At 63.8% G+C, this 114,973-nt stretch carries 96 protein-coding genes and 2 tRNA genes (2 of these 98 running past the window's edge); 68 read left to right on the top strand and 30 right to left on the bottom strand.

Annotation, left to right across the window (positions count from 1 at the left end; translation table 11 throughout):
- Together DKW65_RS00300 and DKW65_RS00305 are read left to right on the top strand one after the other, a co-directional pair.
- Nucleotides 1–88 carry the final stretch of an FAD-dependent oxidoreductase gene (locus DKW65_RS00300; protein ID WP_111655371.1) on the top strand. It extends 1,061 nt beyond the left edge of the window, so only the last 88 of its 1,149 coding nucleotides appear in the window; its start codon lies off the left edge, out of view; its stop codon occupies nucleotides 86–88.
- Between the two features lie 20 nt (nucleotides 89–108).
- Nucleotides 109–486, top strand: coding sequence for an SCP2 sterol-binding domain-containing protein (locus DKW65_RS00305; RefSeq protein WP_111655372.1), 378 nt, complete (start codon nucleotides 109–111; stop codon nucleotides 484–486).
- Between the two features lie 560 nt (nucleotides 487–1,046).
- Here DKW65_RS00305 and DKW65_RS00310 read toward each other — a convergent pair.
- The 3 genes from DKW65_RS00310 to znuC all read right to left on the bottom strand — a co-directional run bounded on the left by DKW65_RS00310 (nucleotide 1,047) and on the right by znuC (nucleotide 4,998).
- Entirely contained in the window at nucleotides 1,047–3,215 is a 2,169-nt protein-coding gene (locus DKW65_RS00310) for a hypothetical protein (RefSeq protein WP_162925613.1), read from the bottom strand.
- Nucleotides 3,216–3,449: 234 nt separating this feature from the next.
- Entirely contained in the window at nucleotides 3,450–4,235 is a 786-nt protein-coding gene (gene znuB / locus DKW65_RS00315) for a zinc ABC transporter permease subunit ZnuB (RefSeq protein ID WP_425451938.1), read from the bottom strand.
- Complete coding sequence (gene znuC, locus DKW65_RS00320; RefSeq protein ID WP_111655375.1) at nucleotides 4,228–4,998, bottom strand: zinc ABC transporter ATP-binding protein ZnuC; 771 nt, start codon at nucleotides 4,996–4,998, stop codon at nucleotides 4,228–4,230. The genes znuB and znuC overlap by 8 nt, the downstream gene beginning before the upstream one ends.
- 93 nt (nucleotides 4,999–5,091) lie before the next feature.
- Here znuC and DKW65_RS00325 point away from each other — a divergent pair, with 93 nt between their 5' ends.
- Together DKW65_RS00325 and DKW65_RS00330 are read left to right on the top strand one after the other, a co-directional pair.
- Nucleotides 5,092–5,973: a metal ABC transporter substrate-binding protein gene (locus DKW65_RS00325; RefSeq protein WP_162925614.1), complete on the top strand. Its 882-nt coding sequence runs from the start codon at nucleotides 5,092–5,094 to the stop codon at nucleotides 5,971–5,973.
- Nucleotides 5,974–6,195: 222 nt separating this feature from the next.
- Nucleotides 6,196–7,335 carry a cellulase-like family protein gene (locus DKW65_RS00330; RefSeq protein ID WP_162925615.1) on the top strand — a complete coding sequence of 380 codons (1,140 nt, stop codon included), beginning with the start codon at nucleotides 6,196–6,198 and terminating at the stop codon, nucleotides 7,333–7,335.
- Between the two features lie 14 nt (nucleotides 7,336–7,349).
- Here the strand turns inward: DKW65_RS00330 and DKW65_RS00335 are convergent, their stop codons facing one another.
- Both DKW65_RS00335 and DKW65_RS00340 read right to left on the bottom strand, forming a co-directional pair.
- The gene (locus tag DKW65_RS00335; protein WP_111655378.1) at nucleotides 7,350–8,363 is read right to left on the bottom strand and encodes a hypothetical protein; all 1,014 of its coding nucleotides are present in this window, start codon (nucleotides 8,361–8,363) and stop codon (nucleotides 7,350–7,352) included.
- A gap of 101 nt (nucleotides 8,364–8,464) precedes the next feature.
- Nucleotides 8,465–9,394, bottom strand: a complete 930-nt coding sequence (locus DKW65_RS00340; protein WP_111655379.1) for a homoserine kinase — start codon at nucleotides 9,392–9,394, stop codon at nucleotides 8,465–8,467.
- A 90-nt stretch (nucleotides 9,395–9,484) separates the two neighbouring features.
- On the opposite strand from DKW65_RS00340, the gene polA reads away from it, so the two are divergent.
- Complete coding sequence (gene polA, locus DKW65_RS00345) at nucleotides 9,485–12,238, top strand: DNA polymerase I (protein WP_111655380.1); 2,754 nt, start codon at nucleotides 9,485–9,487, stop codon at nucleotides 12,236–12,238.
- Between the two features lie 69 nt (nucleotides 12,239–12,307).
- Here polA and DKW65_RS00350 read toward each other — a convergent pair whose 3' ends face one another.
- Both DKW65_RS00350 and yihA read right to left on the bottom strand, forming a co-directional pair.
- Nucleotides 12,308–12,814 (bottom strand): hypothetical protein, encoded by a 507-nt coding sequence (locus DKW65_RS00350; RefSeq protein WP_111655381.1) that lies wholly within the window; start codon nucleotides 12,812–12,814, stop codon nucleotides 12,308–12,310.
- A 1,031-nt stretch (nucleotides 12,815–13,845) separates the two neighbouring features.
- The gene (gene yihA, locus DKW65_RS00355) at nucleotides 13,846–14,496 is read right to left on the bottom strand and encodes a ribosome biogenesis GTP-binding protein YihA/YsxC (protein ID WP_111655382.1); all 651 of its coding nucleotides are present in this window, start codon (nucleotides 14,494–14,496) and stop codon (nucleotides 13,846–13,848) included.
- A gap of 162 nt (nucleotides 14,497–14,658) precedes the next feature.
- Between yihA and DKW65_RS00360 the strand changes: the two genes are divergently transcribed.
- The 9 genes from DKW65_RS00360 to DKW65_RS00400 all read left to right on the top strand — a co-directional run bounded on the left by DKW65_RS00360 (nucleotide 14,659) and on the right by DKW65_RS00400 (nucleotide 28,578).
- Nucleotides 14,659–14,943 (top strand): c-type cytochrome, encoded by a 285-nt coding sequence (locus DKW65_RS00360; protein WP_111655383.1) that lies wholly within the window; start codon nucleotides 14,659–14,661, stop codon nucleotides 14,941–14,943.
- Between the two features lie 24 nt (nucleotides 14,944–14,967).
- Nucleotides 14,968–15,615 (top strand): c-type cytochrome, encoded by a 648-nt coding sequence (locus DKW65_RS00365; protein WP_111655384.1) that lies wholly within the window; start codon nucleotides 14,968–14,970, stop codon nucleotides 15,613–15,615.
- Between the two features lie 193 nt (nucleotides 15,616–15,808).
- Complete coding sequence (locus DKW65_RS00370) at nucleotides 15,809–16,450, top strand: thiol:disulfide interchange protein DsbA/DsbL (protein ID WP_111655385.1); 642 nt, start codon at nucleotides 15,809–15,811, stop codon at nucleotides 16,448–16,450.
- Between the two features lie 29 nt (nucleotides 16,451–16,479).
- On the top strand, nucleotides 16,480–17,379 hold the full coding sequence (locus DKW65_RS00375; protein ID WP_162925616.1) for an endonuclease/exonuclease/phosphatase family protein: 900 nt from the start codon (nucleotides 16,480–16,482) through the stop codon (nucleotides 17,377–17,379).
- 31 nt (nucleotides 17,380–17,410) lie between these two features.
- A complete protein-coding gene (gene recC, locus DKW65_RS00380) occupies nucleotides 17,411–20,719 on the top strand; it encodes an exodeoxyribonuclease V subunit gamma (RefSeq protein ID WP_111655386.1) in 3,309 nt (1,102 codons plus the stop codon).
- A complete protein-coding gene (recB, locus tag DKW65_RS00385) occupies nucleotides 20,712–24,272 on the top strand; it encodes an exodeoxyribonuclease V subunit beta (protein ID WP_162925617.1) in 3,561 nt (1,186 codons plus the stop codon). The genes recC and recB overlap by 8 nt, the downstream gene beginning before the upstream one ends.
- On the top strand, nucleotides 24,269–26,089 hold the full coding sequence (gene recD / locus DKW65_RS00390; protein WP_111655388.1) for an exodeoxyribonuclease V subunit alpha: 1,821 nt from the start codon (nucleotides 24,269–24,271) through the stop codon (nucleotides 26,087–26,089). The genes recB and recD overlap by 4 nt, the downstream gene beginning before the upstream one ends.
- The gene (locus tag DKW65_RS00395) at nucleotides 26,082–26,513 is read left to right on the top strand and encodes a gamma-glutamylcyclotransferase family protein (protein WP_111655389.1); all 432 of its coding nucleotides are present in this window, start codon (nucleotides 26,082–26,084) and stop codon (nucleotides 26,511–26,513) included. The genes recD and DKW65_RS00395 overlap by 8 nt, the downstream gene beginning before the upstream one ends.
- 7 nt (nucleotides 26,514–26,520) lie before the next feature.
- Entirely contained in the window at nucleotides 26,521–28,578 is a 2,058-nt protein-coding gene (locus DKW65_RS00400; protein ID WP_162925618.1) for a phospholipase D-like domain-containing protein, read from the top strand.
- Nucleotides 28,579–28,587: 9 nt separating this feature from the next.
- Here the strand turns inward: DKW65_RS00400 and DKW65_RS00405 are convergent, their stop codons facing one another.
- Entirely contained in the window at nucleotides 28,588–29,943 is a 1,356-nt protein-coding gene (locus DKW65_RS00405; RefSeq protein ID WP_111655391.1) for a deoxyguanosinetriphosphate triphosphohydrolase, read from the bottom strand.
- 108 nt (nucleotides 29,944–30,051) lie between these two features.
- Between DKW65_RS00405 and DKW65_RS00410 the strand changes: the two genes are divergently transcribed.
- The 18 genes from DKW65_RS00410 to DKW65_RS15765 all read left to right on the top strand — a co-directional run bounded on the left by DKW65_RS00410 (nucleotide 30,052) and on the right by DKW65_RS15765 (nucleotide 55,125).
- The gene (locus DKW65_RS00410) at nucleotides 30,052–30,531 is read left to right on the top strand and encodes a glutathione peroxidase (RefSeq protein ID WP_111655392.1); all 480 of its coding nucleotides are present in this window, start codon (nucleotides 30,052–30,054) and stop codon (nucleotides 30,529–30,531) included.
- 482 nt (nucleotides 30,532–31,013) lie between these two features.
- Complete coding sequence (locus tag DKW65_RS00415) at nucleotides 31,014–31,478, top strand: hypothetical protein (protein WP_111655393.1); 465 nt, start codon at nucleotides 31,014–31,016, stop codon at nucleotides 31,476–31,478.
- A gap of 2 nt (nucleotides 31,479–31,480) precedes the next feature.
- Nucleotides 31,481–31,924, top strand: a complete 444-nt coding sequence (tssJ, locus tag DKW65_RS00420) for a type VI secretion system lipoprotein TssJ (RefSeq protein WP_162925619.1) — start codon at nucleotides 31,481–31,483, stop codon at nucleotides 31,922–31,924.
- 20 nt (nucleotides 31,925–31,944) lie between these two features.
- Nucleotides 31,945–33,279, top strand: a complete 1,335-nt coding sequence (gene tssK, locus DKW65_RS00425; RefSeq protein WP_111655395.1) for a type VI secretion system baseplate subunit TssK — start codon at nucleotides 31,945–31,947, stop codon at nucleotides 33,277–33,279.
- A 3-nt stretch (nucleotides 33,280–33,282) separates the two neighbouring features.
- Nucleotides 33,283–33,999 carry a type IVB secretion system protein IcmH/DotU gene (gene icmH / locus DKW65_RS00430; protein WP_111655396.1) on the top strand — a complete coding sequence of 239 codons (717 nt, stop codon included), beginning with the start codon at nucleotides 33,283–33,285 and terminating at the stop codon, nucleotides 33,997–33,999.
- Complete coding sequence (tssM, locus tag DKW65_RS00435) at nucleotides 33,996–37,619, top strand: type VI secretion system membrane subunit TssM (protein ID WP_111655397.1); 3,624 nt, start codon at nucleotides 33,996–33,998, stop codon at nucleotides 37,617–37,619. Before icmH ends, tssM begins: the two co-directional genes overlap by 4 nt.
- Nucleotides 37,619–38,629 (top strand): type VI secretion system-associated protein TagF, encoded by a 1,011-nt coding sequence (tagF, locus tag DKW65_RS00440; protein ID WP_111655398.1) that lies wholly within the window; start codon nucleotides 37,619–37,621, stop codon nucleotides 38,627–38,629. The genes tssM and tagF overlap by 1 nt, the downstream gene beginning before the upstream one ends.
- Before the next feature lie 5 nt (nucleotides 38,630–38,634).
- Nucleotides 38,635–40,116 (top strand): TssA family type VI secretion system protein, encoded by a 1,482-nt coding sequence (locus DKW65_RS00445; RefSeq protein ID WP_111655399.1) that lies wholly within the window; start codon nucleotides 38,635–38,637, stop codon nucleotides 40,114–40,116.
- A gap of 31 nt (nucleotides 40,117–40,147) precedes the next feature.
- Complete coding sequence (gene tssB / locus DKW65_RS00450; protein WP_111655400.1) at nucleotides 40,148–40,681, top strand: type VI secretion system contractile sheath small subunit; 534 nt, start codon at nucleotides 40,148–40,150, stop codon at nucleotides 40,679–40,681.
- Nucleotides 40,682–40,695: 14 nt separating this feature from the next.
- Entirely contained in the window at nucleotides 40,696–42,225 is a 1,530-nt protein-coding gene (tssC, locus tag DKW65_RS00455; protein ID WP_111655401.1) for a type VI secretion system contractile sheath large subunit, read from the top strand.
- Between the two features lie 138 nt (nucleotides 42,226–42,363).
- Nucleotides 42,364–42,849 (top strand): Hcp family type VI secretion system effector, encoded by a 486-nt coding sequence (locus DKW65_RS00460; RefSeq protein WP_111655402.1) that lies wholly within the window; start codon nucleotides 42,364–42,366, stop codon nucleotides 42,847–42,849.
- Between the two features lie 58 nt (nucleotides 42,850–42,907).
- Entirely contained in the window at nucleotides 42,908–43,336 is a 429-nt protein-coding gene (gene tssE, locus DKW65_RS00465; RefSeq protein ID WP_111655403.1) for a type VI secretion system baseplate subunit TssE, read from the top strand.
- Nucleotides 43,320–45,041, top strand: a complete 1,722-nt coding sequence (gene tssF, locus DKW65_RS00470; protein ID WP_162925621.1) for a type VI secretion system baseplate subunit TssF — start codon at nucleotides 43,320–43,322, stop codon at nucleotides 45,039–45,041. The genes tssE and tssF overlap by 17 nt, the downstream gene beginning before the upstream one ends.
- On the top strand, nucleotides 45,005–45,964 hold the full coding sequence (gene tssG, locus DKW65_RS00475; RefSeq protein ID WP_111655405.1) for a type VI secretion system baseplate subunit TssG: 960 nt from the start codon (nucleotides 45,005–45,007) through the stop codon (nucleotides 45,962–45,964). The genes tssF and tssG overlap by 37 nt, the downstream gene beginning before the upstream one ends.
- Nucleotides 45,965–45,966: 2 nt before the next feature.
- Nucleotides 45,967–48,615 (top strand): type VI secretion system ATPase TssH, encoded by a 2,649-nt coding sequence (tssH, locus tag DKW65_RS00480; RefSeq protein WP_111655406.1) that lies wholly within the window; start codon nucleotides 45,967–45,969, stop codon nucleotides 48,613–48,615.
- Nucleotides 48,616–48,659: 44 nt separating this feature from the next.
- Entirely contained in the window at nucleotides 48,660–50,762 is a 2,103-nt protein-coding gene (locus tag DKW65_RS00485) for a type VI secretion system Vgr family protein (protein WP_111655407.1), read from the top strand.
- 17 nt (nucleotides 50,763–50,779) lie between these two features.
- Nucleotides 50,780–54,592, top strand: coding sequence for a type VI secretion system Vgr family protein (locus tag DKW65_RS00490; protein WP_111655408.1), 3,813 nt, complete (start codon nucleotides 50,780–50,782; stop codon nucleotides 54,590–54,592).
- Nucleotides 54,589–55,125, top strand: a complete 537-nt coding sequence (locus DKW65_RS15765) for a hypothetical protein (RefSeq protein WP_162925622.1) — start codon at nucleotides 54,589–54,591, stop codon at nucleotides 55,123–55,125. The genes DKW65_RS00490 and DKW65_RS15765 overlap by 4 nt, the downstream gene beginning before the upstream one ends.
- Nucleotides 55,126–55,167: 42 nt before the next feature.
- Here DKW65_RS15765 and DKW65_RS00500 read toward each other — a convergent pair whose 3' ends face one another.
- From DKW65_RS00500 to DKW65_RS00515, 4 genes are read right to left on the bottom strand one after another with little or no spacing between them, the layout of a single operon-like run.
- A complete protein-coding gene (locus DKW65_RS00500; RefSeq protein WP_245932356.1) occupies nucleotides 55,168–56,880 on the bottom strand; it encodes a SulP family inorganic anion transporter in 1,713 nt (570 codons plus the stop codon).
- A gap of 1 nt (nucleotide 56,881) precedes the next feature.
- Nucleotides 56,882–57,310, bottom strand: coding sequence for a DUF6691 family protein (locus DKW65_RS00505; RefSeq protein WP_111655410.1), 429 nt, complete (start codon nucleotides 57,308–57,310; stop codon nucleotides 56,882–56,884).
- Nucleotides 57,311–57,313: 3 nt separating this feature from the next.
- The gene (locus DKW65_RS00510; RefSeq protein WP_111655411.1) at nucleotides 57,314–57,748 is read right to left on the bottom strand and encodes a YeeE/YedE family protein; all 435 of its coding nucleotides are present in this window, start codon (nucleotides 57,746–57,748) and stop codon (nucleotides 57,314–57,316) included.
- Nucleotides 57,745–58,065, bottom strand: coding sequence for an ArsR/SmtB family transcription factor (locus DKW65_RS00515; protein WP_111655412.1), 321 nt, complete (start codon nucleotides 58,063–58,065; stop codon nucleotides 57,745–57,747). The genes DKW65_RS00510 and DKW65_RS00515 overlap by 4 nt, the downstream gene beginning before the upstream one ends.
- 108 nt (nucleotides 58,066–58,173) lie before the next feature.
- Between DKW65_RS00515 and DKW65_RS00520 the strand changes: the two genes are divergently transcribed.
- The 4 genes from DKW65_RS00520 to DKW65_RS00535 all read left to right on the top strand — a co-directional run bounded on the left by DKW65_RS00520 (nucleotide 58,174) and on the right by DKW65_RS00535 (nucleotide 61,240).
- Nucleotides 58,174–59,076, top strand: a complete 903-nt coding sequence (locus DKW65_RS00520) for an MBL fold metallo-hydrolase (protein ID WP_111655413.1) — start codon at nucleotides 58,174–58,176, stop codon at nucleotides 59,074–59,076.
- Nucleotides 59,077–59,146: 70 nt separating this feature from the next.
- On the top strand, nucleotides 59,147–59,599 hold the full coding sequence (locus tag DKW65_RS00525; protein ID WP_111655414.1) for a gamma-glutamylcyclotransferase family protein: 453 nt from the start codon (nucleotides 59,147–59,149) through the stop codon (nucleotides 59,597–59,599).
- An 88-nt stretch (nucleotides 59,600–59,687) separates the two neighbouring features.
- Entirely contained in the window at nucleotides 59,688–60,362 is a 675-nt protein-coding gene (locus DKW65_RS00530; protein ID WP_111655415.1) for a hypothetical protein, read from the top strand.
- 35 nt (nucleotides 60,363–60,397) lie between these two features.
- A complete protein-coding gene (locus tag DKW65_RS00535) occupies nucleotides 60,398–61,240 on the top strand; it encodes a DUF6279 family lipoprotein (protein WP_111655416.1) in 843 nt (280 codons plus the stop codon).
- 6 nt (nucleotides 61,241–61,246) lie between these two features.
- On the opposite strand, the gene wrbA is transcribed toward DKW65_RS00535, so the two are convergent.
- Both wrbA and trhA read right to left on the bottom strand, forming a co-directional pair.
- Nucleotides 61,247–61,849: an NAD(P)H:quinone oxidoreductase gene (wrbA, locus tag DKW65_RS00540; protein ID WP_111655417.1), complete on the bottom strand. Its 603-nt coding sequence runs from the start codon at nucleotides 61,847–61,849 to the stop codon at nucleotides 61,247–61,249.
- A gap of 122 nt (nucleotides 61,850–61,971) precedes the next feature.
- Nucleotides 61,972–62,619: a PAQR family membrane homeostasis protein TrhA gene (gene trhA, locus DKW65_RS00545; RefSeq protein ID WP_245932357.1), complete on the bottom strand. Its 648-nt coding sequence runs from the start codon at nucleotides 62,617–62,619 to the stop codon at nucleotides 61,972–61,974.
- A gap of 156 nt (nucleotides 62,620–62,775) precedes the next feature.
- On the opposite strand from trhA, the gene DKW65_RS00550 reads away from it, so the two are divergent.
- The 3 genes from DKW65_RS00550 to DKW65_RS00560 all read left to right on the top strand — a co-directional run bounded on the left by DKW65_RS00550 (nucleotide 62,776) and on the right by DKW65_RS00560 (nucleotide 64,457).
- Nucleotides 62,776–63,564, top strand: coding sequence for a crotonase/enoyl-CoA hydratase family protein (locus tag DKW65_RS00550; protein ID WP_111655419.1), 789 nt, complete (start codon nucleotides 62,776–62,778; stop codon nucleotides 63,562–63,564).
- Nucleotides 63,565–63,649: 85 nt separating this feature from the next.
- Nucleotides 63,650–63,991, top strand: coding sequence for a helix-turn-helix domain-containing protein (locus DKW65_RS00555; protein WP_111655420.1), 342 nt, complete (start codon nucleotides 63,650–63,652; stop codon nucleotides 63,989–63,991).
- Nucleotides 63,992–64,079: 88 nt separating this feature from the next.
- Nucleotides 64,080–64,457, top strand: coding sequence for a helix-turn-helix domain-containing protein (locus DKW65_RS00560; RefSeq protein WP_245932358.1), 378 nt, complete (start codon nucleotides 64,080–64,082; stop codon nucleotides 64,455–64,457).
- Between the two features lie 46 nt (nucleotides 64,458–64,503).
- Here DKW65_RS00560 and DKW65_RS00565 read toward each other — a convergent pair.
- A tRNA-Ser gene (locus DKW65_RS00565) sits at nucleotides 64,504–64,594 on the bottom strand.
- Nucleotides 64,595–64,749: 155 nt separating this feature from the next.
- Here DKW65_RS00565 and DKW65_RS00570 point away from each other — a divergent pair.
- The 7 genes from DKW65_RS00570 to DKW65_RS00600 all read left to right on the top strand — a co-directional run bounded on the left by DKW65_RS00570 (nucleotide 64,750) and on the right by DKW65_RS00600 (nucleotide 70,203).
- Entirely contained in the window at nucleotides 64,750–65,193 is a 444-nt protein-coding gene (locus DKW65_RS00570) for a Dps family protein (protein WP_111655421.1), read from the top strand.
- Nucleotides 65,194–65,264: 71 nt separating this feature from the next.
- Nucleotides 65,265–65,669, top strand: coding sequence for a CBS domain-containing protein (locus DKW65_RS00575; protein ID WP_111655422.1), 405 nt, complete (start codon nucleotides 65,265–65,267; stop codon nucleotides 65,667–65,669).
- An 80-nt stretch (nucleotides 65,670–65,749) separates the two neighbouring features.
- On the top strand, nucleotides 65,750–66,616 hold the full coding sequence (locus DKW65_RS00580; RefSeq protein ID WP_111655423.1) for a crotonase/enoyl-CoA hydratase family protein: 867 nt from the start codon (nucleotides 65,750–65,752) through the stop codon (nucleotides 66,614–66,616).
- A 101-nt stretch (nucleotides 66,617–66,717) separates the two neighbouring features.
- Nucleotides 66,718–67,410, top strand: coding sequence for a helix-turn-helix transcriptional regulator (locus DKW65_RS00585; protein ID WP_111655424.1), 693 nt, complete (start codon nucleotides 66,718–66,720; stop codon nucleotides 67,408–67,410).
- A 70-nt stretch (nucleotides 67,411–67,480) separates the two neighbouring features.
- Nucleotides 67,481–67,975 carry an Mpo1 family 2-hydroxy fatty acid dioxygenase gene (locus DKW65_RS00590; protein WP_111655425.1) on the top strand — a complete coding sequence of 165 codons (495 nt, stop codon included), beginning with the start codon at nucleotides 67,481–67,483 and terminating at the stop codon, nucleotides 67,973–67,975.
- Between the two features lie 111 nt (nucleotides 67,976–68,086).
- Nucleotides 68,087–68,851, top strand: a complete 765-nt coding sequence (locus tag DKW65_RS00595; RefSeq protein ID WP_111655426.1) for a helix-turn-helix domain-containing protein — start codon at nucleotides 68,087–68,089, stop codon at nucleotides 68,849–68,851.
- A gap of 86 nt (nucleotides 68,852–68,937) precedes the next feature.
- Complete coding sequence (locus tag DKW65_RS00600; protein WP_111655427.1) at nucleotides 68,938–70,203, top strand: bifunctional O-acetylhomoserine aminocarboxypropyltransferase/cysteine synthase; 1,266 nt, start codon at nucleotides 68,938–68,940, stop codon at nucleotides 70,201–70,203.
- On the opposite strand, the gene DKW65_RS00605 is transcribed toward DKW65_RS00600, so the two are convergent.
- Nucleotides 70,200–71,171: an AraC family transcriptional regulator gene (locus tag DKW65_RS00605; RefSeq protein ID WP_111655428.1), complete on the bottom strand. Its 972-nt coding sequence runs from the start codon at nucleotides 71,169–71,171 to the stop codon at nucleotides 70,200–70,202. The genes DKW65_RS00600 and DKW65_RS00605 overlap by 4 nt on opposite strands.
- Nucleotides 71,172–71,287: 116 nt before the next feature.
- Here DKW65_RS00605 and DKW65_RS00610 point away from each other — a divergent pair, with 116 nt between their 5' ends.
- From DKW65_RS00610 to DKW65_RS00640, 7 genes are read left to right on the top strand one after another with little or no spacing between them, the layout of a single operon-like run.
- Nucleotides 71,288–72,622: a flavin-containing monooxygenase gene (locus DKW65_RS00610; RefSeq protein ID WP_111655429.1), complete on the top strand. Its 1,335-nt coding sequence runs from the start codon at nucleotides 71,288–71,290 to the stop codon at nucleotides 72,620–72,622.
- 2 nt (nucleotides 72,623–72,624) lie between these two features.
- The gene (locus DKW65_RS00615; protein ID WP_111655430.1) at nucleotides 72,625–73,539 is read left to right on the top strand and encodes a bile acid:sodium symporter family protein; all 915 of its coding nucleotides are present in this window, start codon (nucleotides 72,625–72,627) and stop codon (nucleotides 73,537–73,539) included.
- Nucleotides 73,540–73,544: 5 nt separating this feature from the next.
- Nucleotides 73,545–74,486, top strand: a complete 942-nt coding sequence (locus tag DKW65_RS00620) for an SDR family oxidoreductase (RefSeq protein ID WP_111655431.1) — start codon at nucleotides 73,545–73,547, stop codon at nucleotides 74,484–74,486.
- A 2-nt stretch (nucleotides 74,487–74,488) separates the two neighbouring features.
- The gene (locus DKW65_RS00625; protein ID WP_111655432.1) at nucleotides 74,489–75,283 is read left to right on the top strand and encodes an SDR family NAD(P)-dependent oxidoreductase; all 795 of its coding nucleotides are present in this window, start codon (nucleotides 74,489–74,491) and stop codon (nucleotides 75,281–75,283) included.
- On the top strand, nucleotides 75,283–76,005 hold the full coding sequence (locus DKW65_RS00630; RefSeq protein ID WP_111655433.1) for a sulfite exporter TauE/SafE family protein: 723 nt from the start codon (nucleotides 75,283–75,285) through the stop codon (nucleotides 76,003–76,005). Before DKW65_RS00625 ends, DKW65_RS00630 begins: the two co-directional genes overlap by 1 nt.
- A gap of 56 nt (nucleotides 76,006–76,061) precedes the next feature.
- Nucleotides 76,062–76,733: a GNAT family N-acetyltransferase gene (locus DKW65_RS00635; RefSeq protein ID WP_111655434.1), complete on the top strand. Its 672-nt coding sequence runs from the start codon at nucleotides 76,062–76,064 to the stop codon at nucleotides 76,731–76,733.
- Nucleotides 76,730–77,311: a glutathione peroxidase gene (locus DKW65_RS00640; RefSeq protein ID WP_245932359.1), complete on the top strand. Its 582-nt coding sequence runs from the start codon at nucleotides 76,730–76,732 to the stop codon at nucleotides 77,309–77,311. Before DKW65_RS00635 ends, DKW65_RS00640 begins: the two co-directional genes overlap by 4 nt.
- Here DKW65_RS00640 and DKW65_RS00645 read toward each other — a convergent pair.
- Entirely contained in the window at nucleotides 77,277–77,714 is a 438-nt protein-coding gene (locus DKW65_RS00645) for a DUF3617 domain-containing protein (protein WP_111655435.1), read from the bottom strand. The two genes, DKW65_RS00640 and DKW65_RS00645, sit on opposite strands and share 35 nt — an antisense overlap.
- A gap of 263 nt (nucleotides 77,715–77,977) precedes the next feature.
- On the opposite strand from DKW65_RS00645, the gene DKW65_RS00650 reads away from it, so the two are divergent.
- The 3 genes from DKW65_RS00650 to DKW65_RS00660 are packed head-to-tail and all read left to right on the top strand — an operon-like array spanning nucleotide 77,978 to nucleotide 83,037.
- Nucleotides 77,978–78,628: a response regulator gene (locus DKW65_RS00650; protein ID WP_111655436.1), complete on the top strand. Its 651-nt coding sequence runs from the start codon at nucleotides 77,978–77,980 to the stop codon at nucleotides 78,626–78,628.
- A 27-nt stretch (nucleotides 78,629–78,655) separates the two neighbouring features.
- Nucleotides 78,656–80,866, top strand: a complete 2,211-nt coding sequence (locus DKW65_RS00655) for a sensor histidine kinase (protein ID WP_111655437.1) — start codon at nucleotides 78,656–78,658, stop codon at nucleotides 80,864–80,866.
- Nucleotides 80,863–83,037, top strand: a complete 2,175-nt coding sequence (locus DKW65_RS00660; RefSeq protein WP_111655438.1) for an ATP-binding protein — start codon at nucleotides 80,863–80,865, stop codon at nucleotides 83,035–83,037. The genes DKW65_RS00655 and DKW65_RS00660 overlap by 4 nt, the downstream gene beginning before the upstream one ends.
- A 27-nt stretch (nucleotides 83,038–83,064) precedes the next feature.
- On the opposite strand, the gene DKW65_RS00665 is transcribed toward DKW65_RS00660, so the two are convergent.
- Nucleotides 83,065–83,295, bottom strand: coding sequence for a hypothetical protein (locus DKW65_RS00665; protein ID WP_111655439.1), 231 nt, complete (start codon nucleotides 83,293–83,295; stop codon nucleotides 83,065–83,067).
- Between the two features lie 190 nt (nucleotides 83,296–83,485).
- On the opposite strand from DKW65_RS00665, the gene DKW65_RS00670 reads away from it, so the two are divergent.
- Nucleotides 83,486–84,340, top strand: a complete 855-nt coding sequence (locus DKW65_RS00670) for an ion transporter (RefSeq protein ID WP_111655440.1) — start codon at nucleotides 83,486–83,488, stop codon at nucleotides 84,338–84,340.
- Between the two features lie 8 nt (nucleotides 84,341–84,348).
- Here the strand turns inward: DKW65_RS00670 and DKW65_RS00675 are convergent, their stop codons facing one another.
- Together DKW65_RS00675 and mltF are read right to left on the bottom strand one after the other, a co-directional pair.
- The gene (locus DKW65_RS00675) at nucleotides 84,349–84,699 is read right to left on the bottom strand and encodes a hypothetical protein (protein WP_162925623.1); all 351 of its coding nucleotides are present in this window, start codon (nucleotides 84,697–84,699) and stop codon (nucleotides 84,349–84,351) included.
- 107 nt (nucleotides 84,700–84,806) lie between these two features.
- Nucleotides 84,807–86,189 carry a membrane-bound lytic murein transglycosylase MltF gene (mltF, locus tag DKW65_RS00680; protein WP_111655442.1) on the bottom strand — a complete coding sequence of 461 codons (1,383 nt, stop codon included), beginning with the start codon at nucleotides 86,187–86,189 and terminating at the stop codon, nucleotides 84,807–84,809.
- A 147-nt stretch (nucleotides 86,190–86,336) separates the two neighbouring features.
- On the opposite strand from mltF, the gene DKW65_RS00685 reads away from it, so the two are divergent.
- Nucleotides 86,337–86,603: a Kazal-type serine protease inhibitor family protein gene (locus tag DKW65_RS00685; protein WP_111655443.1), complete on the top strand. Its 267-nt coding sequence runs from the start codon at nucleotides 86,337–86,339 to the stop codon at nucleotides 86,601–86,603.
- A 6-nt stretch (nucleotides 86,604–86,609) separates the two neighbouring features.
- On the opposite strand, the gene DKW65_RS00690 is transcribed toward DKW65_RS00685, so the two are convergent.
- The 3 genes from DKW65_RS00690 to DKW65_RS00700 form a co-directional block, all read right to left on the bottom strand.
- Entirely contained in the window at nucleotides 86,610–87,767 is a 1,158-nt protein-coding gene (locus DKW65_RS00690) for a PQQ-dependent sugar dehydrogenase (protein WP_111655444.1), read from the bottom strand.
- Between the two features lie 139 nt (nucleotides 87,768–87,906).
- On the bottom strand, nucleotides 87,907–91,029 hold the full coding sequence (locus tag DKW65_RS00695; RefSeq protein WP_111657460.1) for a penicillin acylase family protein: 3,123 nt from the start codon (nucleotides 91,027–91,029) through the stop codon (nucleotides 87,907–87,909).
- Nucleotides 91,030–91,208: 179 nt separating this feature from the next.
- Nucleotides 91,209–94,526, bottom strand: coding sequence for an acetyl-CoA carboxylase family protein (locus DKW65_RS00700; protein ID WP_111655445.1), 3,318 nt, complete (start codon nucleotides 94,524–94,526; stop codon nucleotides 91,209–91,211).
- Nucleotides 94,527–94,786: 260 nt separating this feature from the next.
- Here DKW65_RS00700 and DKW65_RS00705 point away from each other — a divergent pair, with 260 nt between their 5' ends.
- On the top strand, nucleotides 94,787–96,655 hold the full coding sequence (locus DKW65_RS00705) for a S8 family serine peptidase (RefSeq protein ID WP_245932360.1): 1,869 nt from the start codon (nucleotides 94,787–94,789) through the stop codon (nucleotides 96,653–96,655).
- Nucleotides 96,656–96,698: 43 nt separating this feature from the next.
- Here DKW65_RS00705 and DKW65_RS00710 read toward each other — a convergent pair whose 3' ends face one another.
- The 5 genes from DKW65_RS00710 to DKW65_RS00730 all read right to left on the bottom strand — a co-directional run bounded on the left by DKW65_RS00710 (nucleotide 96,699) and on the right by DKW65_RS00730 (nucleotide 101,694).
- Nucleotides 96,699–97,877, bottom strand: a complete 1,179-nt coding sequence (locus DKW65_RS00710) for an ATP-binding protein (RefSeq protein ID WP_111655446.1) — start codon at nucleotides 97,875–97,877, stop codon at nucleotides 96,699–96,701.
- Between the two features lie 78 nt (nucleotides 97,878–97,955).
- Complete coding sequence (locus tag DKW65_RS00715) at nucleotides 97,956–98,450, bottom strand: methylated-DNA--[protein]-cysteine S-methyltransferase (protein WP_111655447.1); 495 nt, start codon at nucleotides 98,448–98,450, stop codon at nucleotides 97,956–97,958.
- Nucleotides 98,447–99,826 (bottom strand): AlkA N-terminal domain-containing protein, encoded by a 1,380-nt coding sequence (locus tag DKW65_RS00720; RefSeq protein WP_111655448.1) that lies wholly within the window; start codon nucleotides 99,824–99,826, stop codon nucleotides 98,447–98,449. The genes DKW65_RS00715 and DKW65_RS00720 overlap by 4 nt, the downstream gene beginning before the upstream one ends.
- Before the next feature lie 91 nt (nucleotides 99,827–99,917).
- On the bottom strand, nucleotides 99,918–101,351 hold the full coding sequence (gene pyk, locus DKW65_RS00725; protein ID WP_111655449.1) for a pyruvate kinase: 1,434 nt from the start codon (nucleotides 101,349–101,351) through the stop codon (nucleotides 99,918–99,920).
- A gap of 266 nt (nucleotides 101,352–101,617) precedes the next feature.
- Nucleotides 101,618–101,694 (bottom strand) — tRNA-Arg (locus DKW65_RS00730).
- 294 nt (nucleotides 101,695–101,988) lie between these two features.
- Here DKW65_RS00730 and DKW65_RS00735 point away from each other — a divergent pair.
- The 5 genes from DKW65_RS00735 to DKW65_RS15770 all read left to right on the top strand — a co-directional run bounded on the left by DKW65_RS00735 (nucleotide 101,989) and on the right by DKW65_RS15770 (nucleotide 107,137).
- Nucleotides 101,989–102,762 (top strand): SDR family oxidoreductase, encoded by a 774-nt coding sequence (locus tag DKW65_RS00735; protein ID WP_111655450.1) that lies wholly within the window; start codon nucleotides 101,989–101,991, stop codon nucleotides 102,760–102,762.
- Between the two features lie 164 nt (nucleotides 102,763–102,926).
- Nucleotides 102,927–103,622, top strand: coding sequence for a response regulator transcription factor (locus DKW65_RS00740; protein ID WP_111657462.1), 696 nt, complete (start codon nucleotides 102,927–102,929; stop codon nucleotides 103,620–103,622).
- 157 nt (nucleotides 103,623–103,779) lie between these two features.
- Nucleotides 103,780–106,380 (top strand): CHASE2 domain-containing protein, encoded by a 2,601-nt coding sequence (locus tag DKW65_RS00745; protein ID WP_111655451.1) that lies wholly within the window; start codon nucleotides 103,780–103,782, stop codon nucleotides 106,378–106,380.
- Nucleotides 106,381–106,464: 84 nt separating this feature from the next.
- Nucleotides 106,465–106,932 carry a c-type cytochrome gene (locus tag DKW65_RS00750; RefSeq protein WP_245932361.1) on the top strand — a complete coding sequence of 156 codons (468 nt, stop codon included), beginning with the start codon at nucleotides 106,465–106,467 and terminating at the stop codon, nucleotides 106,930–106,932.
- Nucleotides 106,919–107,137, top strand: coding sequence for a hypothetical protein (locus DKW65_RS15770; RefSeq protein ID WP_162925624.1), 219 nt, complete (start codon nucleotides 106,919–106,921; stop codon nucleotides 107,135–107,137). Before DKW65_RS00750 ends, DKW65_RS15770 begins: the two co-directional genes overlap by 14 nt.
- Before the next feature lie 16 nt (nucleotides 107,138–107,153).
- On the opposite strand, the gene rep is transcribed toward DKW65_RS15770, so the two are convergent.
- On the bottom strand, nucleotides 107,154–109,166 hold the full coding sequence (gene rep / locus DKW65_RS00755; protein WP_111655453.1) for a DNA helicase Rep: 2,013 nt from the start codon (nucleotides 109,164–109,166) through the stop codon (nucleotides 107,154–107,156).
- A 32-nt stretch (nucleotides 109,167–109,198) separates the two neighbouring features.
- Complete coding sequence (locus tag DKW65_RS00760; protein WP_111655454.1) at nucleotides 109,199–111,325, bottom strand: molybdopterin-containing oxidoreductase family protein; 2,127 nt, start codon at nucleotides 111,323–111,325, stop codon at nucleotides 109,199–109,201.
- Nucleotides 111,326–111,492: 167 nt separating this feature from the next.
- Between DKW65_RS00760 and DKW65_RS00765 the strand changes: the two genes are divergently transcribed.
- The 4 genes from DKW65_RS00765 to DKW65_RS00780 all read left to right on the top strand — a co-directional run.
- Nucleotides 111,493–112,122: a TetR/AcrR family transcriptional regulator gene (locus DKW65_RS00765; protein WP_111655455.1), complete on the top strand. Its 630-nt coding sequence runs from the start codon at nucleotides 111,493–111,495 to the stop codon at nucleotides 112,120–112,122.
- Nucleotides 112,123–112,255: 133 nt separating this feature from the next.
- Nucleotides 112,256–113,188, top strand: coding sequence for an oxygenase MpaB family protein (locus tag DKW65_RS00770; protein WP_111655456.1), 933 nt, complete (start codon nucleotides 112,256–112,258; stop codon nucleotides 113,186–113,188).
- Entirely contained in the window at nucleotides 113,188–114,891 is a 1,704-nt protein-coding gene (locus tag DKW65_RS00775) for an AMP-binding protein (RefSeq protein ID WP_245932362.1), read from the top strand. Before DKW65_RS00770 ends, DKW65_RS00775 begins: the two co-directional genes overlap by 1 nt.
- 24 nt (nucleotides 114,892–114,915) lie before the next feature.
- Nucleotides 114,916–114,973 carry the start of a lipoprotein insertase outer membrane protein LolB gene (locus DKW65_RS00780; RefSeq protein ID WP_111655457.1) on the top strand. The gene runs 1,610 nt beyond the window's last position, so 58 of the gene's 1,668 nt are visible here — the first part of the coding sequence; the start codon lies at nucleotides 114,916–114,918; its stop codon lies off the right edge, out of view.

Here is a 114,973-nt window from a genome sequence, read left to right on the forward strand (position 1 = left end):
CGGTCAGTTGCGCGGTTATGCGCTGACCGGCGAGGCGTGCAGCGAAAAAATGAAACTCAACAAGGAACTGCCGCCGCTGCTTGCCTGAACCGGCGAAGGGAGAAGCACATGAAATTCTGGCTGGTACTGCTCGTTCTCGGCTGGCGCTTGCGCTGGCTTGCCTGGCGCAATGCGGAATTCCGCAAGCAGCTGGAAAACCGCAATGTGCTGATGCAGTGGCGCACCAAGGCGGGTTCGCCGGCGCGCTGGTTCCATTTTGAGCCGGGGCGTGTACGTGTGGGTGGTGGTATCCATCCGGCGCCGACGGTCACGCTCAGTTTTGCCGATGCGGCGTATGCGTTCGCGACGTTGCAGAGAGCGAGCAAAAACCAGATGGCGTTCATGGAAGGCATGCAGCAGGGCAAGATCCGTATCGAAGGCGATCCGGGTCAGCTGATGTGGTTCATGACCCTGATGAAGTTTATTGCGCCTGGCAAGAAGAAGTAGCTTCTCGGTTTTTTTCCATTCTGTTTTTTGTGGTGGTTATGGCCCTCGGGGGGCGGGTAAGGGTTTTCTGGACACGCCGTGAACCCATCCATGGGGGCTCTCGTTCGGCATCCATGCCTCTCGAAGGTCCAGAAAACCCTTACCCGCCCCCCGAGGGCCGTCACGCGCAGCCCGGTTAACAATTTCCAGCCAACCGAACGTTTCGTTCGCCCCGTAGGCTGGGCTGAGCGCAGCGAAGCCCGGCATCAAGCAGACTCTGCCACGAGCAAGACGTCAAGGTGCTGGGCTTCGCGCTGCTCAGCCCAGCCTACATGCTACGAAGTGCAGAACCGGAAGTTGGCATTGAACTGAGGCCTCGGTAAGGGGTAAGCCCTTCCAGAAGTGTGTGAGGCAGGAAGCCGAACGCAAGCCCCCAGGGATGGGTTTACGGCGGCTTCTGGAAGGGCTTACCCCTTGCCGAGGCCGGGCTACGAAGCTCCAACGCCCTGGCGCGGACAACATAAAAAAAGCCCCGACCTTGCGGCCGGGGCTTTTTTGTTTTTCCGGTGATCCGGTTGCCGTTACGGCAGGAAACCGAAGATCGGGCCCAGGATAGCGCCCAGGATCGGAATGTCCTCGATACCGGAGGTGTCGCCGCCTTCCACGGCGCCGAGCAGCGTGCCCAGCACATCGCCCAGTACCGGGATGGCGCTGAGGCCATCGGTCACCGGCGCCAGCGCGTCGGTCAGCAGCGCCAGGCAGCTGGCCGGGTCAGCCGGGTCGCAGAAGTCGCCGAAGTCACCGCCGGGCAGGCCACCGTCGCCACCCGGGAAGTCCGGCAGTTCGCCGGACAGCAGGCCGGTGATCAGGTCACCCAGAACCGGAATCTCTTCCAGCAGACCGGTCAGCGGGGCCAGCAGGTCGGCCAGGCCAGCGAGGGCTTCGAGGCAGCTGGCCGGGTCGGCGGGATCACAGGCGTCGAAGCCGGGCAGCTCGGGGAAGCCGCCGTCACCGCCACCGGGGAAGCCGGGGAAGTCAGGCACTTCACCTGCCAGCAGGCCGTTGACGATATCGCCGAGTACCGGGATCTGCTCCAGTGCGCCGGTCAGCGGGGCCAGCAGGTCGGTCAGGGCGCCGAGGCAGCTGGCCGGATCAGCCGGGTCACAGGCGTCGAAGCCCGGGAATTCCGGCAGGCCGCCGTCGCCACCACCTGGGAATTCTGGCAGCTCGCCGGACAGGATGCCGTTGACGATGTCACCCAGTACCGGGATCTGTTCCAGCGCGCCGGTCAGCGGGGCCAGCAGATCGGTGAGGGCCGCGAGGCAGCTCATCGGGTCAGCCGGGTCGCAGTCGCCGAAGCCGGGGAAGGCCGGCAGGTCGCCGCCATCGCCGCCGCCCGGGAATTCGGGCAGTTCGCCGGACAGGATGCCGTTGATGATGTCGCCCAGCACCGGCACGTTGTCGAGCAGGTCGTTCAGCGGCGCCAGCAGTTCGGTCAGGGCCGCCAGGCAGCTGGCCGGATCGGCCGGGTCACAGGCATCACCGAAGCCGGGGAATTCCGGCAGGCCGCCGTCACCGCCGCCCGGCGGGAAGTCAGGCAGTTCGCCAGACAGCAGGGCATTGATGATGTCGCCGAGCACGGGTACTTCGCCGATGAGATCAGAGATCGGCGCCAGCAGTTCAGTCAGTGCGGCCAGGCAGCTCGCCGGGTCAGCCGGGTCGCAGTCGCCAAAGCCCGGGAATTCGGGAATGCCGGGGCCGCCGTCGCCGGGCTCGCCATCACCGCCGCCGAGCAGGGCGGCCAGGATGTCACCCAGAACGGGGATGTCGCCGAGCAGGTCGGTGAGCGGCGCCAGGGCGTCGCCAGCCGCCAGCAGGCAGCTCAGCGGGTCCGCGCCTTCTTCGCACTGGTCGCCGATGCCGGGGATCTGGTCGAAGCCGGGGATGCCGTCAAAACCGCCACCGCCACCCGGGATAAAGGCGCCCAGGGTTTCGGTGATGCATTCGGCCGGGTCGAACTCGGGGGCAAAAGCGGCCACCGGGCAGACGGCTTCGGTGATCAGGTTCGGGCCGAGCAGCAATTCCTGGGCGTTGGCCAGGCTGCCACCGACTTCAGTCAGGCAGTCCACGGGCGTGGTCGGGCCGAGGGGGCCGAGGGCCGCCGTCGGGCACAACTCACCCAGAATGTCGACCAGCAGGGTCGGGCGCGGCGGCTGGAAGTCGCTGAAGAAATCCACGGCTTCAGCAAAGCAGCCTGCCGGATCAAATTCGCCGGCGTTGGCCATCATCGGACACAGCAGGGCGGTCAGCGGGTTGCTGCCACCGATCAGGTCCTGGATGTTCTGCAGGGTCTCTGTGGTTTCCATCAGGCAGGCCGGGCCGAAATCCAGCGGCAGGACGCTGATGCCTTCATCGCCCGCGCTGATCACGGAAAAGCCCTCAGCGGCGACGGGGCAGAAACGGGCCAGCAGGTCTGCATCGCCCGCGCCGATGCCCTGAAGCGCTTCGTTCTCACACGCGATGCGGTCGATCACGTCGCCAATCGTGCCCAGTGATGCGGTGTTGGGGCAGAAAGACAGGGAAAATTCGTTGTTGGTATCAACGATGGTCAGGACCGGCTGTTCGCTGCCGCCGCCATTGCCACCGTTGCCCGGTGCCGCCACGGGGTCGTTGTTGTTGCTGCCCCCACAGGCGGAAAGTATGAAAGCCAGAGTGGCCAGCAAGGCGCCTCTGGATAGCCATCCGTTCATGATGTAACCCTCTCGAATAGTTTGTGCGTCCCACTTTGCGGAATCGAATCCCGCCCATTTCGACTATAAGGAGGGGGTGGTGGGGAAATATGTAGGTGCTGATTTACGCCGTGTAACGGAACAGCAACATTGGGTGTGCGAATTGCTGCGGGTGTGATGGCGGGGTTAAGCGGGCGCCCCGAGTTAGGCAGATCGGTAAGTAGCGGGTACGGCAGTGTCAGCGCTCGCGGGGGGTCAGGTGCGTCGCGGGACCGCCAGTGACAGGACAAACAGGAGCGCCGCAGCCACCACGATGGAGGGGCCCACCGGCGTGTCGGCGAACCAGCTCAACAGGAGGCCGCCGATGACGGCCATGGCGCCCATCACGCTGGCGGTGGTCGCCATCTGCACCGGGGTGCGAACCAGCCGCCGGGCGCTGGCAGCGGGAATAATCAGCAAGGAGGTGATCAGCAGCACGCCAACGGTACGAATAGCGCCGGCGATCAGCAGGGCCAGCATCAGCATCAGCAGGGTGCGGGTGGCGGCCACGTTGATGCCCTCGACGCGGGCCAGCTCTTCATTGACGGTCATGCTCAGCAGGCGGCGCCAGTTCAGTGCCGTGAGCAGCAGAATGAACAGGGCGCCGCCCCACAGCCAGGCGATGTCCTGCCCGGTCACCGCCAGCAGATCGCCGAACAGGAAGGCGAACAGATCTACCTGCACGGTGGGCAGCAGGCTGACGGCGATGATGCCCATCGCCAGAGTGGTGTGGGCGACGATGCCGAGCAGGGTGTCGCCTGCCAGGTGCTGTTGTTGCTGCAGGGCGACCAGGGTCAGTGCCAGCACCAGGCAGCAGAGCACCACGGCGGGATACAGGCTGATGCCCACGGCCAGCCCGAACGCGGCGCCGAGCAAGGCGCCGTGGGCCAGGGTGTCGCCGAAGAACGCCATGCGCCGCCAGACCACGAAGGAACCCATCGGGCCGGCCACCAGGGCCACGGCCAGGCCGGCCGCCAGCGGTCCGCCAAGCAGTTCAATGATCATGGTGATGCTCCGCGTCCACGTCGCCGTGCAGGGTGTGTTCGTGATCGTGCTCGTGGGTGTAGAGCGCCAGGTTGGCGGCCGGGTGCCCTGCGAACATGTCACGGAAGATCGGGTCGCGGGTCACGGACTCCGGGGTGCCGGAGCAACAGATGTGGTGATGCAGGCAGATCACTTCATCGGTGGCTGCCATGACCAGATGCAGGTCGTGGGAGATCAACAGGATGCCGCAGCCGAATTCGTCGCGGACTTCCGCAAGCAGGCCATAGAGCGCGTTCTGACCGGCCACATCGACACCCTGGGCCGGTTCGTCCAGCACCAGCAGGTCCGGCTTGCGCAGCAGGGCGCGCGCCAGCAGCACGCGCTGCATCTCGCCGCCGGATAATTGTTGCACCGGGCGCCGATGCAGACGACCCACGCCAACCCGGTCCAGTGCCGCGCGGCGTTCGCGGGCGTGGCCTGGCATGCCCAGGGCGAGGAAGCCGTCCACGGTCAGCGGCAGGCTGTCATCCAGTTTGATGCGTTGAGGCATGTAACCGATGCGCAGGCCCGGGCGTCGTACCACGGTGCCGGTGTCGGCCTTCTGGATACCCAGCACCACCCGGGCCAGGGTCGATTTGCCCGCGCCGTTCGGGCCAATCAGCGTGACGATGCGGCCCGGCGCCAGCGCGAGGGAAATGTGCTGCAATGCGATGTCGCCGCCGAAACGCACCGCGACATCAGTCAGGGTCACCAGCGGCGAGTCAGCGTTGGCAGCGGTCATGGACGGGCTCGTCAGTCGCGTGAGGTCAGGCGCCGGAATGATATACTATTACGCTCCATGCCGTCGCCCACCTGCCTGACCGGAAACCGCCCGATGAGACGCCTGCTGCTGAGTCTGTTGCTGATCCCGTTACTGCTGCCCCTGTCGGCACAGGCCACGATACGTGTGGCAGCCAGTGTCGAACCGCTGTCGATGCTGTTGCGTGAACTGCTGGGGGACGAGGTCGAGGTGCGCACCCTGCTGCTGCCGAACCAGAATCCGCACCATGTGTCGTTCACCCCGGGGCAGGCGCGCACCCTGCGCGAGGCCGATCTGGTGGTCTGGCTGGGGGCGGAAGCGGAGCCGCAGATGACGGCGCTGGTCAAGCGCCACGGGCGCGCGGCCCTGGCGTTGACCGACCTGCGTTCGCTGTACCGTCGTGATGGGGATGACGGGCACGTGCACCACGCTGACGATGATCACCACCATGCCTCGCTGCTTGATCCGCACCTGTGGCTTTACCCGGACAATATGCGTGCGCTGGCTGCGGCCCTGTCGGCCCACCCGCTGCTGGCCGAGTTGCCGGACTGGCCCGCACGGCTGGCGGCATTCGGTGATCGGCTGGATACTGTGGAGGCCGGGGTGCGCGCCGCTCTGGCTGACCATGCCGAGGCCACCTACCTGAGCCATCATGATCCCTGGGCTTACTTCGCGGACGCCTTCGGCATACGCCGCCCCATGATCATCAGCCACAATGTCGAGGCGTCGGCCAGCAGCCGCCGGTTCGCTGAGCTCAGCCGCAGCATGGCGCAGCAGCAGGTGGTCTGTGTCATGGCGGAACCGGAAGGGCGCCGGGCATTGCTGGAGCGGTTGTGTGGCGACGGCTGTCACCTGGTGGAGGCTGATCCGCTCGGGCGCGACCTGATCGATGCGCGCTACACGGATCTGCTTGCCCACCTGGGGGGGCTGTTTGACCGCTGTCTGTCTGGCCCCTGACAGAGCGGCCAGCTTCTTGCATGCATCGTTTTTATGGGGCCGATCGGGCCGATCTGCATCGGCGAACCCCGCCAGCCATTGTCGTGTGCCCACAAACGGGTATGCTGGTGCCCGGCCTGTGAAGGCTGGGCCTTTTCGTTGTGTCGCGTTGACTGGGGCATTCATGATCCGGGGTTGTTACGTCATCAAGCCAGAGCCTGCGGGCTGGACGGTCGGCGCGTCATGAGCGCACCTGTGCTGCCGGGCAACCAGCGTCTTGCGCTGGCCTGTTGGGATTACTCCTGGCTGACACGGCGTGACGGCCGCGCCTGCGAGTACCGTGATCTTGATCGCGCCTTTGCCGGCCTGGCGGAACGCGGCTACAACGCGTTGCGCGTGGATGCCGTGCCCCACCTGCTGGCGCGTGGCGAGAGCGGGCTGATCAGCGACCGTTTCGAGATTTACCCTGAAGGACTCGATCTGCGCCGGGGCGCGCGCGTGCCGGTGCAGGTGCAGCCACGACGGTTGTTGCCGGAGTTGCTACGCCGCGCCCGCGACCACGGTATCCAGTTGTGGCTGAGCAGCTGGTTTGTGCCTGACAGCCAGGCCCGGCGTTCCTTTGTGCGGCGCCCGGCTGACTTCATCCGTGTATGGAGCGAGACCCTCAATTTCATCGAGCAGGAAGGCTTTGCCGACCAGGTGCTGGCGGTGGATTTCTGTCATGAGTTTCCGCAGGCACCCTGCGCCCACGGCGCCTATCGGCGCATCTTCAGCACCCACCCCATGAATCCGCTGCCGAACTTGCTGAGCTGGTCGCCCGCCGCCGCCCGGCGGGTCGAGGAATACCTGCTGGAAGTGCCCCGTGCCTTGCGTGCCCTGCACCCCCGCATCCTGTTCGGTGTGTCTGTGGCGGCGGGCCAGGAAAGCAATCTGCGCCAGCTGGACACCAGCGAACTGGATTTCATGGATCACCATGTCTGGCTCAGTGATGATCCGCGCTTCCGCCTTGGCAGTGCCGAAGTATTGCGCCATGCGCCAATAGCATTGGGCGAGCGTATCCAGGGCCGGGTGGCCGCCTTGCTGTATCGCAGTCGCCAGAGTCAGTGGGCGGAGCGCATGCGCAAGCGCCTGCATGAGCAGGCAGAATTTGGTCGCGTGCGGCGGTTACTGCCGATGTTGGGCGAAGGGTTTGTGCGCCAGACCCATGAACAGACCCTGGACTGGGACTGGGTGCGCCTGGTGTCTGAACACACGGTGATGGCCGCGCTGGATGAGGGCATGCAAGTGGTCAGCACCGGCCTGCACGCCCGCCCGCACAGCCCCGGCTTCTGGGACGACGTCGCCTGGCATCAACGCATCACGGCGATGATCCGCAACAGCTGATCCGCAAACGGACCTCAGAACAGGTCCATATAGATGTTGTCGATGACACTGCGGAGTTCATTACAGGGAATTTCAGCAGTGTCTTCGCTATTGATCCGGAACAGGATGGATTCGGACATGGCGTTGGCATACACGTTAAGGATATTGCCCTCGTGATCGAGTAGCTCAATAGAGATTTCGGGGCAGTCGCCGTCATCGGTTCTGAACCTCGGAAAGCTGTCCGCGTTGACATCCAGCAACAGTATCCCGTCCTCGCTGCGGGATACGAGTGTCATCGCCATGGTGTCCGTGATGGGACTGATATCGAAGCGCTCAATCGTGAAGTCGATATCGGCAAAAAATTCCGTGTATTCCCCGGTAACGAGATCTTCAAGGGCATCTGAGTGTCTCGCGGTGAACGTGAGGCTCTGGCCCGACATGGACCAGAAAGGTTCAGGGAATATCCATTCAAAGGCAACGTCACCATCCAGTTCGATGAATGAATGACTGAAGCGCTGGTAAGCGGGTGCAGGGCGGTCGCTCTCGTCTTTCGGCACGGGGCCGACCGACCAGCCGATGGTTTCTTTGCGCTCATCCAGTTGCAGCCCGTCAAACGTAATATCAGCGTACTGCCGCAGGGGCTCATCGGTTGAGGTTATGGTCACGCTGGCAAAGCCGTTGCCGGATATGAAGGAGTGCCTCAAGTGCGGGGACTCATGGTACTCAAGCCGGTCATGCTCGTTTTCCGTCAAGCAGTTGTGGAGCGCCAGTTCGAAAGAGTCGGTCGTGTCGGGTGGCGGATCACCCTGCGAGCAGTCGCCCGTTGCGAGCGTTTGCATGGCGTCGAGTGAGAGTGGGAGGTGGAAGGCCGCAAAGGCAGACGACAGGACCTGCTCCACAGCCATAAACTGAGTGTGTTCACTCAGTACCAGCATGCGCGTGCGCTCTTCATCGGTGCTGTTTCCGCCGCAGGCGGTCATGAATGACGCCAGCATCAATGGACCAAGCAGGTGAACCCGGCCGACAAGGCCGGCCGATCTGAATAGCATGATGACTCCCCCCGGAATGTTCCCTGATAGTACAGACAATGCGCTCGGCGTGCTCGCAGATGGACCTCTCGGCGCCACCGCGGCTGATGGCTGCGTGTGCTTCAATGGGGGGAGGGTGTCAATGCCTCACAGCGCCGGGCAAACAGTCTGGCGAACTCTTCCGGGTCCTTGCTGCCCTGACCAATGGCCTGTTCCCGTGCGGGAGCCCCCAGCCGCGACAACCAGAAACGCAGCGCGGCGATCGCCAGCGCCAGTGGCAGGCGCATGCGTGCGGCGTTGTCCAGCGGTCGCACACGCTGGTAGCCATCCAGCAAGGCGGTTTCCAGTGCGGTATCGTGGCGGCCTTCGCTGTCCACGCACCAGTCATTCATGGCGATCGCGATATCGTATTCGGCGCTGGCTGCCCCGGCATTGTAGAAATCGAGCACGCCGGTCAGTTGCTCGCCGTTGAACAGCACATTGTCCCGGAACAGGTCGCCATGGCAGAGCACCAGAGGCGGTGACGCGGCCTGCCAGCGTGCCATCAGGGTGTCGGCGCGATCACGTGCTGCGGCGGGCAGGGCATCGGCATGGTCCGCAAACAGGCGGGCGAGCTGTTGCCGAGGGTCTGGTGCTGTCGCTCCGTCGGGCAAGGCTTGCCGGTGCAGGCGGGCGAGCACTGCGCCAATACTGGCGCAGTGGCTGGTGTCGGGGCGCTGCATGTGGCTACCGGACAGCTTGGGCACCAGCAAGGCGGGCTTGCCCGCCACCTGCATCAGGGCCTGTGCGCCGCCCAGCGGCGCGGCCACCGGCAGCCCGGCATGCGCCAGGCGTTGCAGCAGCTGGATGAACCAGGGCAGCGCCGCCTGGTTCAGCGTCTCGAACACGGTGAGCACCAGTGCTACCGGAATGCCATTGGCGCGGCGCGCCTCCAGCATGAAGTTGCTGTTCTCGATGCCTTCGGCAATCGGGCGCTGGTGGACCAGAGTCAGCCCATGCTGATCAAGCAGGCTCTGGATGTCGTCATTGCTGAGGGGCGTAAAGACTGTCATGGCCGGAGTATAGCAGCGCACTGAATCGGGTACCGCCTTGCGTTATCATCCGGGCAACGAATTGTCGCGCAACAGGGATACCCAGACCTCATGACCGAGCCGAAGCCGGTCGTCCTCGTGGACGGCTCCTCTTACCTGTACCGCGCCTTTCACGCGCTGCCGCCGCTGACCACCTCTTCCGGGCAGCCCACCGGTGCGGTGCGGGGTGTGGCCAGCATGCTGCGCAAGCTGCTGGCGGACTATCAGCCCGAGCAGATGGCGGTGGTGTTCGATGCCAAGGGCAAGACCTTTCGGGATGAGTTGTTCGAGCAGTACAAGGCCCAGCGGCCGCCGATGCCGGATGAACTGCGAGAGCAGGTGGAGCCCCTGTATGCCCTGATCCGGGCGATGGGCCTGCCGCTGATTGTCGAAGAGGGGGTCGAAGCGGATGACGTGATCGGCACCCTGGCGCGGCAGGCGGCGGCCAACGGCCAGAGCGTGGTGATCTCCACCGGCGACAAGGACATGGCCCAGCTGGTGGACGAGCGCATCACCCTGGTCAACACCATGACCGGCACGGTGCTCGATCCGGAGGGCGTGGTGGAGAAATTCGGTGTCGGCCCGGACCTGATCATCGACCTGCTGGCACTGATGGGCGACAAGGTGGACAACATTCCCGGGGTGCCGGGCGTGGGCGAAAAGACGGCGCTGGGGCTGTTGCAGGGGATTGGTTCTCTGGAGGCCCTCTACGAGCGCCTGGACAAGGTGCCGGAGCTGCCGATCCGGGGCGCGAAGACGTTACCGAAAAAGCTGGAGGAGCATCGCGAACAGGCCTTCCTGTCGTACCAGCTGGCCACCATCAAGGTGGACTGCCCGCTCAATGAAACGCTGGAAGACCTGCGGTTGGGCGAGCCGGACACCCAGGCGCTGATCAGTCAGTACCGTGATCTGGAGTTCAAGGGCTGGCTGGCGGAATTGCTGGACGGTGAGGATCCGGCAGCGGGCGAGGCTGGCGAGGGCTCCTCCGATGTGTCTGCGCCTGCCGGGTTGTCTCGCGATGGCTACGTGACCATCACTGACGAAGAGACCTTGCGGGATTGGCTGGCACGTCTCGAAAAAGCCCCGCTGTTTGCCTTCGATACGGAAACCACCAGCCTGGACTATATGCAGGCGGAGTTGGTCGGGTTGTCGTTTGCGCTGGCCCCAGGTGAAGCAGCTTATGTTCCGGTGGCGCATGATTATCCGGGCGCACCGGACCAGCTGGATCGGGATGCCGTGCTGAAACTACTGAAGCCGCTGCTGGAAAGCGACCAGCATGCCAAGGTCGGCCAGAATCTCAAGTATGACATGAGCGTGCTGGCGCAATATGGCATCACCTTGCGTGGCATTGCCTACGACACGATGCTGGAATCCTATGTGCTGGATTCCGTCGCCACGCGACACGATATGGATTCCCTGTCGCTGAAGTATCTGGGCCACAAGACCATCGCGTTTTCCGATATCGCCGGCAAGGGCAGCAAGCAGCTGACCTTCAATCAGATTGCCATTGATGATGCCGCCCCCTATGCCGCCGAAGATGCAGACGTTACGCTGCGCTTGCACGACACGCTGTGGCCGAAACTGGAGCAGTCGCCGAGTCTGGTGAAGGTGTTTCAGGAGATCGAAATGCCACTGGTCAGCGTGCTGTCGCGGGTAGAACGCAATGGCTGCTATGTGGATGTGGACATGCTGCGCCGCCACAGCCAGGAGCTGGCGAAACGCATGGCCGAACTGGAAGAGAAGGCCTACAGCGAAGCGGGGCGGAAATTCAATCTCGGCTCGCCCAAGCAGCTGGGTGCCATTCTGTATGAAGAGCAGGCACTGCCGGTCATCAAGAAAACCCCTAAAGGTGCGCCCTCTACTGCCGAAGCCGTGTTGCAGGAACTGGCGCTCGACGGCCATCGCCTGCCGCAGATCATCATGGATTATCGCGAGCTGTCCAAGCTGAAAAGCACCTATACGGACCGGCTGCCGGAAATGGTGCGTGCGCGTACCGGGCGCGTACACACGTCCTATCATCAGGCGGTGGCGGCCACGGGGCGGCTGTCGTCGAGCGACCCCAATTTGCAGAATATTCCGATCCGCAGCGAAGAAGGCCGACGGATTCGCCAGGCGTTTCGTGCGCCCGAAGGGCGGCGTATCGTGGCGGCGGATTATTCCCAGATCGAACTGCGCATCATGGCGCATCTCTCGGGTGACAAGGGCTTGCTGGAGGCGTTCGAAAAAGGGCTGGATATTCATCGCGCTACGGCGGCGGAAGTCTGGGGTAAAACGCCCGATGAGGTCAGCGACAACGAGCGCCGTAATGCCAAGGCCATCAACTTCGGTCTGATCTATGGCATGAGCGCGTTTGGTCTGGCGCGGCAGCTCGGCATTCCCCGGGGTGAAGCACAGCAATACATTGATCTTTATTTCGAGCGCTATCCTGGCGTCAAGGCGTACATGGAGAACACCCGTGCGCAGGCGGCTGAGCAAGGTTACGTGGAAACCCTGTACGGGCGGCGGCTTTATCTGCCGGAAATAAAAAGCCGTAATGGCGCCATGCGTCAGGCCGCCGAGCGTACGGCGATCAATGCACCCATGCAGGGTACGGCTGCGGATATCATCAAGCGCGCCATGGTGCAGGTGGACGCCTGGCTGAGTGAAAGCCGTCTTGATGCGCTGATGATCATGCAGGTGCATGACGAACTGGTGTTCGAGGTGGCGGAATCAGACGTCGATACGCTGGTGCGGGAGGTGTCGCAGCGCATGAGTGGTGCGGCAGAGCTCAAGGTGCCGCTGGTGGTCGATCCGGGCGTGGGGTTGAACTGGGATGAAGCGCATTGACGCGAACCCCTGGCGGGGCCGTTCAGGGCTTGCCAGGGGTTCGCATCGTCGTTGAGCGCGGTTTCCGGATCAGAAGTAGACGCTCAGCAGTACGTCGGCGGCACCCAGATCAAGGATGTTGAAGTCGCCATCGACATCCGTGAAGGTGGCGCCGACACGTACCGCCAGGCTGGCGCGCGGGGCCAGATTGAATTCCGTGCCGAAGAAGCCGCCCAGCTGCAGGATGTTGAAGCTGCCATCGCCGTCGTCCAGCGAGGTGTAGCTCAGGTTGCCATCGAAGAAGGTGCGCAGGTAAGGCGCGCCGAAATCCTGATACAGGCGGGCGCCGCCACCGAGGCCGAGGTTGGTGTTGCCGTCGGCGTTGACGATGCGCAGGCTGCCGTAGGCCATCAGGTCGTCGCTGAGGAACAGGCCCAGGTTGTAGGTGGGGCCGGTGGCGCCGAAGCTCTCGAGGCTGTTGCTGCTGAAAGGCTGGGTCAGGAACAGGGCGAAATCACCCTCGCCAGGCTGTTCGGCGTGGGCGGCGCTGGCCATCAGGCCGGCGGCGAACGTCATTGCAAGCAAGCGTTTGAACATGGTGTGCATCCTTGTCTTTATGGGTGGGTAGATCGTAATGGGTGAGCAAGCGGCTCACTGCCGGGCGCAGGGTGACGTGGCGCATGGGGCGGGGCAATGGGCAAAGGCCGCCACGTCCCCCGAAAGGGGGAGGCGGATCACCCGTTTGGATGAGGCGCAGCAAGAAGACGGGGTGTAACAGGAAGAAGGCCCCGCCGTGCTCGGCGTCCCTGTGCCGGGCGGGGTCCTGATCAGTCAACGGTGTGTCAAGGTGAGCGTCGAGGTGAGCGAGAAAGTAAAATCTGAAAAAAGTGAACAGCGGGCGCGTTTCTTAGAGTAGATCACAGGAACTTGCCCGCCATTCAGTGCATCATAGACTACAGCTGTGGCGCGGTACCCCCCGATCCCCCCAGTAACCCTCGCCGGGCCGCAGCTTTTTCAGCCTTCGGTTCTTCCCCCAGAGAGCCGGAGGCGGCAAGCCTCCCTGGCAGCGCAGTCGTTCCCTTCCCCCGATTTGCTGCCAGGGATTTTTTTTGCCTGCACATCTCTCTTTGCGAGCCTCTTTCGAGGACCGGAAGTCACCTCCCCAGGTGTTTCCGGCGACTGCCTGCGCAGGTCGGTGTTGCTACCAGAGTAAAAGCAAGAGCTATGCCAAAGTGCCAGCATGAGTGCCGGCATGCCCGAAAAAAGCCGCTGGGCGGGGGCATGACGGCATGTGTTGGGGTGCCCGGAGGGGGCGGCCGCCGCCGCAGGGGTGACCCTGCGTGACAGGGTGTGACGCTATGTGGCCGCTCACTGACAGGGACCGACGAACGGTGTCACGATTGACGGTCGATTCACGGTGCCCGCGGCAAGCTGTCGCTATCTGAGATGGTTGGGAACTTGTCCCGCAGATAGCCAGTCTCAGCAGTGACTGTGGCTCGGTCCCCGATCCCCCAATCCCTCTCCGGGCCACAGATCATGCCGCGGCAGCGTTCCCCGACGCGCCGTGGCGGCAAGCCACCCCGGCAGCGCTGTCGTACCCTTCCCCCGATTTGCTGCCGGGGTTTTTTTTATTCTTTTGTGACCGCCTGGTCACCAGTGCTGGTCTCGGGATCCTGGATGTCGAGCCACAGGGCCAGACGATCCCAGGCTTCTTCCAGGCCTGCGCCCTGCGGGGCGGAGAACAGTTGCAGGCTGATGTCGCCGGGGTGTGCCTTGAGCGCCTGCCGGGTCTTCAGCAGGGTGGTCTTGGCCGCGCCATGCCCCAGTTTGTCGGCTTTGGTCAGCATGATGTGCAGCGGCATGCGCGCCTCGGCGGCCCAGTTGATCAACATATGATCAAAGTCCTTGAGCGGATGGCGGATGTCCATCAGCAGTACCAGGCCACAGAGGCTCTGGCGCCCGGCCAGATAGTCGTCCAGGTCCCGCTGCCACTGTTCGCGCATCCCCTTGTTGACCTTGGCATAGCCATAGCCGGGCAGGTCGACCAGACGCCGTTCTTCGTCCAGCGTGAAGAAGTTCAGCAACTGGGTGCGGCCGGGGGTCTTGGAGGTCCGGGCCAGGGTCTTCTGGTCCGTGAGGCGGTTGATGGCGCTGGATTTGCCCGCATTGGAGCGCCCGGCGAAAGCGACTTCACGGCCGCTGTCGGGGGGGCACTGGCTGAGGTTGCGGGCGCTGGTGGCGAAGCTGGCGCGGCGCAGCAGGCGTTCGGCTGGATGCATGAGGGGGTCATTCCTGTGTCAAGCGATGGAGCGGAGCACATGGGTAGTATATAATGCGCGCCGCTGGCGGTCCCGGATACCCCGAGCCGGTTGCTGGCGTCGATTTATTCCCGAGCTGATTGCGTCACGCTGCGCTTGCGCCGTGACCACAGGAGCGCAAACATGAAGTGGATGTTAGCTGTTGCTGCGCTGGCTGTCTGTGGGGTTGCCACGGCCGCCAGTGTCGAAGAACGCTATAACCAGAGCTGCGTGTTCTGCCACGCCAGTGGTGCCGCCGGTGCCCCCAAAACTGGCGATAAAGCAGCCTGGGCCCCGCGCCTTGAGAAAGGCATGGACACCCTGGTGAAAAACACCCGTGAAGGCATCGGCGCCATGCCGCCGCGCGGCATGTGTGGCGATTGCAGCGATGACGAGTACCGTGCGCTGATCGAATACATGATCAAGTAATTGCAAGTAATTGAAGGAACGGCCATGAAATCCCTGAAGCTGTTTGCTGTTGTACTGGCGGGTTTGCTCGCCGGCCAGGCCCACGCCGGTGATGCGGCGGCGGGCGAAGCCAAAGCGGCGCCCTGCGCTGCCTGCCACGGTCCGGATGGCAACAGTCCTGCCGCCGACTTCCCGAAAATCGCTGGTCAGGGCGAGAGATACTTCGTCAAGCAGCTGATGGACTACCAGAGCGGTGCACGCGAGAACGCGATCATGCAGGCGCAGGTAGCAGGGATGTCCGAGCAGGACATGAAGGACCTGGCGGCGTTCTATGCCACGCAGACCGCGGGCATCGGCGCGGCTGACCCGGACCTGGTGGAAGCCGGTGAGCGTCTGTTCCGCGGCGGCAACATGTCGTCCGGCGTTGCCGCCTGCTCCGGCTGCCACGGCCCGGCGGCTGAAGGTATCGCTGCGGCCGGCTTCCCGGCGCTGGCGGGCCAGCATGCCCGTTACACCGAGCAGCAGCTGCGTGCGTTCCGCGCCGCAGGTCGTGATGACCTGGGGGCGCCGGCGTACCGTCGCAACGACACCACGGGCGACGATCCCGGCATGATGCAGGCCATTGCGGCAAAGATGACCGACCGTGAGATCAAGGCGGTGGCCAGCTTCATCCAGGGGCTGTCTGCAGACTGATCGCACCTTGCAGGCTTTGCCTGTACAGAAAGGCGGCCTCCGGGCCGCTTTTTTTGTGCCCGTCCGGGCGCCCCTGGCCACGCAGCGCTGACGCAAGTCGGCACAAAATCGTATATCCTCGGGGGACTGGGGAGCATTTGCCGCGTCTGTCGGTCAAAGCCCGTAAGCTGAACTCAAATCGAGGAGATTCCGGATGTTGCGACAGGTAGCCGGGGCCATTGCCCTGCTTGGTCTCATGTTCACCCTGCCAGCGCTGGCGGACAGCGGACATGCCCGTTTTGCCGAGGGCACCCACTATCAGGTGCTCAGTGAGCCCGTCAGTGTGGCGGACCCCGACAAGATCGAGGTACGCGAATTCTTCTTTTATGGCTGTCCGGCCTGTTTCAACATCGAGCCGTTGATCAATGCCTGGAAAGCTGACGCGGCCGACGACGTGGATTTCGTGCGCAGCCCGGTGCTGTTCATTCGTGGCGCCGAGCCGCTGGCACGGGCCTACTACGTGGCCGAGGCCAAGGGTATCGTCGACGAGATCCATCAGCCGATCTTCGACGCCATCCACAAGCACCGCGAGCCGCTGTTCAGCGTGCCGGCGCTGGCCAATTTTTTCCGCAAGTACGGGGTGGACCCGGATGAATTCAATGAAATGTATTCATCGTTCGGCGTCTCGACCAAGGTGCGTCAGGCCGATTCTGCCAGCCGCGACTACCGTCTGACCGGGGTGCCGTCTTTCACTGTGGCGGGCAAGTATGTGGTGTTGCGCAACAATCTGCGTAACGACCGCGAGACCTTCGAGGTCATCAATTACCTCGTGGAGCTGGAGCGCAACAAGCGCTGAACCGGAACCGGGCACCGAGTGCAGTCTTGATGAATCAGCCGACCGAACAGTCGTTCTCCCTGGAAAAGCCCCGAGGTGGTTTCTCGCTGGTGCGCGAGGGGTTGCGTCGGCGGCTGCGTCAGCCGCGCAGCATTGCGCTGCCGGATGACCGGTTGCGGCTGATGAGCTTCAACATCCAGGCCGGTATCGGCACCAGCAACTTCCGTGAGTACATCACGGGCAGCTGGAAGCATCTGGTGGCGCACCCGAACAGCGCCGAAAATATCCGTAACATCGCCGATGTGCTGCAAGGCTATGATCTGGTGGCGTTGCAGGAGGTGGACGGCGGCAGTCTGCGCTCGCGTTTCACCAACCAGCTGGTGCATCTGGCCTCACTGGCGGACTTCCCGTTCTGGCATCAACAGTTGAATCGCAATCTCGGTCGCTTTGGCCAGTTCAGCAACGGCATGCTGAGCAAGGTGGTGCCCTATCATGTGGAGGATCATCGCCTGCCCGGGCTGCCCGGTCGGGGTGCCTTCATTGCCAAGTACGGGCACCCCGAGGCACCGCTGGTGGTGGTGGGAGTGCATCTGGCGCTGGGCGGCAAGCACCGTAATGCGCAACTGGCCTACCTGGCCAATCTGCTGCGTCACTATCGCTACGTCGTGATCATGGGGGATTTCAACTGCCTGCCCCACGAACTGCTCAATTCGCCGTTGTCGGAGCTGGGCCTGCGCCTGATGGACGGTGAGCATCGCACCTACCCGAGCTGGGCGCCCGAGAAGCATCTTGATCATATTCTGGTCAGCGCCGGGCTGCAGGCGGTGGATACCGCTGTACTCGACAGCTGCCTGCTTTCTGACCATCTGCCGGTGGCCACGGAGATCATCATCCCCGACGACGTGCTCGCCGCCAGCCGCGAACTGCCACTGGAAAAAGTGGAGCGCTGACAGCGAGGCTCAGGCGCCGTATCATCCGGCGATGCACTATCTCTATCAGTCCAACCGTCTCGAACATCTGGCCGCCATGCTGGGCGCTGTCATGGCACAGCAGCCGGCGTCGCCGCTGTCGAGTGAACAGGTGCTGGTCCACAGCCCCGGGATGGCAACCTGGTTGCGACTGAACCTGGCAGCACGGCACGGTATTGCCGCCAATATCGAGTGCCCGCTGCCCTCCACCTTCTTCTGGCAACTGCACCGTCGCCTGCATCCTGATCTGCCGGAGCAGTCTGCCTGGAGCAAGGACAATCTGCTCTGGCACCTGCTGGCCGAGTTGCCCGAACTGCTGAAGTGCGATGCCGGAGCGCCGCTGGCGCATTATCTGCGCGACGACAGTCCCCTGCGCCGGTTCCAGTTGTGCCGGGATATTGCCGACCTGTTTGACCAGTACCTGGTGTACCGCCCTGCCTGGCTCAACGACTGGGAAGCCGGGCGGGTCAGCGAGGTGCCGGACAACCGCCGCTGGCAGCCGGTCTTGTGGCAGCGCCTGGCTGCCCGCATTCGTGCTCTGGCCCCCCGGGATCTGCACCGTGGCGAGTTGATGGATGCCCGGCGCCTTCGCGAGCACCTGAACCCGGCGCAGCTGCCGCCGCGGGTCTTTCTGTTCGGCCCCACCACCCAGCCTGCGGCGCAGCTGGAAGCACTCGGTGTACTGGGCGAATGCTGTGATGTGCACCTGTTTCTGCTCAATCCCAGCGCCGAATACTGGGGCCACGTGCAAAGCGACCGGCAGTTGGCGCGCCATCGGGTCAAGGCGCTGCGCGCGGGGCAGTCCTGGGAGAGCCTGCCCGGTGAGGTGGGTAATCCGCTGCTGGCCTCTCTCGGTGCTCAGGGGCGCGAATTGCTGGAACTGCTGCTGGGTGGTTTGTGGCCCCAGGCACAGGAGATCGACGCCTTCGTACCGCCCCGCGAAGACACGCTGCTGGGGCAGGTGCAGGCCGATATTTTCAATCTCCATGACGGCCGCCAGGCGCCGCGCGCGGCAGCACTGCACACGATCCAGCTGCATGATTGCCACAGCCCCATGCGTGAGGTGGAAGTGCTGCATGACCGGTTGCTGGCCCTGTTTGAACAGGATTCCACACTGCGGCCGCGCGATGTGGTGGTGATGATGCCGGATGTCGGCAGCTATGCGCCGCTGATCGAAGCGGTATTCGGTGCCGACCGTGAACCTGCCATTCCCTGGGCCATCGCCGACCGCAGTCTGGCCGATGAAGCGCCCCTGCTGCGCAGCGTGTTGCAATTGCTGCAACCCCGGGTCAGCCGCTTTACCGCCAATGAGGTGATGGACCTGCTGGACGTGCCGGCCATTCGCACGCGTTTCGGTTTCAGTATCGAGGAACTGCCGCTGTTGCGTCGCTGGATCAGCGAGGCCGGTATCCGCTGGGGGCTGGACGAAGATCACCGGGCGCGTCTGGCGCTGCCCGCCTTCCGCGAGAACAGCTGGGCTGCCGGGCTGGAACGTATCCTGCTGGGGGTGGCCCTGGGCGAAGAAGAGCAGCTGTGGCAGACGCGCCCGAGCCTGCCCGGGCTGACCCTGGGCCAGGCCGAACTGGCGGGCCGCCTGGGTGAGTTTCTGCATCGTCTGCAACGTTTCGAAGCGACCCTGAGCAAGCCCGCCAGTGCTGCGGTCTGGCAACAGCGCCTGAACCGCCTGCTGGACGATTGCTATGCCCGCGAGGCGGACCGGGATGCGGAGCTGGATCAGTTGCGTGCCGCACTGGACACGCTGGCCCGGGGCGCCGGGCAGGCACTGGGCGAGGCGCCGCTGGATGTGGACATGGTGCACGCCTGGTTGCGCCAGACGTTGTCGGCCAGTGCCGGGGGGCAGCGCTTCCTGGCCGGGCGCGTGAATTTCTGCACCCTGATGCCGATGCGCAGTGTGCCGTTCCGGGTGGTCTGTCTGCTGGGCATGCAGGACGATGCCTACCCGCGCCCGGAGCAACCGGTGGGGCACGATCTGATGCGCCTGAAACCTCTGCCCGGTGATCGCTCGCGGCGCGCCGAAGACCGTTACCTGTTTCTGGAAGCGGTGCTGTCAGCGCGCGACCATCTGTGCATCAGCTGGTGCGGGCGGGACAGCCAGGACAACAGCGAGCGACCGCCCTCTGTGGTGCTGGCGGAACTCACTGATTATCTGGATCAGGCGTTCGAGCCGGTGACCGACGAGCAGGGTGTCACGCAGCCATTGTCACGGCATCTGACCTGCCAGCATCCCCTGCAGCCTTTCAGCGTGCGTTACTTCAATCCCCCTGCCAAAGAAGGCGCCGACACGACGCTGTTCTCTTATGCGGCGCACTGGGCCGAGGTGGCGGCGGCGCGCAAGGTGCCTTGCCTGAACCCGCCCCTGCAACTGGAAGCCGGCCAGGCCGAGCGCCTGCTGGATGTCGGCCTGAACGACCTGACCCGCTTCCTGCGTAATCCTGCCGAGGCTTTCCTGTCATTGCGGCTGGGCGTGAGCCTGGGGGATACCACCCGGGTGCTGGATGACGACGAACCCTTTGTTGCCGGTGGGCTGGAGGTGTGGCAACTGGAGCAGCAGGTGCTGGACCGGGTGCTGGCGGCGGAACCGCTGGAGCCGTTGGTGGCCCGCTGGCAGGGCAGCGGTCAGTTGCCACCGGGGGAGGCCGGGCAGGCCCTGGTGGCCGAACATGTCGAGGCCGCTGCCGAGCACGCCCGTCGGGTGCGGCGGCTCTGGGCCAAGGGTGAACTGTTGTCGCCGATGGGCTTCAGCCACCAGGCGGGCGCCGTCACGCTGAGTGGCCACTTCCATGAGTTGACCGGCTGCGGGCAGCAGATCAGTTCGGCGTCGCGGCTGTTTGCCAACCGTGATGCGCCGCGTGGTGGTGATGCACTGCGCAATCTGAAAAAAGTCCCGAAGGTGCGGCACATGCTGGCGCTCTGGCTGACGCACCTGGCGTTGAATACCCTGCCGTTGCCAGAGCCTGCCCGGCGCAGCACCGCCTTCTTCCGCGATGTGCGCCTGCAATTGCCGGCACTGCCTGCGGACACTGCCCGCGAGTTGCTGGGCGGGGTGATGCAGGCCTACCAGCAGGGCCTGACGGCGCCCCTGGCGTTCATGCCGCAGACCGGTTGGGCGGCCCTGGTCTGGCCGGACAAACCCGACACGGTCCTGCAGCATTTGCTGGGCAATGACCGCCAGCCGGGGGAGGCCGCTGACGTGGCGGTGGCGCGTCTTTTCCCCGAGCCGCCGCTGACCGACTTCATGCGCCAGGGCAAGCGTCTGCTGGGCCCCTTGCGGGATGTGGCGGAGGTGCAGCCCTATGACTGAGCCGCAACCGCTGGATCTGCGCACCCTGGGTCTGGAAGGGCTGACCCTGATCGAAGCCAGTGCCGGGACCGGCAAGACCTTTTCCATAGCCGGCCTGTACTTGCGGCTGGTGCTGGGGCTGGGGCGCGAGGCGCCTTTGCCGGTGGAACAGATACTGGTGGTCACCTTCACCCGTGCGGCGGTGGCGGAGCTGCGCGGGCGCATCCGCCTGCGTCTGAGCGAGGCGCGCACCCTGTTTCAGCGCGGGCAGAGTGATGACGCTTTTGAGCAGTATCTGTTGGCGGCCATGCCCGCCGATCAGGCGATCCTGCTGCTGGAGCAGGCGCTTACCGCCATGGACAATGCGGCGATCCACACCATCCATGGCTTTTGCCAGCGTCTGCTGCGCCAGCATGCCCTGGATCTGGGGGCGCCGATGGAATGCGCCTTCAGTGATGACGATGGCACCCTGTTGCAACAGGCCGTTGCGGATGTGTGGCGGACGCTGGTCTACGACGAAGGGGGCGATGGCCGCACGCTGGTGCGCTGTTTTGCCACGCCCGACGGTTTGCAGCAGGCGCTGAAGCCGTTGCTGCGGCAGCCGTTGCCGATACTCGAGCCCGCGCTGGACCAGGCGGACCTGGCACGTCGCCAGCGCCGCGCGGAGGCGTTGCGCGAGGAACTGCGTGTTGCCTGGCAAACCCATGGCGCCGTGGTGCGTCGACACGTGCAGCATGCCTGCGACAGCAAGGTTTTCAATGGCAAGAAGCTGCAGTGGCGCTGGTTGCAACCTGGCCTGAACCAGCTGGATGCCTGGGCCGCAGGCGAGGCCGACAGCCCGATCGCGCGCACCGGCGACGGTACGGTTCAGAGCACCCGATTGTTCCCGGACGAACTGCGCAGCGCCGCCCGTCCGGAACGGCTCGCCGAAGTGCCTACCCATGAGTTGCTGGAGCTGTTGCCGGATGTGCTGCGCGATGAGCAGGAAGGTCCGGCACTGGAGCGGGCGGCGCTGCTCGGCGTGGCGCGCGGTCAGGTACAGTCGCGCCTGGCGCGGCTCAAGCAGCAGCTCAGCCAGCGCAGCGCCGATGACCTGCTGGTGGATGTGGCGGAGGCGCTGCGGGGGGCCGATGGCGAGGCGCTGGCCAGCCGTCTGGCCAGCCAGTATCCCGTGGCGCTGGTGGATGAATTTCAGGATACCGATCCGCTGCAATATGCCATCTTCCGCCATCTCTACCATGATCGGCCGGCTACCGCGCTGTTCATGATTGGTGACCCGAAGCAGGCCATCTACCGCTTCCGCGGCGCGGATATCCATGCCTATCTGTCGGCCCGCAAGGATTGCGATCCGGCGCAGCACTACACGCTGGCCACCAACTGGCGCTCGAGTACGCCCATGGTGCGCGCGGTGAACGCGCTGTTTTCCGGCAATGCGGAGGCGTTTGTCCTGCCCGGCATCGATTTCCATCCGGCGCGGGCGGCAGGGCGTGCCGATGAAACGCCGTTGCGCAGTGACGACCGCCGCGCCGCCCTGACGCTGGTGCTGGCGGATCCCGAGGCCGAGCAGCTGGGCCGTAACAAGAGCCTGGCGCAGGCCTGGCAGGCGAGCTGGATTGCACAGGAAGTGCGTCGTCTGCTTGGCGATGCCGCCGCCGGGCGCACACTGATCGGTGATCGCCCGCTGGCCGCGCGGGATATCGCTGTGCTGGTGCGCGGCCATCATGAAGCCCGCCAGGTGCGTGACGCGCTGGCCGGGCAAGGACTGGGCTGCGTTTACCGTGACCGGCAGAGCGTCTTTGATACCGCCGTGGCAGCGGATCTGGAGCAGGTCTTGTCGGCCCTGGCGGAGCCGGAAAACGAGGCGCTGGTGCGTAGCGCCCTGGGCACCGGCCTGTTTGCCCAGCCGCCCGCCACGCTGTATCAGCGCTTCAATCATCCCCTGGAATGGCCGCGCACCCTGAACCTGTTCCACGAACTGGCGCGCCAGTGGCGCAGCCGTGGTGTGATGCCCGCGCTGTATCAGTTGTTCGAGAAAGAAAAGGTGCTGGTGCGGCTGCGCGCCGCCGAAGAAGGCGAGCGCCAGCTCACCGATCTGCTGCACCTGTGCGAGCTGCTACAGCAGGCGGCCGGGCAGCAGGGCGGCCCCCGGGAGCTGCTGCACTGGTTTGCCCGCCAGCGGCAGCAACCCGCGGGCAGCCAGGATGGCCGCCAGCTGCGTCTGGAAAGCGAGGACAATCTCGTCCAGGTGGTCACCATCCATACCAGTAAAGGTCTTCAGTATCCGGTGACCTTTGTCGCCGGCATGTGGAATGCCCCGACCCGTAGCGAGCGGGATGTGGCCTGGGTGAATAAAGACGGCCATCACTGTGTGGCGCTGGATGCGGACCTGCTGCTGCCCCCCGGGATGGCGCAAGAGGTGCGTGAGCAGGCCCGCCAGGAACGGCTCGCCGAAGACATGCGGCTGCTCTACGTGGCACTGACGCGCAGCATCCATCGCTGCTACACCCTGCTGGCCCCGGTGGGTGACGGCCGTGCCGAGGCGGCCCTGCATCACCTGCTCGGGCTGGATGCCACGCAGACCGCTCACGCGGACTATCGCGACCGGCTGGAGTCACTGGCCAGCAACCTGACCCTCAACTGGACCGGCGACATGCCACGCGCCGGCCGCCCCTTGCCCGCCGCCGCGCGCGTGCGGGCGGACCAGGTGCGACGCTTCCGCGGGCAACTCGGGGATGACTGGCGGCTGACCAGTTACAGCGGCCTGACCCGGGCGCTGGAACAGCATCGTGGTGAGCATTTCGAACCGGCGGAAGTCACGGTGAGCCCGCCTGAAGGCCCCCGGTTGCAGCATGGTATCCATGGCTTTCCGCGCGGCGCGGCCGCCGGGATCTGCCTGCATGGCATTTTCGAACGGCTCGACTACCGGCGTCGCGAGGTGGCGCCGGCACTGGTCCGCGAGCAGTTGCGCCGTCACGGCATCGACGAAGACTGGGATGGCGTGGTGACGCGCATGTGCGAAGCGGTACTGAGCCGCCCCCTGGCACCGGAGGCGCCGTCCCTGAGCCAGGCCCGTCACTGGAAAGCGGAAATGGAATTCATGTTGTCAGCAGGCGAAGTCAGTGCCGCCGCACTGGATAGCGCCGTGACCCTGCTGCCCGCATCACAACCACGTCCGCCGCTGGATTTTGCCCGGCTCAGAGGCATGCTGCGCGGCTTCATCGATCTGGTCTTCGAGGTGGACGGGCGCTATTACGTGATCGATTTCAAGAGCAACTGGCTGGGCTCCCGTGGGCGTGACTACCATCCGGATGCGTTGCAGGCGGCGATGGCCGAGCACCGCTACGATGTGCAGGCGATGCTCTATGCCCTGGCCCTGCACCGTCACCTGCGCCACACGCTGCCCGGCTATGATCCGGCGGTGCATTTCGGTGGCCTGGGCTACCTGTTCCTGCGTGGCATGGTGGATGACGGGCCGCCCGGCCAGGGCATCTGGTTTGCCCGTCCCGTCCCGGCGGCGCTGGCGGCGATGGATGCCCTGTTCGGGTTGCCGCCGCATGCGGAGGAGGGGTTGTGAGCGCCTTGAGCTGGCTGGAGACACGGCTGGAACGCGGCATCCTGCGGCCCCTGGATATGAGCCTGGCACGGCTTATGGCCCGCTACAGCCCGGACGATGACGAGCCGGTCTGGCTGATGGCCCTGGTCAGCTATCTGGCGGGTCAGGGGCATGTCTGCCTGGACCTGTCGCAACCGCCGCTGCTGCCGTTCGACAGTGACGATTGCCCCTGGCTGCCACCGGCCTTGCCGCCGGAGGTGGACGGCCATCTGATCGGCACCCCGGATGACACCTGCCTGCTGGTCAGGGAAGCCAGCCGCCTGTATCTGGCGCGGCATTATCAGGCGGAAGGGCGTGTGGTCCATGCGGTGCGCGCTCGCTGTCGTTTGCGCGATCTGCCCATCGGCCTGGCGGGCGAGTTGGCCGGGCCCCTGTTTCCGACGACGGCGCAACCGGACTGGCAACGTGTGGCGGCCATCAATTGTGCCCTGCACCGTTTTGGCATCATTACCGGCGGGCCGGGGACCGGCAAGACCTGGACGGTCACCCGGATGCTGGCACTGCAACTGCTGCTGGCGGCGCACCGTTACCCGGAAGCGCCGTTGCCGCGCTTGCGCCTGGCCGCGCCCACCGGCAAGGCGGCGGCGCGCCTGACCGAATCCCTGCGTGCCGCGCTGGTCGATCTGCCGTTGCCGGACATGCTGCGCGCGGCCATGCCCACTGAGGCGGTCACCCTGCACCGATTGCTGGGCGCGGGCCGTGATGGCCGGCCACGCTATCATGCCGGGCGGCTGCTGCCGGTGGATGTGGTGGTGGTGGATGAAGCCTCGATGATTGACCTGGGGTTGATGACACAACTGGTGTCGGCGCTGCCGGACGCTGCGGCCCTGTATCTGGTGGGCGACCGCGATCAGCTCGCGTCGGTGGAGGCGGGCAGTGTGTTTGCTGACCTGTGCGGTGAAGACAGCGACGCCGGGAATCGCTTCTCGCCGAACGTGTTCAGCCGACTTCTCGGGGAAGCGCTGACGGGCCTGTCCCAGGACACGGCCATGACCTTGCCGGATGACCAGGTGGTGCGCCTGGCGCGCGTGCATCGATATGACGAAGCGGCAGGGATAGGACGTCTGGCCGATGCCGTGCGTCTGGGCGACATGGCGGCGGTGCAGGCGTTGCGCGCAGACCCGCCAGAAGATTTGCACTGGCTGGCGCCGGACCGTGCGGCATTGGTGGAGCAGGCGGCTACCGCCCTGGCGCCGATGCTGGCGCTGGCCCGTGAGGGCGCTGCGCCCGAAGCGGTGCTGGCGGCTTTTGCCCGATTTCGCCTGCTCTGTGCCCAGCGCCGTGGTCCCTGGGGCGTCGAGACCTTTAATGCCCTGATTACCCGGGCACTGAGAGCTCGTGGCCTGAGCGGCCATCAGCCCTGGTTCCCGGGCCGGGCGGTGTTATTGACGCGCAACGACTGGAGCCAGGGCCTGTTCAACGGCGATGCCGGCGTTACGCTGATGGACCCCGCAGACGGCCAGCTCAAGGTGGTCTTTGCCACCGCCGATGGCAGCTTGCGCTGGGTGCCCCCCGTGCGGCTGCCGGCCTTTGAAGACGCCTGGGCCATGACCATTCACAAGAGTCAGGGCAGTGAATTTGACCAGGTACTGGTGGTGTTGCCAGAGCACGATTCGCCGCTGCTGGGACGGGAACTGTTGTACACGGGGCTCACCCGTGCCCGGCAGCAGGTCTCGGTGGTGGCCAGCGATGCGGTGCTGCAACTGACGCTGGGGCGCCGCATCCAGCGTCGTTCCGGGCTGGCTGCACGGCTGCGGGACGGGTTGCGGGATGAATAGTGCGATGGGCAGTGCGATGTCCGGCACCCTCCGTGTTTTCGTTTATGGCACGCTGCTGCGCGGAGAGAGCAATCACCATTGGCTGGCGGGCGCGCGCTTCCTTGGCCGCTGGCAGACGCCCGCGCGCTTCCGCCTGTTTTCCCTCGGCAGTTATCCCGTGCTGTGCCCGGGTGGCCGTCAGGCCGTAGCAGGCGAAGTCTATGCGGTGGATGCTGACGGGCTCGCCGCGCTGGACCGGCTGGAGGAATATCCCGCCTGTTACGATCGCATTCAGTTGTCATCCCCCTTCGGCCCGGTCTGGGTTTATGTGCAGCACAAGGCACCTGCGCGGGGCCGATTGCTGCGCCAGGGCCGCTGGCGTGACCGGCCGCCCCGCCCGACGCCGTTTCGAGGCGTGGCGCGCACTCAGGGGCCGGAGGAGTGATGCTGGCATGAGGGGGGTGTTGCAGCGCCTGTTGCTCTGGACGGTGTTGCTGGGCGCCGTCTTGCCGGGCATGACCGGGTGCGCCAGCCGGACGTCGCTCACCGGTGAGCCCTATCGCCTGACCATGCCAGCGCTGGAAACGGCGCTGGAACATACCCGGGTGCAGGCAGTGCAGGTGGATGGGGCGTTACGCCTGGGGTTCGTCAACGACAACGAATACCTGTGGTTCGGTGTCAGCCCGCTGGATGTGCATGAAGAAGACGGCGTGGCCATCTGGCTGACCGAACTGCACATTCACGAGCGGCTGCGTCGCCCACCCCGCCGTGCCCGGCCGGTTACCGTGCTGGATGACGATGAGGTGGCCGTTATCCTGCGCGACATGATCGGCTGGCTGACGCCGCACGAGCCCGAGCAGGGTCTGGCGTTGCAATTGCGGCGGCGTGAACTGGTGAGCTGGCGTGATGAACAGGGCGGGTTACATATCCTGCCCTGGCCCGAGGTGCCCCCGTCGGTGACCCTGGTCGAGCGCATGGATGATCGCCAGCTTGCGGTGCGCATGCTGTCGCTGCTGCAGGACATGAATGCCAACAGTGAAGCGCCTCTTTTTGGGCCGATGCTGTTCACGCTGACCCCGGATCAGCCGGGGGCATTGGGCTGGATTTATGCAGATCCCGAGGCGGGCGAGTTGCTCTATGTGCTGTCGCCGGCGGAGGGCGCCGACGCCCGCGAACCGATGCTGCGGGTGTCACTGAAGACACTCGACCGGGTCGTGGTGCGCAGCCATTTTCTGACGTTTCTGAAGAACCCGGTCACCACGGTGCGGCGGCTGTTCGGCCACGTCGAGGATGCCGTGGTCAGTGTGGCCCGGCGCGGGCCGGAGGCGATCGATCCGCAGGCTCCTCTGCATGAGGGGCCGGGCATGGATCTGGAAGCCTGGGAGCATCGGCTGGATGCCTTGACGGGGCACCATCGTTACCCCGGCGAATTGACGTTTCTGGTGGGCGGTGATGTGTTCTTCCCGGAACTGGTCGAACGCATCCATGCGGCGCAAAAGAGCGTGGATATCCGCACCTATATTTTTGATAACGATGAATATGCCGTGCAGCTGGCCGACCTGCTGCGTGCACGCAGCGACGACATCCGCGTGCGCGTGATGATGGACGATCTTGGCTCCATGATGGCCGGGCTGACGCCGCCGCCGGAGGGGTACGGGCCTGGCTTCCAGCCACCCTCGGACATGGTGCGTTATCTGCGCAGTGGTTCGGCGGTGCAGGCGCGCCGTGTGGGCAATCCCTGGCTGACGGGCGACCACGCCAAGCTGACGTTGGTGGACCGGGATGTGGCCTATGTGGGGGGGATGAACTACGGTGCCGAATACCGCTATCACTGGCATGACATGATGGTACGCGTGGAAGGCCCGGTGGTCGGGCGGTTGCAGACGGAATTCGATCGCGCCTGGGCGCACGCCGGGCCGGGCGGCGACCTGGCGTATCTCATTCGTTCGTTGCGTTTGCCTCGGCTGGAAGTCACTGAAATGCCGGACGGCATGGCGCCGGTGCGCGTGCTGCGTACCCGCTCCGGACAGCGGGAAATCCTGCGTGCACAGTTGGCGGCCATCGCTTCCGCGCAGCGTTATATCTTTATCGCCACGCCTTACTTTACCGAGCCGGACGTCATCAATGCGTTGCTGGCGGCGCGGGCGCGCGGCGTTGACGTGCGGGTGGTGTTGCCCGGCGAAGGCAACCACGGGGTGATGAACAGCGCCAACCTGTTCACGGCGAACCAGTTGCTGGCAGGGGGCGTGCGCATGTTCATCTATCCGGGCATGACCCATGTCAAAGCAGCCATTTACGATGGTTGGGCGAGTTTCGGCTCTGCCAACTTCGATCGGCTGAGCTTCAAGATGAACCAGGAGATCAACCTGGCCACGTCTGACCCGGCTACCGTAAGCGCCCTGAAAGATGTGCTGTTCATGCCGCACTTTGCGATCAGCCAGGAACTGCTGGCACCGCTGGCCTGGACCTGGTCGGACTATGTCGCCGGGATACTGTCGCGCCCTCTCTGACGGGCGTGCTCAATAGCGGGTTTCCGCCATGCCAGAGAACTGTTTCGCCAGATAAGTGGCATAGTCGTCTGTCATCCCGGCAAGGAAATCCAGCGCCCGCATCATGCATTGATAGGTGCGCTGTTCCACGGGCAGGGTGGCCATTTCCGGCGGGAAGCTGTGTCGGCCGATCAGGTCGATGATGCGTTGATGGCGGAAGTTGGAAGCATCGCCACTGGCGTGGCTCGCCACGGCATCAATCAGACCGTCCAGCAGTTTGCCGATCACCTCGAATGCCCCGATCTCCAGCTCTACCTTGCGCGGATGCTCGAAGACCTTGGTGCGGGCCAGTTGCTTGGCATTTTCCACCACGTCACGCACGGCGGGCTCGCAGTGGGAAATAAGATCGCCATCCAGTTTTCCGGCCAGCAAACGGTCATGGTTGGCCATGAAGGCTTCCACGCCGGCTTCGATGAAGCGCTCGATGATCTTGCCGCGCAGCAGGGCGGCCTTGCGGCCCACGCGCAGGTCAGAATGCAGCAGACGCCGCACCTCTTCACTGTCCGGAATGGCCGGTGCCAGCAGGGCATGCACTTCATCCCAGTGCAGCAGATCCATTTCCAGACCATCTTCGAGGTCGATAATGGCGTAGCAGAAGTCGTCGGCGGCCTCCACCAGATAGGCCAGCGGATGGCGGGCATAGATGTCGGCAGCCTGAGGCGTCAGGCCCGTGGCCCGGGCCACCTCGCGGAAGGCGTCCGCTTCTGCCAGGAAGGCACTGTACTTGGCAGGTCGCGGGCAGGCCTCCTGCAGGCTGGTGGCGGACAGCCACGGGTATTTGAGAAAGGCGCCCAGGGTGGCATAGGTCAGCCGCATGCCGTCGTCGTACTGGTGATACTCGCTTTTGGTCAGGATGCGGAAGCCCTGGGCGTTGCCCTCGAAGATCGCCAGGTCGCTGGCCTGTTCGGGTGGCAGGGTGTCGAGGTAGCGCTTGCCACGTTCGCCGAACCAGGCGCGGATGGCGCGCTCCCCGGTGTGGCCGAAGGGCGGGTTGCCGATGTCATGGGCCAGGCAGGCGGACTGCACGATGTCGCCCAGGTCCGTGGGGCCTGTGTCTGAGGGGAGCAGACGCTGCTGTTCGAGCCGCTCGCCCACGCGAATGCCCAGGGTGCGCCCGACACAGGACACCTCCAGCGAATGGGTCAGCCGATTGTGCACATGGTCGTTGGTCGCCAGCGGGTGCACCTGGGTCTTGCGTGCCAGCCGCCGGAAGGCCCCGGAAAAGATGATCTTGTCATGATCGCGGACGAAGGCGGTGCGACCGCGCTCGTCCTTGGCCGCGCGGTCGCCCAGGCGGCGCTTGTTCAGCAAGGTATTCCAGTCCATGAGGCATCCGGTTCAAGTGGCTACTGGCAGGCAGTATATCGGCAATCCATCGCTGTGCGGCACCCGTGCTAGACTCAGGCGGCGTCTTAATATCGGGAGAGACAGAACGTGAGTGATGTGTACGGATTTTCCGCCACCACCCTGCGTGGCGAAGAACGCAGCCTGGCCGACTATCGTGGCAAGGTGTTGCTGATCGTCAATACGGCCAGCAAATGTGGGCTGACCCCGCAGTACAAGGGTCTGCAAGCGCTGTATGAACAGTATCAGGAGCGCGGTCTCGTGATTCTGGGGTTCCCCTGCGACCAGTTCGGTCATCAGGAGCCGGGTGACGAGACCCAGATCAGCGAATTCTGCGAGATCAATTACGGCGTCAGCTTCCCCATGTTCGGCAAGATCGAGGTGAATGGCAGCAAAGCGCACCCGCTGTATCAACACCTGAAGGAACAGGCTCCGGGGCTGCTTGGCAGCAAGGGGATCAAATGGAACTTCACCAAGTTCCTGGTCAATCGCGAGGGTGATGTGGTCAAGCGCTATGCACCCACCGACAAGCCAGAGAAGCTCGCCGGCGATATCGAAGCGTTGCTCTGAGATGTTACCCCGCCGCCGCCCTGTCCGGGGCGGCGCACCGGTTCCCCTTGCACGTCATCGCACGCGAATAGCATTTTTATTCGCCAGTGTAAAATCAGAAAAACCCTGACTCGCAAGTCGCATGGCGGATCACCTATTTTCGTGTAAGAGATATCTGACAATTCATGTGAGAGATCGCTGATGCGCTGTAAGAGATCGGATAACAGGCTGTGCGCTCGCGCACAAAAACTGCCGAACGATCGTACTGGAAAGACTGAAAATTGATCATAAAGCGCCACTTTTTTTGTTTTTTTGAATCAGTTCACCCGGAATTTTCATTTTTGACATTTGTATCCGTTCTGCAGAAGAATCCCTGCGCTTTCCGGTGTGCCTGAAGCACCGGAAGTGATGGCATTCTGATATCACTGCTGAGGTTTTTTGTGGCAGAACAGGGACGAAAAAAAACAGCGCCAGGGAGTGCTTCGCGTCTTTCCGGTACCGCCGTGCAGAAACTGGTGCGCGGTGTGGCGCGTCTGGTGGAAGGACAGCGGCGTTTCGCCGACGAGTTCGGCTTGCCCTACGGACGACTCTTTCACGATGCCTTCGAAGCGTTCAAGGATCAGCCACCGGAAACGGTGATTCGCGCCTGGCTGGATGCCGGTGCGGAGGCTGATGGAGCGCTGGAGGCCTTGTTCTCGGATTTGCTGGGCCACCAGCTTGCACTGGTGGAGGCGCTGGCGGCTGTCAGCGCCGCGCCCGACAAGACATCCGGTCTTGCCGAGCGTCTGGCAACCTTGTTCCGGCGTGCGCCGCAGGTGCGGCACGATGCCAGTCATCGGGATTACATGGAAGTGATCGCGCCGGTCTTTGTGACCGCTTACGCCTCGGCCAGAGAGCAGGTGACACCGCCTGCTTCTCTGCCGTCAGGCGCAGGCCATTCCTCTTCCTCCTCCAGTCAGGATTTATGACGATGCGCGCGTCTCTGCTTGCTGTAATGACCGTGTTGCTGGCCGCTTGTGGCTCTCCGGCACTGAAAGTCGGGGTTTCCTCGACGGCGGATATCAACAAGAACGAATTTGACGAGCCGCTGGCGGTGGTCGTGCGCGTTTACCAGTTGCGTGACCCGCAGCGTTTCGAGGAGGCCACCTTCGAGGAGCTCTGGCGCGAGGATTACCGCGTGCTGGGTAACGACCTGGTGATGAAAGAAGAATTCACCATGGACCCGGCCTATCAGCGCCGCATCGACATGCCGCGCCACGACCAGGCCAAGCATGTCGCCGCCATGGCGGTGTTTCGTGCGCCGGAAGATACCCACTGGCGCGATCTCAAGCCCATGCCCGGCAATTTCCTCACCCGGCGGTTCAGTCGCCGGGTCGGGGTCACCCTGGAGCAGAACCGTCTGATTCTGGATTGATGTCATGAGTGAGCAACAGCATGAGTGAACAGCAGAAAGTGGTCTGGGCGGAAGGACTCTTCCTGGGCCAGCAACACTTCCAGCTGTGGGACAAGGGCCTGCGGCACGACTATCAGCAGCGCAGCCGCTTGCTGAATCCGCATTGCTGGGGGCTGGTGAGCCTCTCCCTGACCCGCGAAGCGCTGAGCAACGGCCAGTGTCGCGTCGAGGCGGTGACGGCCGTTCTGCCGGATGGCCGTCTGGTGCGCTTCGATGCCGGCGAGCAGGGGCAGGCGCTGACCTGCGAACTGGCGGGCGGCGGTGATCAGGTGGATGTCTGGCTGGCCCTGCCCGCCAATGATCGTGTGGGCGGCATCAATGGCTATCACGAGCAGGGCCGCCTGTGCGGGTGGCAGGCGGCTTACCGCGACATTGCGGATGAACACGACCCGTCGCGCAGCCGTGAGGTCATCCTGGCACAGCCGAATCTGACGTTGCTGCGCAGCGATCAGTCCCGCGATCAGTACAGCACGCTGTGTATCGGTCGTTTCGAGCATCAGGGTGATGGGCAGTACCGCGCGCTGGAACCATTCATTCCGCCTGCGGTGAATCTGGCCGCCTCGCCCATGTTGCGGGGGTGGGCAGTGCGTATCCGTGATTTGCTGGCGGCACGCGTGCGGCAGCTCTCCCAGCAGCGCAACAGCTACGGCGATCTGGCGGATATGGGCGCGCGCGAGATGGGTCAGTTTCTGCGTCTGCTGCAACTGCGCCCGGCGCTGGCGACGCTGGAGCACCTGCTGAGTCAGGACGGCACCCATCCGGAAACCCTGTATCGCGAATCGGTGCGTTTGCTCAACGGGCTGTGTGATTTTCAGGCGGATCAGAGCGACCTGGATCTGCCCGAGTATCGTCATAGCGATCTGACCGCGGTGTTCACGACGCTGGAAACCCGGCTGCGCGATTTCCTCGCCGAGGCGGCGCCGACGCCCAGCACCGCCCTGACCTTGCGTGACGAAAGCCCCGCCGTGCGTATCGCCGAAGGGGTGCCATGGGAAGCCCTTGATCGACAACACCTGTACCTGGGGGTCAGTCACGACGCCGATGATCCGAGCTGGGTGACAGACTTTGCACGCCAGACCAAGAGCGGCAGCCGAGAGGATCTTGAACTGATCCTGGCGTCGGCGCTGCCAGGTATCCGCTTGAGCCACACCCAGCGACCGCCAAACCGGCTGCCGGTTAAAAGCGGCTTCGAATATTTTCGCTTTGAGCCCACCGGCGAATTCTGGCCCCGCGCCCTGGAGGCACGCAGCCTGGCGATCTTCCTGCCAGCGGCCTTCCAGAATGCGCGCTTCAATTTGCTGTGCGTGGAGGACTGAACAATGAATCCATTGCTGGAGTGCAGTGCCCATCTTCTGGACCTGGTCATGCCGCTGCGTGCGGGCGGCGGCGACGCACCGGATGATCTGCGTGAGCGGGTACTGGACGGTTTCGACCAGTTCGAGCGGATGGCCTTTGAGCGCCAGATCAGCACCGCCGACGTGCAGCAGGCCAAGTTTGCGCTGGCCACCTTTATCGACGAGTCGGTGATGGCGTCATCCTGGGCACATCGCATGGAGTGGATGAGTAATCCGCTTCAGTTGCAACTGTTCGGCGAGCACCTCGGCGGTGAAGCCTTTTTTGTGCGTCTTGCAGAGCTGCGCCAGCGCGGTGAACAAAGTCTGGATCTGCTCGAGCTCTACTACGTTTGCTTGCAGCTCGGTTTCGAAGGCGTCTACAAGCTGCGGGGCCTGGAGCAACTGATGGCCCTGCAGGTGGACCTGCGTAGCCAGATTGACGGCCATCGCGGCGTGGCCGACCCCCGGTTGGCGCCCTCCGGTCAGCCCCGGGAGCACCTGTTCGCCCGTATGGGCCGCGAGGTGCCCTATTGGGTGATTGCCACCGTCACGGTGGCGTTCATGTTCTTCAGTTACACCGGCTACACCGCCGTCAGCGCCAAGAGTGCGCGCGATGCCGCACGGGAAATTCGTGTGGAGACAGACCGGCTGGGTATTCATCTCGGCCGTGAAGACGAGTCAGGCAAGGGGATGCACGGATGACACCCAAGGGACAGATACTGCAAAAAATGAAAGGCCTGTTGTTGTCGCGCTTTGGCAGCTCGGCCATCGGCCTGATCGTCCTGATTGCGCTGGTCTGGTACGCGGGGCCCTATGTCGGGCTGACGGACCGCAGCCTCCGTCTCTGGGTTATCGCGGGTCTGGTCGGCCTGTTTGTGCTGGCCGCCGGAGTGCGCTGGTTATGGGCGCGGCATCGCGGCGCCACCCTGCGGGCGCAGATCAGTGGTGAAGGGCAGGCCGCCGAGATCGACAGTATCCGCGAAAAGATGGACGAGGCCATTTCAGCCCTGAAGTCCTCGCGACTGGGCGGCGGCTATCGGGGCAGCGCTGCGCTGTATGCATTGCCCTGGTACATGGTGATCGGCCCCTCTGCGGCGGGCAAGAGCACCATGCTGCGAAATTCAGGCCTGCATTTCCCATATGCCGATGCCGACGACCTGCACTTCCGTGGTGTGGGTGGCACGCGCAACTGCGACTGGTGGTTCTCTGACCAGGCTGTGTTGCTGGATACCGCAGGTCGCTATACCACGGAAGAAGAGGATCGGGACGAGTGGTTCGCGTTTCTCGACATGCTGCGCAAACAGCGTCGCCGCGCGCCCATCAATGGGGTGCTGGTGGCCATCAGCGTTGCCGATCTGTTAACCGCCGACAGTGAAGCGCTGGAGCGGCATGTACGCATTATCCGTGAACGCATCAACGAACTGATGCAGCGTCTCGGGTTGGTATTTCCGGTATTTATTGTCTTTACGAAAAGCGATCTGATTCCCGGTTTCGAGGAATTCTTCGAGGACCTGAGTGACACGGAGCGCAGCCAGCTGTGGGGCGCCTACCTGCTGGAAGACGGCGACCAGGCAGCACCGGCTGCCGAGGCGTTCGAACACCACATGCAACAGCTCTACAGTCGCCTGTGCGAGCTGCGTCTGCGCAAGCTGTCCATGCAGCGCAAGCTGGATCGCAAGGCAGCCTTGTACGCCTTCCCGGACCAGTTCAGCGCGGCAGCGGAAAAACTCTCGGAATGCATCAACATGCTGTTCCGCGACAATCCGTATCAGGAAACGCCGCAGTTCGCCGGGGCCTACTTCACCAGTGGCACGCAGGAAGGGACGCCGCTGACCCGCCTGGTGGGCAACCTGCGCCAGGCCTTCGGTTTCGACGAGCGCGAGGCACCCCCGCGCAGCAGCGCGCCGCGCCCCTACTTTATCAATCGCCTGTTCACGGAAGTGGTTATTCCGCTACACACCTTTGTGCGCGGCAATCGTCGCCGGGTGCTGTGGGATCGCGGCCTGAAAACCGGCGCCATCGCTGTGGGGCTGGTGCTGGTCGTCAGCACACTGCTGACATTGAGCGCCTCTTACGGTGCCAATTCCCTGTTGTTGAATCAGGGGGTTTCGCACAGCCGTCAGGTCAGTCAGGCGCTCGCCGATGATCGCTACGACGTGCAGGATCGCTATCAGGTGCTGGCGGATGCCTTTGCGCATTATCAGCAGCTGCTGGCCTATGAAGACGATCGCCCCTGGCGCTTCCGCTTCGGTGTTTACAATGGCCATCACCAGTTGCCCGTGATGGCCGACCTGCTGGAAAACGCCATGGGGCGCTTCTACCGGCAACCCGCCTTTCATTCCCTGGAGCTGGCACTGGAAAACATGGGGCGGAACTGGGAGGCCGCTGACCGGCGTGGGCAGGAAGCCATGCGCGATGATTACTATGCCGCGCTGAAAACCTACCTGATGCTCAGCCGTGCGCCGCAACGTATGGAGACAGAGGTAGCGGTGCCGGTCCTCAATGGGCTGTGGCTCGAGCGTCTTGGCCAGAACAAGGAGCCCGTGTTCCGGGATGCGGCCACGGACGCGTCGCACCCGCTGTATGGCCTGGCAGAATTTTATGTGGCCCGTCTGGCAGCGGGTGAGCAGCGCCTGAACGCGCGCCAGTCGCTGATCACACAAGCCCGCGAGAACCTGCAATCGCCCCCGGATGCAGGGCAGATGTACGCCCAGGTGATGTCGCGGGGTGCCAACGAACTCAAAGACCTCGGCATCGATGACCTGCTTGATCGCAATGCGCGCCAATTGCTGGGTTCCGGCATCCGTGTGCCCGGCGTCTATACACGGGATGGCTGGAACCGGTTCGTGCGTGAGCAGATCGAGGCGCGCATCGACGCCGCGACCCGGGGTGACTGGGTGCTGACGGGCCGCTACCTGCCGGGCGAAGGCGAAGACACCGACGGCACGCTCATTGATGAAGGGCTGGCGGCCTCGCTGCGTGAGGACATTCGTGCGCTCTATTTTGATGATTATGCCGAGGCCTGGCTGGCCTTCCTGGCGCAGACGCGACTGCGCCGTTTCGCATCGCTGGAAGAAGGCGTTGGCCGTATTGATCAGTTGTCGCGCAGCGGTGGGGCGCTGGGCCAGCTGATGAACGGTGTCTCGCATAACCTGACCTTGCATGAAGCCGCGCCCGGCCCGGGGGCAGCGGCGCTGGCCGAGCTGGGGGATCGCCGGGTGACCATCAAGGCGATGGACGAACGCACCGCTGAGCTGCGTCGCTTCGTGCGCGCCGCCGAAAATCGTTCTGTCAGTGAGCTGGTCAACCAGTATCTGGTCACCCTCTCGGCCCTCAAAGCCGATATGGAACGTCTGGCGCTGGCCGTCAATGTTCCCCTGGAAGCCGAGCAGTACGCGGGCAGCATTCTGGGCCGTGGTGGGTCGGAGACCGAGCTCTATCGCAGCTGGGTAACGCTCAGCAGTCTGCTCAGCACGATTGATCCGGAAACGCGGGAAGCGCTGCGTCCGTTGCTGGAAGGGGCCGTGCGCGAGAGCTGGCGCCAGGTGCTGCTGCAGGCACGGGTCAGCATCGGCCAGCAGTGGCAGCATGAAGTGGCCAATACGTTCGAAGCGCGCCTGGAAAATCGCTTCCCGTTCAATGCACGGGGCCAGGATGCCTCACTCGACGACATGGCTGACTTCTTCCGCCCCGGAGATGGCCGCTTCTGGGCGTTCCTGAACGACACCCTGTCACCGTTTGTCGAGCAAGGCCGTGGCGGTTGGCGAGAGCGCACCTGGCTGGACCAGGGCTTGGGTCTCTCGCCACGTTTTCTGGGTAGTGTGGCATCAAGCCAGGTCATTACAGACAGTCTGTTCGGTCGCGGTGGCCGTCATCCGGAGCTCAGCTTCTATCTCTATCCGGTTCCCTCGCGGGGCGTTACTGAAATCCTGCTGGAGAGTAACGGTCAGTCCTACCGTTACCGCAACGGCCCGCAGGAATGGCGCCGCTTTACCTGGCCCGGTGATCAGGACCTGATCGGCGCGCGCATCAGCGGCGTGGCGGCGCGCGGGCAGAGTCGCGACGAAATCCGTGCGGAGGGTCAATGGGCCCTGTTCCGCTTGTTCAACCAGGCTGCCATGTCGCGTGAGAGCGATCAGGACCTGATGTTGCAATGGGAACTGAGTGGCGGCATGAGTGATCCGCTGCTGGTGCGCTATCGTTTGCGCGCTGATCGACAATCGAATCTGTTCCGTAATCGCGTGCTCAACACCTTCCGCGTGCCCGCGGATATCTTCGGCAGCCTGGCGCCCACAGCGGGCAGTGTGCTGGAGGCAAGCTGATGTTCGGATTCCTCAAACAACAGCGTGCCGGTGCGGAAGGACACGCCGCGGAGAAGCCGGTGATCTCGGCCTTCGGCAAGCTGCCGATTCGGGCGGATTTCATCAAGCATCGCGTGGACGAGCGGGAAATTCGAGAACTGGATCAGTGGATACAGGAAGGCTATGCGCTGATATCCCGGCGTCTTAACGGCCCGCACAATGCGCCGGGTTTCCCCCAGGCCATCGTGCACCATGCCGTGTTTGCAGGCACCGACAACCAGCGCACCGTGCTGGCCACTATTGCTCCCGGCAGCGACCGCAGCGGCCGCTGGTATCCGTTCGTGCTGGCGACCCTGGCGCGGTCGCAGAGCCTTATGCAGGTACAGGCCGCCGTGCCGCTGGTGTACGGCCCCTTCTTCCGTCACGCCGCGGACATTGTCGGGCAGCGGTGGCGGCATGAACCGCTGGAAACCCTGCTGGGCTGCCTGGATGCGGTGGCGGAGGACAGTGTCGCCAAGGGCCGCAGCGCCATGGTCGAGCGCGAGTTGGGGCTGCTGCGTGCCACCTCGCTTGATGTCATGCGCGACATGGCGCTTGAGCTCGGCGGCGGTGATGCGGCGCGGTTTCATCAGGGTGTGGTGGATCTGATTTCCGCTGTGGTCCGCCGCGGCCCGGCGCGTACCGCCTGGGGCATACGCTTGCCGCTACCAGCCGGGGAGCATGCCGAGGCAGGCCTGGTGTTCTGGTTGCGTTTGCTGGACAGCCTGCTGGGGCAAAACTGGCGCGGCAGTTATTTCTGGCGCAGCCGCGACAACGCCTTCGGTCAGGTCACGATCTTCTTTCGCCGTGTGCCGCCCAGTTTTCTGCCGCACCTTTTCGACGACACGCTGCGTGATGGCACAGTTCAGAGCCTGGCGCAGTTGCTGGACGAACCGGCACCGGCAGCGCGCAAGGCACTGGATATCGCCGCGCTGGAACAGGGCAGTCTGCTGGATCTGCTCAGCCGCTACGTCAGTGGAGGTACGCTGTGAATGTAATGCATGCGCCACTGCAGGCCTGGGTGCAGGCACGGGAAGACGGCGAAGATCCCCGTTACAGCGACGCGTTTTCCGCCTTGCGTGGTGAAGTGGAAAAACTCAGCGGCAATGATTTCGAGCGCATCAGCGAATTGGGCGAAGCCATTCTTACCGAACAGGCGCTGGATCTGCGCGTGCTGGCCTATGTGTCACTGGCGCGCACCTACCTGCATGGCGCCAGCGGGCTGCACGACGCGGTGCTGGCCTGGTGCTGGGTACTGGAATCCCGCTGGGAACAATGCTTTCCGCAACGCGACAAGGCGCGCCGTGCCGCCGTGGAATGGCTGACCAATGAGCGCTTCCCCGTCTTTCTGGCGCGCAATACCCACGACGGTGAGGTGGTGTCGGCGCTGACCGAGGCGGTGTCCCGCTTGCATGCGCTGATCGAGCAACGTCTTGGCGAGCCGGTGCGCCTCAAGGCGATCAACAAGTGGCTGGACGACAACGCCGCGCGCCCAACCGCTGCGCCGGCGGAACCGGACAGCGCAGAGCACGATGACGCGCAGGCATCGCCGCCCCGGCGTGCGCCGGCGGAACCCGGCGCGCGCTCGCCAGCCCATCAGGCGCCAGCGTCCGGTGCTATTGACAGTGACAAGGCCGAACAGAAAGCACTGCGAGACCTGCTGGCCTGGTACCGCGCCGAGCAGCGATTTCTGGAGCTGGTATCACTGGGCCGCGTCATGCGCTGGTCTGATCTGGTGCCGCCACCGGCGGATAACGGCAGCACCCGTGTGCTGCCGCCGCGTCCCGCATCGCTGAACGCGGTCAGTGCGGCGCTGGATCGTCAGCAATGGAGCGAAGCGTTACTGGCGGCCGAGCGTGCTTTTCTTGAACCCGGTGGCCAGTTCTGCTTCCAGATCCAGCACTGGGCGCATCAGGCGGCCAAGGGGCTGGGTTTGCGTCAGGTCTGTGCCCGCATCGAACAGGACACCGCCGCCTTGCTGGCGCAACACCGTGACCTGTTGCGGCTGCGGTTTGCAGATGGCGAGCCGTTCGTCTCCGGGAACGCGGCCAACTGGATTGAAGCACTGATGGCCCCGGCGGAATCCGGGGGCGGTGCCGACAACGAGCGCTGGCCAGCACTCGGCCGCGAAGCGGAGGCGCGCGTGGCCGAACAGGGCCTTGCCGCCGGGCTGGGTTTTCTGGATGAGCAGCCGGCGCACAGTGACCGGGAGCGGGTGGAGCTTGATCTGCTGCGCGCCGGGCTGACGCTGACGCAAGGGCGCGCTGATCTGGCCCTGCCGCTGCTGGAGTCCGTTAACGAGCGCCTCGCTGCACGCGATATCGGTCGTTGGGAGCCGGCGTTGGCCCTGCGCGCCTGGCGCATGCTGCAACAGGCGCTGCGCGCGGGCGAAGAGAGCGAGGCACAGCGGCAACGTCTCGAGGACATCAGTCAGCTGATCAGCCGCACCGATATCACCGCTGCCGCGGCCATGCTGTAGCGGCCACTACACACGATAGAGAGGGATTGTCATGTCGAAGAGCTTCCAGAATGAACTGCCGCGGGCCCGGGTCAATATCACGCTTGATCTGGAAACCGGCGGCGCCAAGAAAAAACTCGAACTGCCACTGAAGCTGCTGGTGATGGGCGACTACAGCAACGGGCAATCGGAAGGCCGCATCGCCGAGCGCGAGCGCGTTCGCATTGACCGCAATAATGTCAACGATGTGCTGAAAGACATGGCGCCGCGCGTGCGCTACACGGTGGAAAACACCCTCCGCGATGACGGCACCGACATTCAGGTTGATCTGAAGTTCGACAGCTTCAACTCCTTCAAGCCGGAGCAGGTGGCCCAACGCATTCCGCAACTCAACGACATGCTGGCCATGCGCAGCCTGCTCAAGGACCTGAAATCAAACCTGCTGGATAACAGCAAGTTTCGCCGCGAGCTGGAGCGGATCGTCAAGACAAAACCGGAGCTGGATGAGCTGATGGGTGAGCTCAGCAATCTGGTGCCGCTTGATGCCAACGATGAAAGCGGTAACGACAAGGACAACGACGCCTGAGGCAGGAGAGAGACATGGCTACCCAGCAACAGAACAGCACCGCTGCTGCCGCGCAAACCGAAGCGCAGGGCAGCATCTATGAACGCCTGTGCGGCATGGTCGACATCGAGCCGGTGGGCGAGAAAGTGGCCCTGAGCAGCTTTCACCAGAGTGCCAATATGGCGGAAGTGCCGCTGGAGCAGCGCCTGACCGCTGCCTTGCAGGTCTTCCTGGATCTGGCCAGCCGCAGCGAGAACTTTGATCGCATCGACAAGACCTTGCTGGATCAGTACATCGCCCGTATCGACAGCGCGATCAGCCGTCAGCTGGATGCGGTGATGCATCACCCGGAATTCCAGAAGGTTGAGTCTGCCTGGGTCTCCCTGAAATTCCTGGTGGACCGTTGTGACCCGAAAGCGAATATCCGGGTAGAACTGCTCGACGCCAGCAAGGATGACCTGGTAGAGGATTTCGAGGATGTGCCGGATGTGACCCAGTCGGGCCTGTTCAATCACCTGTACATCCAGGAATACGACACGCCGGGCGGCGAACCCATGTCGGCCGTTATTTCCAATTTCGAGTTCGACTGCTCGGCGCCGGATATTTCCCTGCTGACGGAAATCTCGCGCGTGGCGGCTGCGGCCCATTGCCCTTTTCTGGGCAGTGCCGGTTCGCGTTTCTTCGGCAAGCAGAGCATCGAGGAAGTGCCGAAGATCCAGGACGTAGGCAGCTATCTGGAGAAAGCCGAGTACACCCGCTGGCGCAGCTTCCGCGAAAGCGAGGATTCCCGCTATGTAGGTCTGGTGATGCCGCGTTTTCTGTTGCGTTTGCCCTACGGCGAAAGCAACCCCGTGCGGTTGTTCAATTATGAAGAGAGCGTGGCAGGCCCGGATCATGAGAAGTATCTGTGGGGTAATGCCACCTTTGCCTTTGCCTCCAACATGGCGCGCAGCTTCAAACAGTATGGCTGGACCGTGAACATCCGCGGCCCCGAAGCGGGCGGCAAGCTGGAGAACCTGCCGCTGCATCACTACGACATTGGCCGCGGCACCCAGGCGAAGATCCCCACCGAGATTCTGATCTCGGAGACCAAGGAGCTGGAGTTTGCGGATGAGGGCTTCATTCCGCTGAGTTTCTACAAGAACAGCGATTATGCCTGTTTCTTCTCCGCTAACTCTGTGCAGAAGGCGGCGGAGTACAACACCCCGGAAGCGACTGCCAATGCGCGCATCAACACGCGCTTGCCGTACATCTTCCTGGTCTCGCGCCTGGCCCATTACCTGAAGGTCATCCAGCGCGAAAACATCGGCGCCAGCAAGGGTCGCCAGGAGCTGGAGAATGAGCTCAATGACTGGCTCCAGGGTCTGGTGACCAAGATGAATAATCCGGATCCGGAACTGGTGGCCAACTACCCGCTTCAGGACGGCTACGTGAAGGTGCACGACATTCCGGAAAACCCGGGTTACTACCGGGTGGACATGGCAGTGATGCCGCACTTCCAGATCGAAGGGGTGGACGTGCGTTTGTCACTGGTATCGCAATTGCCTGCGGGCAAGGAAGGCTGAGCCCAGGGGGGAGCAGCCGCACCCATCACATCCACTTTGCCCACGCCCGGCATTTGTCGGGCATCCGGGGGGAGGGTGTGGCGTGTCGGCGCCGTTGTCGGCATGTGCATTTAACTTGATATCCAACAGGAGGTTCTTATGGCGATTCCCGCCTATATGTGGATCAAGGATGATCAGGGCAATGATGTTGAAGGCTCTGTATCCATCGCTGATCGCGAGGGCAGCATCGAGGTGCTGCATTTTGATCACGAACTGCGTATTCCCACCGACGGGGATACTGGCGCGCTGACCGGTACGCGCAAGCATGAACCGTTCGTCTTTACCAAGGCGTTCGACAGTGCTTCGCCGTACCTGTACAAGGCGTGCAGCAATGGTCAGACCCTCAAGGAGCTGGTGCTGCGCTGGTATCGCATCGACGACACCGGCACGGAAAAGGAATATTTCCGGCACACGCTGAAGGACGTGAAGATCACTTCGGTCAAGCCGGTGATGCATAACGTCAAGGATGTCGACAAGGAAAGCTACCCGCACCTGGAGCAGGTATCTGCTCGCTATGCCGGTGTCACCTGGACTTATGTCGACGGCAACATCGAATTCTCGGACTCCTGGACCGAGGGTCGGTAAGCCCGGCAGGGCGGGGCTTGCCTCGCCCTTTCTGTCTGCCTGAAGGACGGGATATCCCATGACCGCTGCTCTGTTTGAAGTGCTGCATGGCCGCTTTGCCGATGGCACCCCGGTGGCCAGCCTGGAAGGCCGCGAGGCGCGTCTGCGCAGTATTCATGATCACCTGCGCCGGTTGCTTAACGCGCGCCATGATGCGTTGCCGCACCTGCCGGAGTACGGTTTGCCGGATTTGCCCACTTTGTATGACGGCCTGCCTTATTCACTGGATGCACTGATTCGTCTGGTGCGCGATGCGATCACGAGATTCGAGCCGAGGCTTCAGCATGTGCAGGTGGCCGCGCGAGTGTCCGACACGCGCGAGTGTGTGGTGCAACTGGAAGTGACCGGCGTAGTGGAAAACGGCGAACTGGCCCGGTTCCGCACCTTCTTGCAAAGCGATGGCGGTGCAGAAGTACGCCAGGGAGTGGCCAATGCGCGAGTATTTTGAATCCGAGATGCGGCTGCTGCATGATGCGGCGGCCGATTTTGCCCGTGCCCATCCTGAACAGGCGCGGATGCTCAACCTGACCGAAGTCCGTGATCGGGACCCTTATGTAGAACGTCTGCTCGAAGGCATGGCGTTCATGGCGGCGCAGATTCGCGCCCGCATTGATGACAGCGAAGTCGCGGTCAGCGAACAACTGCTGGAACAGATGTGCCCGGGGCAACTGCGTGGCTACCCGAGCGGCACGATTCTGGCCTTTACCCCGGACGCGCATGCCCAGAGCAGCAAGTTCATTGCTGCGGGCAGCCGTGTCAGCAGTGCGCCGGTGGGCGAACATCGCCAGCGCTGCCATTTCACCACGCTCACCGATCTGCACGTGCATCCGCTGACACTGAGCGACGTGAAAGCCACCGAAACCCCGGACGGCGGCACAACCTTTGCTTTGACGCTGGTGAGCCGTGGTGGCGGCGAACTTGCCGAACTGTTGCCCGCAGAACTGGACATCTATCTGCATGCGGACCTGGCGCTGGCATTGGCCTTGTTCCGGGGATTGACTGAAAAGCCTGGTGACATTCGGGTATCGACTGACGACGGCAAGGATATCGGGCGTCTTGGCAGTGATGCCCTGAGTGCGCCGGGGCTCGATGATATCAGCATGCCCGGGCTGCTTTGCCATCGCGGGCATCCCGGGCTGGACCGCTTGCAGGACTATTTTGCCTGGCAGGCCCGTTTTCTGTTTGTGCGTCTGCGCGGTCTCGACACCCTGACGCTGCCGGACAAGACCCGACGTATTACGTTGACGGTCCCCACCGGCGTGCGGCTGCCCGCCGAGCATGCCCTGCGCGCCGATCACCTGAGGTTGAACTGTGTGCCGGCGGTCAATCTGTACCGCATGGACGCCGACCCGCTGGAAGTGGACCAGCGCAAGGCCGAGTACCGCTTCCTGCCCGACCGGCAGCGACCGGACACGGTCGTGCTGCACCAGATCGAGAGCCTGATAGGCCGCGAGCAGCGCAGCGCCCGCACCCAGACCTATGTGCCGTTTTATCAGGCGCTGACGCCGGAACAGGGCGATCATTGTTATCGCCTGACCTATCGCGATCTGGGGCTGGCCACGCCCCAGCCCTTCATCAGTTTGTCCGGCCCGGCGCTGATCTCGGCGCAGAGTCTGTCGGCGAGTGTGATCGTCAGCGATGGGCATCTGCCGCGCCGTTATCTGACAGAGAACCAGGTGAGCGAGCCAGGTGACGGGGTTCCGTCCGGCGTCAGCGTCACCAACCTGATGCGTCCCGGCAGCTACCTGCCTGCGCCCGCCCAGGCGGAGTATCGCTGGCGTTTGCAGGCGCTTATGCAGATGCCCGCCAGCGGGCTCGCCAGCCGCGACGGGATGAGCACATTGCTGGGCGTGCTGGATCGCACCGGCCGCGAGGAGCATCGCCGCCGTCGCCAGGCCTTGCAGGAGGTCGATGTGGCGCCGGTCACGCGCATGCTGGGCGGCATGCTGTATCGCGGTATCGCTGTGACCCTGAATATTGCCGAGCAGGATTTTCTGTCGCAGGCCGACCTTTACCTGTTCGGTTGTGTCATGCATCGCGTGCTCAGTGCCAGCGCGGCGATCAACGAAAGTGTCGAGCTGCGCATTGTCTGCCAGCCAAGTCAGAAGGAGTTTGCATGGGCGCCACGCTCGGGCTACGCAGCGCCGATCTGATCAATGATCTGTTGCGGCACCCTCAGGGCTTCGATTTTGTGCAGGCGATGGAACTGCTCGAAGCCAGCGACGGCGAAGGCCAGACCTTTGGTCAGGGGCTGGACGCGCGCGTGCGCCTGCAACCCAGTGAAGATCTGGTGTTTCCGGCGGCGGATATTCGTGGCTGCCGGCACGACGCCGATCGGCTGACCCTGCTGCTCGGCTTTCTGGGGTTGTATGGCGTGGATGCGCCAGTGCCGCATTACCTGCTGGATCGCACCACCGCGGAAGACGATGACGCGGCCCGGATGCGCACCTTTCTCGACATTTTCAACCAGCGCTTCTATGTGCTGATGTACCGCGCCTTGCAGATCAGCCGCCCCGCCGCCGGGCGCTTGCCCACGGCGTTTACCGGTACCGCCAGTGCGCTGTCCGGACAACTGGGTGCGCAGCCCGGCCGCCGCCGGTTTCCCGTGGGGCGGGTACGGACCGCAAATGGTTTGCGCGCACTGCTCCAGGATGACATGGCCGGGGTGCCGGTGGCGGTGGAAGACGGCCGCCCGACCTGGGAGGCACTGGGCGAAGCCTGTGTGCTGGGTGCCGCCAGTTGCACTCTGGGTCACAACACCGTGCTTGGTGGCCGTGCCTGGACCGCGAACGGCGCGATTGCCGTGCGTCTGGGGCCCATGGATGCCGCCAGCGCCCGCGAACTGCTTCCCGGCCATGCCGAGCATGCGCATCTGCGTGCCCGGGTGCGCGATTACCTGCCCGCAGGCACCGGTTTTGAACTGCATCTGCGCGTACGCCCGAATGCGCGAATAGAGGCCCATCAAGGGCTGGGCGTAGAGGAACTGCATCTGGGCTGGTCCTGCTGGCTGGGCGAACGCCTGAACGACGAATACCTGATTCGCATGACGATGACGGACACTGCAAAAGGAGATTGATCATGCATGCCGGAAACATGCGCCGTCTGCTGGAAAAGCTGAACGACACCTGCGCCAGGGCGCTGGAAAATGCCGCCGTGATGGCCGCCGCGCGCAGCGATTACGAAGTGCGCATCGAGCATCTGCTGGTGAAATTGCTGGACAGTGACCTGCGCAATGACCTGCAACAGGTGATGGCGCATACCGGCGCTGATGCAGGTGCGCTGTTCGATGAGCAGATGCAGGCCCTGTCACGGTTACGCACCGCCAATCCGGATCGACCGGTGTTTTCGGCGCGCCTGGTGCAATGGCTGGAGCAGGCCTGGCTCGCCAGCAGCCTTCACTATGGTGCGGAAAAGATTCGCAGCGTGGCCTTGCTCGACGCCCTGCTGGAACTGCTGCCGCGCATGGGCGAGCCCGCCTGCACGGCCTTGCAAGGCTTGTCGCTGGATGCCCTGCGTGAACAGCATGCTGCGCTGACGCGCGGTTCTGTAGAAGTGGCGGGCGCCACGCCCGATGTCACACCCGGCTCGGGGGCGCCTGGTCTGTCACCGTCCGGTGCCAAGGAAGAAGCCTTGCAACAGTTCTGCCAGGACTTCACCGCTGATGCCCGTGAGGGTCGTCTGGACCCGGTGCTGGGCCGGGGCGACGAGATCCGCATGGCCATCGACATCCTCTGCCGTCGCCGCAAGAACAACCCGATCCTGGTGGGCGAGCCTGGCGTCGGCAAGACTGCCGTGGTGGAAGGCCTGGCCCTGTGCATTGCCGAAGGCCGTGTGCCCGACGCGTTGAAAGACGTACGCATTCTCGGCCTCGACATCGGCCAGTTGCAGGCCGGTGCCAGCGTAAAAGGGGAATTCGAGCGACGCCTCAAGCAGGTCATCCAGGAAATCCGCAACGCCACCCAGCCTGTCATCCTGTTTATTGATGAAGCGCATACGCTGATCGGTGCGGGCGGCGAAGCCGGCCAGAACGATGCGGCCAATCTGCTCAAACCCGCCTTGGCACGCGGCGGCATGCGCACTATCGCGGCCACGACCTGGTCGGAATACAAACGCTACTTTGAACGCGATGCCGCGCTGGATCGTCGCTTTCAGCGAGTCAGTGTTGATGAGCCAGATACCGATCGCGCCCTGCTGATGCTCAGCGGCCTCAAGCAGACCTATGCGCGCCACCACGGCGTGCTGCTCACCGATGCCGCACTGGAAGCGGCCGTCCGCCTGTCGCAGCGTTACATTGCTGGGCGCCAGTTGCCGGACAAAGCCATTGATGTGCTCGACACGGCCGCCGCGCGGGTGCGCCTGAGCCAGGCCACCCAGCCCCGCGATCTGGAGCAGGACGCCGAGCAGCAAGATTATTTCACCCGCCGCCTGAGTGCGCTGGAAGAAGATGCCAGCCACGGCATCACCGTGAACGAACGCCTGCGTGGTCAGTTGCAGCATGAGCTCGCCCAGGCTGCCGAGCGCATGGACACCACGCGTGGCCGCTGGGATCAGGAGCGCGAACTGGTCGCCGCCCTGGACGGCAGCCGCGAACGCCGCGCCGCCTTGCACGCTGTACAGGGCAATGCCCCCCTGGTGCACCCGGAAGTCAACGCCGCCACGGTGGCGGGGGTGATCGCTGACTGGACCGGCATTCCCCTTGGCCGCATGGTGCGTGACGAAGTGCAGGCGCTCGCCAGCCTGGAATCACGCCTGGCCGGGCGCGTGGTCGGCCAGGACAGCGCCCTGGCCGCCATGGCCCGCACCTTGCGCGCCGCCAAGGCGGGCCTGCGCAAACAGGAAAGCCCCCTTGGCGTTTTCCTGCTGGCCGGCCCCAGCGGTGTTGGCAAGACCGAGAGCGCTCGCGCCCTGGCTGACGAACTGTTTGGCGGTGAACGCTTCCTCGTCAGCATTAACATGAGCGAATACCAGGAAGCCCACACCGTGTCGCAGCTCAAGGGCAGCCCACCCGGGTATGTGGGCTACGGCGAAGGTGGCGTACTGACCGAAGCCGTACGCCAGCGTCCCTATTCAGTGGTGCTGCTGGATGAAGTGGAAAAGGCCCATCCCGATGTCATGAACCTGTTCTACCAGGTGTTTGATCGCGGCGTACTGCGCGACGGCGAAGGCCGCGAAATCGACTTCCGCAACACCGTGATCCTGATGACCTCGAACCTCGGCAGCGACACGTTGCAACGGCTGGCTTTGCCACCGGAGGACGAGACGGCTGACGCCGATCCAGCCACGCCTGAGCAGGCCTGGACACCCCCCACCGACCGCGAACTGGTAGACGCCATCGAGCCCGACCTGCGGCGCCATTTCGCTGCCGCCTTGCTGGCCCGCATGCAGGTGATTCCCTACCGCCCCCTGGACCGCGAGACCCTGGACGCCGTGGTCCTGCTGCGACTGGAGGCCGTCGCCGAGCGCCTGCGTGATGCCCACGGCATCACCCTGCGGGTGGATGATGCGGTGGTGCGCCACTTCGCCGCCCGCTGCGAAGTGGCAGAAAGCGGCGCGCGCCAGGTGGAATCGGTGATCGAACAACAACTGATGCCCGGCCTGGCCCAGCAACTGCTCGCCTACATGGCCGAGGACGACATGCCGGACCTGCTGACCCTGGAGCTGGATGAGAACGGCCATCTGAGCGCCGTTTTCGCGGATACCGAGGCGCCGGAGCAACTGCGCGCCTGAGCGTATTCGGCACAAAAAGCGCAACAGAAAAAAGGAAAGTCATCATGGACGCTGACACACTCAAGAATGCAGCAACTTCCGCCGTCAAGAAAGCGGCGTCACGGGCCAGCCAGCGGATGGATGCGCCGCTGAGCCGTTTCTTTGTTGATGTCGCGGGGATGGGAGAGTCCGCTTTTTCGGTGGAGAATTTTCGTAGTCAAGATGTTGCCCTGTCCTGTCTCGGCGAGTTCGAGGTCAACGTCCTCGTGCGGGCACCTGTGGGCCTGGACGCGCTGGTGGGCGCCCCGGCCCGACTTCGTCTGGTGGGCTCTGGCGGCACGGAAAGCGTGCTGGCGCTTCAAGTGCGTGCGGTGCAGGAACTGCCTGCCAGCCCCGAAGGGGCTCGCCTTGGCCTGCAACTGGTGTCCCCGTTGTATGCGCTGGCTTGCCGACGCCATAACCGGGTATTTCTCAATCGGACGCTGGAAGAGATCATCCAGCAGGTGATGACCGACGCCGAGTTCAGCGCCGATAGCCTTGATATCTGCTTCAAACAGCCTCAACCGGCGCGAGCGATGGTGGTTCAGTACGAAGAATCGGACATGGACTTCCTGTCGCGCCTGCTGGCACGGGATGGCGCCTTCTACACCGTCAAGCCCGGCGCCCAGGGGGCCGCCTTCCTGTTCTATGATGACAGCCGTGACCTGGCGGATACACTTGGCGGCGCACGCCTGGATTTTCATCCGGAGAGTGGTCAGGCGGCGGGCGGCGAGCGCGTCTTTCAGCTTTCCCGCAAAGTGAGCTGGATGAGCGCGGGCGTGAGCCTGTCTGATTACAACCCGCAAGCGCCGGACCGCCCCCCGCTGGGTGAGGCCCAGTGTCGGGGCGGGCAAGGTCATCTGCAACACTGGGGGCCTCAAGCGGAGGACAGCGATCAGGCTTGCCAGCTAGCCACTATCCGGGCTCAGGCGCTGGACGTGCAGCGCCACACTCTTACAGCTCGCGCCGACAGCGCGCAGCTGCTGCCGGGCATGGCGCTGACGCTGACCAATCACCCGGAGCACAACGGTGACTGGCTGGTGGTGGCTGCCGCCATTCAGGGCGACCAACGTGCCGGACATGCCTTTGGCCAGAACAGCGATCGGCCCGGCCTGCTCAGCGAACTGACCCTGATCCCGCTTGAAATGCCCTACCGTTGCGCGGCCGCCTGGCAACGCAAGCCGGTGCACGGCAGCTTTTCGGCACGGGTGGAAGGCGACGGCGGCGACTACGCCTACCTTGATGATCAGGGCCGCTACCGGATCCGTTTACCGTTCGATGGCGGTGACAGCCCCGAAGGTGAGGCCACCCCGCCGGTACGAATGATGCAGCCCTACGGCGGACCTAATAGCGGGATGCATTTGCCGCTGCACGCCGGGACAGAAGTGCTGCTCAGCTGCGTTAATGGCGATATCGACCGCCCTGTGATTCTCGGGGCGATCAGTAATCCGCAAACCCCGACGCCGGTCACGGCCAGCAATGCCAGCCAGCATATTCTGCGCACCCGAGGCGGCAACGAACTGCTGATGGAAGATCGCGCCGGGGAAGAGCGTATAGAACTGTTCACCGCTGACCGGAAGAATCGCTTGAGCCTGGATGCCAGTGACAGCGGGCATCAAGTGACGCTGGAGACGTTGGAAGGTGATATGGAGATCCTTGCTGGTGGGCATATGACCGTTGAGGTGGGTGCCTCGCAGAACGAAACGGTTGGAGAAACCAAAACGGTGACCGTCACCGAGGATCTGAAGCTGATGACCCGGGAGGGGATAATCGAACTCCAGGCGGGTGCCGACCTGTTCTTCAAATCCACCGACAGCCTCCGCCTGACAGCTGAGCAAGGCGACATCGATGTGCACGCGGGTGAAAACCTGATTGCTCGCAGCGACGGCGATACGTCTGTGGAGGTGCCCAATGGCGATGCCCGAGTGCTGGTAGATCGTGGTGATTTCAGCGCGGAGGTCAACGGCGCTCTGACGCTGCGTGGTGGCGGCAATGCGCCCATGCGGTTTAGCCAGGGTGGCGGCAGCATCGAGATATCCCCCTCCGGTGATATCGTCATTGACGGTGCGGTGGTGGATATTTCCGGCAATACCATCAAGGTAGATGGCCAACAGATCGGTGGAAACTGATTCGCAGGGGGCGGGAAATGGATGTCAAGAACAAAGCCGGTGAATTGCTGAAACAGCAAGGTGAATCGTGGTTTGAGTCTGTCACCGGAAAGCATACCGGTATCGAAACCTTCACTTTTACGGTCGATGGTTTGTTGCTGGATGGCTATGCCACCGAGCTGGAAGAGGGTCTCAGTCAGGTATCTGCTTACAGGGTCTATTGCGCCGTCGCGGCGGGCAGTAACAGCGACGCCTTGTTGGGCAAAGCGGGACGACTCACACTGACCAGCCGCGATGCGCTAGGCCGGGATATTGTGGGTGTGGTGACTTGCATAGATCAGCAAGCTCTCTTGCCTGATGGCCGCGAGCAGTGGGTGTTTGATATGCACTCGGGTCTGATCCGGCTCTCTTTGCGCCAGCGCTGGCGCATTGTTCACCGGCAAAGCGTGGTGGAGATCGTTGAAAACGTGTTTCGTGACCACGGCCTCGCCGTCGATAACCGCCTGACCCTCGATTATCCCGTCAAACCCTGGACCGCCCAGGTCGGCGAAAGCGATCTGGCCTTTGTGCAGCGCCTGCTGGCTCACGCGGATATCTGGTTCAGCAGCGAGTCTGATGAGCACGGTGAAGTGGTTGTTCTCGCCGACAGCTATCAGGGTGCCAGTCGGGCGCAACGAGCCGGGCTGACTGTGCGCGCCCAAAGCGGCGCAGTACGGGCTATCCAGGGTATGGAGAGTGTCGCATTGGACGGCGCTTTCCGCCGTGTCGGGCATGCGGATTTCTATCGTCAGCAACAACGAGAGAGCCTGCATCTCAGCGGTCCGGCGGGCGATGTCGGACCCGGCCAGTGGCTGCCCGTGGAAGGCCACGGCAACTGTTTGATCATCCACAGCAAAACCACCCTGGCATTGCCCCGCGAGCACCAGGGCAACGACCCCCAGCCGCTGCGCTGGGAGGCGGAAGCCATCGCCTTCAACCAGCCGTTTCTGCCACCCATCCCGGCCAAACCCGACATACCGCTGGTGTTTCCTGCCAGGGTGGAATCCACGGAGCCCTACGCGCAACTGACCGGCAGTGGCCTGCGCAAGGCCCGCATTGCCTTTGATGAACAGCTCGCAGCGGCAGGCGAAGCCAGCCCGCCGCTGCGACAACTGCAACCCTTCGGCGGCCCACCTACCCACAACGGCCAGCCCACCGGCTGGGACTGGCCGCTGCGCGATGGCGCCGATATCCTGCTGACCTGTCTGAATGACGACCCGGACCAGCCACTGATTCTGGGCTATGCGCCTTGCACCACCCAGCCTGGGCCAGTTGTTGGTGAAAACCGCCATCAGCACAAGCTGATGACCCCCGCAGGGCATCAACTGGCACTGGACGATAAACAACAGGCTGAAGCGATCACGCTGCACACTCCCGACGGCCGTTGTCTGCTCAAGCTCGACGCCCAGAGCGACAGTCCGATAGTGCAACTGGCCTGCGACCAGGGTGCGCTGACGATGCGGGCAGACCGGAACCACGACACTCGGGTCGGCCTGAACCACGCCACCTATGTGGGCGAGAGTCAGATGACTCAGGTGGGCCAGGATGCCCGCATGACGACCGATCGGGGCGTGATCCATCACCAGGCCGCCACGGATATCACCTTGCGTGCCGCCCGGCAGGCCAGACTCGCGTCAGGCCGCAATCTGGAGCTGCATAGCGGCGCCAATACGATGATGCGCATGGAAGGTCATGTCCGTCTCGAAGCCCGCAGTGGGATGATGATGCGTATTGGCGGCCAGCTGCATTTGCAGGCTGACGGTGCTATTGCTATCACCGGGACCGGCGGGGGCGATTTGACCATTCACCAGAATGGCGCCGGCTTCAGCATCAAGAAAGACGGCACCGTCCGTCTGTTCGGCAACACGGTCACAATCAAAGGCCAGCAAGGCGTGATGTTCAACGGCCAGATGCACTACAACCTGGGTCAGGGTGCCAAAGCTGACAGTCCAGTGCCAATCCAGCCCCTTGCTTTGACTGCTATTCCTGTGCTCAAGGCGCCTCCACCGGGGGGGCTCTGTTTGCATCATTGCTGGAAAGATGGCGCCCCTGTGCCGGACATGCCCTATCAGATCTATCTGCCCGGCGGTGAAGTAAGACGTGGCCATCTCGATAGTGACGGCTGGGCTCAGGAGGAGGATCTGCCCACATTCCTGCCGCTCTCGGTACATTTTGGTGACGAGCCAGAGGAGCTTGACGAAGAAATCGAGAGTGTGCGCCAACAAATAGCGGCGGTGCTCGAGGCGATAATTGCCGAGAAGCGAGAAGAAACCGCTCGACTGGAAAAGGAAATGGCAGACGCCTCTTTACTCGGCAATGGCTGGCGTTACTACACCGCCTATTTGAGCGGGGCTTGGGATGCTGCCACTGGCGCGGTGGAATTTGTGATTGACGTGCTGAGTTTTGCCGGTCGAGTGGCTCATTATGGTAGCCCCAGGCGGCGTCTCCAGACGACGTTGCAGAGCGCCTGGGAGGCCAGTCGTAATGCAGAAAGCAGTGAAAGTGGTTGGCGGGAACGCTTTCTGAGCAGTTATGGGGAGAACGAGAAAGATGCACTGGTTGAGGCACTGGGGTTTGATCCTGCGGCTATTTCCCGCGAAGACCTGGCGATGGCTTGGGAGATTACGGTTCTACTGACAACAGACAGTGACGTGCAGTCGCAGATCATGAGTTTCGTCGGTGAGTATTCGGGCGCGATGCACGGCACGGACTGGGCCTATGTCGGCGGCGCCGTGGTCTTTGAAATCATTCTTACCGTGGTGCTGATTGCGGTTACCGGGGGAGTGGGTGCCGCCGCCAGGGGTGCAGGCGAACTCCGCCATGCTCGCCATCTGGAAGCACTGTCGGAACCCGTCATGCGGCTGGGTGACCTGCTGCGTCGCAAACGGCTACAGGGCACGCAACGCAGCATGCGCGGTGGTGGCAACGTCGAACGTGTCAGCGATCTGCCTCCGGCGCCACGCATGGCGCATGGCTTCCCGCGCTTGCCCGCTCCGGAGAACCTGCGCGAAGCTGTGACCCGGCTGGGCTGGGTTCGCCAGCGACTGGTGCGCAAAGGCTATCAACCCAAGTACAGCGATACCGAGCTGCGGGCCATGGCAGCCAGCAACCGGATTGAATCGGAACGATTCCATGTGCGGATCATGCCGAAGAGATTTGTTGATAGCGATGGTGTAAACCGTGGTGGCGCGCTGGGCCAATCACTGGAAACCCAAAGCGGCCGTGGGCCGAAGTACTGGTCCACCACCTTCGATCAGATCGAGGATGCCGATACGGATCCCCGCCTGCTGATGGCCAAGCTGGGTCTGGATCCGGTGACAGAACCCCATGTGATGGTGATTATCGACACCCAGGCTGCACGATCAGTGGCGCCCACTCGTACGTTGGTGCCCACCTATGAGAAGTTGGGTGACTTTGCCAGCAGTGAGCTGCCGAGGCGCTTCCCTGCGGACCAGGTTCGGCAGATTATGACGCCTGAATTTCAGGCAGAGTATGCCAGGCATTATAGTGCGGCCAGGGCGTCGGGCGTTATGACTGATGGCGCAGATGTTGATGGATTCTCGAGATACCTACGCCGAGAAGTGGCTAATCCGGATCAGCGTCAACTATTAAGCAAGCGGTTTGAGATGCAGAAAGAAATTGGCAATAACGATCATTATCTGGGTAATGGCCTGACCAGAAATCTGGTCGAAGGGGTCGATAACGAGTTCGGCGCGGTAGAGACGTTCAATTTTCAGGTTCGCGATGCGAATCTGAAGCAGTTTGGCGATGCCATCGATATTATTGACCTAATGGAGATAACCCCGCGATGAATATAAAGAAATTTCTTCCGCCACTTCCAGAGATTGACCATCATAGCCGATTGCCGAACGGCATGGATGAAATTGGAGCATTGCGTGACTCTGAAACGACGCAGCAATATTTTCTATATAAGTACAGAAAAAACCTGATAGTTTTCCGGTACAGGATTGGTAGCTACAAAGGAGCAGAGGAGTATATTCAAGCGCAAATCGATCTGCCTCTCGGCTTTCTTGATTGGTTTCCGACGGAGCTGATCGATTACCGAAAGCCGCCTTCGGAAGGTGGTGCAACGGAGTTTCATATGACCCCGGGGGACAAGGTGGTGGAAGGCGAGACCCTCTGTATTATCCGCGAAATGGGCGACCGCAATTGGCCTGCCAGTGGGCCACCGCCGGGGTATGCGGTGGAAAACGCCAGTCGCCAAACACATATGGGTTTTGATGATTCTCAAACGATGAGTTTCTCCGAACATTTTCTGTTCGAGGGCGGTTTCCTGGATCTGATACGCAGACTGGGTGCGCAGTACAAGGCCGGCCTGCTTTGACCGGTCAGGCCTTGCGATGTTGACCCATGATCGCGCGGGGGCTCAATCCCCCGCCAACACCACCTCTGCCTCAAACGCCGACATAAACACCTTCCCGGTCAGCTGCTCCAGCAGACTCGAGCGCTGCAGCCGGTCCAGTACCGGGCCTTTCACCTCGGCGAAGTGAAGTTGCAAATCCCGTTGCCGCAGATTGCTGTTCAGGCTGTGCAGCATATCCAGCGCGGTGCTGTCCACGCGGCTGACGGAGGACATGATCAGCACCAGATGCTGTGCCTCGGGTTGGCGATCCAGTTCTGCCAGCACGCGATCTTCCACGGCGCGTACGTTGCCGAAGAACAGGCTTTCGTCGATGCGCAGGAACAGTACGGATTGATGTGTCTGGGTCTCGTAACGCTTCACGTTGCGGAAATGTTCGGTGCCGGGCATGCGGCCGACCACCGCGATATGGGGGCGGCTGGCGCGCCAGATCAGGGTGGCCAGGGACAGGCCGATACCGATGCTGATGCCGGCTTCGACGCCGAACAGCACTACGCCGGCGAAGGTGCCGAGCAGGGCGACGGCGTCGGTCCGATCGTAGCGCCAGGCGTGGCGCAGGGTGCGCAGGTCGATCAGCCCGCCTGCGGCGACAATGATGGTGGCGGCCAGTACGGTCAGGGGCAACGCGCTGAACAGTCCGGTGAATCCGAGCAAGACCAGTGCCATCAAGGCGGCCGCAAACAACCCTGCCACCGGGGTCCGGGCGCCGCCTTCGGCGTTGACGACGGTGCGCGCAAAACTGCCGGTCACCGGAAAGCCACTGTTGAACGCGCTGGCGATGTTGGCGGCGCCGAGGCCGCGCAGTTCGGCGTCCGGGTTCAGGCGGTGGCCGCTGCGGGCGGCCATGGCCTGGCCAATGGAAACGCTTTCGACAAAGCCGACCAGGCCGATGATCAGCGCGGGCAGCAGCAGCGCCTGAACCAACGGCCAGTCGCCGCGAGGCAGGATCAGGGGCGGCAGGCCGGCGGGCAGGGCGCCGACCACGGCGAGTGCGTCGTGCCAGCCTTGCAGGTGTACAAGCAGAATCGACAGTATCACCACCAGCATCGGCGTCAGGCGGCTGATCAGGGCGGCGCGCACAACGGGCAGCCCCAGACGCACCAGCAGCCGGGCCAGAAAAAGTCGCGACAGCAGTAACAGGATCAAGGCGGCGATCCCGAGCAATGCAGTCAGCGGCAACAGGCCATCGGCCTGGCGCAGCAGGGCGAGGAGCAGTGTGATGGCGGTATCGCCTTGCGCGTCGATCCCCAGCAGCGGGCGCAACTGGCCAATGATGATGAGCACGGCGGCGCCGGAGATAAAACCGCTGATCACCGGGTGGCTGAGCAGTTGTGCCAGCACGCCCAGGCGCAGCAGCCCGAACACGAACAACATGATGCCGGACAGCAAGGCCAGCAGTGCCGCAGCGGCCACATACTCCGGGCTGCCGGGTGTGGCCAGCGGCGCCAGCGTGGTCGCTGTCATCAGCGCCAGCACGGCCACGGGGCCCACCGACAGCACGCGACTGGAGCCGAACATGGCGTAAGCCACCAGCGGCAGCAGGCTGGCATACAGACCAACATGAGGGGGCAGCCCGGCGAGCACCGCATAGGCCAGCCCCTGGGGCACCAGCAACAGCGTGGCGACCAGCGCGGCGGTCAGGTCACCGCCCAGGTCCTGGCGGCGATACTGTTTCGCCCAGTCCGGGGTCAGGCGTGCGAGGTGCCGGGGCAGTTTCACGTTATCGGCTCGCGCTGCGGCGTTCCATCAGTTCGAACGCGGCCATGCCGGCCAGCATGGCGACAACGAACACCATGGCCTTGGCCTCCAGGGCGCCGAATGCCACCAGTGCCGGTCCCGGGCAGAAGCCCGCCAGGCCCCAGCCGACACCAAAGCCCAGGCTGCCGAACACCAGTCGGCGATCAATGTCGCGCTTGGTGGGCAGGCGCATGGGTTCACCCAGCACCGAGACCTTGCGTTGCCCGGCGAGCCGGAACGCGATCAGCCCCACGGCGATGGCGCCCCCCATGACCAGTGCCAGGGACGGGTCCCAGGCACCGGCCAGATCCAGAAACGCCAGGACCTTCGCCGGGTTGGCCATGCCCGCGACCAGCAAACCGATACCGAACAGCAAACCGATCAGGAATGACGAGAGTGTGACGCGTTGCATGGCTCAGCCTCCCAGCAGATGGCGCATGACAAAGACGGTGGCGAAACCGGTCCCCATAAAGGCCAGTGTGGCGACCAGCGAGCGGGGTGACAGGCGCGACAGGCCGCAGACCCCGTGACCACTGGTGCACCCTGCGCCATAGCGGGTGCTGACGCCGACCAGCAACCCGGCGATGATCAGCAGCGGGTAGTCGGCATCAATCTGCAGGGGCGGCAGGTCCCCGGCCAGCATCCATGCGGTGGGCGCCAGTACCAGCCCCAGCACAAAAGCGGCGCGCCAGCCGATGTCGCCACGTTGCGGTGCCAGCAGCCCGCCTGTGATCCCGGAGATGCCGGTAATGCGGCCATTGAGCAGAATCATGGCGGCCGCAGCCAGGCCGATGAGTGCCCCACCCAACAGGGCGCTCCAGGGCGTAAAGGCGGCCCAGTCAATAGTCATGCGTCCTCCTCGCAAAACAGTTCGTACAGGGTCTGTAATAACTGCAATACCCGCGGCTCGGCAATGCGGTAGAACACCTTCTTGCCTTCCCGCCGTGTGGCCACCAGGCCTTCGCGGCGCAACACGCCCAGTTGCTGGGACAGGCTGGGCTGGTAAATGCCCAGGCGATCCTCCAGGTCGCTGACACACAGCTCTTCCTGGCTCAACTGGCATAACAACAGCAAACGGTCCTGGTGCGCCAGTGAGCGCAACATCTGCGTGGCGCCGTCAGCGGCCTGGCGCATGGCCTCAATGCTCAGTTCCGAGGTGTCCGGCATGGACGGCTCCCTCTATCGGTTGGATCGAATCATTATATTGAAATACAATATATCTGCAAGTATATTGTATTCAGATACCTCATCCGGCCATTCATGACAGGAGGCCTCATGGCAGCACAGACGCCAACACAGACAAGCGCCCCGGCAACGGCTCGCCCGCAGGTGAAGCCCTTTCTGGACCGCGACACGGAAACCTGGAGCTACGTGGTCTATGACCAGCGCGGCGGCCACGCTGCCATCATCGACCCGGTACTGGATTTCGACAACAAGTCCGGCCGCACTCACACGGCAGGCGCCCGGCGTCTGGCGGATTTCGTGCGCCAGGAAGCGCTGACGGTGGACTGGATTCTGGAGACGCATGCCCATGCGGACCACCTGTCGGCGGCGCCCTTCGTGCGCGAGCAGGTGGGTGGCAAGATCGCGATTGGTGAAAAGATCCGTGACGTGCAGAAGATCTTCCGTGAAGTCTTCAATCTGGAAAAGCAGTTTCTCTGTGATGGCAGCCACTTCGACCATCTGTTCGCTGAAAACGAAACCTTCCGGATCGGCGAGCTGGAGGGGCGGGTGATCTACACGCCCGGTCACACCCCGGCGGACATGTCCTGGTTGATTGGCGATGCGCTGTTTGTGGGGGACACCCTGTTCCTGCCGGATGTCGGCACGGCGCGGTGCGATTTCCCCGGCGGCGACGCGGCCACGCTGTACCGTTCGGTGCACAAGCTGCTGGCGCTGCCGGACGACACGCGCATGTTCATGTGCCACGACTATCCGCCGACTGACCGTGAACACCGCTGCGAGACCACGGTGGGTGAGCAGAAGCGCAGCAATATCCATGTGCGTGAAGGCATCAGCGAAGCGGAGTTTGTGGTCATGCGCGAGCAGCGCGATGCCACACTGGAGATGCCGCGCCTGATTCTGCCGTCGATCCAGGTCAATATCCGGGCCGGACAAATGCCGCCCGCCGAGGACAATGGTGTGGTCTACCTGAAGGTGCCAGTGAACCGGCTGTGACCCATGCGGTTGCAGCCCCCCGGGTCATCCTGTGTAACATGCGGTGCAAACCCGCCGCGCAGGATGGCCTATGCCCCGCTCTGTTGCCCGTGCCCTGCAGCGTGCACTGCTGCTGGTCCTGACCGCCGCTGTGCTGCTGCTTTTCTATCTCTGGTTCACCTTGCTGAGCCCCTTCGGCTATAACCCGCCTCCGGACCTGCCTGCGATTGATGCGCAGCACCCGCACGAGGTGTTTGCCTACGGCACACTGACACGCCCCTGGGTGCGGCGCCTGGTCATGGGGCGCGCTGGGGAGGCGCGCCCGGCGGCGCTGCCCGGCTATCGGCGCGAAGGGCTGGATATCCTGCCTGACCTGTCGGCCTCTACGGACGGCGTGGTGGTGGAGGTCGATGCCCGCGAACTGGCCCGGCTGGATCGTTACGAACGGCTGGGTATCCGCTATGAGCGAGTGAGGAAGACGCTGGAAGATGGCAGTGATGCCTGGGTTTACCAGCGCATCACCGGCGGGGAGGTGTCGCCCTGAGTCGCGCTGCATCACAAACTGCTGTACACGTATTCTGCAGGCTGTGCCACGCTGGGCCTGCCCGATAAAACAAGACAGGAAATGCGCTATGACCCGTGCTTCGTTTTATGGCCTGATGGCCTTGGTGACGCTATGGCCTCTGTGGGGACACGGCCAGCCTACCCCGTGGGAGAACGAAGCGCAGGAGGCGGCCATGCTGGGCGAAACGCTGGCGGAAGGCGCGCAGCATCAGCGCTACTGGCGCACTTTCTGGTTGGCCGGTTATGCCACGGGCACGGCGGTGTATCTGGTGCAGGCCGATCGCACCGATAATCGGGAGACCCGTTACGACGCCCATGTTACGGCCATCAAGTCGGCATTGGCGTTCGGTGACGTGTTGCTCAGCCCGCCCAGTCATGCCCGCCGCTGGCGGCAGCTGGACCCGGGCGACGGCAGTGCCCCGGACCTTCAGGCGGCGCGGGCCGCCATGGCGGATCTGGAAATCGAGGAAATGCGGCGCCAGGGCTGGCGTGCCCGGGTGGCGCCGCTGCTGGTCAATGCAGCGGGTGGCCTGGCCATCGGTGTCAGCGATGACCGGCCCCGGGACGGCTGGCTCAACTTCGCATCCGGGATGCTGGTGACAGAAGCCCGCATTCGCACCGAACCGCGCCAGGCCAGCCGTTTCCAGGCCCGGGCCCTGCGGATCGGCGATCAGCAAATCAGCTACACCACGGACTGGTGGCTGATGCCGGGGCAGGCCGGTCTGCTGGTGCGCTTCCCTTGACCGGAACCTCGCACGCTGGCGGCTAACCTCTGCCAATGAAGAAGAATCCGTCCAGACCTCTCCAATACGCCGGCCTTTGGCTGCTGGCGCTGGCCCTGCTTGCTGGCTGCGATCGTGTGGAGCTGGCCTATGAGCGGGGCGACTGGCTCGCGGCCCGGTGGGCGGCAAATCTGATGGACCTGGATGCGACGCAGCGTCGTGACGTGCGCCAGCGTATCCAGACCTATCGCGATGGCCCCGGCAGGCAGCGGGCGCTGGAGCTCGCCGAGGTCTTCAAGGGGCTTGCCGAGGGGCTGTCGGCGCCGCCGCATGATCGGTCGCTGGCGACGGCCATGGAGGATCTTCTTGAATTCAGTCAGCGCGTCGCGGGGGACGCGATTCCCGACATCGTGGCGGTGCTGGTGCAGCTCGATGGCCAGCAGATCAACACCCTGTCCCGGCGCCTTGATGAACAACTGGCCGAGGAAGCCGACCGGGATCGCGACGCCCGACAACGTCGGCTGGAGGACAGCGTTACGCGCTGGACGGGTCGGTTGGAGGCGGATCAGCAGACATTACTGGCAGGCTGCCTGGACGATATGCCGGAGGCGTGGCATCGGCAGCGGGATTGGCGTCAGCAGCAAAATCGCGAGCTGGTGGGCGTTCTGGAGGCCGGGGCAGAGCAAGACAGCTTGACGGCGTACTACCAGGCACGGTGGCTGCTCGACCCGGATCAGCGCCCTGATGAGATCCGCATGCTGCAACGGCAGGGGCTGCGTGTGATGCGTCAGTGTCTGCTCGACCTGAACGCGACATTGACGCCGCGACAACGCGAAAGGGCGGTGTCGCGGCTGCAGCGCTATGAAGAGGCGCTGCGCAATGTCGGGCAACGTGGTTGAGGTGCGTTAGCCCGCCAGTTTGGCGGTAATCTCGGCCACGTGTTTGCCCTGGAAGCGCGCGATTTCGAGCTCGTTGGCGCTCGGTTGGCGGCTGCCGTCGCTGCCCGCCAGCGTTGAAGCGCCGTAGGGGGTGCCGCCGGTAATCTCATCCATGTTGGTCAACGCAGGGCAGGCGTAGGGCACGCCCACCACGACCATGCCATGGTGGAACAGCGTGGTGTGGAAAGAGGTGATCGTGGTTTCCTGGCCGCCGTGCTGGGTGCCGGTGGAAATGAACACGCTGCCGACCTTGCCGATCAGTTTGCCGCCTGCCCACAGGCCGCCGGTCTGGTCGAGGAAGTTGCGCATCTGCCCGGCCATGTTGCCGAAGCGGGTCGGGGTGCCAAAGATGATGGCATCGTAATCGGCCAGTTCATCCGGGCTGGCGATCGGCGCCTGCTGGTCCGTCTTGGCGTGAATGGCCTTGATGGTGTCTTCCGGCATGGTCTCCGGCACGCGCTTGATCGTGACCTCGGTGCCCGCCACGCCACGGGCACCCTCGGCGATGGCGTCAGCCATGGTTTCGATGTGACCCCAGGTGCTGTAATAAAGAACCAGAATCTTGGCCATGATCGGCAACTCCTTGCTGTGCGAGATGAGTGGAAACCTGATGCGCGCAGCCTAAGTCGTTGCCTGAGGCGGATACACGGGGCCGGGTGGGGCGGATTGTTCAGTTTTTTAGATCAATCAGGCTAGACGCCGGTGTGGGGCAGTACGCCGAAATAGACCGCCAGAAAATGACAGACACTGCCGCCCACCACGAACAGATGCCAGATGGCGTGATTGAAGGGAATCAGATGCACCAGATAGAACACCACCCCCAGGGTGTAGGTGATGCCCCCCGCCAGCAGTAACCAGAAGCCGGTGCTGTTGATGCTGGCCAGCAATTCACCGGAGGCGAACAGCACCAGCCAACCCATCAGCAGATAGATCACGACGCGCAGGATCTTGTAGCGATGGCCGAAGGCCAGTTTCAGGGCCACGCCGGTCAATGCCAGCCCCCAGATGACACCGAACAGGATCCAGCCGGTACTCCCGCGCATGTTGACCAGCAGGAACGGCGTGTAGCTGCCGGCGATCAACACAAAGATGGCGCAGTGATCGAGCATCTTGAAGATGGCGCGCAGTCGCTCGTTGCGAAAGCCGTGATAGAGCGCTGAAGACAGGTAGAGCAGGGTCAGGCTGGCGCCGAAGACGGCGAAGCTCACGATCTTCCAGGGATCACCCTGACGTGCCGCCAGTACCACGAGCAGCGCGGTACCGAACACGCTGAGTGCGGCCCCGATACCGTGGGTAAGGCTGTTGAGGTTTTCCTCCAGCGGGGAATACGCGTCTTGCAAACTGTACACCTGTATTGAAATGCGGTGCATGCAGCGTAGCACCGCAGTGTGACCGCCACCAAGCCTGTCAGATGACCTGTCAGCCATCGGCGCCAGACAGGCGGGGCCGCCATGCCCTAGACTTGGGCACATCGCCTGACAGGAGCCCTGCCCGCCATGACTGATCGTGATGATGCCCCCCTGGTTCTGATCGAGCGGCAGACGCCGCTGATGCTGATTACGCTGAACCGGCCAGCGGCGCGCAACGCCGTGAACGGCCCTGCCGCTGCCGCCTTGGCGGCGGCCTTCCGCGAGTTCGATGCCGACGACAGTCTGGCGGTGGCGGTGCTGACCGGCGCTGGCGGGCATTTCTGTGCCGGTGCAGATCTCAAGGCGGTGGCCAGCGGTGACCAGAGCAACCGGCTGGAGCCGGAAGGCGACGGACCCATGGGGCCTTCACGCATGGCGCTCGGCAAGCCGGTGATTGCCGCGGTCGAGGGGTTCTGTGTGGCGGGGGGGCTGGAGCTGGCGCTCTGGTGCGACCTGCGTGTCGCGGCCGAGACGGCCACCTTCGGGGTATTCTGTCGCCGTTTCGGCGTGCCGCTGATTGATGGCGGCACGGTGCGTCTGCCACGCCTGATCGGCATGAGCCGGGCCATGGACCTGATTCTGACGGGCCGCCCGGTGGCGGCACAGGAAGCGTTGCAGATAGGACTCGCCAACCGGGTGGTGCCCGCTGGTGAGGCGCTGGCGGCGGCCTGCGAGCTGGCCCGGGAGATTGCCGCTTTTCCGCAAACCTGTTTGCGCGGTGATCGGCGCAGCGCGCTGGAGCAATGGGGACTTGATGAGCCCGCGGCCCTTGAGAACGAGTTCAGGCATGGCCTGACGACATTGTCGTCAGGGGAAACCGTGGCCGGAGCTGGTCGTTTCAGCACGGGGCAGGGTCGGCACGGCGACTTCAGTTGAGCGTTGCGTTGACCGCAACCTATAATGAAAAACGAGTGCCGCGAGCGCATGGTGCCGCCGTACGGGGCTTCGCACAATCGCTGCCATGCAGATTGGCGAGATACTCAAAAAGCGGCGCGAAGCGCGCACCGAGACTCTGGAGGATGTTGCCTTCAGAGCGGGCACTGACGCCAGCAACCTGTCGCGTATCGAACGCGGCCTGCAACAACCTTCCATTACGCTGCTCGAAAGCCTGGCCGCCGCGCTGGGCACGCGGGTCTCCGAGCTCTATATCGATCTGGAGTCAGCCCGCCAGAGTGGCCCGCCGAAAGACCCGCGCGAACCCTGGGGTGTGGACCTGATGCGCCTGCAGCGTCATTTTCGCGAACTCGAAGCACCCCATCGTGCCTTGCTGATCGATATGGCCAAGTTGCTCAAGAGGCACTGACCGTTCATCGGCGTCCTGCGCACAGTGATGGCATAGTGATATCATTGTTGGCTAACGCAAGCATTATAAATCCGGTTGGCGAATTTGCATGGCGCAGTGGAGCGTGGGTTCGGAAAATCGCGCCATGCATATCGGTGAGATTCTTAAAAAAAGACGCGAAGGTCGTTTCGAAACGCTGGAAGACGTCGCCTTCCGCGCGGGTACGGACGCCAGCAATCTGTCACGCATCGAGCGTGGTCTGCAACAGCCCTCCATTGCATTACTCGAGGCCCTTGTGGGTGCCATGGATTCCTGTGTCTCGGAGCTTTATATCGAAATCGAACAACGGCGACAGGTGCGTGGTGTTGCCGAACCCCGTGAACCCTGGAATGCCGATCTGACTCGCCTTCAACGTCACTTTCGTGTGCTCAAGGCCGAGCAACGCGCCCTGTTGATCGAAATAGCCAAGCTATTGAAGAAATATTGAGCGCCTGTCGTGGGGTGATGATTGAAGGGCGATCAGTGACGGGAAATGGCGGAGAGGGAGGGATTCGAACCCTCGTTACGCTATGAACGTAAACACGATTTCGAGTCGTGCGCTTTCAACCACTCAGCCACCTCTCCAGCGGCCGCATTGTAGCGGTAAATGTGGCCCCGCACGAGAGGCTCCTTGATAGCCCCATCCTATTGTTAAATAAGGTTTGATGGCTTTGAACTGCCTTGCCCCCGGGCGTACCGTTACGGATACACCATTCATTGTTCCGACAGGAGGTTCATCAATGAATCGCAATCCGGAAGTGGCAGCAGCACTCGCACGTTTGTTGGCAGAGAGCTACACCCTGTATCTGAAGTCGCACAATTTCCACTGGAACGTGAAGGGGCCGCATTTCCACGCCCTGCATCTGCTGTTCGAGGAGCAGTACACCGAACTGGCGACAGCGGTGGATACCATCGCCGAGCGCATCCGGGCGCTGGGGCAGCGTGCGCCCGGCAGCTATGCCGAATTCGCGCGCTTGTCAGCGGTGAAGGATGCCGAGGGCGAGCCCGACGCCGAGGCCATGCTGGCCGAGCTGGCCGCCGATCACCGCACGGTGGCCGAGCAGGCTGATCGTGTGCTGCGGATTGCCCAGGAACACCATGACGAGGGGACAGCCTCCCTGGCGGGCGGGCGTATCGAGGTGCACGAGAAGGCCGTCTGGATGCTGTCCGCGCATCTGGGGTAATTCACCGCAGGCATGTATAGTCAAAGGACGAGAAGCCCGGAAACAGGGTTGGCAACGAGGAGAACCAAACAATGAGCAGCCTGTTGGTAAAGGATGTCATGGCGAAGCATCCACCAGCGATCTCCGGGGGCACGTCCTTGTCTGACGCGGTAGATACCCTGCTGCGACACAGGCTGTCCGGCTTGCCGGTGATCAACGATCAGGAGCAGGTGGTGGGCTTCGTGTCGGAGCAGGACTGCCTGCGCAGTATGCTGGTGTCCAGCTACCATGCCGAGGGCGATCCCAAGGTCGAGGACGTGATGCATGCCGAGCCGCTGACGGTATCCCTGGACGGGTCGGTCGTCGATATCGCAGAGCAGATGATCAAGCAGAAGCCGAAGATCTACCCGGTGGTGGACGAACGTCGCCGCCTTGTGGGCCTGTTGATGCGTAGCCAGGTGCTCACGGCCCTGAAGAACAACCGCGGCAACAGCTGACGGCACGATGCGCTGGCGCTACGCCTGCGGTGGCGCCTCTGGTAAGGTCGGGGTTTCCCCTGGCCTGCCCGAGGACCCACATGAACTATCAGGATATCCGCTACGACGTCAGTGATCGCATTCTGACGCTGACCCTGAATCGCCCCGATCGCCTCAATGCCTGGACCCTGCAGATGCGCACCGAGATGCTGGATGCGCTGGCGCGGGCCAACGCCGACGATGACATTGGTGTCATCGTGGTCACCGGTGCCGGGCGTGCCTTTTGTGCCGGCATGGAACTGGAACGCGAAGAGGGCAACATCTTCGGTTACGACACCCCCCAGGGCGACACACTCAACATCAACGAGATCCGTGATTCCGGCGGCGAACTGTCGCTGGCGCTGTATCGTTCGAAGAAGCCGGTGATCGCTGCCATCAATGGCGCTGCCGTGGGCGTGGGCATCACCATGACGCTGCCCATGGATTTCCGCATTGCGGCTGAGGGCGCCAAGATCGGCTTCGTATTCAGCCAGCGCGGCATCGTACCGGAAGCCTGTTCGTCCTGGTTCCTGCCACGTCTGGTGGGCATGCAGGCGGCCATGGAGTGGGTGTTGTCCGGTGAGATATTCAGCGCCGAAGAGGGCCTGGAGAAGGGGCTGTTCCGCAATCTGGAACCCAAAGACAAGGTGCTGGAGGCGGCCTACGCGCTGGCACGCAAACTGATGCACAAGACCTCGCCGGTGTCGCTGGCGCTGGCCCGGCAGATGCTCTGGCGTAATCCGAACTTTGATCACCCGATGCATGCCCATGCCGTGGATTCCCGACTGATGTACATCACCAGCGAACGCCAGGACGGCCGCGATGGCTTCAAGGCATTCCTGGAAAAGCGTGAGCCGGTGTTCACGGCCCGGGTGTCCGAGTCGGTGCCCGACCAGTTCGATTTCTGGCCGGAGCCGCCCTTGCGCTAAAGCGCGCGGCATCCAGGAGGGCGAGTTGATTTCCTGCTGCCATAATGTGTCAGCATGTAGGGATAAGATGCCAGGCGTGTTTACTGCTGGAGCGCCGTTCAATGGACCGCACGGAACGTCTGTTTCGTCTGATGGATGCACTGCGTCGCCGGCGGCTGCCGGTGACGGCGGCGACCCTGGCGGATGAGCTGTCGGTGTCGGTGCGCACCATCTATCGTGATATCCAGAGCCTGATCGGGCTTGGCGCGAGCATCGATGGTGAGGCCGGCATGGGGTATGTGCTGCGCACCGGCTTCTTCCTGCCGCCGTTGATGTTCGACGATGATGAGCTGGAAGCGCTGGTGCTGGGCGCCAGCTGGGTCGCCGGGCAGGGCGATGAACAGCTGGTGCGGGCAGCACGCAATGTGCTGGCCAAGGTCGCCACGGCTTCGCCCAAAGACCTGCGCGACCGTATCGAGGATATCGGCCTCTGGGCCTCCCCCGTGGAAGACCGGGGGTCGGCGTTCATGGGTCAGATCCGCGAAGCGATACGCCGGGAACGCCGGGTGCACATGAGCTATACCCGTGCCGACGGCGAAGACAGTGAGCGGGTGGTGTGGCCGATCATGCTGGCTTTCTTCGAGCGTGCGCGGGTGCTGATTGCCTGGTGTGAGCTGCGCGCGGAATTCCGCCATTTCCGCCTGGATCGGATCCGCACCCTGCGCATCCCCGGCGAGGCCTATCCGCGTCGCCGGGCAACGCTGGTGCGGGAATGGCAGAAGGAAATGAAGATGCCGGACTGTGATGAGCGGTAGCGGTTGCATACAAGGCAAGGGCCCCTCGCAGGCCTAGCATGGCCGTCATAAGCATAACGAGGGCACGACCATGCGTAACTTGCAGCAATTTCTCGACGACTATGGCGACAGTCACCGCAACCCGGTGAACCAGTGGGTGCATATCATCTGTGTGCCCGCGATCCTGTTTTCCACTCTGGGCCTGTTGTGGCTGGTGCCGATCGGTCGCTGGCTGGGCCTGGATGCCGGCCCCGCTTACTGGGTCAACGGTGCCACCCTGCTCGGGGTGATCTCGGGTGTGGTGTATCTGCGCCTGTCTTTCAGTGTATTCCTGATGATGGTGGCCTGGTTCGCCGTGTCGGTGTGGGGCATCATCGCCATCCAGAATGCAGGCTGGTCGCTGTTCTGGATCTCGCTGGTGGTCTGGGTGGCCGCCTGGGCCGTGCAGGTCTGGGGTCACAAGGTGGAAGGCAAGAAGCCCTCGTTTGTGGAGGATCTGGTCTTTCTGCTGATTGGCCCGATCTTCGTCACGTTCGAGGTGGCTCACAAGCTGGGCCTGCGCGTACCCCGCCCGGCTGGCCACTAAGTCCGCCGCACCGCCCGATGCCGCCCTTCAGGTACCTGAAGGGCGGTGGCTACTGCCTCCCGCTTGAATTGTTTATGCTCGGGGTTCCTGCCCGACAGCCACGGATTGCCTGTGACGGACACCACCCCGGTAAGCGGAACCCTGTTCCTGTGGCATGACCGCTGGATGCTGCTTGGCCACCTGCCCGCCAACAAGACGCATCGGCATGTCAGTGCCTCCCTGTTGCTGGGTCTGGACGGCGACTTCGAACTGGAAGTGGAGGGCGAGCGCCGTCTGACCCGCGCGGCGGTGGTCGCGCCGGACGTGGCCCAGGCCCTGAATCCGGGGCAGACCACCATGCTGGTGGCGCAGCTGGACCCCGACAGTGATGCCTGGCGCCGCCTGGCGGGCACCCTGGCCGGGCGGCCCTCGGCGGATCTGCCCCTGCCCGAGAGGCTTGCCCGGGCGCTGGCCCGCAGCAACGATTGCGGGGCGCTGTCCGGCAATATGGCACAACTGCTGACCGCCACCGGCGCCTCCCCGCTGCCATTGGATGCCCGGGTGGCGGACATCTGCAATTACCTGCGCGAGACCCTGCCGGAAAAACTGGATGCCACCGCCCTGGCGGCCCGGGTGGGGTTGTCGGCGTCGCGACTGACCCATCTGTTCCGCGAGCAGACCGGCGTGACCCTGCGCCGTTTCCTGCTGTATCTGAAGATCACCCGTGCCGTGGCGCGCTGGGAGCCGGGCATGACGCTGTCGACCCTGGCGGCGGAAGCGGGCTTCTATGACCAGCCGCATCTGGTGCGCACCGCCCGAGACATGTTTGACGCCTTGCCGTCAGTCTATATCGGTACCGGGCAATTCCGGATCTGCCGCTGCGCCGCCGCGCACTGATTCCTGTGAGCCGCCATGGCCTTGCCGAGGCGGGCTGGCGTAGTCTATGGGGCGTTTCCACACTGAATAGATGACCAGGGGATGTTATGAAACTCGATACTGTCGCGATCCATGGTGGCTTTGCAGGCGATCCGGAGACCCATGCGGTTGCGGTGCCGGTATACCAGACCACCAGCTATTACTTCGACAATACCCAGCACGGCGCAGATCTGTTTGATCTCAAGGTGCCGGGCAATATCTACAGCCGCATCATGAACCCCACCAATGCGGTGCTGGAACAGCGGGTGGCGGAAATGGAGGGTGGCATCGGTGCCCTGGCCATGGCATCCGGGATGGCGGCCATTACGGCGGCGATCCAGACGCTGGCCAGAGTAGGGGACAACATCGTCTCCGTCAGCCAGCTATACGGCGGCACCTACAACCTGTTTGCCCATACCTTGCCGACCATGGGTGTCGAGGTGCGCATGGCGAGCGGTGACGATCCGGCGGCCATGGAAGCGTTGATCGACGACCGCACGCGCGCGGTCTTCTGTGAATCTGTTGGCAACCCGGCGGGTAACATCGTTGATCTGACGGCGTTGGCGGAGATGGCGCACCGGCATGGCGTGCCCTTGATCGTCGATAACACGGTGGCGACGCCGGTCCTGTGCCGGCCGATCGATTTCGGCGCAGACATTGTCGTTCACTCACTGACCAAGTACATGGGCGGGCACGGCACCACCGTGGCCGGGATCATCGTCGACAGCGGCAGGTTTCCGTGGAAGGACAATCCGCGCTTTCCGCAATTCAACGAGCCGGACCCGTCCTACCATGGGGTGGTTTACACGGAAGCGCTGGGTGAAGCGGCCTTTATTGGCCGTGCGCGTGTGGTGCCGCTGCGCAACATGGGCGCCGCCTTGTCCCCCTTCAATGCGTTCCTGATCCTGCAAGGCATCGAAACCCTGCCGTTGCGCATGGAACGGCACTGCGAAAATGCGCAAAAGGTGGCGGAGTACCTGCGCGGTCATGACAAGGTGGTGTGGGTGAAATACGCGGGCCTCAAGGACGATCCCTATCATGCGCTGGCGCAGCGTTACACGCGGGGCACCCCTGCCTCTATCCTCAGTTTCGGCATCCAGGGCGGCAAGGAAGCCGGGGCGCGCTTTATCGATGCCTTGCAGATGATCAAGCGTCTGGTGAATATCGGCGATGCGAAATCACTCGCCTGCCACCCGGCCACCACCACCCACCGGCAGCTCAACGACGCAGAGCTGAAAAGTGCCGGGGTCAGTGCCGACATGGTGCGGTTGTCCGTGGGGATCGAGCATATCGACGATATCCTGGCGGATATCGAGCAGGCGCTAAGTGCCTAGGTCAAACGCTCCCTGAAACGTGTCGGGCTTTCTCCGGCCCAGCGGCGGAACGCCTTGGCAAAGGCGCTCTCGTCGGAGAAGCCCAGCGCCTCGGCAATGTCTGCCAGGCGTTGATCGGTGCGCAGCCGCTGCTCGGCCATCTGGTAGAGCGCGGCGTCCCGCAGCAGCTTGAAGGAGCTGGCTTCATTGGCCAGCCGCCGGTTCAGATGGCGGCCACTGATGCCCAGTTGCTCGGCAACCCGTTCCTTGCCCCAGTGGGGGTGGCTGCGAATCAGCGTCTCCACCTGGGCGGCCAGGCTCTGTTCGGTCAGGCTGGCCAGCATTTCATCGGCGACCTGGCGCAGGTGTTCGCGCATGGCCGCATTGGCCTGGATCAGCGGGATGGCCAGGTCCTCGTCGTTCAGCAGCAGGCTGTACTCCTCGCAGTCGAAACGCACCGGGCAGCCCAGCAGGCTGGTATAGCGCGAGGCGTTATCGCGCTGTCCATGGCGCAGGTGGATGCCGGTCGGGGTAAAGCGCTCGCCGGTGATCCAGCGCGACAGGTGCACCAGACAACCCAGCACGGCCTCGGCGCGCACCTCCAGTGCCGTGTCGTAACCGGGCACATAGCGCAGCCGCAAGCCGCCACGTTCCAGGCGGGTATCGAAATGACTGCCCTCGCTGATGATCGGGAAATACTCCAGCAGCGTGTCCACAGCATCACCCAGCGTGTCGCAGCTCATCAACATCAGGCCAGCGCTGTCCAGATGACCCACCTGAATTTCCAGCCCCAGCCGCAGGCCGATCAGCGGGTCCTCGCTGGCAGCGCAGATGCTTTCCCAGATGGCATCCTGGGCCGACAGCGGCACCCGGTCCTGTCCCGGGTCCAGCTTGCCCAGTGCGGTTTCGGGCAGGGCGACACCCAGGCGCTGGGCGGCCTGCACCACGGCCTGACTGAAACGCAGCGTAATGGTGGGGTTGCTCGACATCGGTGTTCCTGCACGTCTCGAATTAACCGGCGCCGGTCCCGATCGAGCCGGTACAGCACTGGCGCAATGGCCTACCCTGATTTCACGTTCACAGAGCATAACAAGAAGGAGGCCCCATGTACGCTGTCATTGGCGCCGGGCCCATGGGTCTGGCTACCGCCCGCAATCTCGACAAATACGGGATTACCTTTACCGGCTTCGAACTCAACAGCGATGTCGGCGGGCTGTGGGATATCGACAATCCGCACAGCACCATGTACGAGACGGCCCATCTGATTTCGTCGAAAACCATGACCGAGTTCGCCGAATTCCCCATGAAGCCCGAAGTGGCCTCCTATCCCCGGCACGACGCGCTGCGCGAGTACTTCCGTGACTATGCGCGCCACTTCGATCTGTACCGGCATTACGAATTCGATACCCGGGTGCTGGCGGTGGAACCGGACGGTGAGGGCTGGCTGGTCAGCACACGCTGTGGCGAAGAGGTGCGCACCCGACACTTTCAGGGCGTGCTGATCGCCAATGGCACCTTGCACCACCCCAACATGCCGGCGCTGCCGGGGGACTTTGCCGGTCGGGTCATGCATTCCAGCGAATACCGTGCGCCGGACGCCTTCGACGGACAGCGCGTGCTGGTGGTGGGCTGCGGCAACTCCGGCGCCGATATCGCCGTGGATGCGGTGCATCATGCGCGCAGTGTTGATCTGTCGGTGCGCCGGGGTTACTACTTCTTGCCGAAGTTTCTGCTCGGCAAGCCCATCGATACCCTGGGCGGCAAGCTCAAGCTGCCGCGGCGTATGAAGCAATGGCTTGATGGCAAGCTGATTCGTGCCGTGATGGGCAAGCCCTCGCAGTACGGCCTGCCCGATCCGGATTACCGCATCTATGAATCCCACCCGGTGATGAACTCGCTGATCCTGCATCATCTGGGGCACGGCGATATTCGTGCGCGCCGCGATATCAGTGACATCAAGGGCAACACGGTGACGTTTACCGACGGCGAACAGGCCGATTACGACATCATCCTGATGGCCACGGGCTACAAGCTGCACTATCCGTTTATCGAACGGGAGCACCTGAACTGGCCCCGGGACGCGGGGGCGCCGCACCTGTACATGAATGTCTTCCATCCGGATTACGACAACCTGTTCATGATGGGTATGATCGAGGCGGCCGGGCTGGGCTGGGAAGGCCGTAATGAGCAGGCCGAAATGGTGGCGCTGTTTATCCGCCAGCTGGCAGCAGGCAGCCCGGAAGCCCTCAAGCTGAAGGAGATAAAGCGTCGCGAAGCGGAAAACGTGCTGGACGGCGGCTACAGCTACCTGAAGCTGGAGCGCATGGCCTACTACGTGCACAAGGACACCTACCGCGACACCATGCAGCGCTATCGCGATGCCCTGAAACGCGATATGGCGGCGTCGGGGACTTCCTCCCGTAGCGCACGCATGGCCTGATCATGTCAGGGCCCTTGCCGATACAATTCGACCCGGCCAGTCTGATCCTGCTGAACGTCATCATGGCCTGCATGATGTTCGGGGTGTCACTGAACCTGCGTACCGAAGATTTCGGGCGGGTGCTGAGAGCCCCTGTGGCGCCGGCCGCCGGGCTGGTGGCACAGTTTCTGCTGTTGCCGGCGGTGACCTGCCTGGCCACCTGGTGGCTGGGTGTCGACCCGGAGCTGGCACTGGGCATGATCCTGGTGGCGTCCTGCCCCGGGGGCAGCTTCTCCAACATCATGACCTGGATCGGCCGCGCCAATGTGGCCGTGTCGGTGAGCATGACCGCAGTGTCCAGTCTGGCGGCGACCATCATGACGCCGTTCAATTTCGCGCTGTACGGGTACCTCAACCCGCATACCCGCGAGATTCTGACGTCGATAGCGCTGGACCCGCTCAGCATCCTGTTGCTGGTGACGCTGGTGCTGGCCGTGCCGCTGGTGCTGGGCATGTGGGTCGGGCGGCGTTTTCCCGGTCTGGCGGCGCGCAGTGAGAAGCCGTTCCGCATTGCCGCGTTGCTGGTGTTTCTCGCGTTCGTAGGGATTGCCTTCAGTAATAACTTCGACCTCTTTATCGAGCGATTCCACACCTTCTTCTGGCTGGTCGTGGTGCATAACCTGCTGGCGTTGAGCCTGGGCAACGGCATGGGCCGACTGCTGCGCCTGCCGGTCAACGATCGCCGCGCCGTCACCATGGAGGTGGGCATCCAGAACTCCGGCCTGGGGCTGGTGATTCTGTTTACGTTCTTCCCGGAAGCCGGGGGCATGATGCTGATCACGGCCTTCTGGGGCGTGTGGCATCTGGTGTCCGGACTGACGCTGGCCTTGTTGTGGTCGCGCACGCGCGCGGCCCGGGAGTCTGCACTACATGGGTGAGCAACATGACTGAAAAACGCATTCTGATCACCGGCGCGGCCGGTTACGTCGGCAGCCTGCTGGGCGCGCGCCTGGCCACGGACTATCCGGTGATCGGCACCGATATCCGCAGCCGGGATGATCTCGGCTTTCCTGTTTCGGTCATGGATATCCGTGACCCGGCCTTGCGCGATCTGATGGTGAGCGAGCGCATCACCCATGTCGTGCATCTGGCCTCGGTGCTGGAGACGACCGGCGATCGTGCGCTGGATTACGATATCGACGTCAACGGCACCCGCAACGTGATCGATTGCTGTGTGCGTGCCGGTGTGCGGCATCTCACGGTGACCAGCTCTGGCGCGGCCTACGGGTATTACGGCGACAATCCGGCCTGGATTGATGAGCAGGACGCACTGCGCGGCAATGCCGACATGCCCTATGCCGACCACAAGCGGCGTATCGAGGCCATGCTGGCGGATCAGCGCCAGCAGCACCCGGGTCTGCGCCAGCTGATTTTTCGCCCCGGCACGATTCTGGGTGCGGAGACACGCAATCTGATTACCAACCTGTTCACCGGAAAGCGGTTGCTGGCCATTCGCGGCAGTGATTCTCCGTTTGTCTTCATCTGGGATGAGGATGTGATCGGCGCCATGGAATTCGGTATCCGCGAAGACCGTGCTGGCATATTCAATATGGCCGGTGACGGTGCCCTGACCATCCACGAGATCGCCGCACTGCTGGGCAAGCCGGTCCGTACCTTGCCTGCCAGTCTGATCCGGACAGCACTGTGGTGGGGCCAATTGTTGAGGATAGGGCGCTATGGGCCGGAGCAGATCAATTTTCTGCGTTATCGTCCGGTGCTGTCCAACCGGCGCCTGAAAGAAGAATTTGGCTACTCGCCGAAAAAAACATCGGAAGAAACCTTTCGCTACTACATCGAACACGCACGAGCGCGAGGAGACCTGTGAGCATGGACAAGGGCTGTGTACTGATTACCGGCGCCGCCGGTGGCCTGGGCTGGGAAATGGCGCGGGTTTTCCATCGCCGTGGTGAGCATCTGTTGCTGGCCGACATGAACGGCGAACTGCTGGCGCAGCGCGTGGCGTCGCTGGGCACGCCAGAACGGGTTGCCATGCTGGCGGGGGACATCACCGATGCACGGCATCAGGAGGCGCTGGTGGCGCAGGCGGCGAGCACGTTCGGTGGCGTACGCATTCTGGTGAACAACGCAGGCATCACCCACCGCTCCCTGGCTGAAAAGACGGACCCGGCCGTACTGCGCAAGGTCATGCAGGTGGATTGGCAGGCGCCGCTGGAGCTGGCGCTGCGCGCCTTGCCGCAGGTGCAGGCGCACCGGGGCACACTGGTCAACGTGGGTTCCATGGCGGGCTGGATGCCGGTGCTCGGCCGTACCGCCTACTGCGCCGCCAAATCGGCACTGGCGCAATCTTTCGAGGTGATTCGCTGCGAACAGCAACGCCACGGCGTGCATGTGCTGATGGTTTATCCGAGCTTTATCGATACGCCCATTGAGCAACATGCACTGGGTTTTGACGGCAAACCGGCACGCCATGCGCGTTCCATGGTGGGCAAGATGAAATCCGCCGACTGGATGGCGGAACGCATTGTTGCGGCCTGCGTGCAGCGTCGCAAACGCGTCTACTCGGACCGCCTGTCGGTGTTTGGTGCTCTGCTCTGGCGTATCGCCCCGGACTTGTATCAGCGCATCATGATGAAGAAATTCGCCGTGGAACTGGAGCAGTAATGGATCCCTGGCTATGGCTGGCGCTGTTCATTCTGGTGGCCTACACGATTGAAGCCGTAACCGGTTTCGGCAGCATCGTCATCGCCCTGTCGCTGGGCGCCATCCTGCTGCCGATTCCGGCGCTGTTGCCGGTGCTGGTGCCGCTGAACATTCTCATGAGTGGTTACCTGAGCGTGCGTCATCGGCGGTCTATCCACTGGCCGACGCTGCTGCGCCTGATCCTGCCGCTGATGGCGGCAGGCACCCTGGCCGGGTATCTGGTGCGCCCGTGGCTGAGTGCCAGCCTGCTGCAGATCGCCTTTGGCGTCCTGATTATCTGGTTTGCCGGGCGCGAGCTGTGGCGGATGGCCAACAACCATGTGCCGCGCGCCCACCCGGCAGGCGTCACCCGAGGCCTGATGCTGGGTGCGGGTCTGACCCATGGCCTGTTTGCCTCCGGTGGCCCCCTGTTGGTGTACGCGCTGGCGGGCACCCGCCTGGACAAGGCGCGCTTTCGGGCAACACTGATCGCGGTCTGGTTCACGCTCAACAGCCTGCTGACGCTGATCTTCCTGCTGGATGGCAGCCTGGCGAGCGCGGCCCCGAAGCTGGTGTGGTATATCCCGTTGCTGGTGGTCGGGGTCTTGCTGGGCGAGTGGTTGCACCACCGGGTCAATGAGCAGCGCTTCCGCCAGCTGGTGTTCGCCATGCTGCTGGTGACCGGGTTCGCCCTGCTGGTCTGAACGCCGGTACGGGCTTGTTATACTGCCACCTGATGCTGCATTTTTCGGGGACAGCCATGCCTGATATCAACATTGAAACCGTCTCTGGCCAGGCGTTGCGGCCGTGGCTGGACGCGCTGGCGCGGCTACGCATCCGGGTGTTTCGCGAGTGGCCCTACCTGTATGAAGGCAGTGAAGCCTACGAGCGCGAATACCTGGGCATGTACGCGGCGTCGCCCCGCAGTCTGATGGTGCTGGCCCTTGACGGTGACCAGGTGATTGGCGCGTCCAGCGGCTTGCCTCTGCGGGACGCTGAGGTCGAGTTTCAGGCGCCTTTTGCCGCGCGTGGTGTGGCCCTGGAGGACGTCTTCTACTTTGGCGAGTCGGTGCTTGATGCCCGCTATCGGGGGCACGGACTCGGACACCGCTTCTTTGATGCGCGGGAAGCCTTTGCGCACGCGCACGGGTTTGCCATCACCACCTTCTGTGCCGTGCAGCGCCCGGCAGACCACCCGGCGCGTCCGGCTCACTATCGCCCCCTGGATGCCTTCTGGCAGGGGCGCGGCTACCAGCGGCAGCCGGGCATGCTGACGCACTTTCCGTGGCGTGATATCGGTGATGCCGCGCAGACGGACAAGCCGATGCAGTTCTGGACCCGCGGTTTGCCATCGGTCTCTTCACAGGGTGATGGCGGCGATACCGGGATACTTGAGAGCCAGAGTGGGCGGCAGGGCGGACAACAACGGTGAAACGGTGGCGAGCATGGTGTGCAGGGCTGACGTTGCTGGCGTCGGCAGCCTTCGCTCAGGGCGCGGACTGTCCGGATACGCTGAATCACACCTTCAAGCGGCTGCATGCCGATGAAGACGTGAATCTGTGTGATCTGGCGGGCCAGCCGGTGCTGGTGGTCAATACGGCCAGCTTCTGCGGCTTCACAGGCCAGTTCGAAGGGCTGGAGGCGCTGTACCAGCGCTTCCGTGATCGTGGCCTTGAGATCGTGGGTGTGCCGTCGGGTGACTTCAATCAGGAAGCGCGTGACGAGGCAGAAACGGCCGAGGTCTGTTATGCCAACTACGGCGTGACCTTCACCATGACGTCACCGCAGTCCGTGCGTGGCAGCGGTGCCCACCCGATGTTCCGTTTGCTGGCGGCTGAGGCGGGCACACCACCGCGCTGGAATTTCCACAAGTACCTGCTGGATGCCGACGGCAAGGTGGTCGCGCAGTTCCCCAGCCAGGTGGCCCCGCAGGACGCCCGGCTGGTGAGTGCGGTGGAGTCAGTGCTGCCCGATTTCAGCAATCGCCGAGACGACGTCCTGACACGGTAATGTGCATGCTCATCGGGCCCATGGGCGTGTCCATGTCGCCCTTGATGACGCCCTCTGAGGTGGTGCCGTTCATGCGCATGTCCGCATTCATGGTGTAGCGGGTGCCGTCATCAGCCGCGCAGCTCACGGTGTAGCGCATGCGCGAGCGCTGCATGTTCATGTTCTTCACTTCACAGCCTTCCATGCCTTCACCGGCCAGCAGGTCGATGTTCTGCAGGTCTTCTGCCGTCACGCACTCGCGGTGACTGTCCTCCTGCGGCGGCATCTTCTGGTCACCCATGGTCATGACGGTGACGTTCGCGTATTCCCACTCGCCGGGCTGGATGTTCGGGTCGGCGGCGCTGGCTGTGAAGGGCAGGGCCAGCAGGCCGGTCAGGGCGAGCAGGGTAGAGGGAAAACGCATAAGGGGCTCCGGATCGTTGTCGTTGTCATACCGAGCCTACCCGTTCGGCGGCACGGCTTGAATACCCTTTACGGGGTAACCGCCTCGGGGCTTGCGGGATGATATCAAAGTGCCACCATGCCGTATGCGGCGCGCGGTTAGCCCATTTGGGGCATTGGTTCACCGGCCGTCGTCCCTCATGCTCCTTGTGATGCGCGTATCCAGCGGCAACAATGGTCCCGGGGACAAAGAACGTGAATAAATCGAGACGCAGGGACTGACCCATGCAGACAGTACTGATCGTGGAAGACCACGAAGAAACCCGCCAATGGCTTGCCGGGATCGTCAGGGACGCCTTCGCGTCGCCTGATTTGCTGGAGGCGGGGACGCTGGAGCAGGCGCGCGCGTTGCTCAAGCAGCGTACGGTATCGCTGGCCCTGGTGGATCTGAGCCTGCCGGACGGCAGTGGCATGCAGTTGCTGCAATCCCTGCAGGAGTCCAGTCCGGAAACCTATCTGGTGGTCACCACCATCTTTGATGACGATCGACATCTGTTCGATGCCCTGCAGGCGGGCGCCAACGGTTATTTGCTCAAGGATCAGCCGCGCCAGGTGATGGTGGACAGCCTGAGCGGTATTGCCAGCGGTCGCCCGCCCCTGAGCCCGGCCATCGCCCGGCGTATTCTGCGGCATTTCCAGCAGGCGCCGGTACGGGCGGTGGAAAACCCGCTTTCCGAGCGCGAGGTGGAAGTGTTGCTGCTGCTGGCCAAGGGCCTGGGGCGCAGCGAAATTGCCGAGCTGCTGAACGTGTCGGTGAATACCGCTGCCAGCCATATCAAGTCCATCTATCGCAAGCTGAACGTGTCGGGGCGTGCTGAAGCCACCCTCGAAGCCGTACAGATGGGCATTGTTCCGCAGTCACAGCCTCGCCGCTAGCGGCCGGGGGTCAATCGGAGTCACGCAATGTCCGAGGCGGCTGTGGAGGCACGCTGGCACCGACAACGGCGTCGTCTGGCCCCTCTGCCGGCCATGCTGGTGGGCGCCGTGCTCGCGCTGCTGCTCATGCTGCTGGCGTTGTTCGCGGTGCTCGGGCAGCCCTGGATGGGGGTCACCCTGGTGGCCGGCGAAAACGGCTATCCGGTCGTCCACAGAATCTCTCCTTTCAGCGAAGCGCCCCCGAGCCTGCAGACTGGCCAGGTGATTGTCGCTCTGGTGCACCCGGCGACCGGACAGGAAATTTCTCTGCGGGATTTTGTGCCGCGTCAGGAGCCGCCTTCCTTTCCCACCTATGCAGAGCACAACGCCTATATCCAGCGGGAGGGCCTGGTTGCCTCGGCCTTGCAGGGTGAGGCGGCAACGCTGCTGGATGATCAAGGCCGCAAGGTTCGCGTACCCTTGCAGGAGGACAGGCCCCTGCGGAGCGTGCCGGCGGATTTCTGGCTGTTCAATCTGTTCGGCATGATCGCCTGGACGATCAGTCTGGCGGTGTGGGGCGCGCGTCCGCGTCAGCTGCCGGCACGTCTGCTCTGCCTTTCCGGTGCCGGGTTCTTCATGGCGACCTTGTTTAACAGTGTTTATCTGGGGCGCGAACTTGCCCTGCCGGAAAGCAGCTTCCTGTTCCTGTCTCGCCTGAACAACATCGGGCTGGCCCTGATGCTGGTGTCGTTGTTGCTGCTGCTGGTGTATTACCCCCGTCGCCTGACGCGCCTGCCCGCCGGGCTGGTACTGGTGGGGCTGCTGCTGGTGTATCAGCTCAATGAGATATTCCAGGGTTATGAGTTTCCGCTGCATGCGTACTATGTGCCGGTGATGTTGCTGTATCTGGCCGGTACGGTAGCGGCGGCAAGTCAGTGGCGTCTGTCGCGCGAGCAGCCGCTGGATCGGGCGGCGCTGAAGTGGTTGTTCCTGTCGATCTTCATTGCCATGGGGTTGGGGCTGGCGATTTATTTTGTGCCCATCGCGCTGACCGGCGACACGATCTTTCCGCAGGCCGCGATGGTCGGTGTGGCGTCTACCCTGTATATCGGGTTTGCCTTCGGCGTGACCCGTTATCGGCTGTTTGATCTGGAGCGCTGGTGGTTCCGGGTGTGGGCCTGGTTCATGGGTGGGCTGGCCGTCGTGGTGTTTGATCTCTTCCTGATGGCTATTCTTGGCATGCAGCCGGTGGTTGCCCTGGGTGTTGCGGTGGTGGCGGCGGGGTGGCTGTATTTTCCGTTGCGCCAATGGGCCTGGCAGGCGATGTCCGGCACCGCCAACGCCTCGCCGGAAAATAGCCTGGTGGAAATGGTGGAGACCATATCGAGCGGTGTGGCGGCGGGCACGGCCGACCGGCAATGGCGGCGTCTGCTGCAACGCCTCTACGAGCCGGCGGGCATTACGCTCGTGGACGAGTACCTGACGGGGCCCCGCATTCGCGAGAACGGTGCCGCGATGGATGTGCCGTTACTCACCGGCCGCGGCGCCTTGCGCATGAACTTCGCGGATCGGGGGCGGCGATTGTATGGCCCCGGGGATGTCGAGCACGCCAGCGGATTGCTGATGGTGTCCAGACGCATCATGCGCGTGCGCCTGGCAGAGATCGAGGCCGCACGCGCTGAACGCGACCGGATCATGCGTGACCTGCACGACGATGTGGGCGGGCGAATCCTGACCCTGTTGCGCAATGCGCCAGACGAACACTTCGAGAATCTGGCCCGCAATGCCCTGCAATCCCTGCGTGAAACCATGCACGCGCTGGACGACGCGGCGATCTGTCGGCTGGATGACAGCCTCGATGACTGGCGGGCGGAGTGCCAGTCCCGCTGCCAGGACATGGGTATTCCCCTGCAGTGGCGCCAGGCCGTGCCCGCCGGAGACAGCACCCTCAGTATCCGTCATCACATCAATATCCGCCGTATCCTGTCGGAAGCGCTGACCAATGCCTTCCGGCATGCCGTGCCGGAAACCGTGAGCGTGGAGATCACCGGCGATGGCGGGCAACTGGGTATTGAAGTCATCAACAACGGCGTGGTGGTGGGCGACCGGGACGGTGGTGAGGTGGACGTGCTGGCGGGGCGCGGGCTGAATCACATGCGGACTCGCGCGGAAGAACTGGGAGGCATGTTCAGCTTCCAGTTGTTTGACGACGTCGCCCGTCTGCGCGCCAATGTGCCCTTGTCCGGGGTGACCTCGTGAGCTCGATCATCAACCGTCCGGGGCTTCTGGCGCCGCGCACGCAACTTCTGCTGCTGTGCATGCTGGCGTTGCTGGCCACCCTGCTGTGCACCTTGTGGGTGGCCACCACGCCGTACCTGGGGCTGGACCTGGTCAAGACCGAGGAGGCACCGGGCGTGCGCGTCCAGAGCCTGCAGCCCAACTCGCCGAATATATCGAGGATCAGTGCGGGCACGGTGCTGGTGGCGGTATGGCGTGATGGTGTTCGGGTGCCGCTGCATAACGACACGCTGATTGAAGACCCTGACCTGCTGGATTACGCCAGCTATAACCGCTTCCTGCGTGAACAGAGTCTGCTCTGGCAGGCCCTGGCTGATCCCCCGCTGGTTGTGGAAACCGACCAGGGTGCCCGGATCGAGTTGCAGGTGGACCAGCCCTGGTGGTCCCCGGCCATGACCTACGCCTTGCTGCATGGCTTGTACGGCTGGGTGGCCTTGCTGGTGGCGCTGGGTATCTGGGTCTATAACCCGCAACGGACCGAAACGCGCCTGTTTGCCGCCTCCGGTGTCGCACTGTTCGCCACTACGCTGACACTGGCCTCTTATGGCGGCCGTGAACTGGCCTTGCCCGGTAACGTGATTGCCGCGCTGATGTCCGTCAATCACCTTGCTGTGCTGATGGTGTGTGCCACCTTGTCGGTGCTGTTCTGGGTTTACCCGATACGTCTGGGGCGTGCGCCGGTACCGATGATCGGCGTATTGCTGGGACTTGCCGCCTGGGTGGCGGATCAGTTGCAGTTTACCCCGGGGCCGCAGTACACCATTTACAGTACCATCCTGGGGGGGTTCGTCTGCGGTATCATCATCATGGGCCTGCAATGGCGCGCGACCCGTGGTCACCCGCTGGAGCGGGCAGCGCTGAAATGGTGCTTCCTCTCGATCTTCGTGGGCTCATTGTTGATGATTGCCCTGATCATGCTCCCCGCTGCCGTGGGGGGGACAAGAGCGGTGCCGCTGGTCATCAGTCTGGCGTCGGTGCTGGTGTTGTATCTGGGGCTGGCGGCGGGCCTGCATCGCTACCGCCTGTTTCATGTCGAACGCTGGTGGTTCCGCACCTGGCACTGGTTCTTCGGCGGTGTGCTGGTGCTGGCACTGGACGCCCTGCTGGTGTTCGTGATCGGGCTGGCGGGGGGGATGGCGCTGTTGCTGTCACTGGCGATTGCCGGCTGGGTCTACTTCCCATTGCGTCAGTGGCTCATGGGCCTGCTCGGTCGCTCCGACCAGCGTCCGCTGGACACCACACTGCGGCAGCTGGTCAACAACCTGTTCGCTGCCGACAGCGAAGCGCGCATTCGCAGCGCCTGGCCTGATCTGCTGCGACGCATGTTCAATCCGTTGCAATGTTGCGCCGTGCACATGCCGGTGGCGGGGGATATTGCCGTATCCGAGGATGGCGCCCGGCTTTACCTGCGCGCGCTGACGCCCGCCGATGCGGATCTGATGCTGGAGCATCCGGATCGCGGCGGCCGCCTGTTCAACCCCGAGGACCTGCGCGTGGCCCGCCTGTTGCGTGATCTGACGGACAAGGCCGTGGAGGCGGTGCGTGCACGCGAACTTGGCGCGGAAGCCGAGCGCCAGCGCATTGCCCGTGATCTGCATGACGATGTAGGGGGGCGCATCCTCAGCCTGCTGCGCAACGCGCCGGATGAGCGCCAGGAAGGCCTGGCGCGCAATGCGCTGCAATCGCTGCGCGAGGCCTCGAAGGCACTGGATCACAGCGCCAGCAGCCGCCTGAGTGATGGCCTGGAAGACTGGCAGATGGAGTGCCGGGCCCGGTGTGGCGAGATGCGGGTGCCATTGCAGTGGCTGCAGAACGTCAATGCCGAGGGCGCCGACCTGTCGGTGCGGCATAACATCAATGTGCGGCGCATTCTGTCTGAAGCCCTGACCAACGCGTTTCGTCACGCGGCCCCGTCGCGGATTACGGTGCGGGTCGGCGGGGACGCCTCGGGTCTGACCCTGGAAGTGGTCAACGACGGGGTGGGAGAGATGGCGATCGAACGTGATGTGCTGGCGGGGCGCGGCCTCAACCACATGCGTACCCGCGCCGAAGAACTCGGCGGTCGGTTCAGCTTCGAACTGGATGAGCAGCAGGCCCGGCTGTTTGCCGATATCCCGCTGGGCCAGGTCTGACGCCCGGCAGGTGCGCCGGGCGCGCCATCAGCGGCGGAACAGGCGATCCAGGGCACGATCCACGGTGCGGTCAGTCGCGTCGTCGGTTTCCTTGTTCACCCGGCGATCAATCCGCTGCTGCTGTCGGCTTTGCTGCCGCTCCGCCCGTTCCTCGGCATACCCGGGGCGTTCGGCCTCCCGGTCGCCCCGCTGGCGGTCATCCGCCTGCGCCACGCCGCTCAGCGTGACACACAGCAACAGAGCAAGAGTGCGATACATGGGTTCTCTCCTGGACAAGGTGGACTGTCAGTCTGGCCCCTGGGCGGGTGAGCCGCCTATCACCCGTTCAGGGGATGGCCGTCACCCGGCATGGTGCTCAGGCGCAGCGTGTCAGGTCGCGACACATGCCCCGGTAGCCGGTATATACTGCGCGCCGTTGGCATGATGGTTTCAAGCGGAGAGGCACGGCATGAATACGCTGGTACTGAACGGGTGGCGTGAGCGACTGGGTGACTGGATCGAGTCGGCGGCGGTGCGGCACTTCATCACCGCGCTGATCGTCGTCAACGCCATCGTGCTGGGGGTCGAGACCTCGGCCACGGCGCGGGCGGCGGCCGGTGAGCTGCTGGCGCTGCTCAATGGCGCCATCCTGCTGGTGTTTGTGGTGGAGATTCTGGTCAAGCTGGTGGCGTTCGGCCCGCGATTCTTCCGCTCCGGCTGGAATATCTTCGACTTCCTGATCGTGGGCATTTCACTGGCACCGACCTCCGGGCCACTGGCGATCCTGCGCAGCCTGCGTATCTTGCGGGTGCTGCGCCTGCTGTCGTCGGTGAAGCGGCTGCGCATGCTGGTGGAATCGCTGATGCATTCGCTGCCCGGTATTGGCTGGACGGCGGCCCTGTTGCTGATGATGTTCTATATCTTCGGCGTGATGGGCACGGAGCTGTTCGGCGAGTCGTTCCCGGACTGGTTTGGCACGCTGGGCGCCAGTATCTACAGCCTGTTCCAGATCATGACGCTGGAGAGCTGGTCAATGGGCATTGCCCGGCCCGTGATGGAGCAGTACCCCTATGCCTGGGTGTTTTTCGTACCCTTTATTCTGATTTCCAGTTTCATGGTGCTGAACCTGTTTATTGCGATTATTGTCAGCGCGACGCAGGAAGTGCATGAAACCGAATTGCGCGCCGAGCGGGAGCTGGAAAACAAGCGTGCGCATGACGAGCGGCAGGAGATGCTGAACCTGTTGCGTTCAGTTGAGCAGAAAGTGGCGCTGCTGGAGTCGCGTGTGTCGTCGGATCAGAGTCGATTCACGGATCAGGGTTGATTCACGGATCAGAGTTGATGCGGTTGCTGGCACAGTTCAGCGCGCAGGGTAAGCAGTGCGGCGGTGAGCAGGCGTATGCTGTCGTCGCCGAGGTGATAGCGGCCGGCCAGTTGCAGCGCCATGCGGCCCAGCATGCTGGCGCTGCTGCGGGCGCAGACCAGCACGCCATCAATACGGTAGGCGACCACGTCATCGCTCAGCAGCGGTGAGGAAACAACATGCCCGTCGATATCTACCGGCGTGGCATGGGCATCCAGCCAGTCATCGATGGTGGCCATTTCCTGCGGTGTGAGGCTCGCTTCCGGGAAGGATGAACTCCCGGGGAAGGGCTGCACATTGTTGAGCGAATGATTTGGCATGGGCACACCCGGTTAACGATCATGTGATCGTGTCGGTAAACGATGATGTCAGCATGCCTGAACCCACAGGGCCTGTCGCGTGTACTTCTGTTAAAGCTGCCTTTCCTTTATTTCGCTCTGTAGACCAGTTGTTGCGTGAGGATATCCTCGTAATTGCGAATGCGCTGGAGATACTGCACCGGCTCACTGCCCCGTGCGTAGCCGAAGCGCAGATGACGGTAATACTCCGGTTGTGACAGTTTCGGCAGCACGTCTCGTACGTCCAGCCAGCGATCAGGGTTGCCACCAGCATGTTCGGTCAGGATGCGGGCATCGTTCAGGTGACCCATGCCGACGTTATAGGCGGCCAGGGCGAACCAGGTGCGGTCGGGCTCTTCGATGCGTTCCGGCAACCGGTCGCGCAGGTTGGCCAGATAGCGGGCGCCGCCGTCAATGCTCTGGGCCGCATCCAGACGGTTCTCCACGCCCAGTTCACCCGCCGTGCGCAGGGTCAGCATCATCATGCCGCGCACGCCGGTAGGGCTGCGGGCCAGCGGGTTCCAGTGGGACTCCTGGTAGGCCTGCGCGGCGAGCAGGCGCCAGTCAAAGCCATGGGCCTCTCCAGCCTCTTCAAACAGCGCCCGGTACTCCGGCAGCCGCTCGTCGATACGCCGGACAAAACGGGCGATGTCCACGTAATCGAAGATCTCGGCATGGGCGTAGTAGCGCGCGGCCACCATGGTGATCAGCGCCTCGTCATTGGCTTTTTCATACCAGTCGTGCAGGGCGTCACGCAGTGCGTCGGCGCCCTTGGGCAGCAGCCACACCAGCTCTTCCGGCTCGTTCAGGGGAAAGCGCACGCTCAGTTCGGGGAAGTAGCGGCGATTGATGGCGACAATATTGGAGTCTGCAACGGTGCAGTCCACCTCACCTTCCCACACGCGCTGCAGAATCAGTTCGGTCGACAGGCTGTTGTCAGTCTGCCAGGTGAGATCGGGGTGTTCGGTGTCGCGCAGGTACTGCAGGCGTTCGTCATAGCTGGAACCGCCAATCACCAGCAGTGACAGGCCGACCAGATCGCCCGGATTGCGTGGCTGGGCGCCGGAGCGGTGACACACTACCTGTTGCTGTACCTCGTAATAGCCGGGCCCGAAATCGAACTGTTCGCCCCGGCTGTCCAGCCGTGTCAGGCCTGCGGCCGCCATGTGCGCCTTGCCGTGGGCCAGTTCCTCCTGGATGTCCTGGATGCTGTGCACCAGACGGAAGCTCACCTCGACACCCAGGCGCCGGGCAAAGTCCTGCACCAGATCATGTTCGAAGCCGATGGGCTGTTCGTCGCGGTCGATGAAGTAGGTGGTCGGGGCGTTGCGGGTCAGCACCACCAGGGTGCCGCCGTCCCGAATCGCCTCCAGGGAGGTGGGCAGAGGTCGCTGCCGGTCGCAGCCGACAAGGGCGAGCAGTGCGGCGGCTATCGCCAGGCCACTGGCCTGGATAGTGAACTTCAGCCCCATGATGTGATCCCCGGTGCGGTAGTGGCTGCAGTATTGTGGCCTGTGCGAGGGCCGGGGCCAAGCAGGCGACCTGCCAGGGGCATGCTGACGGCTTCCACCGGCTGGCCTTTGCGGCGATGATGGGGCCTTCCCGGAATCAGGAGCTGGATGATGCGTGTGATGTCCCTGTTGGCGGCCAGCCTGTTGCTGGCGGCGTGCCAGACGGCCGATGTGGTGCCGCCCGAGGGTGCCCGGGTGTGCGACAAGCCGGATCTGCCGCCGGAGAAAGTGGCGTGCCCGATGATCTATAACCCGGTGTGTGGTCTGGATGCCGCAGGTGCGCAGGTGGGCACCTACGGCAACAGTTGCCAGGGCTGTGCCCAGCCGGGGGTGATCTTTTACCGGCCGGGCAGATGTGAAGAGCAGACCCTGTAAGGCGGATTATTCCGGCAGGATGCGCAGCAGCTTGCCGTCAGTGGAGTCGGTCAGCAGGTAGAGAAAGCCGTCTGGCCCCTGACGCACTTCGCGGAAACGGTGGCCACTGTCGGCCAGCAACTGCTCTTCTTCCACTTCGGTGGTGCCGTCAAAGCGCACCCGGGCGACATGTTGCCCCGCCAGGGCGCCGACAAAGATGTCGCCCTGCCAGTCGGGAAAGGCGTCGCCCGTGTAGAAGGCCATGCCGGAGGGAGCGATGGACGGCGTCCAGTGCTTCAGCGGGGGCTCCATGCCCTCCATCTCGTCAGGGCCGATATATTCGCCGCTGTACTCCACGCCGTGGGTGACTTCGGGCCAGCCGTAATTCAGGGCAGGCTGCACCAGATTGATTTCATCGCCTCCCCGGGGGCCGTGCTCGTGCAGCCAGACCTCGCCGGTGGTCGGGTGCAGGTCCAGCCCTTGCGGGTTGCGGTGGCCATAGCTCCAGATCTCGTCACGCTTGTCGTCATCGCCGACGAACGGATTGTCGTCGGGTACGCGACCGTCATCGTGCAGGCGGATCATCACCCCGGCGTGGTCGCCCGGGTCCTGGGCTCGCGGGTCTTCACCCCGGTCGCCGATGCTCAGGAACAGATAACCGTCGTTATCAAACAGCAGCTTGCCCGCATGGTGGCGTCCGCCGGTGGCGCAGGCGTCCCCGACAAATATGTCCTCGAAGTGCTCGATGCTGGTGCCGTTCAGCGTGCCATAGCCCACGGCCGTGGTGGCGCCGCCTTCATCGCAGGCCCTGGCGTAGCTCAGGTAGACGCGCTGGTTGTTGTCAAAGTCCGGGTGCAGCGTGACTTCCAGCAGGCCACCCTGATTCTGGACCACGCTTTCGGGTACACCGCTCAGGGCTTCGCTCAGGCCGTCCTCGCTGAAGCGGCGCAGTGTGCCGGCACGCTCGGTAATCAGCAGGTCGCCTTCCGGCAGAAACGCCAGCGACCAGGGGTGGTTGAGGCCGCCCGCCAGCTCTTCCAGTACGAAGTCATGGTATTCGCTGGCATGAACGTCACGGGGGGCGCCGCTGGGCACCGCCCCGGTGATCCCGGTTGTGTTGTTTTCGCCGCAGGCACTGACCACGATCAGGCCCAGGGCACCTGCAGACAGCCATAGCCACCGCATAGCGCAGTCCTCCCGATGAGAGCAAGAAAAACAGTACGGTAAAGCGTACCGCATCAGCCGCAGCGGAAGCGTTGACGGAGGTAAGGATTGGTAAAATGCGACCCCCGGCCGGGGGTCGCAGACGGGACGGGTGGCGGATTTACCGGCGGCTGCGGAATTCCACGGCCTGCTGGAAGGTGGGGCGATTCTGCCAGTGCGTGGGGCGCACGGAAGACAGGCCAATGGCGCGATGCTGGATGGCGTCATCGAGCATGTTGACGGACCAGTTGTCGCGATTGTCGAGACCACCCAGATCGTCAATGGCATCCACCAGACTCAGCATCAGCGCCGTGCGGCAGGCGTCGGCGTTGTTGCTGTCGGCACAGCGCAGCGCGCGGTAGGGCGCGGGCGACTGGCCCAGAGCCATGTCCAGCGTGCGGCGCAGATAACCGTAGTAACCTGACTGATAGGCGGACCCCATGTCGCCCGGACTGTTGTCACGGCCCACAGGGGCCAGGTTGCCGGCGCCGGTGCTCTCCAGTGCGGTGACCTGAGGCAGCAGGCGTTCGATCATGCGCGTGTACCAGGCATCCATCAGCGCCACGGCGGCCTCTTCATCGTAGCGGCCGTCGTTGTTCCGGTCGCGGCGCCAGGCGCCGTTATCCATCCAGCCTTGCAGCAGGTTCAGCGCTTCGCTGATGTCGGCGCTGATGCTGCCCAGGTTCAGCAGGTCGATGGCGGCGGGCAGGATTTCCTGGCCGCGCAGGTCGGTCACCCCGGCGTCGGTCATGATCTCGGTCAGCCGGGCCAGCGTCACGTTGCCCTCGGCCACCAGTTGCGTCAGCCGCACGTCGAGCATGTCGTTGCGATGCACCAGGGTGTAGGTGCTGTTGTCGTCGGCGGACCACCAGTCTTTGGCCGGGCGATTGTTCCAGCTGGCCAGATAGCCCCGCGGCGGGTTGGTGTCCTGCGGCAGGTCCTGCAGTGACAGGAAGCCGGTCCAGTCGGCGCTGCCGTCACCCCACGACGGCAGATCCGGGTGCACGCCAGCGGCGCGGCGCGGATACAGGCCGGTGTGGATGAAGGCGATATCGTCGGCATCGGCATAGAACCAGTTGAAGCTGCCGGTGGTGGCGCTGAACACTTCCTTGAAGCTCTGCGCATCGAAAACGTCATTGCGGGTGGCGCGCACGAACGGCAGGGCGGTATCCAGTTCGGCAAAATAGGTGGCGCGCTGGCGCGCCAGCGCCACGGGCTGGCCGTTGACCGCGGCGAAGCCGAGAATCGGGCCGTAATCCTCGCTGCGGATCACATTGCGCCGAACGATGAAGTTCTGCCCGGTGGCCAGCGGATCATCCATGGGGACGGCCAGGTTCCATTTCGCAGCCCAGCCGTCGTTGATGACATCGAAGGCCTTGCACTGGCCATTGAACTGATAGCCGCCCTGGGGATCGTTGCTGCCGTTGGGCGCGCACAAACGCAGCACACGCACGTCGGTGAGGTCGGAGTTGCCCGAGGTGGCGCTCCAGGCGAAGTCCGGACCGCGGCCGATGACCACATAAGGCAGGCCGGTGAAGGTCATGCCCCGGGTGTTGATATCGCCGCCATGCACGGACATTTCCAACAGCAGTTGCGGCACGAAGTAGCTGGTCTGTGGACCAAAGACCGCCAGCGGGTGGCCACTGGCGGTGTGCTCGCCATTCACCAGCAAGGCATTGGACATGGTGCGCGGGAAGTCATCGCGCAGACCGTCCAGCACCGCCAGGGTGGCGGTCACCCGCTCGCGGGCTTTCTCGTACACGGCGTCGTCCACCTCAGCCACGTGCTGTGCCGGGTTTTCACGCAGGCCCATGGCGTTCAGCGTGCGATCGAACCAGTGGCCGATGCTGGCGAGCATGCCGTCACCCGGCGCGTTCTCCACCACGGCCAGCGACAGGAGTCCACGCAGCAGGTTCAGTGTGCCTTCGATGATCACTTCGATCACGCCAGTGCCGGGCAACGACGGAATGGCGCCGTCGATGCCGGGGCATTCGGCCTGGCCGGGGCGGCCACAGGGCTCGAAGTCGATCGGGCTATGCGCCTGGAAGCTGCCGGCATCAAACATGACTGCTGCAGGAAACTGTGCCGCAAAGCCAGGCAGCAACGGGCAGGCGTCTTCATCGATGCGCGCCGGGGACTGGGTGGCGAAACGGCGTTCGGTGGTCACCGACGATTCCGGGTCGTTGGCGTGGCGCAGGTCGCGCCACAGATCGCAGGCTTTCTCGGGGTCATTGGTTTGCGCCAGCAGTTCCTGAAGCAGCAACACGTTGCGCTGCTCCTGGCCGCCGCCGCCCGCGAAGATGCCCTGGATCAGGGTGGCGATGGCTACCACATCCTCGCGCACAAACGGCTCCAGGGTGACGCCCAGGCCGACATATTCGATCGGCACCTGGAGCAGGCCCTGGCGCGCGCCGTCCACATAACGGTTGAGGCCCGCGACGAAGGCGTCGGCATCCACCAGGATCTGGGCGCCATCTTCGCCCAGGGTGCTGGCCACATTGGCCACCTGTGCGGTCAGGTCGATTTCCCGGTAGGGCGCGTTTTCCGCGATATCGATATCGAAAGAGAAATCCGCCGGGCCGAGAAACTCGGACAGGCGGCCACGCCCGGCGCGGCGCAGCACGTCGAGCAGGAACAGGCGGTCTTCGGCGGTGACGTACCCCATGCCGAACAGGGCATCGGTGCGCTGTTGGCCGAAGATATGCGGCACGCCGAAATCATCTCGCTTGATCTGCACGCTGTAATCGCCCTGGGCCACGGTGTATTCACGGGTCCAGTTGCCGGCATCCGGCGCCAGCATGGGCGCGGGCTTGAAGTATTGCGTCAGCTGGTCATCGGTCAGCCCGGGCGGGCTGAAGACGATGTTTTCATACATGTCCAGCTGGTCGTCGAAGTGGGGTTCCTTGAACAGTGCGGGGGCCAGGCCGAGCTGACTCAAGCCATCGTCCAGCAAGGTCGCCAACAGATCGCCCAGGCCGGGAATATCGCCCAGCAGGTTGCTGACGCCGCCGTTGTCGTCCTGCCCGGGCGGCAGGATGTTCAGCACGGTGCCATAGTCAGCAAAAGGTTGCGTCACCGGCACCGGAATGCGGTTGCCGCTGCCCGGGCCGCCGGGGTCACGCGGGTCTTCGCCACCCACGCCGTCATTCAGGCTGCCGCCAGAGGAGCCGCCACAGGCGGTGAGCGTCGCGGCGGTGGCCGCGAGGGCCAGGGCCAGCAGCGACGGAGCGCACTTGTTGATCATGTCCTTCTCCATGGGCGCCGTGCGGGCGGCGCCTCCTTCTTGTGCCGTTGTTGTAGGGGTGCGTCATAGCGCGGGCACAACGGTTAGTTGCACCATCGTGCAACTCTGGCATGGAGAAGCCGGGGTGTGACCCCGAAGACACAAAACGCTTAAAAATCCCTCAGAAAGCGCAACACAGCTCACCAGGTATCAATAAATCGCCCTCGCTCCCGGCGGGCGGGGACCGGGGCGCTGTTCAGGCCGCGCAGCAGCCAGGCGCGGGTGTCCACCGGGTCGATGACATTGTCGATCTCCAGGTAACTGGCCATGTTCAGCGCCTGACCATGGCGGTAGGCCGCGCGCACCATGCGGTCAAACAGCTTCTGGCGCTTGTCCGGGTCGTCGATGGCCGCCAGTTCGCGGGCATAGCCCAGCCGCACGGCGCCTTCCAGCCCCATGGCGCCGAACTCGCCGCTGGGCCAGGCCACCGTGAACACCGGCGCATGGAAGCTGCCAGCGGCCATGGCCTGGGCGCCCAGGCCGTAACCCTTGCGCAGTACGACGGTGAACACCGGGCTGGTCATGGCGGCGGCGGTGACGAACAGGCGCGACATGTGGCGAACACTGGCGCTGCGTTCGGCCTCCGGGCCGACCATGAAGCCTGGGGTGTCGCACAGGGAGATCAACGGCAGACCAAAGGCATCGCACAGTTGCATGAAGCGAGCCGCCTTGTCGGCGCCGTCGCTGTCGATGGCGCCGCCCAGATGCAGCGGATTGTTGGCGATCAGGCCGAAGGGGCGGCCTTCGAGGCGCACCAGCGCGGTGATCATGCCGGGGGCGAAGGCGCGGCGCAGTTCCAGCACCGTGCCGGTATCCGCCAGGGTGTCGATCACCTGGCGGATGTCATAGACCCGCACCCGGTTTTCCGGAATCAGGTGACGCAGGTGGCGCTGGTCGGCGCACTGCCAGTCGTTCAGGCGACCCTGGAAGTAACCCAGATACTGGCGTGCTGTGGCGGTGGCGGCCGCCTCATCCTTGACCACGATATCCAGCACGCCATTGGCCGCCTGCACGCTGACCGGGCCCACCTGTTCCGGCGTGTAGCGGCCCAGGCCACCGCCTTCGATCATGGCCGGTCCGGCCATGCCGAGGGTGGTGTTCTCGGTGGCGATGATCACATCGCAGCAACCGGCCAGCGCCGCATTGCCGGCAAAACAGCGCCCGGAGACGACACTCACCAGCGGCACCTGGCCGCTCAGGCGGGCCAGGCCGAGGAAGGTCATGTTGTCGAGCCCGGCGACGCCAGGGAAGTCGGAGTCCCCGGGGCGCCCGCCGCCACCCTCGGCATACAGCACTACCGGCAGCTTCCAGTGCGCGGCCATCTCCAGCATGCGGTCGGTTTTCTTGTGATTCATCATGCCCTGGGTGCCCGCGAACACGGTGTAGTCGTAGGCCAGCGCCATACAGCGTGCGGCGTCGCTGCCGAACAGGTCGGCATTGATGGTACCGGTACCCGCCACCAGGCCGTCGGCAGGGCTCAGGGCGATGAGTTCTTCGGTGCTGCGGCGACGTCGCTGGGCCGCCAGGGCCAGGCCGCCGTATTCGCTGAAGCTGTCGGGGTCGAGTAACTGGTCAAGATTTTCCCGGGTGGTGCGCTGCCCGGTCTTGCGGCGCCGGGCCACGGCGTCGGGGCGGGCCGCATCAAGCAGGCCGTGCTGGCGTGCCAGCACGGCGGCCAGGTCATCGCGTACCCGGTCCAGATCCAGCTCGGTGGTGGTCTGGTGTGCCGATGCCGCGCTGTCATCCGCCAGCAGCACCAGCACACGCTCGCCCTCGGCCAGCAGCGCGCCTTCGGTTGCACACACGTCCACCAGTTGCCCGGCCACCGGTGCTTTCAGTTCGAATTCCATTTTCATGGCGTCCATCAGGGCCAGGGTGTCGCCAGCGTGCACGGTATCGCCGGGGGCGTGCAGCAGACGCGTCAGGGTGCCCGCCACCGGCGCGGTCACGGCGTCATGTCCCGGAGGCAGCGGCGCGGCCGTCTCTCCTTGTGAGGGGACTCTCGAGGCGCTGTCGCCGGTATTGACGATGTAACGGCGCGGATGGGGGGTGTCGGGGGCGGCCAGCAAGGCAGCGCGTTCGCGGTCAATAAAACCGGTGTCTACCTGCAAGGTCTGCACGGCCGGGTGACGCAACAGGTTCTGCAGCAGCGGTACGCTGGTGGCCACGCCTTCGATACGGCATTCACACAGGGCCTGGTACGCCTGGCGCCACAGCGCAGACAGGTCCTCGCCGGGCTGGTGCACGATCAGCTTGGCCAGCAGGGTATCGAAACGTGGATTGCTGGCGTAGCCGGTATAGCCGCTGCTGTCCACGCGCAGCCCCGGGCCGTTGGGCAGGTCGAAAGCTGAAAGCGTGCCGTGGGCGGGGCGCACGCTGCCGTCTTCGCTGAGGGTTTCCGTATTGATGCGCAGCTGCACCGCCTGGCCGTGGCGTGCCGGTGACTGGGTCAGCCCCAGCGAGGCCAGGCTGGCGCCCGTGGCGACACGGCATTGCAGTTGCACCAGATCAAGCCCGGTCACGGCTTCTGTCACGGTGTGTTCCACCTGCAGGCGCGGGTTCATTTCGATAAACCAGAAGGGGCTGTCGGCCTCTGACTCCGCCGCCACCAGGAATTCCACCGTGCCCAGGCCGCGATAGCGCACCGAGTGGCCCAACGCCACGGCGGCCTCCAGCAGTCGCTGGCGCAGTCGCTCGGGCAGGCCGGGGGCGGGGGCCAGCTCAATCAGTTTCTGGTGCTGACGTTGCAGCGTGCAATCGCGCTCGCCCAGATGAATCACGTTGCCCTCGCCGTCCCCCAGCAGCTGCACCTCGATATGCCGCGCTGCCGGGATCAGGGCTTCCACATAGAGATCATCGCGGCCGAACGCCTGGCGCGCTTCGGCCTGGCAGCGCTCGAAGGCGGCGGGGATCTGCGCGGCGTCGGTCACCCGGCGCATGCCGCGCCCGCCGCCGCCGGCCAGCGCCTTGATCATCATGCCGTGTTCATGCCCCTGCACGGCCAGTGTCCGGAAGAAGGCCTCGGCCTGTGCGAGGGATACCGCCGAGTCGGTCCCGCTGACTACGGGCACGTCCGCGGCCAGGGCCTGTTGACGGGCACGCACCTTGTCACCAAACAGCGTCAGGGTCTCCGGCGTGGGGCCGATAAAGGTCAGTCCGGCGGTGGTGCATTCGCGGGCGAAATCGGCGCTTTCGCTGAGGAAGCCGTAACCGGGATGCACCAGCGTGCAGTGGTGCTGCTGCGCGGCCTCCATCAGTGCGGCGCTGTCCAGATACGCGGCGGGTCCGGTGCCGGGTAGCGTGTGTACCGCATCGGCATGACGGGTATGCAGCGCCTGTTGGTCATCCTCGCTGCATACCGCCACGGTGTGCCAGCCCAGCGCGCTGGCGGCACGGTGAATGCGAATGGCGATTTCACCGCGATTGGCGATCAGCAAACGAGGGTGTGATGTCGACATGTCATGATCCTTGCGCGCAGAGGGGGGGCTTGGCTCTCCGATGGTAGGACAGATGCAGGTGCCGGTTAACTGAGCAATTTCGATGTCGCACCATGCAGCAGATGAATAGACGTCACACTTTCACGGTGCGGAGCGTCTCAAGGCAACAAACGGTTAACAGGGTTACCACGGAGGTGAAGCCGTGCCTGCCCGTACAGTGACGCGGTGGGTGCTGTGTCTTGCAGCGCCATTTTTTCAAAAAAAAGATACGGGGTACCTCCATGGCATGGCGCGCGCTGGTGGGCGCGGTGGGTGCGGCGGCAATGCTGTCGGCATCACCGGCTCATACTTCTCTGCTGAATAATCTGCTCAACGATACGACGACGCTGGTCTCGGATCTGGTCACGGAAACCGGTCTGCTGCCCGGTGAGGGCATCGACGATCATTACATCGTGATGCTGGATCCGGCGATCACGGATCTGCTCGGCGTGGCGGGGCTGGATCAGGCCATTGCCACGGTGCTGGCCACGGTCGGCGGCGGTGAGGTGACACACGTTTACGAGCACGCCCTGACAGGCATGTCGGTGCGCCTGAGCAGCGTGCAGGCGGGGTTGCTGCGCGCGTTGCCCGGGGTGCTGCATGTGGAGCAGGACCAGGTGATTCAACTGGCAGCAACGCAGAACAATGCCACCTGGGGGCTGGATCGCATCGACCAGCGCCACCTGCCGCTGGACGGTCGCTATACCTATCCGGATAGCGCGGGGGCGGGGGTCAATGTCTATATCCTCGATACCGGGCTGCGTGCCAGCCATGTCGAATTCGAAGGCCGCGTGATTCCCGGGCGCAACTTCGCCAGTCATGGCAGTGGCGGTTTCCTGGGCCTCATCGGCGGCGGAGGCAGCACCGATCCGGCCAACACCAGCGACTGCAACGGTCATGGCACCCATGTGGCGGGCACCGCCGTGGGCACTGTGTACGGCGTGGCCAAATCGGCCAGCATCGCGCCCGTGCGGGTGCTGGATTGCGGCGGCAGCGGCGCCAATTCCGGCGTGATCGCCGGGGTCGACTGGGTGGCCGCCAACCACATCAAGCCTGCGGTGGCGAACATGTCCCTGGGTGGTGGTAACTCCACAGCGCTGGATGCCGCCGTGCGCAATGCGGTGGCCAGCGGGGTGACCTTTGTGGTGGCCGCGGGCAACAGCAATGCCAACGCCTGCACCGGCTCACCGAACCGGGTGGCGGAGGCCATCACCGTGGGCTCCACCACCCGCACGGACGCGCGCTCGTCGTTCTCCAACTTCGGCAGTTGTGTAGACATCTTCGCCCCGGGCAGCGACATCACCGCCGCCTGGTTCCAGAACGACACCCAGTTGCGCACCATCAGCGGTACTTCCATGGCGGCGCCCCATGTGGCCGGGGTCGCGGCCCTTTATCTGGGCAAGCAGAGCAGCGCCAGCCCGATACAGGTCTTTGACGCCGTGCTGGGTGATGCCACGGTCGGTGTGCTCAGTAGCGTGGGCAACGGCTCCCCCAATCTGCTGGCCTGGGTCGACCCGGAAGATAACGGCAACGGGGTCGACCGTCCGCCCGTGGCGGCCTTTACGGCGGACTGCAATGGTCTGACCTGCACCTTCGATGGCCGTGGCAGCACGGATGATGTGGCGGTGGCAGCCTGGGACTGGCAGTTTGGCGATGGCAACACGGCCAATGGTGAAACAGTGTCGCACACCTATGCCAGCTTCGGGGATTACACGGTCACCCTGACCGTGACCGACACGGCGAATCAGACGGCACAGCGAAGCGAGAATGTCAGCGTCAGCAGCGACGAGGCGCCTGTCTGCCCGGATTGCACGCGCTATACGGGTCAGTTGAACAACGGTCAGCAGGCGACCTTCCCGGGCAACGGCTTCAGCTTTTCCGGTGGTCAGATCGAAGGCTTCCTGAGCAGCCCGGCGGGCAGCAGCTTCGATGTGTTCCTGGAGCGCCGCAGCTGCGTCCTGTTGTTCTCGTGCAGCTGGAGCAGCGTGGCCAGCGGCCAGGGCAGCGGCGCGCAGAAAACCCTGAATGCCAGCGTCGCCAGCGGCACCTATCGCTGGCGCGTGCGGGCCACCCAGGGCAGTGGCAGCTTTGAGTTGTTGACGAATCCCTGATGGTGAGAGCGATCCTCCTCACCGGGATAGGGAGGGGGATCGCTTACCCGCCAGCCATGGTGTGGCGATATTCATGTATTGCCTGCCAACCGATAACATTGATCCCGTTGCGCTGCATGTTCTGATCGCCGCCGTAGACCAGCCATGGAGGCAGGCTCTCGTCGCCTGCGACGCTACCCGCGCGCTGTGCTGCGCGCAGGTAATCGCGTGTCACCGTTGCGCCAGACTTTATCTCTACAGGTTGCAGACGCCCCATGGTCTCGAACAGCAGATCGGCTTCGAGGCCGTTGTTGTCGCGCCAGAAATAAAGCCCGCCATGTTCGCCATTGTTGTAACGTGCCTTGAGAAACTCGCTGACCATCAGCGTTTCGAAGAGGGCGCCTCTCAGGGGGTGAAGGGCCAGCGTCGCTTCATCGCGAATGCCGAGCAGCCAACTGGCCAGTCCCACATCGACAAAGTAGAGCTTTGGTGTTTTGACCAGTCGCTTGCCAAAATTCCGGTGGTAGGGCGGCAGCAGGAAAATCAGATCACTGGCTTCCATGACTGACAGCCAGGCTTTGGCGGTGGGCTGGGCAATGCCCGCTTCGCCCGCCAGGGCATTGAGATTCAGCAGTTGTCCGGTGCGTCCGGCGCAGAGCCTGACGAAGCGCTGAAAGCTGGTCAGGTCACGCACTTTCAAGACCTGACGCACATCCCGCTCTACGTAGCTGGCGACATAACTGGCAAACCAGTCGGCGGGCCGCAGGTTGCTGGTGTGCAGCAGTGGATAACCGCCTCGCAACAAGGCTGCATCTGCGCTCATCGCCGCTCGTTGCGCATCTGGCAACTCCCCCAGGGTGAGCGGTAACAGCCGTGTCATGGCGACCCGCCCGGCCAGAGACTGGGTCACGCCCGCGGTCAGGTCGAATTGCTGTGAGCCGGTCAGCACAAAGCGGCCAGGCTGCCGGTCGGCATCCACCAGGCCTTGCAACCAGGAGAAGAGGGCTGGCCAGCGTTGGGCTTCGTCAAAGATGGCGCCCTCATGGAAACGGGCCAGGAAACCCTTGGGGTCGTCCTCCGCAAACGCCCGCTCTTCCGGGTCCTCCAGACTGACGTACGGCTTTTCGGGAAAGAGATCTTTGACGAGCGTCGTTTTGCCGGACTGGCGAGGTCCCGTTACGGCAATGACCGGAAAGCCTGCAGCCAGTCGCAAGAGTGTAGAAGACAGGTCGCGCTCAAGCATACATACAATCTCAAGTTTCAATTTTGAAATTGTATGCATCTCGGCCGCACTTTGCCACCCTGCTGTCGGGATACTGCTTCAGGCTCTTGCTGCCGCCTCGTGCGCCAGCAGCCAGCGTTTGCGGGCCAGGCCGCCGGCGTAGCCGGTCAGGCTGCCGTCGCGGCCGATGACCCGGTGGCAGGGCACGACGATGGCCAGCGGATTGCGGCCGTTGGCGGCGCCCACCGCGCGTACCGCGCGGGGGTTGTCCAGCCGGGCGGCGATGTCGGCGTAGCTGGCGGTGGCGCCGAAGGGGATGTCGCACAAGCGGCGCCATACCTGTTGCTGGAATGGCGTGCCGCTGGCGGCCAGGGGGAGCTCGAAGCGGGTGCGCTGCCCGGCGAAGTATTCTGCGAGTTGTTGCTGGCACAGACGGGTGTGCGCATTGGGTTGCGGTGCCGGAGATGCCGTGTCGTGGTCTGTGGCATCAAGGAAGGTGATGGCGGTCAGTCCGTCATCGCTGGCCTGGATGCGGATCAGGCCGAGAGACGCCGCGGCAGGCTGGTAATAATCGAAGGCCAGGGCAGTGCTCATATCGGTTGGCTCCATAGCTGGAAAGTCAGATAGCTGCGCCAGGGTGCGGCGAGATCGGGATCGGTTTGCTTCGGGTCGGCGCTGCTCAGTAACGCAAGCGCCTTGCGGATACCCAGGTCGCCGGCCAGCCAGATGTCCGGGTGAGACGTGCCGCGCAGGGCCGCATAGTCGGCGGTCCAGGTGCCGATGCCCTTGAGGGCTGTCCAGGTTTGCGGGTCGTCGTCGGCCGCGTCGCTGGCGTGCCAGGCGGCGAATCGTCGCAACGTCTGGCGCCGGGCGTCGGGCATGCCCAGAAAGGCCAGATCGCTGTGGGCCATCTGTGCGGGCGTGGGGAAATAACGCAGGCCCTCGGCCTCGCCGTCGCCCAGCGTCTTCACCAGGGTGGTGACCAGCCGTTGTGCCGCCGCGACAGAGACCTGTTGGCCGAGAATGGCGCGCACGCCGGCCTCAAACGGTGACCAGATGCCGGGCAAGCGCAGCCCGTTGATCAGGGGCAGGCCAGGCAATACCTCGCTCAGGTGCGCCTCGATCCGGGCGGTATCGGCATCCAGATCCAGCATGCGGCGGATATGGCGCACCACGGGCGCCAGCAGGCTCAGGTCGTCGAGTTGCAGGCTGACCTCGAAGGCATGTTGTGCCGGGCGATGCCGGGCAGTGAAGCGCCCGCGTGCGGTGCCCCATTGCAGGGTGCGGCCATAACTGTCCTGGTCCAGCCATTCCAGACCCTCGATGCAGCGCCGGGCATGGAAATCATGCAGCACCTGCCAGGCGTAGGGCGGCCGGTATGCCAGCGTGAGGGTCAGCGCTGCGTCGGGATCGCCGGCTTTGCGGCGCACCGCGCGCGGCGGCAGGCCGATCTGCGCCTTGAAGGCGTCGTTGAAGCGACGCAGGCTGCGAAAGCCGCTGGCAAAGGCGACATCGGTGATCGGCAACTGACTCTGATGCAGCAACTGTTTGGCAAACAGGCATTGGCGATACAGGGCATAGGCCTTGGGCGAGACGCCAAGATGCTGATGAAACAGCTGGCGCAGATAACGTGGGCCGATGCCCAGGCGGTGGCACAGGTCGGTGATGGACCCCTGTTGCAGTGCGCCTTCGTCGATCAATCGCAGTGCCCGGCGCAGCGTGGTGTGGCTGCCATGCCAGGCCGGTGATTCCGGCGCGCAATCGGGGCGGCAGCGCAGGCAAGGGCGAAAACCGGCGTGCGCTGCGGCGGTGGCGCTGTCGAAATAGCGCACATTGCGTTCCAGCGGTGGCGTAGCCGGACACACCGGCCGACAGTAGATGCCGGTGCTGGTGACGGCGGTGACAAAGCAGCCGTCGAAGCGCGCGTCACGCGACAGGCGAGCCTGACGGCAGGTGGTGGCATCCAGCATCACATGCTCCCGATGAGTGATCGGATGCCAGTATAGCGTTGGGTCAGCGCAAGACTGGCCAGAAACGGCAGTCAAGCATGGGCCTGCCGGGTCAGGCGGTCACGATCTTCAGGGTGTTGGTGCCGCCGTGTGCCTTGTCGTAGTCGCCCTTGGTGATCAGGATGCGGTCGCCCGTCTCCACCAGCCCCCGATTGAGCAGCTCTGATACGGCCAGGCCGTTGATTTCGGCGTTGGGCACGGCGTCATTGTCGAAGGCGATGGTTTCCACGCCCCGGTAGATTGCCACGCGACGCTGGGTATGCGGGTGCGGGGTAAAGGCGAAGATCGGCATGCCGGTGCGCAGGCGAGACATGAGTTTCGGGGTGGCACCGGTTTCGGTCATGGCGATGATGGCGCGCACGCCGCGCAAGTGATTGGCCACATACATGGCGGCCATGGCGATGGCTTCGTCGATGGCTTCCAGTGTGTCCGGCTGGCGCTGCTCCGGGGCGTGTTGCTGCCAGGAGCATTCGGCCCCGCGAATGATGCGGTGCATGGCCTGGACGGTGGCCACCGGGTACTCGCCCACAGCGGTCTCGCCGGACAACATGACGGCGTCGGTCCCGTCCAGCACCGCGTTGGCCACATCCGATACTTCGGCGCGGGTGGGCTGCGGGCTGCTGATCATGGACTCCATCATCTGTGTGGCGGTAATCACGAAGCGGTCCAGCGCGCGGGCCCGGGCGATGATCTGCTTCTGCACCCCCACCAGGGCGGCGTCGCCGATTTCCACCGCCAGATCGCCACGGGCCACCATGACGCCATCCGAGGCGCGGATCAGATCGTCCAGCACCTGGGGGTCGGCCACCGCCTCGGCGCGCTCGATCTTGGCCACCATGCCGCCCTGGCCGCCCGCTTCCCGATACAGTCGACGGGCCAGCTCGACATCCTCGGCGTTGCGCGGGAACGACAAGGCGAGATAGTCCAGGTCCAGCTTTGCTGCCAGGAAGATGTCCTCGCGGTCCTTGGTGGTCAGTGCCGCCGCTGTCAGTCCGCCGCCCTTGCGGTTGATGCCCTTGTTGTTGGACAAGGTGCCACCGGTGACGACATCGCAGCGTACGCGGCTGCCGTCGATGTCCAGCACGCGCAGTTCGATCAGCCCGTCATTGAGCAGCAGGGTGTCACCCGGACGGCAATCCCGGGCCAGATCCGGGTAGTCCACGCCGACCTGATGGATGTCACCGGCTTCCTTGTCCAGGGCGGTATCGAGCACGAAGGTGCTGCCGGTTTTCAGTTGCACCGGCCCGTCGCGAAAGCGGGCCACGCGGATTTTCGGGCCCTGGAGGTCGCCCAGCAGGGCCACGATACGCTGGGCGTCGCTGCTGGCCGCACGAATGCGTGCCGCCAGGGTTTCATGGTCTGCAGCACTGCCATGGGAGAAATTCAGCCGGAATACGTTAACGCCCGCGTCGATCAGCGCGCGCAGCATCTCGGGGGAGGAAGAGGCGGGGCCAACGGTGGCCACGATCTTGGTGCCTCGAAACATGGCAGTGTCCTGTGCGTGTCGTCAGAGAACGCCAGTGTAGCGATTCACACGCGGGCCCGCATGGCTCACAAAAAGACACATTTCTTACATGGAGAGCGCCGCGCCTGCGGGGAATACTGGGGTCAGTCGATTTACTGTTGACTGCCTTATCGAAACAAGCTCAGGCGGCTCTCCTCGGAGCCGCCTTTTTTTTGCCCCGCTGATCGTGGCGCGCAGGGGGTAAAAGCAGAAAGGCCATCCCCGGTGAGGAGATGGCCTTTCGTATCTGGTGCACCCGACTGGATTCGAACCAGTGACCCCTGCCTTCGGAGGGCAGTACTCTATCCAGCTGAGCTACGGGTGCGTGGTGGTGTTCCACTCGGCGGGCGCTGGTGCCTGCTGAGTGTGTTGGCAGCGCGTTGCGCTGCACAGTACTCCCCGGCTTCGCCGGGCCCGGCCCCCGCGCTGCATCGCGGAGGCGCTGCGGCGGCGGAAGCTGTGCTTCCTTGAGTCCGCCTTCGCCCCGCTGAGCTACGGGTGCAAGGGCCGCACATGATAATGACTTGCCGGGCTGACGTCCACGGTGGGTGCTTGCCGTGGGTGGGAGCGCGGGCTAGGGTGAGCAGCGCGCCATGACACAGGATAAGGAGCAGACCCCATGAAGACCCCTACCGAACTGTTTGACCTGACCGGCCGTATAGCGCTGGTGACCGGCGCCAGCCGGGGCATTGGCGAGGCCATTGCGCGCACGCTGGCCAGCGCAGGCGCCCATGTGATCGTGTCCTCACGCAAGGCGGAGGCCTGCGAAACGGTGGTGGCGGCGATTCGTGAGGCCGGGGGGCAGGCCGAGGCGCTGGCCTGCCATATCGGTGAGATGGAGCAGATCCAGGCACTGTTTGCGGCGATCCGCGAGCGTCACGGGCGCCTGGATATCCTGGTCAACAATGCGGCGGCCAACCCCTATTTCGGTCATATCCTGGATACGGACCTCAGTGCATTCCAGAAAACGGTGGATGTGAATATCCGGGGATACTTCTTCATGTCGGTGGAAGCGGGCAAGCTGATGCGCGACCAGGGCCGTGGGGCCATCGTCAATGTGGCGTCGGTCAATGGGGTCATTCCGGGGCCGATGCAGGGCATCTACTCCATCACCAAGGCGGCGGTGATTTCCATGACCAAGGCATTTGCCCGCGAGTGCGGACAGACCGGCATCCGTGTCAACGCCTTGCTGCCCGGTGCCACGGATACGAAATTCGCCAGTGCGCTGGTCCAGAACGAGGCGATCCTCAAATCGCTGCTCACCCATGTGCCCATGAACCGGGTGGCCGATCCGGCGGAAATGGCGGGCGCCGTGTTGTACCTGGTCAGTGATGCCAGCAGCTATACTACCGGCACCTGCATGCAGGTGGATGGGGGCTACCTCACGGCCTGAGGGCGTGGCTTTTACAAACTTTTCAGCACTTTGCCCGCGCTCTTGGCTACTTTATAGAGTATTCAAAACCAGCAGCGAATCTGATTTGCCGGTGCCAGTTTTTCGGGGGGCGCGCATCAGGTATTGCCGCGAATCATGACCCCCGTTGCATGGAGGAACGAGCAGTGCGTATTGCCTACCTTGAAGATGACACCGCCCAGGCTGACCTGGTCCAGCACATGCTGGCAGAGGCGGGGCATTCGTGCATGCATTGCACCAACGGCCGTGAATTCATGGTGCAGATGCGCCGGGAAACCTTCGATCTGTTGCTGCTCGACTGGGAAGTGCCGGACATGAGCGGGCGTGAAGTGCTGAGCGAACTGCGCGCCAGCGGCAATGCGGTGCCGGTCCTGTTTGCCACCCAGCGGGATGACGAGGCCTCCATCGTGGGGGCCCTGTCCCAGGGGGCAGATGATTACATGGTCAAACCCGTGCGCCAGGCGGAGCTGCTGGCGCGGATTACGGCGCTGGGGCGTCGTGCCGGCGTGGGTGAGGTGGTCCAGCAGGCCGTTCAGGAAGTAGGGCCATGGCGCATTGATCGTGGCCGCCGCGTTATCACGCTGGATGGCGAACCCGCCAAGCTGACGGACAAGGACTTCGAACTGGCCAGCTATCTGTTCCAGAATATCGGCAAGCTGATGTCCCGGGCGCATTTGCTGGAGAAAGTCTGGGGCATCATGTCCGCCATCGAGTCGCGCACGGTAGACGTGCATATCAGCCGTATTCGCCGCAGCCTGGAAATCCGGCCCGAGCGGGGTTACCGGATCAAGACCATCTATCAGCATGGCTATCGGCTGGAGCCCGTGGAAGCCGCCGACTAGCTGGCCCGCCCGGGCCGGGCGGCCCGGTTTCCTTTGCTTCACGTCTACCAGATACGGCAAAGTATCTGCTCGTTGCCTTCGCCCGTGAGCCTTGCATGACCAACGTGCTGCCTGACCCTGTCGTAACGGCTGTACCCCGACCTGGCCGGAGGCGCGCATGAGCCATCCACCCGCCAGGGGAGAAAAGCGCCGCTACTATATCGAGCACGCTGCAGTGCTGCTGGTGATTGCGGCGCTCTGCACCGTATTGCTGCACACCGGCGCCCTGATGTCGCTCAGTCGGCATATCTATGACCGCATGCTGCCGCTGTTGCCCCAGGAAGATATGGGGGATCTGGCCATCGTCGCGATCGACGAACAGAGCCTGCAGCAGGTGGGGCGCTGGCCCTGGGACCGCAGTGTCCACGCCCGGCTGGTGTCCCAGCTTGAAGTGTACGGCGCCCGTGCCGTGGTGCTGGATCTCATCTTTGCCGAACCCGACCGGGTCCGGCCCGACTCCGATGCGGCGCTGGTGGATGCCATTGCCAGCCATGGCCGGGTGTTCCTGCCGGTCCATGTCAGCGACAACGGCGGCAACATCATGGAGGTGATGCCGCACACTCCTTTCGCCCAGGCGGCGGCGGGGATGGGGCATGTCGATGTCGAGCTGGACAGCGACGGGGTCGTGCGTGGCCTGTACATGCGCAGTGGGCTGGGGCAGCCGTGGTGGCCGCACTTGTCCCTGGTGCTGCTGGAGGCGCTGGAAAGCCGTGCCGTGACCCGTTTCCCGGCCGACAGCGGCCACCGGGCGGATGATCTGGGCAAGGTGCAGCAGTACTTCCGGCTGGTGCCCTTTTCGCGGGTGCGTGACACGGTGCCGCGTTTCTCGGCGGCCGACGTCCTGGACGGCCAGCTGGACCCGACCTTGCTGGAAGGCCGTATCGTCTTCCTGGGAGCGACCGCCCAGGGTCTGGGAGACCTGTTGCCGACGCCGCTGGCGGGCCGTGCCGGGCTGATGCCCGGCGTCGAGATGAACGCCAGTGTATTTACCGCCTTGCGCCATGATGCGCTGATCCGGCCCATGCCCGCTGGCTGGGTGTGGGGCCTCACCCTGATCCTGGCCCTGATCGCGCCGATGACGTTGCCCTTCGTGGCGCCGCGCTGGTCCATTCCGCTGGTGCTGGGCGTGCTGGGGGGGATTCTGTCTTTCAGCTTCGTGCTGTTGCTCTGGTTTGATCTCTGGTTCCCGGCAGGCCCCGCGTTGCTGGGTGCGGTGCTGGCTTATCCGCTCTGGACCTGGCGCCGCCTGGAATACTCGCTGGGGTATATGCGCGCCGCCTTGCGCCGCCTGTCCGCCCATGACGACCTCAACCGCCGTTTGCTGGCCCCGGCCGCGCTGCCGCGCTTTGTGCAGTGGATGGAGCAGGTGCTGCCGGTCACGGCCTGGCGGCTGACGCGTCGTCCGGGGGGCGCGGTGGAGCAAGGCGGTGCGCCGGTCTCCCGGCATGCCTGGGAGGGTGAGCGGGCGCGTTTTTATGACCTGATGAGTGAGGGCCAGCGCTACGAACTGGCGGTGGTCTGGAACGCGCAGGAGCCAACACCAGCGCGGGAACAGTGGTTGCGCGCCATGCTGTCCCGGGCGGAAGCCATGCCCGAGGACATGGAGCAGTACTACGATGTGGTGGAAAGCCATATCGAGCGGGTGCGGGCCCAGGATCTGCGCCAGCAGGCGTTGACCCGGTTCTTCGAGGCCAGTCTGGCGCAATTGCGCGACGGGGTGGTGATCAGCGATGCCTGTGGCTGCCTGCTGTTCGTCAATGCCCAGGCGTCCGAGTGGCTGGCACTGCCGAGTCGCGAAATGGATGACGTGAGCCTGCTGCAACTGGGCCGTGAGCTCACCCTGCCGGAGGATGCGCAGGGCTGGCAGGGCCTGCTCGACGAGGCGGTGGCCAGTGGCCGGGCGCAGACCGAGTGTCGCAGTCGACGCGGGCAGGAGCTGTACCTGGATATCCTGCGTATTCGCGCCGGGCACCAGCCCGGGGAAGTGCTGATCATGACCCTCAAGGACATCAGCGAGGTCAAGCAGGCCATGCGTGCCCGCTCCGAGATGCTGGATTTCCTGTCCCACGATCTGCGCAGCCCGATGATTTCGTTGCTGGCGCTGTCCGAGCGCTACCGGCAGCAGTATGCCGACGATCCCGCCCTGAGCGATATTCTGGCGCAGACGCACTATTACGCGCGGCGCAGCCTGAACATTGCCGAGCAGTTCCTGCAACTGGCCCGGGCCGAATCCTCGGAAGACATGGAACTGACCGCCGTCGACATGCTGCCGGTGGTCGAGAGCGCCACCGAGCAGGTGGTGCATCAGGCCCAGCAGAAGGACATTCGCCTGCGCTTCGATTACCTGCCCGAGGACGAGGTCTGGGTGTGCGGTAATCATGAATTGCTGGAACGCGCCGTGCTGAACCTGCTGACCAATGCGATCAAGTACAGCGACCCGGGCAATGCCGTAGACGTGCGGCTGTACTGTGACCAGGGTCAGGTCCGCTGCGAGGTCCGTGATCAGGGCGTGGGGATCGAAGCGGATTTCCTGCCCCGGCTGTTCAAGCGCTTCAGCCGCGCCAACAATGCCGGGGGCGCCCGTACACACGGCGCCGGGCTGGGCCTGCGCTTCGTCAAGGTGGTGGCCGAGCGTCATGGTGGCGACATCCAGGTGCAGAGCCAGCCCGGGGAGGGCAGCCGGTTCACGCTCTGTTTGCCGCGCACCGAGGTAGAGTGATCAGGCGATACGCCATTTAACCCGAGCGTTTGAATGGGTATAATCGCGGCCCGCCGCTCCCCAATGCCGAGACGAGGTATCATCGTGAACAAGATTGCAGTCATCAGCCTTGCCGTACTGGCCACCCTGCTGGCCGGGGTGACCCACGGCGCCCGCTCCACCAAGGAAATTTCCCCGCACGGTCTGGGTGAGCGTTCAGTGTTCAGCGAGCGCGCCATTGCCGAGCGTCTGCGCCCGGTGGGCCGGGTGTGTATCGAAGGCGAGGAATGTGGCCCGGCCGCTGGCGCCACCGAGACGGCATCTGCTGAGCCGCGTTCCGGTGAGCAGGTCTATGGCGCAGCCTGTGCGGCCTGCCACAACAGCGGCGCAGCGGGCGCCCCGGTGAAGGGCGATGCGTCTGCCTGGGCGCCGCGTATCAGCAAGGGCATGGATACCCTGACCCAACACACCATCGATGGTTTTGGCGCCATGCCAGCCATGGGCATGTGCATGGACTGCTCGGAAGAAGAAGTGCGTGCGGCAGTGAAGTACCTTGTTGATGCCAGCCGTTAACAGGGTATTCCCGCGCCGCCTCGGGCCCGCTCTGGTGCTGGCGGCGGCGTTCGGGCTGGCCGCCTGTGGTGAGCCCGAGCCACCACAGCCCCAGGTGGAACCGGTGCTGGAAGGCGGTGTCCGTCAGGAGCCGCCACCGCGGGTGGAACCGGCGGACGCGCCGCCACCGCTGGAAGAGCCCACCGAAGACACGCCCGCCGAATAAGGGACTGCAGCGCCGCTCAGTTCAGCAGCGCCCGCAGTCCGGCGATGCTGGCCTCGGCCACTTCGTCCGCCCGGCTTTCATCCACCTTGAAGCCTTCGCCGATGAACTCCAGGTCATCCTGGGGCAGTTCTTCGAGAAAGCGGCTTGGTGTGGTGTCCACTTTTTCCCCGAACTGCTTGCGGCTCATGGCGTAGCTGAGGGTCAGGTTGCGCTTGGCCCGGGTGATGCCCACGTACATCAGGCGCCGTTCCTCGACGATGGTGTCTTCCTCGATGCTGGTGCGATGCGGCAACAGCTCTTCCTCGACGCCCATCACGTAGACGTGCGGGTATTCCAGCCCCTTGGCGGCGTGCAGCGTCATCAGCTGCACCTTGTCGCTGTCGTCTTCCTCGTCCTGCTGTTCCAGCATGTCGATCAGCACCAGCTTCGCGATCACCGTTTCCAGATCGGTGGGCTCGTCGTCGTCTTTCTCCAGCATGCGCTGGATGCTGGCCACCAGGCTCCAGACGTTCTCGACGCGTTTTTCGGCCACCCGCGGGCTGGCGCTCTGCTGGTGCAACCAGCCTTCGTAGTCCATGTCGGTGATCAGTTCACGCACCGCCTGCACGCTGTTGTCGCGGAAGCAGAACTCGCGCTTGCGATCCAGCCATTGCTTGAATTCGCGTAGCCGCTCGGCGGCCTTCGGCGCCATCAACTCGCCTACGCCCAGGTCATCGCAGACATGGTAGAGCCCCTGATGGCGCTGCGCCGCCCAGCCGGCCAGTTTTTCCAGCGTGGCCGGGCCGATTTCCCGGCGCGGGGTATTGATGATGCGCAGGAAGGCGTTGTCGTCGTCAGGATTCACCAGCAGGCGCAGGTAGCACATCAGGTCCTTGATTTCCGAGCGTGCAAAGAAGCTCTTGCCGCCGGACACCTTGTAGGGAATCTGCAGTGATTGCAGCTTGGTCTCGATCAGTCGCGACTGGAAGTTGCCACGATAGAGAATGGCGAAGTCCTTCCACTTCAGGCCGCGCTGCAGCCGCTGATGAAACAGGTCCGATGCGATCCAGTCGGTCTCGGCGTCTTCGTCGCGCATGGCCACCACGCGAATCGGATCACCGTAGCCGTAGTCCGACCACAGGGTTTTCTCGAACACATGGGGGTTGTTGCTGATGACCGCATTGGCGGCCTTCAGGATGCGGCCGGTGGAGCGGTAGTTCTGCTCCAGCTTGACCACTTCCAGATTGGGCCAGTCGGTCTGCAATTGCGCCAGGTTTTCCGGTTTCGCGCCGCGCCAGGCGTAGATGGACTGGTCGTCATCGCCCACCACCGTGAAGCGGCCCTCCGGCTCCACCAACATGCGCACCAGTTCGTACTGGGCGCCGTTGGTGTCCTGGTACTCATCCACCAGCATGTAACGGATGCGGTTGCGCCACTTTTCCAGGATGCGCGGCTGCTCGCGGAACAGCACCACCGGCAGCATGATCAGATCGTCGAAATCCACCGCGTTGCAGGCGCGCAGCATGCGGTTGTATTCGCCATAGGCAATGGCCGCCCGCAGCATGTCATCATCTTCCGCCCGACTGACCGCGTCCTCCGGCATGACCAGATCGTTCTTCCAGCTGGAGATGCGCGCATGGATGGCCTCCGCCGCCTGAAGGTCACGCTCGCTGTCGCCCCGGTGCAGCAGCTCCTTGAGCAGCTCACGGCTGTCGGTCTGGTCGAGAATGGAAAAGCCCCGGCGCAGGCCGCTGGCGGCCTGTTCCTGCTTGATGATGCGCAGGCCCAGGTTATGGAAGGTCGAAACGATGAGTCCACGGGTCTCGGCCCGCGACACCAGCGCCGCCACCCGCTCCTTCATCTCCCGCGCGGCCTTGTTGGTAAAGGTCACGGCGGCGATATGCCGGGCACCGATCTGGTGATGCCGGATCAGCCAGGCAATTTTCTGGGTGATCACGCTGGTCTTCCCCGACCCGGCGCCGGCCAGCACCAGCAACGGGCCCTGGGTGTGGGCCACCGCTTCACGTTGTCGGGGGTTCAGGTTATCCAAGGCGCTCTCCGAAGGAAGGCGCCCATGATACGTCAGGAGGAATGTACCTGCACCGGAATCCCGGTCATGAAGGCCTGGTTGCTGAGCCGCTCGTAGCTGCCGGGGCCGCTGGGCAGCAGCACGTTGACGTTGGTGCCCGGGTGCTGCGTGGCCAGGCGCAGGCCGGGGGTGCGCTGGTTGCCCCAGCCATGGACCATGGCGACCACGCCGGGCAGCAGGCTGTCGTCGGCGTGGACCTGTGCCTGCAAGGCGCCCGCGTCGCTGCGTACGGTGACGGAGGCGCCAGCACTGAGGCCGAGGGCCTCCATATCGGCGGGTGACATATGCAGCGGATTGTCCTGCTGATCGGGGCGCTTGAGTTGCGGCACGTTCTGGTACCAGCTGTTGTGCATGTAGTGGGTGCGCAGGTTGATCAACCGGAAGGGCGCTGCCTGCGGGTCTTGCAGTGCAGCGAAGTGAGCGCGCACCGCGCCCATGGCCTCGTGGAATAGCGGGGGGCAGCAATCGACGCGCTTGTCCTCCGTCTGGATCCAGTCCTCGTAAAAACGACCGGCTTCTGGCGCTGACAGCACCACGGTATGCCCGGGTGCTTCGCGCACCGCCTCGACGGACAAGCCGCTGCGGGACAGCATGCGGTCCAGACGCTGGAACAGCGGCGGCTCGCCGCCCTGGTCAAACAGCGACGGCAGGCCCATGGCCTGTAGCAGCCGATGCAGTATCCACCATTCTTCGCGTCGCTCGGCGGCGGGCGGCACCACGGCGTCGGTGTATTGCACAAACGGCTGGGCCTGCATGCCCAGGCCGCAGATATTCAGGTCGCGGCGCTCCAGCATGTCGGCGCAGGGCAGCAGGTAATCGGCCAGCTCACCGGTGGCGTTGCGGAACAGGTCCAGCACCACCACCAGCTCCAGTTTTTCAAAGGCCTGACGCAGACGCTCTTCGCCGGCCATGGACAGGAGGGGATTGCCGGCAAACACGATCAGGGCGCGAATCGGCGCGTCTTCCTGCTCGATCATGTCGGGCAGCAGGTTGCCGGGCAGGATGCCACGCACACGACGCAGCGGACCGTAGTGCTCCGGCAGGTCCGGGTCCTGGAAGCTGATCTGTTCCGGCGCGATGCGACCCGCCTTGGCGGCGGGGTAAAAGCCGGGGGAATAGAGGTTGCCGCCACGCCGGTCAAGATTGCCGGTGACGAACGCCAGCATCTGCAACAGCCAGTAGCACAGGGTGCCGTGGCGGCCCATGTTGACGCCGGTGGACATATGCACGCAGGCGCGCTCGGCGCGGCCGAATTCCAGGGCAATGCGGCGGATGTCGTCGGCAGGAATGCCGGTCACCGGCGCGACCATGTCGGCGTCCCAGGGCGCGATAAAGGCGCGCAGGCCGTCGATATGTTTGCCGTGTTCGCTGATCGCCTGCGTGTCGAACAGATCGGCCTTGTCCAGTTCATGCAGCAGTGCCGCCATGAGATACAGGTCGGTGTCCGGCTTCACCGGCAGCCAGTCGCCGGTGGAGGGCGTGATGGCTTCGATGCGGCGCGGGTTCACGAACCAGATCTGCGCGCCGCGTTTTACCGCCGCGCGGAATTTCGCCATCGGATCGGCGATGGAGACAAAACTCATGTGCGAGACTTTGGGATTCTCACCGAAGATCAGGGCGTAGTCGGTGTGTTCCAGATCCGGCACCGGATGCAGCGTGCTGGTGCCGAATACCGCTTCCGCGCCGGCAAACTTGTTCGAGCAATCCTGCGTGGCCGAACTGAACAGCCGCTGACAGCGCAACTGACGGAGAAACGCCTCCATGGCTTCCGTGCCGAGGGCATTGAAGGCCATGGGGTTGCCGATATAGGCGGCCACCGCGGTGTTGCCGTGGGTCTCGCGGATCATTTGCAGGCGTGTGGCGATATCGCTGAAAGCCTCGTCCCAGTGCACGGTCTCGAAGGCCGCGCCGGGCGCCCGGCCCGGTGCGGTGCGGCGCAGGGGGGCGTCCAGCCGGTCGGGGTCGTTGTGGATGGCGGTGTAGTAGAGGCCCTTGTGGCAGGCAAAGCCCGCCGTGACCGGATGCTCCCGATCGGGTTTCAGGCGGCTGACGTGGCCGTCTTTCACCTCGGCCGTCAGCGCGCAGGAGGGTTCACAGACGCGGCAGAAGGTTCTGGTCATCGGGGTACTCCTTTGGGTCCTCGCCGACGGGCAGGTACTGGCATGATGCCGCAGCCGCAGCGCGAACCCGATACACAAAAGACCGATTGTTGTATGGTGCGCTGGCCCGGCCTGCCGGGTATGCTTTTTCCAGAAGACGTCTCAGCAAAGTGGAAACCGGATTGCGCATGGCTCGCCAACAGGAAGCACAGACGGCCTTTACCTTGGGTGGCGACGTGGCCCCGCAGGATGCTCGCCAGGCGCGCATTCTCGATGCGGCGCTCGCCTCGTTTGTGGAGTTCGGCCTGCGTCGCACCACCATGGAAGATGTGGCCCAGCGAGCCGGCATGGGGCGCGCCACGGTTTACCGCCGTTTCGGCGACAAGGATCAGTTGGTGCAGGCCGTGATCCTGCGCGAATGCCAGCAGCAGCTTGCCCTGATCGAAGCCCGGCTGACCGGCATGACCTCGCCGCTCGACGCCTGGCTGGAAGCGTTCGTGCTGGCCGTGACCGGCGCCCACCGGCACCCCTTGCTGGCGCGGCTACTGGCCACTGAGCCTGAGCATATCCTGCCTTATCTCACCGTGCGCCTGCCCCAGGTGGTGACCTTCAGCCGACTGTATCTGGCCATGCAGATCAGCAAGGCACAGAAGGCGGGCGCCCTCAGTGACCGCCCGGCGGAGGAGATCGCCGAGCTGCTGCTGCGCCTGGTGCAATCGCTGGTGCTCAGCCCGGACGGGGTGATTTCCCCGGCGGACGAGGCCAGTGTGCGACGCTTTGCCGAGACCTTTCTGCGCCCCCTGCTGAGCCCCCCTTGATCGTATATTGACCGGACTCGCCAGCACGCTGGCGTTTTTTGCCGTAAACACGCTTCGGAAACCTGTATCAGGCGCTTGCGCATCGAGACAGTGAGACATATTTTGATATTTATCTCATTCTCTCGGAGTCGTGATGATGTCTGTACACGCCGCACAAGCCGTTCCGGAACGCGCGGTCTCTGAACCCGTCCCCCTGGGGCCGGACTCGCTGACCTGGCAGCATTTCGGCACCTGGCGCTATCACCTGATGTTGCCGCAGGCCTTCGTCATGCAGGTGGCGCATCCGGTGATTGATGCCGGGGTTGGCCAGCATTCCGTATACCGCACCGATCCCTGGGGGCGCGCCAAACGCTCCACGGCACTGCTGTGGCCGGTGGTCTATGCGCGCCCGGAAGAGGCCACGCGCAAGGGCCGCCAGTTGCGGGAAATGCACCGCGAGATCAAAGGTGTGGACAAGCACGGCAAACGCTACTTTGCCCTCGACCCGGAAGCCTACGGCTGGGTGCACTGCACCGGCTACGACGCCAATATCCGCCTGCTGGAACTGTTCGATGTGTCGCCGACCCGCGCCCAGCGCACGCGCCTGTTCCTGGAGTGGCGCCAGATGGGCCGCATGCTGGGCATTCGCGACGACGATCTGCCCGATACCGAACAGGCCTACTGGCAGCATTTCGAGTCCATCATCACCGAGCGTCTGGAAATGGGCGACGTGGCCCAGGACCTGCTGGACGAACGCCATTACCTGCAAACCCCCAAGCCGCCAGGCTCGACAATGCCGGATGCCCTGTGGGGCGCCGTCACCTCGGGGGCGGGCCGTTTGCTGCGCCACAACCTGCTGGGCACCTTGCCGCCGCTGTTTCGTGAGCGCTTCGATATTCCCTGGACTGACCGGGACGAGCGTCGTTTCCGGCTGTGGCGCCGCACGGTGCGCACCACCCACAAGCTGCTGCCGAACTCGATGCGTTATATCCCGCTGGCCCGCGAGGCGCTGCGCGACGTGCGCCGTCATCCGGACGCCTATCAATGGAACACGACCGCCCCGCCACGCGCTGAAGGAGCCCGATAATGCAAAGCAGCAATGCGCCCGCCGTCCCCGCCGAAACCGGCACAGGCCTGCCCTGGCTGGCCACCTACCGCGAGATGGGGGTGGACTGGCATACGGTGCCTCCGGTGCCGGACAAGACATTGTCCGATTACCTGCGGGATCACGCCGGGCAGTTCCCCGAGCGCGAGGCACTGGTGTTTATGGGGCAGGGCCTGACCTACCGGGAACTGGACGCACAGATTGATCGCATGGCGGCGCTGTTGACCGCTCAGGGTTGCCGCAAAGGGGATGTGCTGGGGCTGCATTTGCCGAATATGCCGCAATACGTGGTGGCCTTCGGTGCGGCCGCGCGGCTGGGTATGGTCTGCACCAGCATTTCACCGCTGATGACGCCGACGGAAGTCGCACATCAGGGTAACGATGCGCGGGTGCGTGTGCTGCTGACTCTGCAGCCCCTGTGGGAGCAGGTCATACAACATGCTGCGGATAATATCCGTTCGCTGGATACCGTGCTGGTGTCCGGCCCGGGCGATTACCTCGGCGCGCCCTTTACGGGTCTGAAGGCCCAGGTGGGTGAGCGGGTGCGTGTGTTGTCGCTGGCGGATCAGCTGGCGAGTGCCGGCCAGGCGCCAGCCCCGGTGCGGGTCAGCCTGGACGATGTGCTCTATCTGCAGTACACCGGCGGCACCACCGGCGCACCCAAAGGCGCGCGGCTGACGTCCGCCAACCTGTTCACCAATAACATCCAGGCGGATGTGTTTTACGGCTATCGCCTTGGTCAGGAAACTGTGGCCTCCGCATTCCCCCTGTTTCATATCGGCGGTGCTGCGGTGTTGTTCAACGCGCTGCGCACGGCGTCGACGTTCCTGCTGATTCCTGATCCGCGTGATATCGCGCATTTCGTGGGCGAGATGCAGAAACGCACCCCGACCATCATTGCAGCGGTGCCCGCGCTCTACCAGATGCTGTGCCAGCACGAAGGCTTCCGCGGCCTTGATTTTTCGCAGCTGCGCACGGCGGTGTCCGGCGCCGCACCCTTTGCCAGGGAAGACATCGAACGGCTTGCTGCAATCATTGGCGAGAACAAGTTCTGCGAAGTGTACGGCATGACCGAAACCAGCCCGGTGCAGACCCTGAATCCTGCCCGGCGTTTCAAGCCGGGCAGCGTCGGAGTGCCCTTGCCCGGCACGCGGGTGCGCATTGTCGATACCGAAACCGGCAAACAGATGTCCGCAGGCGAGCCCGGTGAAGTGACCGTGGCCGGGCCGCAGGTGATGAGCGGCTATCTGGCCATGCCCGACGCCACGGCCGATGCCCTGCGTCAGCATGATGGTCTGACCTGGATGTACACCGGCGATATCGGCTACCTGGACGACGAGGGCTACCTGACGATCTGCGATCGCAGCAAGGACATGCTGATTGTCGGGGGCTACAAGGTGTTCTCCGTGGAAGTGGAAAACACCATCCAGGCGCTGTCGTGGGTGGCGCTGTGTGCCGTCGTCGGGCGCGCGGATGAACAGCGGCCGGGTAACGATATCGTGCAGCTTTATGTACAGGCCCTGCCCGGCGACATGCGAGACGAGGAAGCGCGTCGTAACGAGCTGATGGGTCGTTGTCGTGAGCGGCTGTCGCCCTACAAGGTGCCGCGCGAGATTTTCATTGTGGAAGCCATACCCCTCACCTCGGTGGGCAAGATCGACAAGAAAGCCCTGAGGAAAACGTAAGCGAACCTGACCCAAGGTGATGTCATGAAAATAATAACCGGTATGCAGCTCGCCACGGCCTTTATGGTGGCGGCAATATTGC

The organism is Isoalcanivorax indicus (assembly GCF_003259185.1).
GTDB lineage: Bacteria > Pseudomonadota > Gammaproteobacteria > Pseudomonadales > Alcanivoracaceae > Isoalcanivorax > Isoalcanivorax indicus.

Excerpts from the sequence above, each read along its gene's own strand:
- DKW65_RS00690 (WP_111655444.1), bottom strand. The coding sequence starts at position 87,767 with ATGCGGTGGCTATGGCTGTCTGCAGGTGCCCTGGGCCTGATCGTGGTC.
- DKW65_RS00760 (WP_111655454.1), bottom strand. The coding sequence starts at position 111,325 with ATGACCAGAACCTTCTGCCGCGTCTGTGAACCCTCCTGCGCGCTGACG.
- DKW65_RS00535 (WP_111655416.1), top strand. The coding sequence starts at position 60,398 with ATGAAGAAGAATCCGTCCAGACCTCTCCAATACGCCGGCCTTTGGCTG.
- DKW65_RS00685 (WP_111655443.1), top strand. The coding sequence starts at position 86,337 with ATGATGCGTGTGATGTCCCTGTTGGCGGCCAGCCTGTTGCTGGCGGCG.
- tssJ (WP_162925619.1), top strand. The coding sequence starts at position 31,481 with ATGCGCGCGTCTCTGCTTGCTGTAATGACCGTGTTGCTGGCCGCTTGT.
- DKW65_RS00370 (WP_111655385.1), top strand. The coding sequence starts at position 15,809 with ATGTTGCGACAGGTAGCCGGGGCCATTGCCCTGCTTGGTCTCATGTTC.
- DKW65_RS00560 (WP_245932358.1), top strand. The coding sequence starts at position 64,080 with ATGGCGCAGTGGAGCGTGGGTTCGGAAAATCGCGCCATGCATATCGGT.
- DKW65_RS00670 (WP_111655440.1), top strand. The coding sequence starts at position 83,486 with ATGAATACGCTGGTACTGAACGGGTGGCGTGAGCGACTGGGTGACTGG.
- DKW65_RS00710 (WP_111655446.1), bottom strand. The coding sequence starts at position 97,877 with ATGCTTGAGCGCGACCTGTCTTCTACACTCTTGCGACTGGCTGCAGGC.
- DKW65_RS00645 (WP_111655435.1), bottom strand. The coding sequence starts at position 77,714 with ATGCGTTTTCCCTCTACCCTGCTCGCCCTGACCGGCCTGCTGGCCCTG.
- DKW65_RS00400 (WP_162925618.1), top strand. The coding sequence starts at position 26,521 with ATGAGGGGGGTGTTGCAGCGCCTGTTGCTCTGGACGGTGTTGCTGGGC.
- DKW65_RS00695 (WP_111657460.1), bottom strand. The coding sequence starts at position 91,029 with ATGATCAACAAGTGCGCTCCGTCGCTGCTGGCCCTGGCCCTCGCGGCC.
- DKW65_RS00520 (WP_111655413.1), top strand. The coding sequence starts at position 58,174 with ATGGCAGCACAGACGCCAACACAGACAAGCGCCCCGGCAACGGCTCGC.
- DKW65_RS00735 (WP_111655450.1), top strand. The coding sequence starts at position 101,989 with ATGAAGACCCCTACCGAACTGTTTGACCTGACCGGCCGTATAGCGCTG.
- DKW65_RS00590 (WP_111655425.1), top strand. The coding sequence starts at position 67,481 with ATGCGTAACTTGCAGCAATTTCTCGACGACTATGGCGACAGTCACCGC.
- DKW65_RS00715 (WP_111655447.1), bottom strand. The coding sequence starts at position 98,450 with ATGAGCACTGCCCTGGCCTTCGATTATTACCAGCCTGCCGCGGCGTCT.
- DKW65_RS00515 (WP_111655412.1), bottom strand. The coding sequence starts at position 58,065 with ATGCCGGACACCTCGGAACTGAGCATTGAGGCCATGCGCCAGGCCGCT.
- DKW65_RS00675 (WP_162925623.1), bottom strand. The coding sequence starts at position 84,699 with ATGCCAAATCATTCGCTCAACAATGTGCAGCCCTTCCCCGGGAGTTCA.
- DKW65_RS00325 (WP_162925614.1), top strand. The coding sequence starts at position 5,092 with ATGAGACGCCTGCTGCTGAGTCTGTTGCTGATCCCGTTACTGCTGCCC.
- DKW65_RS00510 (WP_111655411.1), bottom strand. The coding sequence starts at position 57,748 with ATGACTATTGACTGGGCCGCCTTTACGCCCTGGAGCGCCCTGTTGGGT.
- DKW65_RS00700 (WP_111655445.1), bottom strand. The coding sequence starts at position 94,526 with ATGTCGACATCACACCCTCGTTTGCTGATCGCCAATCGCGGTGAAATC.
- DKW65_RS00605 (WP_111655428.1), bottom strand. The coding sequence starts at position 71,171 with ATGTCGAGCAACCCCACCATTACGCTGCGTTTCAGTCAGGCCGTGGTG.
- DKW65_RS00775 (WP_245932362.1), top strand. The coding sequence starts at position 113,188 with ATGCAAAGCAGCAATGCGCCCGCCGTCCCCGCCGAAACCGGCACAGGC.
- DKW65_RS00655 (WP_111655437.1), top strand. The coding sequence starts at position 78,656 with ATGTCCGAGGCGGCTGTGGAGGCACGCTGGCACCGACAACGGCGTCGT.
- DKW65_RS00530 (WP_111655415.1), top strand. The coding sequence starts at position 59,688 with ATGACCCGTGCTTCGTTTTATGGCCTGATGGCCTTGGTGACGCTATGG.
- DKW65_RS00770 (WP_111655456.1), top strand. The coding sequence starts at position 112,256 with ATGATGTCTGTACACGCCGCACAAGCCGTTCCGGAACGCGCGGTCTCT.
- DKW65_RS00360 (WP_111655383.1), top strand. The coding sequence starts at position 14,659 with ATGAAGTGGATGTTAGCTGTTGCTGCGCTGGCTGTCTGTGGGGTTGCC.
- recB (WP_162925617.1), top strand. The coding sequence starts at position 20,712 with ATGACTGAGCCGCAACCGCTGGATCTGCGCACCCTGGGTCTGGAAGGG.
- tssK (WP_111655395.1), top strand. The coding sequence starts at position 31,945 with ATGAGTGAACAGCAGAAAGTGGTCTGGGCGGAAGGACTCTTCCTGGGC.
- DKW65_RS00395 (WP_111655389.1), top strand. The coding sequence starts at position 26,082 with ATGAATAGTGCGATGGGCAGTGCGATGTCCGGCACCCTCCGTGTTTTC.
- DKW65_RS00365 (WP_111655384.1), top strand. The coding sequence starts at position 14,968 with ATGAAATCCCTGAAGCTGTTTGCTGTTGTACTGGCGGGTTTGCTCGCC.
- recC (WP_111655386.1), top strand. The coding sequence starts at position 17,411 with ATGCACTATCTCTATCAGTCCAACCGTCTCGAACATCTGGCCGCCATG.
- DKW65_RS00650 (WP_111655436.1), top strand. The coding sequence starts at position 77,978 with ATGCAGACAGTACTGATCGTGGAAGACCACGAAGAAACCCGCCAATGG.
- DKW65_RS00405 (WP_111655391.1), bottom strand. The coding sequence starts at position 29,943 with ATGGACTGGAATACCTTGCTGAACAAGCGCCGCCTGGGCGACCGCGCG.
- DKW65_RS00460 (WP_111655402.1), top strand. The coding sequence starts at position 42,364 with ATGGCGATTCCCGCCTATATGTGGATCAAGGATGATCAGGGCAATGAT.
- DKW65_RS00375 (WP_162925616.1), top strand. The coding sequence starts at position 16,480 with ATGAATCAGCCGACCGAACAGTCGTTCTCCCTGGAAAAGCCCCGAGGT.
- DKW65_RS00765 (WP_111655455.1), top strand. The coding sequence starts at position 111,493 with ATGGCTCGCCAACAGGAAGCACAGACGGCCTTTACCTTGGGTGGCGAC.
- DKW65_RS00445 (WP_111655399.1), top strand. The coding sequence starts at position 38,635 with ATGCATGCGCCACTGCAGGCCTGGGTGCAGGCACGGGAAGACGGCGAA.
- tssC (WP_111655401.1), top strand. The coding sequence starts at position 40,696 with ATGGCTACCCAGCAACAGAACAGCACCGCTGCTGCCGCGCAAACCGAA.
- DKW65_RS00635 (WP_111655434.1), top strand. The coding sequence starts at position 76,062 with ATGCCTGATATCAACATTGAAACCGTCTCTGGCCAGGCGTTGCGGCCG.
- DKW65_RS00615 (WP_111655430.1), top strand. The coding sequence starts at position 72,625 with ATGTCAGGGCCCTTGCCGATACAATTCGACCCGGCCAGTCTGATCCTG.
- yihA (WP_111655382.1), bottom strand. The coding sequence starts at position 14,496 with ATGCATCCAGCCGAACGCCTGCTGCGCCGCGCCAGCTTCGCCACCAGC.
- wrbA (WP_111655417.1), bottom strand. The coding sequence starts at position 61,849 with ATGGCCAAGATTCTGGTTCTTTATTACAGCACCTGGGGTCACATCGAA.
- DKW65_RS15765 (WP_162925622.1), top strand. The coding sequence starts at position 54,589 with ATGAATATAAAGAAATTTCTTCCGCCACTTCCAGAGATTGACCATCAT.
- DKW65_RS00305 (WP_111655372.1), top strand. The coding sequence starts at position 109 with ATGAAATTCTGGCTGGTACTGCTCGTTCTCGGCTGGCGCTTGCGCTGG.
- DKW65_RS00310 (WP_162925613.1), bottom strand. The coding sequence starts at position 3,215 with ATGAACGGATGGCTATCCAGAGGCGCCTTGCTGGCCACTCTGGCTTTC.
- DKW65_RS00575 (WP_111655422.1), top strand. The coding sequence starts at position 65,265 with ATGAGCAGCCTGTTGGTAAAGGATGTCATGGCGAAGCATCCACCAGCG.
- tssM (WP_111655397.1), top strand. The coding sequence starts at position 33,996 with ATGACACCCAAGGGACAGATACTGCAAAAAATGAAAGGCCTGTTGTTG.
- DKW65_RS00340 (WP_111655379.1), bottom strand. The coding sequence starts at position 9,394 with ATGACAGTCTTTACGCCCCTCAGCAATGACGACATCCAGAGCCTGCTT.
- tssE (WP_111655403.1), top strand. The coding sequence starts at position 42,908 with ATGACCGCTGCTCTGTTTGAAGTGCTGCATGGCCGCTTTGCCGATGGC.
- polA (WP_111655380.1), top strand. The coding sequence starts at position 9,485 with ATGACCGAGCCGAAGCCGGTCGTCCTCGTGGACGGCTCCTCTTACCTG.
- tagF (WP_111655398.1), top strand. The coding sequence starts at position 37,619 with ATGTTCGGATTCCTCAAACAACAGCGTGCCGGTGCGGAAGGACACGCC.
- DKW65_RS00610 (WP_111655429.1), top strand. The coding sequence starts at position 71,288 with ATGTACGCTGTCATTGGCGCCGGGCCCATGGGTCTGGCTACCGCCCGC.
- DKW65_RS00335 (WP_111655378.1), bottom strand. The coding sequence starts at position 8,363 with ATGCTATTCAGATCGGCCGGCCTTGTCGGCCGGGTTCACCTGCTTGGT.
- DKW65_RS00705 (WP_245932360.1), top strand. The coding sequence starts at position 94,787 with ATGGCATGGCGCGCGCTGGTGGGCGCGGTGGGTGCGGCGGCAATGCTG.
- DKW65_RS00665 (WP_111655439.1), bottom strand. The coding sequence starts at position 83,295 with ATGTATCGCACTCTTGCTCTGTTGCTGTGTGTCACGCTGAGCGGCGTG.
- DKW65_RS15770 (WP_162925624.1), top strand. The coding sequence starts at position 106,919 with ATGCCAGCCGTTAACAGGGTATTCCCGCGCCGCCTCGGGCCCGCTCTG.
- DKW65_RS00490 (WP_111655408.1), top strand. The coding sequence starts at position 50,780 with ATGGATGTCAAGAACAAAGCCGGTGAATTGCTGAAACAGCAAGGTGAA.
- DKW65_RS00625 (WP_111655432.1), top strand. The coding sequence starts at position 74,489 with ATGGACAAGGGCTGTGTACTGATTACCGGCGCCGCCGGTGGCCTGGGC.
- znuC (WP_111655375.1), bottom strand. The coding sequence starts at position 4,998 with ATGACCGCTGCCAACGCTGACTCGCCGCTGGTGACCCTGACTGATGTC.
- DKW65_RS00350 (WP_111655381.1), bottom strand. The coding sequence starts at position 12,814 with ATGTTCAAACGCTTGCTTGCAATGACGTTCGCCGCCGGCCTGATGGCC.
- icmH (WP_111655396.1), top strand. The coding sequence starts at position 33,283 with ATGAATCCATTGCTGGAGTGCAGTGCCCATCTTCTGGACCTGGTCATG.
- DKW65_RS00720 (WP_111655448.1), bottom strand. The coding sequence starts at position 99,826 with ATGCTGGATGCCACCACCTGCCGTCAGGCTCGCCTGTCGCGTGACGCG.
- DKW65_RS00505 (WP_111655410.1), bottom strand. The coding sequence starts at position 57,310 with ATGCAACGCGTCACACTCTCGTCATTCCTGATCGGTTTGCTGTTCGGT.
- DKW65_RS00550 (WP_111655419.1), top strand. The coding sequence starts at position 62,776 with ATGACTGATCGTGATGATGCCCCCCTGGTTCTGATCGAGCGGCAGACG.
- tssF (WP_162925621.1), top strand. The coding sequence starts at position 43,320 with ATGCGCGAGTATTTTGAATCCGAGATGCGGCTGCTGCATGATGCGGCG.
- pyk (WP_111655449.1), bottom strand. The coding sequence starts at position 101,351 with ATGTTTCGAGGCACCAAGATCGTGGCCACCGTTGGCCCCGCCTCTTCC.
- DKW65_RS00330 (WP_162925615.1), top strand. The coding sequence starts at position 6,196 with ATGAGCGCACCTGTGCTGCCGGGCAACCAGCGTCTTGCGCTGGCCTGT.
- mltF (WP_111655442.1), bottom strand. The coding sequence starts at position 86,189 with ATGGGGCTGAAGTTCACTATCCAGGCCAGTGGCCTGGCGATAGCCGCC.
- tssG (WP_111655405.1), top strand. The coding sequence starts at position 45,005 with ATGGGCGCCACGCTCGGGCTACGCAGCGCCGATCTGATCAATGATCTG.
- DKW65_RS00585 (WP_111655424.1), top strand. The coding sequence starts at position 66,718 with ATGGACCGCACGGAACGTCTGTTTCGTCTGATGGATGCACTGCGTCGC.
- DKW65_RS00555 (WP_111655420.1), top strand. The coding sequence starts at position 63,650 with ATGCAGATTGGCGAGATACTCAAAAAGCGGCGCGAAGCGCGCACCGAG.
- tssB (WP_111655400.1), top strand. The coding sequence starts at position 40,148 with ATGTCGAAGAGCTTCCAGAATGAACTGCCGCGGGCCCGGGTCAATATC.
- DKW65_RS00570 (WP_111655421.1), top strand. The coding sequence starts at position 64,750 with ATGAATCGCAATCCGGAAGTGGCAGCAGCACTCGCACGTTTGTTGGCA.
- DKW65_RS00745 (WP_111655451.1), top strand. The coding sequence starts at position 103,780 with ATGAGCCATCCACCCGCCAGGGGAGAAAAGCGCCGCTACTATATCGAG.
- tssH (WP_111655406.1), top strand. The coding sequence starts at position 45,967 with ATGCATGCCGGAAACATGCGCCGTCTGCTGGAAAAGCTGAACGACACC.
- DKW65_RS00600 (WP_111655427.1), top strand. The coding sequence starts at position 68,938 with ATGAAACTCGATACTGTCGCGATCCATGGTGGCTTTGCAGGCGATCCG.
- DKW65_RS00630 (WP_111655433.1), top strand. The coding sequence starts at position 75,283 with ATGGATCCCTGGCTATGGCTGGCGCTGTTCATTCTGGTGGCCTACACG.
- DKW65_RS00580 (WP_111655423.1), top strand. The coding sequence starts at position 65,750 with ATGAACTATCAGGATATCCGCTACGACGTCAGTGATCGCATTCTGACG.
- DKW65_RS00620 (WP_111655431.1), top strand. The coding sequence starts at position 73,545 with ATGACTGAAAAACGCATTCTGATCACCGGCGCGGCCGGTTACGTCGGC.
- DKW65_RS00485 (WP_111655407.1), top strand. The coding sequence starts at position 48,660 with ATGGACGCTGACACACTCAAGAATGCAGCAACTTCCGCCGTCAAGAAA.
- DKW65_RS00525 (WP_111655414.1), top strand. The coding sequence starts at position 59,147 with ATGCCCCGCTCTGTTGCCCGTGCCCTGCAGCGTGCACTGCTGCTGGTC.